The 110,832-nt window shown below is 68.4% G+C and carries 109 protein-coding genes and 1 pseudogene (2 of these 110 cut by a window edge); 35 read left to right on the forward strand and 75 right to left on the reverse strand.

What is annotated here, in order from left to right; all coding sequences use genetic code 11:
• Positions 1-131: the end of an SDR family NAD(P)-dependent oxidoreductase gene (locus ACIO3S_RS12055; protein WP_400463458.1), read on the forward strand. 643 nt of this gene lie to the left of the window's left edge; 131 of the gene's 774 nt are visible here — the last part of the coding sequence; its start codon lies beyond the left edge, outside the window; the stop codon is at positions 129-131.
• On the opposite strand, the gene ACIO3S_RS12060 is transcribed toward ACIO3S_RS12055, so the two are convergent.
• The 5 genes from ACIO3S_RS12060 to ACIO3S_RS12080 all read right to left on the reverse strand — a co-directional run bounded on the left by ACIO3S_RS12060 (position 119) and on the right by ACIO3S_RS12080 (position 5,527).
• Entirely contained in the window at positions 119-595 is a 477-nt protein-coding gene (locus ACIO3S_RS12060; RefSeq protein WP_400463461.1) for a DUF6326 family protein, read from the reverse strand. The genes ACIO3S_RS12055 and ACIO3S_RS12060 overlap by 13 nt on opposite strands.
• Positions 596-934: 339 nt before the next feature.
• Positions 935-1,909 (reverse strand): amidohydrolase family protein, encoded by a 975-nt coding sequence (locus ACIO3S_RS12065; protein WP_400463463.1) that lies wholly within the window; start codon positions 1,907-1,909, stop codon positions 935-937.
• The gene (locus ACIO3S_RS12070) at positions 1,906-3,633 is read right to left on the reverse strand and encodes a bifunctional 3-(3-hydroxy-phenyl)propionate/3-hydroxycinnamic acid hydroxylase (protein WP_400463466.1); all 1,728 of its coding nucleotides are present in this window, start codon (positions 3,631-3,633) and stop codon (positions 1,906-1,908) included. The genes ACIO3S_RS12065 and ACIO3S_RS12070 overlap by 4 nt, the downstream gene beginning before the upstream one ends.
• Positions 3,630-4,667, reverse strand: coding sequence for a VOC family protein (locus tag ACIO3S_RS12075; protein ID WP_400463469.1), 1,038 nt, complete (start codon positions 4,665-4,667; stop codon positions 3,630-3,632). Before ACIO3S_RS12075 ends, ACIO3S_RS12070 begins: the two co-directional genes overlap by 4 nt.
• Complete coding sequence (locus tag ACIO3S_RS12080; RefSeq protein ID WP_400463472.1) at positions 4,664-5,527, reverse strand: alpha/beta fold hydrolase; 864 nt, start codon at positions 5,525-5,527, stop codon at positions 4,664-4,666. Before ACIO3S_RS12080 ends, ACIO3S_RS12075 begins: the two co-directional genes overlap by 4 nt.
• A 97-nt stretch (positions 5,528-5,624) precedes the next feature.
• Here ACIO3S_RS12080 and ACIO3S_RS12085 point away from each other — a divergent pair, with 97 nt between their 5' ends.
• A complete protein-coding gene (locus ACIO3S_RS12085) occupies positions 5,625-6,272 on the forward strand; it encodes a TetR/AcrR family transcriptional regulator (protein ID WP_400463475.1) in 648 nt (215 codons plus the stop codon).
• A 37-nt stretch (positions 6,273-6,309) separates the two neighbouring features.
• Positions 6,310-6,642, forward strand: coding sequence for an alpha/beta fold hydrolase (locus tag ACIO3S_RS12090; RefSeq protein WP_400463478.1), 333 nt, complete (start codon positions 6,310-6,312; stop codon positions 6,640-6,642).
• A gap of 453 nt (positions 6,643-7,095) precedes the next feature.
• On the opposite strand, the pseudogene ACIO3S_RS12095 reads toward ACIO3S_RS12090, so the two are convergent.
• The 6 genes and pseudogenes from ACIO3S_RS12095 to ACIO3S_RS12120 form a co-directional block, all read right to left on the reverse strand.
• A pseudogene (locus ACIO3S_RS12095) lies at positions 7,096-7,359 on the reverse strand (GntR family transcriptional regulator); the annotation flags it as partial.
• Positions 7,316-8,311, reverse strand: a complete 996-nt coding sequence (locus ACIO3S_RS12100) for an alpha/beta hydrolase (RefSeq protein WP_400463481.1) — start codon at positions 8,309-8,311, stop codon at positions 7,316-7,318. The gene ACIO3S_RS12100 and the pseudogene ACIO3S_RS12095, both read right to left, overlap by 44 nt.
• A complete protein-coding gene (locus ACIO3S_RS12105) occupies positions 8,308-9,174 on the reverse strand; it encodes a short-chain dehydrogenase/reductase (protein WP_400463484.1) in 867 nt (288 codons plus the stop codon). Before ACIO3S_RS12105 ends, ACIO3S_RS12100 begins: the two co-directional genes overlap by 4 nt.
• Positions 9,171-10,652 (reverse strand): flavin-containing monooxygenase, encoded by a 1,482-nt coding sequence (locus ACIO3S_RS12110; RefSeq protein ID WP_400463486.1) that lies wholly within the window; start codon positions 10,650-10,652, stop codon positions 9,171-9,173. The genes ACIO3S_RS12105 and ACIO3S_RS12110 overlap by 4 nt, the downstream gene beginning before the upstream one ends.
• Before the next feature lie 16 nt (positions 10,653-10,668).
• The gene (locus ACIO3S_RS12115; protein WP_400463489.1) at positions 10,669-11,748 is read right to left on the reverse strand and encodes a PDR/VanB family oxidoreductase; all 1,080 of its coding nucleotides are present in this window, start codon (positions 11,746-11,748) and stop codon (positions 10,669-10,671) included.
• On the reverse strand, positions 11,748-12,626 hold the full coding sequence (locus ACIO3S_RS12120; protein ID WP_400463491.1) for a metal-dependent hydrolase: 879 nt from the start codon (positions 12,624-12,626) through the stop codon (positions 11,748-11,750). Before ACIO3S_RS12120 ends, ACIO3S_RS12115 begins: the two co-directional genes overlap by 1 nt.
• Before the next feature lie 94 nt (positions 12,627-12,720).
• On the opposite strand from ACIO3S_RS12120, the gene ACIO3S_RS12125 reads away from it, so the two are divergent.
• Entirely contained in the window at positions 12,721-13,377 is a 657-nt protein-coding gene (locus tag ACIO3S_RS12125; protein WP_400463494.1) for a TetR/AcrR family transcriptional regulator, read from the forward strand.
• Positions 13,378-13,394: 17 nt separating this feature from the next.
• Here ACIO3S_RS12125 and ACIO3S_RS12130 read toward each other — a convergent pair whose 3' ends face one another.
• From ACIO3S_RS12130 to ACIO3S_RS12150, 5 genes are all read right to left on the reverse strand, one after another.
• On the reverse strand, positions 13,395-14,861 hold the full coding sequence (locus tag ACIO3S_RS12130) for an aldehyde dehydrogenase family protein (RefSeq protein ID WP_400463497.1): 1,467 nt from the start codon (positions 14,859-14,861) through the stop codon (positions 13,395-13,397).
• Positions 14,858-16,426: a long-chain fatty acid--CoA ligase gene (locus tag ACIO3S_RS12135; RefSeq protein ID WP_400463499.1), complete on the reverse strand. Its 1,569-nt coding sequence runs from the start codon at positions 16,424-16,426 to the stop codon at positions 14,858-14,860. The genes ACIO3S_RS12130 and ACIO3S_RS12135 overlap by 4 nt, the downstream gene beginning before the upstream one ends.
• A 90-nt stretch (positions 16,427-16,516) precedes the next feature.
• On the reverse strand, positions 16,517-18,685 hold the full coding sequence (locus ACIO3S_RS12140; RefSeq protein ID WP_400463502.1) for a 3-hydroxyacyl-CoA dehydrogenase NAD-binding domain-containing protein: 2,169 nt from the start codon (positions 18,683-18,685) through the stop codon (positions 16,517-16,519).
• 29 nt (positions 18,686-18,714) lie between these two features.
• The gene (locus ACIO3S_RS12145) at positions 18,715-19,926 is read right to left on the reverse strand and encodes an acetyl-CoA C-acetyltransferase (protein ID WP_400463505.1); all 1,212 of its coding nucleotides are present in this window, start codon (positions 19,924-19,926) and stop codon (positions 18,715-18,717) included.
• 37 nt (positions 19,927-19,963) lie between these two features.
• Positions 19,964-21,115, reverse strand: a complete 1,152-nt coding sequence (locus tag ACIO3S_RS12150) for an acyl-CoA dehydrogenase family protein (RefSeq protein WP_400463508.1) — start codon at positions 21,113-21,115, stop codon at positions 19,964-19,966.
• Between the two features lie 72 nt (positions 21,116-21,187).
• Between ACIO3S_RS12150 and ACIO3S_RS12155 the strand changes: the two genes are divergently transcribed.
• Complete coding sequence (locus ACIO3S_RS12155) at positions 21,188-22,087, forward strand: enoyl-CoA hydratase-related protein (RefSeq protein ID WP_400463511.1); 900 nt, start codon at positions 21,188-21,190, stop codon at positions 22,085-22,087.
• Complete coding sequence (locus tag ACIO3S_RS12160) at positions 22,080-22,691, forward strand: TetR/AcrR family transcriptional regulator (RefSeq protein WP_400464616.1); 612 nt, start codon at positions 22,080-22,082, stop codon at positions 22,689-22,691. Before ACIO3S_RS12155 ends, ACIO3S_RS12160 begins: the two co-directional genes overlap by 8 nt.
• A 338-nt stretch (positions 22,692-23,029) precedes the next feature.
• Here ACIO3S_RS12160 and ACIO3S_RS12165 read toward each other — a convergent pair whose 3' ends face one another.
• Together ACIO3S_RS12165 and ACIO3S_RS12170 are read right to left on the reverse strand one after the other, a co-directional pair.
• Positions 23,030-24,238 (reverse strand): class I SAM-dependent RNA methyltransferase, encoded by a 1,209-nt coding sequence (locus ACIO3S_RS12165; RefSeq protein ID WP_400463514.1) that lies wholly within the window; start codon positions 24,236-24,238, stop codon positions 23,030-23,032.
• Positions 24,235-26,250, reverse strand: a complete 2,016-nt coding sequence (locus ACIO3S_RS12170) for an APC family permease (protein ID WP_400463517.1) — start codon at positions 26,248-26,250, stop codon at positions 24,235-24,237. Before ACIO3S_RS12170 ends, ACIO3S_RS12165 begins: the two co-directional genes overlap by 4 nt.
• A 121-nt stretch (positions 26,251-26,371) precedes the next feature.
• Between ACIO3S_RS12170 and ACIO3S_RS12175 the strand changes: the two genes are divergently transcribed.
• The 5 genes from ACIO3S_RS12175 to ACIO3S_RS12195 all read left to right on the forward strand — a co-directional run bounded on the left by ACIO3S_RS12175 (position 26,372) and on the right by ACIO3S_RS12195 (position 31,776).
• Positions 26,372-27,034 carry a TrkA family potassium uptake protein gene (locus ACIO3S_RS12175; RefSeq protein ID WP_160023110.1) on the forward strand — a complete coding sequence of 221 codons (663 nt, stop codon included), beginning with the start codon at positions 26,372-26,374 and terminating at the stop codon, positions 27,032-27,034.
• Positions 27,034-27,705 carry a TrkA family potassium uptake protein gene (locus tag ACIO3S_RS12180; protein ID WP_091041412.1) on the forward strand — a complete coding sequence of 224 codons (672 nt, stop codon included), beginning with the start codon at positions 27,034-27,036 and terminating at the stop codon, positions 27,703-27,705. The genes ACIO3S_RS12175 and ACIO3S_RS12180 overlap by 1 nt, the downstream gene beginning before the upstream one ends.
• A gap of 118 nt (positions 27,706-27,823) precedes the next feature.
• A complete protein-coding gene (locus ACIO3S_RS12185; RefSeq protein WP_400463522.1) occupies positions 27,824-29,524 on the forward strand; it encodes an ABC transporter ATP-binding protein in 1,701 nt (566 codons plus the stop codon).
• Positions 29,521-31,278, forward strand: a complete 1,758-nt coding sequence (locus tag ACIO3S_RS12190; RefSeq protein WP_400463524.1) for an ABC transporter ATP-binding protein — start codon at positions 29,521-29,523, stop codon at positions 31,276-31,278. The genes ACIO3S_RS12185 and ACIO3S_RS12190 overlap by 4 nt, the downstream gene beginning before the upstream one ends.
• Positions 31,279-31,497: 219 nt before the next feature.
• Positions 31,498-31,776, forward strand: a complete 279-nt coding sequence (locus tag ACIO3S_RS12195; RefSeq protein WP_160023086.1) for an HU family DNA-binding protein — start codon at positions 31,498-31,500, stop codon at positions 31,774-31,776.
• 94 nt (positions 31,777-31,870) lie between these two features.
• Here ACIO3S_RS12195 and ACIO3S_RS12200 read toward each other — a convergent pair whose 3' ends face one another.
• The 10 genes from ACIO3S_RS12200 to ACIO3S_RS12245 form a co-directional block, all read right to left on the reverse strand.
• Positions 31,871-33,262, reverse strand: a complete 1,392-nt coding sequence (locus ACIO3S_RS12200; protein WP_400463527.1) for an ABC transporter ATP-binding protein — start codon at positions 33,260-33,262, stop codon at positions 31,871-31,873.
• Entirely contained in the window at positions 33,259-34,086 is an 828-nt protein-coding gene (locus ACIO3S_RS12205; protein WP_400463530.1) for an ABC transporter permease, read from the reverse strand. The genes ACIO3S_RS12200 and ACIO3S_RS12205 overlap by 4 nt, the downstream gene beginning before the upstream one ends.
• Positions 34,083-35,042 carry an ABC transporter permease gene (locus ACIO3S_RS12210; RefSeq protein ID WP_400463533.1) on the reverse strand — a complete coding sequence of 320 codons (960 nt, stop codon included), beginning with the start codon at positions 35,040-35,042 and terminating at the stop codon, positions 34,083-34,085. The genes ACIO3S_RS12205 and ACIO3S_RS12210 overlap by 4 nt, the downstream gene beginning before the upstream one ends.
• Positions 35,039-36,580, reverse strand: coding sequence for an ABC transporter substrate-binding protein (locus ACIO3S_RS12215; RefSeq protein ID WP_400463536.1), 1,542 nt, complete (start codon positions 36,578-36,580; stop codon positions 35,039-35,041). The genes ACIO3S_RS12210 and ACIO3S_RS12215 overlap by 4 nt, the downstream gene beginning before the upstream one ends.
• Positions 36,581-36,726: 146 nt before the next feature.
• Positions 36,727-36,849, reverse strand: coding sequence for a type B 50S ribosomal protein L36 (gene ykgO, locus ACIO3S_RS12220; protein ID WP_160023080.1), 123 nt, complete (start codon positions 36,847-36,849; stop codon positions 36,727-36,729).
• 6 nt (positions 36,850-36,855) lie between these two features.
• Positions 36,856-37,092, reverse strand: a complete 237-nt coding sequence (gene rpsR / locus ACIO3S_RS12225; RefSeq protein ID WP_141804807.1) for a 30S ribosomal protein S18 — start codon at positions 37,090-37,092, stop codon at positions 36,856-36,858.
• 26 nt (positions 37,093-37,118) lie between these two features.
• On the reverse strand, positions 37,119-37,295 hold the full coding sequence (rpmF, locus tag ACIO3S_RS12230; RefSeq protein WP_400463541.1) for a 50S ribosomal protein L32: 177 nt from the start codon (positions 37,293-37,295) through the stop codon (positions 37,119-37,121).
• Between the two features lie 30 nt (positions 37,296-37,325).
• Positions 37,326-38,444, reverse strand: coding sequence for a CobW family GTP-binding protein (locus ACIO3S_RS12235; protein WP_400463544.1), 1,119 nt, complete (start codon positions 38,442-38,444; stop codon positions 37,326-37,328).
• Positions 38,445-38,523: 79 nt separating this feature from the next.
• Complete coding sequence (locus tag ACIO3S_RS12240) at positions 38,524-38,787, reverse strand: type B 50S ribosomal protein L31 (protein ID WP_400463547.1); 264 nt, start codon at positions 38,785-38,787, stop codon at positions 38,524-38,526.
• A 79-nt stretch (positions 38,788-38,866) separates the two neighbouring features.
• Positions 38,867-39,424, reverse strand: coding sequence for an XRE family transcriptional regulator (locus tag ACIO3S_RS12245; RefSeq protein ID WP_355224860.1), 558 nt, complete (start codon positions 39,422-39,424; stop codon positions 38,867-38,869).
• A 72-nt stretch (positions 39,425-39,496) separates the two neighbouring features.
• On the opposite strand from ACIO3S_RS12245, the gene ACIO3S_RS12250 reads away from it, so the two are divergent.
• The gene (locus tag ACIO3S_RS12250; RefSeq protein WP_400463552.1) at positions 39,497-41,050 is read left to right on the forward strand and encodes an FAD-dependent oxidoreductase; all 1,554 of its coding nucleotides are present in this window, start codon (positions 39,497-39,499) and stop codon (positions 41,048-41,050) included.
• 15 nt (positions 41,051-41,065) lie between these two features.
• Here the strand turns inward: ACIO3S_RS12250 and ACIO3S_RS12255 are convergent, their stop codons facing one another.
• From ACIO3S_RS12255 to rpmB, 5 genes are all read right to left on the reverse strand, one after another.
• Complete coding sequence (locus ACIO3S_RS12255) at positions 41,066-41,593, reverse strand: hypothetical protein (RefSeq protein ID WP_400463555.1); 528 nt, start codon at positions 41,591-41,593, stop codon at positions 41,066-41,068.
• A gap of 5 nt (positions 41,594-41,598) precedes the next feature.
• Positions 41,599-42,321 (reverse strand): TIGR03943 family putative permease subunit, encoded by a 723-nt coding sequence (locus ACIO3S_RS12260; RefSeq protein ID WP_400463558.1) that lies wholly within the window; start codon positions 42,319-42,321, stop codon positions 41,599-41,601.
• 79 nt (positions 42,322-42,400) lie between these two features.
• Positions 42,401-43,387 (reverse strand): permease, encoded by a 987-nt coding sequence (locus tag ACIO3S_RS12265; protein ID WP_400463561.1) that lies wholly within the window; start codon positions 43,385-43,387, stop codon positions 42,401-42,403.
• Between the two features lie 83 nt (positions 43,388-43,470).
• Positions 43,471-43,776 (reverse strand): 30S ribosomal protein S14, encoded by a 306-nt coding sequence (rpsN, locus tag ACIO3S_RS12270; protein WP_160023062.1) that lies wholly within the window; start codon positions 43,774-43,776, stop codon positions 43,471-43,473.
• The gene (gene rpmB, locus ACIO3S_RS12275; RefSeq protein ID WP_400463564.1) at positions 43,776-44,012 is read right to left on the reverse strand and encodes a 50S ribosomal protein L28; all 237 of its coding nucleotides are present in this window, start codon (positions 44,010-44,012) and stop codon (positions 43,776-43,778) included. The genes rpsN and rpmB overlap by 1 nt, the downstream gene beginning before the upstream one ends.
• Before the next feature lie 116 nt (positions 44,013-44,128).
• Here rpmB and ACIO3S_RS12280 point away from each other — a divergent pair, with 116 nt between their 5' ends.
• On the forward strand, positions 44,129-44,542 hold the full coding sequence (locus ACIO3S_RS12280) for a transcriptional repressor (protein WP_160023058.1): 414 nt from the start codon (positions 44,129-44,131) through the stop codon (positions 44,540-44,542).
• Position 44,543: 1 nt separating this feature from the next.
• On the opposite strand, the gene ACIO3S_RS12285 is transcribed toward ACIO3S_RS12280, so the two are convergent.
• The 7 genes from ACIO3S_RS12285 to dut form a co-directional block, all read right to left on the reverse strand.
• A complete protein-coding gene (locus ACIO3S_RS12285) occupies positions 44,544-45,980 on the reverse strand; it encodes a PepSY-associated TM helix domain-containing protein (RefSeq protein WP_400463567.1) in 1,437 nt (478 codons plus the stop codon).
• Between the two features lie 79 nt (positions 45,981-46,059).
• Complete coding sequence (locus ACIO3S_RS12290) at positions 46,060-46,584, reverse strand: cell division protein FtsQ (RefSeq protein ID WP_400463570.1); 525 nt, start codon at positions 46,582-46,584, stop codon at positions 46,060-46,062.
• A gap of 42 nt (positions 46,585-46,626) precedes the next feature.
• Positions 46,627-47,673: a hypothetical protein gene (locus ACIO3S_RS12295; protein WP_400463573.1), complete on the reverse strand. Its 1,047-nt coding sequence runs from the start codon at positions 47,671-47,673 to the stop codon at positions 46,627-46,629.
• On the reverse strand, positions 47,670-48,410 hold the full coding sequence (locus tag ACIO3S_RS12300) for a DUF3159 domain-containing protein (RefSeq protein WP_400463576.1): 741 nt from the start codon (positions 48,408-48,410) through the stop codon (positions 47,670-47,672). The genes ACIO3S_RS12295 and ACIO3S_RS12300 overlap by 4 nt, the downstream gene beginning before the upstream one ends.
• Positions 48,411-48,421: 11 nt before the next feature.
• A complete protein-coding gene (locus tag ACIO3S_RS12305; protein ID WP_160023048.1) occupies positions 48,422-48,793 on the reverse strand; it encodes an OB-fold nucleic acid binding domain-containing protein in 372 nt (123 codons plus the stop codon).
• Between the two features lie 7 nt (positions 48,794-48,800).
• Positions 48,801-49,463, reverse strand: coding sequence for a DUF3710 domain-containing protein (locus ACIO3S_RS12310; protein ID WP_160023046.1), 663 nt, complete (start codon positions 49,461-49,463; stop codon positions 48,801-48,803).
• A gap of 52 nt (positions 49,464-49,515) precedes the next feature.
• On the reverse strand, positions 49,516-49,968 hold the full coding sequence (gene dut / locus ACIO3S_RS12315) for a dUTP diphosphatase (RefSeq protein ID WP_350720342.1): 453 nt from the start codon (positions 49,966-49,968) through the stop codon (positions 49,516-49,518).
• A 73-nt stretch (positions 49,969-50,041) separates the two neighbouring features.
• Here dut and ACIO3S_RS12320 point away from each other — a divergent pair, with 73 nt between their 5' ends.
• Both ACIO3S_RS12320 and ACIO3S_RS12325 read left to right on the forward strand, forming a co-directional pair.
• Positions 50,042-50,500, forward strand: a complete 459-nt coding sequence (locus tag ACIO3S_RS12320) for a DUF3093 domain-containing protein (RefSeq protein ID WP_400463581.1) — start codon at positions 50,042-50,044, stop codon at positions 50,498-50,500.
• A 35-nt stretch (positions 50,501-50,535) separates the two neighbouring features.
• On the forward strand, positions 50,536-50,850 hold the full coding sequence (locus tag ACIO3S_RS12325) for a DUF4235 domain-containing protein (RefSeq protein WP_160023040.1): 315 nt from the start codon (positions 50,536-50,538) through the stop codon (positions 50,848-50,850).
• 140 nt (positions 50,851-50,990) lie between these two features.
• On the opposite strand, the gene ACIO3S_RS12330 is transcribed toward ACIO3S_RS12325, so the two are convergent.
• From ACIO3S_RS12330 to pafA, 11 genes are all read right to left on the reverse strand, one after another.
• Positions 50,991-51,281, reverse strand: a complete 291-nt coding sequence (locus tag ACIO3S_RS12330; RefSeq protein ID WP_040755057.1) for a DUF4193 domain-containing protein — start codon at positions 51,279-51,281, stop codon at positions 50,991-50,993.
• A gap of 265 nt (positions 51,282-51,546) precedes the next feature.
• The gene (locus ACIO3S_RS12335) at positions 51,547-52,422 is read right to left on the reverse strand and encodes an inositol monophosphatase family protein (RefSeq protein ID WP_400463586.1); all 876 of its coding nucleotides are present in this window, start codon (positions 52,420-52,422) and stop codon (positions 51,547-51,549) included.
• Between the two features lie 33 nt (positions 52,423-52,455).
• Positions 52,456-53,562 carry a ferrochelatase gene (locus ACIO3S_RS12340; protein WP_400463589.1) on the reverse strand — a complete coding sequence of 369 codons (1,107 nt, stop codon included), beginning with the start codon at positions 53,560-53,562 and terminating at the stop codon, positions 52,456-52,458.
• A gap of 88 nt (positions 53,563-53,650) precedes the next feature.
• Complete coding sequence (locus ACIO3S_RS12345; RefSeq protein ID WP_400463592.1) at positions 53,651-56,431, reverse strand: DEAD/DEAH box helicase; 2,781 nt, start codon at positions 56,429-56,431, stop codon at positions 53,651-53,653.
• Positions 56,432-56,461: 30 nt separating this feature from the next.
• The gene (locus tag ACIO3S_RS12350; RefSeq protein ID WP_400463594.1) at positions 56,462-57,361 is read right to left on the reverse strand and encodes a diacylglycerol/lipid kinase family protein; all 900 of its coding nucleotides are present in this window, start codon (positions 57,359-57,361) and stop codon (positions 56,462-56,464) included.
• A 17-nt stretch (positions 57,362-57,378) separates the two neighbouring features.
• Positions 57,379-58,224 (reverse strand): twin-arginine translocase subunit TatC, encoded by an 846-nt coding sequence (gene tatC, locus ACIO3S_RS12355; RefSeq protein WP_350839361.1) that lies wholly within the window; start codon positions 58,222-58,224, stop codon positions 57,379-57,381.
• Between the two features lie 8 nt (positions 58,225-58,232).
• On the reverse strand, positions 58,233-58,526 hold the full coding sequence (gene tatA, locus ACIO3S_RS12360; RefSeq protein ID WP_141804833.1) for a twin-arginine translocase TatA/TatE family subunit: 294 nt from the start codon (positions 58,524-58,526) through the stop codon (positions 58,233-58,235).
• Positions 58,527-58,565: 39 nt separating this feature from the next.
• Positions 58,566-59,573 (reverse strand): WYL domain-containing protein, encoded by a 1,008-nt coding sequence (locus ACIO3S_RS12365; protein WP_350720356.1) that lies wholly within the window; start codon positions 59,571-59,573, stop codon positions 58,566-58,568.
• The gene (locus tag ACIO3S_RS12370) at positions 59,570-60,553 is read right to left on the reverse strand and encodes a helix-turn-helix transcriptional regulator (RefSeq protein ID WP_400463599.1); all 984 of its coding nucleotides are present in this window, start codon (positions 60,551-60,553) and stop codon (positions 59,570-59,572) included. The genes ACIO3S_RS12365 and ACIO3S_RS12370 overlap by 4 nt, the downstream gene beginning before the upstream one ends.
• Positions 60,554-60,577: 24 nt before the next feature.
• Positions 60,578-61,558, reverse strand: coding sequence for an FKBP-type peptidyl-prolyl cis-trans isomerase (locus ACIO3S_RS12375; protein ID WP_350720360.1), 981 nt, complete (start codon positions 61,556-61,558; stop codon positions 60,578-60,580).
• A gap of 113 nt (positions 61,559-61,671) precedes the next feature.
• Positions 61,672-63,033 (reverse strand): Pup--protein ligase, encoded by a 1,362-nt coding sequence (gene pafA / locus ACIO3S_RS12380; RefSeq protein ID WP_141804837.1) that lies wholly within the window; start codon positions 63,031-63,033, stop codon positions 61,672-61,674.
• Between the two features lie 225 nt (positions 63,034-63,258).
• On the opposite strand from pafA, the gene ACIO3S_RS12385 reads away from it, so the two are divergent.
• The 3 genes from ACIO3S_RS12385 to ACIO3S_RS12395 all read left to right on the forward strand — a co-directional run bounded on the left by ACIO3S_RS12385 (position 63,259) and on the right by ACIO3S_RS12395 (position 66,344).
• A complete protein-coding gene (locus tag ACIO3S_RS12385) occupies positions 63,259-64,713 on the forward strand; it encodes a SulP family inorganic anion transporter (protein ID WP_400464619.1) in 1,455 nt (484 codons plus the stop codon).
• 112 nt (positions 64,714-64,825) lie between these two features.
• Positions 64,826-65,266, forward strand: a complete 441-nt coding sequence (locus ACIO3S_RS12390; RefSeq protein ID WP_400463604.1) for a VOC family protein — start codon at positions 64,826-64,828, stop codon at positions 65,264-65,266.
• A gap of 208 nt (positions 65,267-65,474) precedes the next feature.
• Entirely contained in the window at positions 65,475-66,344 is an 870-nt protein-coding gene (locus tag ACIO3S_RS12395) for a DMT family transporter (RefSeq protein WP_400463607.1), read from the forward strand.
• 70 nt (positions 66,345-66,414) lie between these two features.
• Here the strand turns inward: ACIO3S_RS12395 and prcA are convergent, their stop codons facing one another.
• From prcA to dop, 4 genes are all read right to left on the reverse strand, one after another.
• Positions 66,415-67,269, reverse strand: a complete 855-nt coding sequence (gene prcA, locus ACIO3S_RS12400; RefSeq protein WP_160023019.1) for a proteasome subunit alpha — start codon at positions 67,267-67,269, stop codon at positions 66,415-66,417.
• A complete protein-coding gene (gene prcB / locus ACIO3S_RS12405; RefSeq protein WP_400463611.1) occupies positions 67,266-68,102 on the reverse strand; it encodes a proteasome subunit beta in 837 nt (278 codons plus the stop codon). The genes prcA and prcB overlap by 4 nt, the downstream gene beginning before the upstream one ends.
• Positions 68,103-68,105: 3 nt before the next feature.
• The gene (locus ACIO3S_RS12410) at positions 68,106-68,303 is read right to left on the reverse strand and encodes a ubiquitin-like protein Pup (protein WP_008356645.1); all 198 of its coding nucleotides are present in this window, start codon (positions 68,301-68,303) and stop codon (positions 68,106-68,108) included.
• A 116-nt stretch (positions 68,304-68,419) separates the two neighbouring features.
• Positions 68,420-69,931 (reverse strand): depupylase/deamidase Dop, encoded by a 1,512-nt coding sequence (gene dop, locus ACIO3S_RS12415; RefSeq protein WP_400463614.1) that lies wholly within the window; start codon positions 69,929-69,931, stop codon positions 68,420-68,422.
• A gap of 143 nt (positions 69,932-70,074) precedes the next feature.
• Here dop and ACIO3S_RS12420 point away from each other — a divergent pair, with 143 nt between their 5' ends.
• Positions 70,075-70,701, forward strand: coding sequence for a GNAT family N-acetyltransferase (locus tag ACIO3S_RS12420; RefSeq protein WP_400463617.1), 627 nt, complete (start codon positions 70,075-70,077; stop codon positions 70,699-70,701).
• A gap of 6 nt (positions 70,702-70,707) precedes the next feature.
• Positions 70,708-71,331, forward strand: coding sequence for a class I SAM-dependent methyltransferase (locus tag ACIO3S_RS12425; protein ID WP_400463620.1), 624 nt, complete (start codon positions 70,708-70,710; stop codon positions 71,329-71,331).
• Between the two features lie 18 nt (positions 71,332-71,349).
• On the opposite strand, the gene ACIO3S_RS12430 is transcribed toward ACIO3S_RS12425, so the two are convergent.
• The 4 genes from ACIO3S_RS12430 to ACIO3S_RS12445 all read right to left on the reverse strand — a co-directional run bounded on the left by ACIO3S_RS12430 (position 71,350) and on the right by ACIO3S_RS12445 (position 73,469).
• Positions 71,350-71,691 (reverse strand): hypothetical protein, encoded by a 342-nt coding sequence (locus tag ACIO3S_RS12430; protein WP_160023009.1) that lies wholly within the window; start codon positions 71,689-71,691, stop codon positions 71,350-71,352.
• Positions 71,692-71,710: 19 nt separating this feature from the next.
• Positions 71,711-71,863, reverse strand: a complete 153-nt coding sequence (locus tag ACIO3S_RS12435; protein WP_400463623.1) for a hypothetical protein — start codon at positions 71,861-71,863, stop codon at positions 71,711-71,713.
• Between the two features lie 98 nt (positions 71,864-71,961).
• Positions 71,962-72,951: a zinc-binding alcohol dehydrogenase family protein gene (locus ACIO3S_RS12440; protein ID WP_400463626.1), complete on the reverse strand. Its 990-nt coding sequence runs from the start codon at positions 72,949-72,951 to the stop codon at positions 71,962-71,964.
• Complete coding sequence (locus ACIO3S_RS12445; RefSeq protein WP_400463629.1) at positions 72,948-73,469, reverse strand: PadR family transcriptional regulator; 522 nt, start codon at positions 73,467-73,469, stop codon at positions 72,948-72,950. The genes ACIO3S_RS12440 and ACIO3S_RS12445 overlap by 4 nt, the downstream gene beginning before the upstream one ends.
• 332 nt (positions 73,470-73,801) lie before the next feature.
• On the opposite strand from ACIO3S_RS12445, the gene ACIO3S_RS12450 reads away from it, so the two are divergent.
• Complete coding sequence (locus ACIO3S_RS12450; RefSeq protein ID WP_400463632.1) at positions 73,802-74,476, forward strand: TetR/AcrR family transcriptional regulator; 675 nt, start codon at positions 73,802-73,804, stop codon at positions 74,474-74,476.
• 29 nt (positions 74,477-74,505) lie between these two features.
• Here ACIO3S_RS12450 and ACIO3S_RS12455 read toward each other — a convergent pair whose 3' ends face one another.
• From ACIO3S_RS12455 to ACIO3S_RS12465, 3 genes are read right to left on the reverse strand one after another with little or no spacing between them, the layout of a single operon-like run.
• The gene (locus ACIO3S_RS12455; protein ID WP_400463635.1) at positions 74,506-75,603 is read right to left on the reverse strand and encodes a catalase family protein; all 1,098 of its coding nucleotides are present in this window, start codon (positions 75,601-75,603) and stop codon (positions 74,506-74,508) included.
• A gap of 13 nt (positions 75,604-75,616) precedes the next feature.
• Positions 75,617-76,960 (reverse strand): Dyp-type peroxidase, encoded by a 1,344-nt coding sequence (locus ACIO3S_RS12460; RefSeq protein ID WP_400463637.1) that lies wholly within the window; start codon positions 76,958-76,960, stop codon positions 75,617-75,619.
• Positions 76,961-76,972: 12 nt separating this feature from the next.
• The gene (locus ACIO3S_RS12465; protein WP_400463640.1) at positions 76,973-77,581 is read right to left on the reverse strand and encodes a hypothetical protein; all 609 of its coding nucleotides are present in this window, start codon (positions 77,579-77,581) and stop codon (positions 76,973-76,975) included.
• Positions 77,582-77,813: 232 nt separating this feature from the next.
• Between ACIO3S_RS12465 and ACIO3S_RS12470 the strand changes: the two genes are divergently transcribed.
• Genes ACIO3S_RS12470 through ACIO3S_RS12490 form a run of 5 tightly spaced genes read left to right on the forward strand, consistent with a single transcriptional unit; the run spans position 77,814 to position 83,689 of the window.
• Positions 77,814-78,947, forward strand: a complete 1,134-nt coding sequence (locus ACIO3S_RS12470) for a VOC family protein (RefSeq protein WP_400463642.1) — start codon at positions 77,814-77,816, stop codon at positions 78,945-78,947.
• On the forward strand, positions 78,944-79,879 hold the full coding sequence (locus tag ACIO3S_RS12475) for a fumarylacetoacetate hydrolase family protein (protein ID WP_400463645.1): 936 nt from the start codon (positions 78,944-78,946) through the stop codon (positions 79,877-79,879). Before ACIO3S_RS12470 ends, ACIO3S_RS12475 begins: the two co-directional genes overlap by 4 nt.
• Positions 79,876-81,795, forward strand: coding sequence for an acyl-CoA synthetase (locus ACIO3S_RS12480; protein ID WP_400463648.1), 1,920 nt, complete (start codon positions 79,876-79,878; stop codon positions 81,793-81,795). The genes ACIO3S_RS12475 and ACIO3S_RS12480 overlap by 4 nt, the downstream gene beginning before the upstream one ends.
• An 8-nt stretch (positions 81,796-81,803) precedes the next feature.
• Positions 81,804-82,154 (forward strand): DoxX family protein, encoded by a 351-nt coding sequence (locus ACIO3S_RS12485; protein ID WP_400463651.1) that lies wholly within the window; start codon positions 81,804-81,806, stop codon positions 82,152-82,154.
• Complete coding sequence (locus ACIO3S_RS12490; protein ID WP_400463654.1) at positions 82,154-83,689, forward strand: bifunctional 3-(3-hydroxy-phenyl)propionate/3-hydroxycinnamic acid hydroxylase; 1,536 nt, start codon at positions 82,154-82,156, stop codon at positions 83,687-83,689. Before ACIO3S_RS12485 ends, ACIO3S_RS12490 begins: the two co-directional genes overlap by 1 nt.
• A gap of 143 nt (positions 83,690-83,832) precedes the next feature.
• Here ACIO3S_RS12490 and ACIO3S_RS12495 read toward each other — a convergent pair whose 3' ends face one another.
• Genes ACIO3S_RS12495 through ACIO3S_RS12505 form a run of 3 tightly spaced genes read right to left on the reverse strand, consistent with a single transcriptional unit; the run spans position 83,833 to position 88,716 of the window.
• Positions 83,833-85,851: an FAD-dependent oxidoreductase gene (locus tag ACIO3S_RS12495; protein WP_400463657.1), complete on the reverse strand. Its 2,019-nt coding sequence runs from the start codon at positions 85,849-85,851 to the stop codon at positions 83,833-83,835.
• Positions 85,852-85,897: 46 nt separating this feature from the next.
• Positions 85,898-87,043, reverse strand: coding sequence for an acyl-CoA dehydrogenase family protein (locus tag ACIO3S_RS12500; RefSeq protein WP_400463660.1), 1,146 nt, complete (start codon positions 87,041-87,043; stop codon positions 85,898-85,900).
• 38 nt (positions 87,044-87,081) lie between these two features.
• A complete protein-coding gene (locus ACIO3S_RS12505) occupies positions 87,082-88,716 on the reverse strand; it encodes a long-chain fatty acid--CoA ligase (RefSeq protein WP_400463663.1) in 1,635 nt (544 codons plus the stop codon).
• 171 nt (positions 88,717-88,887) lie between these two features.
• Between ACIO3S_RS12505 and ACIO3S_RS12510 the strand changes: the two genes are divergently transcribed.
• The 4 genes from ACIO3S_RS12510 (at position 88,888) to ACIO3S_RS12525 (ending at position 96,356) form a co-directional block, all read left to right on the forward strand.
• Positions 88,888-91,476 (forward strand): alpha/beta hydrolase fold domain-containing protein, encoded by a 2,589-nt coding sequence (locus tag ACIO3S_RS12510; protein ID WP_400463666.1) that lies wholly within the window; start codon positions 88,888-88,890, stop codon positions 91,474-91,476.
• A gap of 21 nt (positions 91,477-91,497) precedes the next feature.
• Positions 91,498-92,244 (forward strand): SDR family oxidoreductase, encoded by a 747-nt coding sequence (locus ACIO3S_RS12515; protein ID WP_400463669.1) that lies wholly within the window; start codon positions 91,498-91,500, stop codon positions 92,242-92,244.
• 374 nt (positions 92,245-92,618) lie between these two features.
• Entirely contained in the window at positions 92,619-94,931 is a 2,313-nt protein-coding gene (locus ACIO3S_RS12520) for an ATP-binding protein (RefSeq protein WP_400463672.1), read from the forward strand.
• Positions 94,932-95,177: 246 nt separating this feature from the next.
• Positions 95,178-96,356 carry an acyl-CoA dehydrogenase family protein gene (locus tag ACIO3S_RS12525; RefSeq protein WP_400463675.1) on the forward strand — a complete coding sequence of 393 codons (1,179 nt, stop codon included), beginning with the start codon at positions 95,178-95,180 and terminating at the stop codon, positions 96,354-96,356.
• Between the two features lie 221 nt (positions 96,357-96,577).
• Here ACIO3S_RS12525 and ACIO3S_RS12530 read toward each other — a convergent pair whose 3' ends face one another.
• From ACIO3S_RS12530 to ACIO3S_RS12565, 8 genes are read right to left on the reverse strand one after another with little or no spacing between them, the layout of a single operon-like run.
• Positions 96,578-96,931: a hypothetical protein gene (locus tag ACIO3S_RS12530; RefSeq protein ID WP_400463678.1), complete on the reverse strand. Its 354-nt coding sequence runs from the start codon at positions 96,929-96,931 to the stop codon at positions 96,578-96,580.
• On the reverse strand, positions 96,928-98,490 hold the full coding sequence (locus ACIO3S_RS12535) for a long-chain fatty acid--CoA ligase (RefSeq protein ID WP_400463681.1): 1,563 nt from the start codon (positions 98,488-98,490) through the stop codon (positions 96,928-96,930). The genes ACIO3S_RS12530 and ACIO3S_RS12535 overlap by 4 nt, the downstream gene beginning before the upstream one ends.
• The gene (locus ACIO3S_RS12540; RefSeq protein WP_400463684.1) at positions 98,487-99,368 is read right to left on the reverse strand and encodes an SDR family NAD(P)-dependent oxidoreductase; all 882 of its coding nucleotides are present in this window, start codon (positions 99,366-99,368) and stop codon (positions 98,487-98,489) included. Before ACIO3S_RS12540 ends, ACIO3S_RS12535 begins: the two co-directional genes overlap by 4 nt.
• Positions 99,365-100,216 carry an alpha/beta fold hydrolase gene (locus ACIO3S_RS12545; RefSeq protein ID WP_400463687.1) on the reverse strand — a complete coding sequence of 284 codons (852 nt, stop codon included), beginning with the start codon at positions 100,214-100,216 and terminating at the stop codon, positions 99,365-99,367. Before ACIO3S_RS12545 ends, ACIO3S_RS12540 begins: the two co-directional genes overlap by 4 nt.
• Positions 100,217-100,250: 34 nt before the next feature.
• Positions 100,251-100,820 carry a 3-phenylpropionate/cinnamic acid dioxygenase subunit beta gene (locus ACIO3S_RS12550; RefSeq protein WP_400463690.1) on the reverse strand — a complete coding sequence of 190 codons (570 nt, stop codon included), beginning with the start codon at positions 100,818-100,820 and terminating at the stop codon, positions 100,251-100,253.
• Positions 100,817-102,061, reverse strand: a complete 1,245-nt coding sequence (locus ACIO3S_RS12555) for an NAD(P)/FAD-dependent oxidoreductase (protein ID WP_400463693.1) — start codon at positions 102,059-102,061, stop codon at positions 100,817-100,819. Before ACIO3S_RS12555 ends, ACIO3S_RS12550 begins: the two co-directional genes overlap by 4 nt.
• Positions 102,061-102,396 carry a non-heme iron oxygenase ferredoxin subunit gene (locus ACIO3S_RS12560; protein ID WP_400463695.1) on the reverse strand — a complete coding sequence of 112 codons (336 nt, stop codon included), beginning with the start codon at positions 102,394-102,396 and terminating at the stop codon, positions 102,061-102,063. The genes ACIO3S_RS12555 and ACIO3S_RS12560 overlap by 1 nt, the downstream gene beginning before the upstream one ends.
• Positions 102,393-103,790 (reverse strand): aromatic ring-hydroxylating dioxygenase subunit alpha, encoded by a 1,398-nt coding sequence (locus ACIO3S_RS12565; protein ID WP_400463697.1) that lies wholly within the window; start codon positions 103,788-103,790, stop codon positions 102,393-102,395. Before ACIO3S_RS12565 ends, ACIO3S_RS12560 begins: the two co-directional genes overlap by 4 nt.
• Positions 103,791-103,891: 101 nt before the next feature.
• On the opposite strand from ACIO3S_RS12565, the gene ACIO3S_RS12570 reads away from it, so the two are divergent.
• Positions 103,892-104,878, forward strand: coding sequence for a zinc-binding dehydrogenase (locus ACIO3S_RS12570; protein ID WP_400463699.1), 987 nt, complete (start codon positions 103,892-103,894; stop codon positions 104,876-104,878).
• The gene (locus tag ACIO3S_RS12575; RefSeq protein WP_400463702.1) at positions 104,875-105,813 is read left to right on the forward strand and encodes a 3-carboxyethylcatechol 2,3-dioxygenase; all 939 of its coding nucleotides are present in this window, start codon (positions 104,875-104,877) and stop codon (positions 105,811-105,813) included. The genes ACIO3S_RS12570 and ACIO3S_RS12575 overlap by 4 nt, the downstream gene beginning before the upstream one ends.
• 1 nt (position 105,814) lies before the next feature.
• On the opposite strand, the gene ACIO3S_RS12580 is transcribed toward ACIO3S_RS12575, so the two are convergent.
• Positions 105,815-106,387: a helix-turn-helix domain-containing protein gene (locus tag ACIO3S_RS12580; RefSeq protein ID WP_400463705.1), complete on the reverse strand. Its 573-nt coding sequence runs from the start codon at positions 106,385-106,387 to the stop codon at positions 105,815-105,817.
• 104 nt (positions 106,388-106,491) lie between these two features.
• Between ACIO3S_RS12580 and ACIO3S_RS12585 the strand changes: the two genes are divergently transcribed.
• Positions 106,492-107,307, forward strand: a complete 816-nt coding sequence (locus ACIO3S_RS12585; RefSeq protein ID WP_400463708.1) for an IclR family transcriptional regulator — start codon at positions 106,492-106,494, stop codon at positions 107,305-107,307.
• Positions 107,308-107,492: 185 nt separating this feature from the next.
• Here ACIO3S_RS12585 and ACIO3S_RS12590 read toward each other — a convergent pair whose 3' ends face one another.
• Entirely contained in the window at positions 107,493-108,086 is a 594-nt protein-coding gene (locus tag ACIO3S_RS12590; protein ID WP_400463711.1) for a cysteine hydrolase family protein, read from the reverse strand.
• A 244-nt stretch (positions 108,087-108,330) separates the two neighbouring features.
• Between ACIO3S_RS12590 and ACIO3S_RS12595 the strand changes: the two genes are divergently transcribed.
• A complete protein-coding gene (locus ACIO3S_RS12595) occupies positions 108,331-110,223 on the forward strand; it encodes an FAD-dependent monooxygenase (RefSeq protein ID WP_400463714.1) in 1,893 nt (630 codons plus the stop codon).
• A gap of 39 nt (positions 110,224-110,262) precedes the next feature.
• Positions 110,263-110,832 carry the 5' portion of an alpha/beta fold hydrolase gene (locus ACIO3S_RS12600; RefSeq protein WP_400463717.1) on the forward strand. 360 nt of this gene lie beyond the right edge of the window, so the window shows 570 of its 930 coding nt (coding positions 1-570); it begins with the start codon at positions 110,263-110,265; its stop codon lies off the right edge, out of view.

The raw sequence follows: 110,832 nt of genomic DNA on the forward strand, positions 1-110,832 counted from the left end.
CGGAGCGTACGGCGCTCGGCAGGATCGGCGAGCCCGACGACGTCGGCGCGATGATCGCGGCGCTCGCCTCCGAGGAGGGTCGGTGGGTGACTGCTCAGGAGATCGAGGTCTCCGGCGGCTACAACTTCTGACCGGTCGCCATGCTCGCCACGGTCGTCGCCGACGGTGCGGTGGTGGGCCAGGTCCAGGCGTACCGCACGATGAGGGCGAGAAGGATCAGCTCCAGCGCGATGCCGAGGCCGTAGAAGTACAGCCAGGACGCACCCACGATGTTGAACACCGTGACGGGGACGTAGAGCGAGGCGACGACGAGGTTCGTGATGCGGTTCGCCCGGGCGGTCAGAGTCATCGACAGCACGATCATGAGGATCGGGATGGACACGAGGGTCAGCGCCGCGGTCGAGAAGGTCTGGGAGAGGTCGAACTCGAAGACCCTGCCGTCGAGGATGTCTTCGACGACGCCGGGCGTGAAGAAGTTGAGGATGTCCACGTAGGCGTAGAGGAACACGAAGCTAGTCCATGTTCCGGCGAGCTTGGCTCTCACCGGCATCGGCTGGTCATCGAGCGTCGAGATGGTGGGTCGATGTGTTCTCATCAGGGCTCCTGGTCGTGGTGAGGATCGGTAGGTCCACGATCGCCGAGCCCGGCGGCGGGCGCCTCGGCCCGGAGGCCGGAGTTCACCTGGCCGATGGGATGATCTCGCTCTCGTTCTTTCGGCGGGTACGCCGAGGCCCGCTGATCCCTGGGCTGGAGCCGTGGCCACGTCCCGGCGCTCCAGCTGGCACGAGCCGCGGCCTGCTGACGCGCCACCGATCGGCCGGCTCGACTGGCTGCAGGTGGGTGTGTCGCAGCCGCCGCCTCCGAACAAGCTGCCGCGAGAAACGCGGCGTGGTCATGTATCGCTCCTCGATGAAGTAGTCAGGCGGTTCCGTAGTCATGTCGCGATCCACGGAAAGAGGACATGAGCGTTGGTGCGGTCGATCGCGGCGCGCTGGTGGTCGCTGAGTCGTACGTCCTCGTACTCCTGTCGCATGAAACGCACGGCCGGGGCCGGCGCGAACGGGAAGTCACTGCCGTAGAGCACGTGATCTTCGTCGGCGAACGCCAGCAGGCTCGGTAGGGCGGTCGGGGACGAGGAGAGCGCGACGTCGAAGTAGAGCCGGCGCAGCACGCCGAGGCGCCGCTCGACCTCGGCCTTACGGGCCAGCATCACCTTGGCCTGGCGCCACCTGGGCTCGGTGCGCAGCTGGGTCAGCAGGACCCGGTGGCTGATGTAAGGCAGGAACCCTCCGGCGTGCGCGAGGATCCAGCGGATTCTGTCGTACTTCTCCAAGGCGCCGCTCAGCAGCAGGCCCGTGGTCGCGCGCACCGTGTCGAGCAGGAAGTCGGCGGTGAACGACGGGATGCCCGGTGCCGCTTGGCCTGGTAGCTCGCCGGGATGGAGGAAGACCACTGCCTCGCGGTCATGCAGGTGGGACAGGAGGGGCTCGAACGCGGCGTCGTAGAGGTAGCGGCCATCACTATTGCTGAGCAGCGCGATGCCCGCTGCCCCGAGCTGGTCCAGGGCATGGTCGGCCTCGGCGATCGCGCCCTCGACGTCGGGGAGGGTCAAGGTGGCGAAGAACCCGAACCGGCGAGGCCGTGCAGCGACGACTCCAGCGGCGTACTCGTTGACCTCACGCGCCAGCCGCCGGGCCTCATCAGCCTCCCCCAGCCAAGCGCCCGGCGTGGAGATCGAGAGGATCGCGGTGGCGATGTCATTGCGATCCATCACCCTCAACGACCTCTCCAGGCTCCACTCAGGGAGGTCGACACCGCCCGGCCGCAGACCCCGCGTGCGGAGGGCACGGGCGTACGCAGGCGGGACCAGGTGATGGTGGACGTCGATCCGGCTGGCGCGGCTGGTCATCCGACCCACTCCCTGTCCGCGGAGACGGCGGGTCGGATCGACCTCGCCACACCTAGCTGGGACGCCAAGGCCCTGCCCAGCGTCGGATCGCCTACAGGGGCGACCCCGAAGACGTACTTGTCGGGGCGGAGAGCGACCACCGAGCCGGGGCGGATGCCGTGGTGGCGCAGCCATCGGGTGAGCTCACCAGTGGTGTCCTCGATGTCGATCAGTCCGGTGCGACGTCGGCCGTCGCCGATGGTGCCCTGTGGACGGGTTCCGGGGCCGTAGAGGGTCGCATAGCTCGCCGCTACCTGATCCCAGATCGCCAGGTCGTCTCCGTCGCGTGGGTCGACACCAACGCCGAGGAGAGCCCAGCCGATGCCGAGTGCGTCGTCGAGGCGGATCGGGCGGCCGTCGTAGCGGCGGACCACCGGCTGCGGTGGCAGGGTTCCCTCGATGCCCCGCGGACCGCGAGGCAGGCCGAGGTACGTTTCCTTCTTGAACCGAGGCTTGGGCTTCATGCCCGCTCGCCTCACCCAGCTGCCGAGGCCGGGTGCATGGATGGCTGTCGTCAGCGCGAGGTCGCGTGCGCGTGCCTTGACCGGGTTCTTCACCGAGACCAGCGACTTGTTGAACACCGACAGCGCGATCATCGCCGTCGCGTGTGACTTCCGCTCAGTCTCGTAGGTGTCGAGGATCGCGGGATCGGCACCGTGCCTGAGGATGGCTTCCAGCTTCCAGGACAGGTTGTCGGCATCGCGTACGCCGGCGTTCATGCCCTGCCCGACGAACTGCGGTGTCATGTGGGCGGCGTCGCCGGCGAGCAGGACGCGCCCGCTTCGCCAACGGTCGGCAGTGCAGGCGTTGAAGGTGTACACGAGCTTGCGTCGAACCTCGACCTCATCGACGTCCACGTACTGTCCGATCAGGCGGTGCACCGTCTGATCGGACTCGAACTCCTCCTTGACGTCGCCGTCCTTGAGCTCGAACTCGAACCGGTGGTGACCACCTGGCTGTGGACAGCTGACGGTGGGCATATCCGGGTTGCAGATGAAGTCGAAGTACGGCAGGTGGCGAAACGCGTCGCTGTGCCCGCCATCCGGGGCTTCTTTGGCAGCAAGGTCCACGACCAGCCACCGCTCCGAATAGGTCTTGCCGGTCATGTCGATGCCGAGCTTCGTGCGGACCACGCTGCGGCCACCGTCGGCACCGATGAGGTACGCCGCACGTACCGTCTGCGATGCCGAGATGTCTACGGCGTTCTCCCGCTTGCCGTACCCACTGCCGGTCGAGGGCGCGTGGGTGATGCTCACGCCATCGGACCCTTGGGCGAAGTCGAGGACCTCGTGGCCGCGGCGTACCTCGACGTGCGGGTAGCGCTCCAGCAGGGCTTCCAGCTTGGTCTCCATGTAGGGCTGGTAGAGAAAGTTCGTCACCGGCCACCACAGGGGACGGTCGGGAGTACGGAACTGCACCAGGACACTGCCGTCCTCACGGACCCACTGGACGGTGGAGTCGACGTTCATGTCCTCGTGGATGTCGTCGGCGACACCTGCGGTCTGGAAGACACGCAGCGCCTCGTCGTCGGTGTAGACCGCGCGGGCATTGCCGTAGAACTCCGGCTCACGCTCCAGAACCAGGGTACGCAGCCCGCGCCTGCCGAGCAGGTGGGCCAAGGTGAGACCGGTCGGACCCAGACCGACCACGACGACGTCGTACTCGTTGCTGCTGCCCCTGCTCATGACGCAGCTCCGGAAAGCTCGGGGACGGAGATCTCCGGGTGCCGCGCGTTGAGTGCGGCGTCGCGGATCTGACCGAGCTTCTCCAGGATTCCGGGGTCGACGGTCTGGTGCCCCCAGATGCTGATGCCTTGGTGGGTGGTGACCCGCCAGGCCCGCTCGAGCTCGGGCGTGAACACGATCGGGTTCCAGCCGACCTCGAGCTCGAAGCCCGACGGTGTCACGCAGTAGAAGGAGAGCTCCTTGTCGTTGGTGTGCTGGCCCACCGACCACGCCATCTTGAAGCCGAGCTCACGCACGCGCTGGTAGGCACCGAGCATGTCCTCGAGCGTCGCGACCTGAATGTTGACGTGCTGCGCTCGCGTACGGATCGGGTCCATCTTCAAGCCCTGGACATTGGCGACGGCAATCGAGTGGTGGCGCTCGTTGACGCGCATGAACCGGATCTTCAGTGTCAGCCCATTCACGTTCTCGTCGATGTAGTCGGACAGACGCGAGTCGAACAGCGTGTCGTAGTAACGGTGGATGCCCAGCGGGTCGCGCGAGGTGATCGCCACATGGCCCATTCCACCCTCGCCGGTCACATACGCCGCGCTGATCATGCGCAGCGGAGCCGACGTCGTCACCGGAGTCGTGAAGATCTCCTGGACGATGCCCTTGGGCCCGGGAAAGCGCCACAGCCGCTCGACGCCACGCAGTTCACCTTCCTCCACGGTGCCTTCGCGGACCGTCACCCCACGCTCGGCGAGCCGGGCGAGGATCCGGTCGAAGGTCGCATGGTCGTCTACCTGCCATCCGATCGCCATCAGGTCCTCGGCCGGACCACGCCGGATCAGGAACCGGCACTGGTGCTCGTCGAGCCGGAACCGGAGGGTGTCCCCATCGAGCTCATCGACGTGCAGCCCGATCGCGTCGGCACCGAAGCTGTGCCAGGTGGTCAGCCGCTGGGACTCGACCACGAGGTAGCCGAGGTGGACGGCACCATAGACGCTGTCGGCCAGCGAACCGGTAAACGGCCTGTCGAAGATGCCGGTCACCGCACGCCCTCCAAGAAGGCGACCGCGACCCGATTGAACAGCTCCGCGCGCTCCCACTGGGCCCAGTGCCCGGTCCGCGCCAAAAGGAGGAGGTCGCAGTCAGCCATTGTGCGCGCGAGCAGGGGGCCACCAGATGGTCGGTTGACCTTGTCGTCCTGGCCCCAGACGACCAGCGTGGGTACGTCGCACGCGGCGAGCCGCTTGTCGCGGGTGAGGTCCATGCGCCACAGCGTCCGGGGAGCCTGGGGCCCGGACGGTCGACGCAACGGCGGCGAGGTCACCACCTCTGGCTGGATGCTGGCCTCGTAGCGCAGGTCGATCAGCTCCTCGGAGATCCCGCTGGCGTCGTACACCAGGTAGTCGCGGATGAAGCCGGCCACCTTCTCACGCGACGGGCCATCGCCGCCGTAGTAGTTCAACAAGTGGTTGAGCCCCTTGGTGGGCAGGGCGCGCGTCGTGCCGATGCCTCCAGGGCCCATCAGGACGAGCCTGTTCACCCGGTCAGGGCGGTCGAGGGCGAGGCGGAGCGCGGCGGCTCCGCCATAGGAGTTGCCGACCACGTGGGCCTTCTCGATGTCGAGGGCATCGAGAAGCCCCCGGACAGCGAGAGCGAGATCGCCGAACGGGTCGGAGACGTCCAGGTCCTTCGACGACTGCCCATATCCCGGCATGTCCGGGACGATCACTCGGAAGCGCTCGGCCAGCGTGTCGATGTTGCGCGCATAGTTCGATGCCCCCGTCGCCCCCGGGCCTCCGCCGTGCAGCAGGACGACCGGATTGCCTTCGCCGGCCTCCGTCACGAACAGGTTCCGACGCCCGACCGCGACCATGCGCTCCGTCCTCGCCACCACTGCGTTCATCACAACGACCTCCATCGGGTAGTAGTGATGAAATCATCAGTTGCGCTGGTGTCATCTGTCAAGAGGTTCTGATGATCTCATCAGGTATGATTCCGCCATGAGCGCAGATCACGCCGCAGAACACCCACCGACGCGGCTGGACCGCCGCAAGGAACGCACCCGGGCTGCCCTGATCGCCGCAGCCGGCGAGTTTCTCGCAGAGGGACGCACCGCGGTCAGCATCCAGCAGATCACCGACGCCGCAGGCGTCGGCTTCGGGAGCTTCTACAACCACTTCGACAGCAAGGAAGCCCTCTTCGAGGCGGCCGTCGAGTCGGTGTTGGACATCTACGTCGCGTTTCGTGACGAGATCGTCTCCGGCTATGACGACCCTGCCGAGGTGTTCGCCGTGAGCTTTCGGATGACCGGTCGTCTGCAGCGGCAGATCCCGGAGATGGTGCGGGTGTTGCTCAACGAAGGCACCCGCGTCCTGACCCGCGGCACCGGCCTGGCACCGAGAGCCCTGACCGACATCGAAGCCTCCATCAAGGCCGGCCGGTTCGACATCGAGTCGGCCCAGCTGGGGCTGATGGCGGCCGGAGGCGCCCTGTTGGGGCTGCTCCAACTACTCGACGCCGAGCCCGACCTCGACGCTGGCGAGGTGTCCGACCTGATGACCGCGCGCGTCCTGCGTGGCTTCGGCATGACCAAGGAGGACGCAGCGGACCTATGCTCGCGACCACTCCCGGAGCCACCCGCTCTCTGAGACATCGACGCGGCCAGACCGACACGACCACCGAGGCGTGCACCACCTGCCCGGCCTCTCGCTCGATCCAGCTCTCCAGGCGGAGCTGCACGAGCACCTGCGGGCGAGCATGCCCGCGCCTCTGAAGTACTACCGCGCGATGCTGCGGCCCGGCATGATCGGGGCGACGCGGCGCCTGTCTAGCCCGATCACTGTGCCCCTGCTGCAGCTTTATGGTGCCGACGACGGCTGCTTCCTCCCCCCGAAGGTCGACGACCAGCACCGGTTCGCCGCCCCACACGCGGTAGAGGTCATCCCCGACGTCGGTCACTTCCTGCAGATCGAGGCCCCCGAAGCGATCGCGGAACGGATCGCGGCATGGGCGCAGTAGGGGCCAGTCACCCCTCGCGGCGAGGGGCACGGGTTCGGTCGACTCGTTCGGCCTCTGACCGTGCGTCACGCGCAAGAGAAAGATCGCTGGCGATCTGGTAGCGGACGCGGTATGCGGCATTCGTCGCCACTGAGATGAGCCAGTCCCACGTGGCGGCGGGCGCTGGAGGCGGGACCCCGAGGCGCCGGATCCAGCCCGGGGACGTGGCAACTGCGGCAGCAGGTGAACCCCCAGATCGGACTCCAGCCGCTCGGCGAAGTCGGCCTTCTCGTCGGGCAACCGCTCGAGCTCCTCGCGCAGCCTCGCCACCGCCGCCGGGCGCCGCGGCGAGGCGATGATCGTCTTCACGGCCAGGCCCTCCAGGGCGGTGCGTACTTGATAGAGGCCCCGCACCTCGTCGGCGGTCATGCTGTAGACCTGCAGCCGACCGCGGACGCCGGGCTCGACGAGACCCTCCTGCTGGAGGTGGCGCAGCGCCTCGCGGACGGTCCCGCGGCTGATCGCGAGGCGGGTGGCGAGCTCGACCTCGCCCAGGTGGTCCCCTGGGCGGTACTGCCCCGAGGTGATCGCCCCGCGCAGGGTCTGCAGCGCGCGTTCACGCAGGGTGCTGCGGTGACCGCATGTGCGGTCCGCAGGAAGTCGTCGTCGGCGGGGTCGAGGGGGTACCAGCGGGTCATGTGGCCAACCTCTGTGAGCTCGAGGAGGGGACGACGACATGTTCCTCGATACAGGATCGTAGGAACGTCGCGGCGCGGCGAACCGCTCGGCGGGCTTCGGGCACCAAGCGGTACATCGTGACGTACGAGTGGACCTGGCCTCGCGAGACGATCAGCTTGTTGGGGACGCCGGCCCGGGTGAGCCGCTCATGCAGCCGCTCCGAGTCTCCCGCGAAGCACTCCGTGCCCCCGACATGGGTCTGGATCGGCGGGAAGGTACGCAGCAGCCCGATGCTCACGGTCAGTGGCGACAGGCACGGGTCGTGGAAGTCGCCGCCAGGATGGAAGGCCTCCGCACACCGCGCCGCGAACGTCGGTGTCAGGACCGGGTCGTGGCACCGGGCATCGCGGCGTACCGCCTCGGTCAGCGCCGGGTCGAGCAGCGGCGAGAAGAGCGTCACGCCTGCCGGCAGATCGCGTCCGCTCTGGGCGAGCGTGGTGAGCAGGCCCAGCGCGAGGTGGCCGCCGGCCGAGTCGCCCGCCACCACGATCCGCTCCGGCGGGTGGCTCTGCGCCAGCAGCCATTCGTACGCCGCCACCGCATCGTCGAGCGCAGCCGGGTAGACGTGCTCGGGGGCGCGCCGGTACCCGACCGCCAAGACCGGTAGAGCGCTCAGCGCCGAGAGCGGCCCGGTCACACATCGGTACGACCGCGGGGAGGACGCAACATAGCCCCCACCGTGGAAGTAGATGATCACGCCATCGTCGCCGGCCTGGGCGTTGCGGGCACGCACCCACTCACCCTCGAAGCACGGGGTGCGGACCTGCTCGACCCGGGCCGCGCTCGGCCAGCCGGCCAGGACCCCAGCGGCCGCGATCGCCCCGCGCAGGTAGCGCAGCTGCAGTCCCTCGAGGAGCAGGCGGTCGATCTGTGGACGCACCGCGAGCCGGGCACCGAGCACCAGCACACGACTCGTGGCACTCGGACCGAGCAGCTTCAGGTAGCGGATCACCCCCATGTCTCCGCACGGGCCTCGAGGTCGCGCACCATCTCGTGCACCCGGCGGTCGCGGGCGAGCACCCGGTCGGCGCCGGCGTTGAGCAAGCCGCGGAGCAGGGAGTACGGAACCCACCGGGCGGGGGCGACGGTGGCGGCTGCCCGTTCGGAGATCCCGTCGGCGATCGACTCGGCCGCGGCTTCCGCGGAGATGCGGTGGTTCAGCGGCCAGCCGAGCAGCTCGTCGAGGCGGCGTCCGATCGGATCGTCATCGAGGGTCGCGGTGGCCAAGGGTGTGTCGACGAAGCCGAAGTAGGCGACTCCTGCGCTTGCCCCGTGGGGCGCCAGCTCGAGCCTGAGGGCACGGCCGATCTGCTCTGCGGCGGCCTTGCTCGACATGTAGCCGACGCCGCCGACGCCGGGTGAGAAAGCGGCGCAGGAGGCCACCACGACAACGTGCCCCTTCGCCGCGATCACCGCGTCCAGGGCAGGCTGCACGGTGTTGAGCACACCGGTCTGGTTGATCGCGACCACCCGGTCGTAGTCGGCCAGGTCCATCGTGCGGATCGTGGCCGGCGGCGGGGTCACCCCGGCGTTCGCCACCACGACATCGAGCTGCCCGTGGCGCTCGACGGTCCGAGCCACGACGTCGGCCATAGCGGCGCGGTCGGTGACATTGGCGGTGACGGTGAGGACCCGCTCGGCGCCGAGGCTGGACACGGCCTCCTCGAGCCTCGCATCGTTCAGGTCGACCAGCACCAGCCGGGCCCCCTGGTCGTGCAACCGCCGGGCAAGGGCCAGGCCGATGCCCTGCCCGGCTCCGGTGATCAGCACGACTCGGTCGCGTACGTCGTACTTCTTGCCGAACCAGCCACTCATGCCCGGACCCCCTCCTTCACGGTGCGTCGCACGGCGTAGTGGGCGAGATCGACCTTGCTGGTGCGGGCGCGGAAGCCCGCCGAGAAGCCCGGGTAGTGGGTGAAGTTCCGGCCGGTCGAGCTCAGGTAGTAGCTGCGGCAGCCGCCGGTGAGGAAGACCGACCTGCTCAGCCCCTTGTCGACCCACTCGAGGAACTCGTCCTGCGCCTCGGCGGTCACCTCGAGAGAGGCCAGACCGGCCTTCTCCATCTCGCGGAGCGCCTCGATGATGTAGTGCACCTGGTCCTCGATGGTGATCACCGCCGAGGTGTAGACGCCAGAGTTGGGGCCGAGGATCAGGAAGAGGTTCGGAAAGTCGTGCACCGCCGTGCCGAGGTAGGCCGCCATCTCGCCCTCGCGCCATACGTCACCGATGCTGGCGCCGCCACGGCCGTGGATCAGGTCGAAGCCCGGGTGGTCGGTCATCCGGAAACCCGTGCCGAGGATGATCGTGTCGAGCGCGTACTCCGTGCCGTCGGCGGTCACGACCCCGCGCTCGGTGATCTCGACGATGCCGTCGGTGACCACGGTGGCGTTGTCGGCGGCGAGCGCCGGGTAGTAGGCGTTGGAGAAGGTTGGCCGCTTGCAGCCCACGGCGTACGTCGGCGTCAGCCTCCTGCGAAGCTCCGGGTCCTTGACCTGCCGCCTGAGCAACGCACGCCCCATCAGCTCGAGCGGCTTCTGCAGCCTCGGCTCGTGGATGAACCCCGGCACCAGCGCCTCGAAGGTGAGCTCCCAGGCCTTGCGTGCCGCATGCTGTGCGCCCGGCACCCGGCGGTAGAGGGCCCGGGTGATCGCGCCGACCGGCCGATCGGGGTGCGGGAGGATCCACGTGGGCGTGCGCTGGAAGACGGTCAGGTGTCCGACCTGCGGCTGCACCTGTGGGATGAACTGCACCGCGGAGGCACCGGTGCCGATCACGCCGATCCGCTCACCGCGCAGGTCGTGGTCGTGGTTCCACCCCTGGGAGTGGAACACGGTGCCGGCGAAGGTGTCGAGGCCGGGGATGTCGGGCACCGCGGGTGAGCTGAACGGGCCGATCGCACCGACCAGGACCTGAGCAGTCAGGTCACCGGTGCTGGTGGCGATGTGCCAAAGCTGCGCGTCGTCGTCCCACGAGGCGTCGGTCACCTCGGTGCAGAAGCGCACGTGCGGCAGCACGTCATGCTCGACCGCACACCTGTGCATGTAGTCCTTCAGCTCGGACTGCAGCGGGTAGAGCCGGCTCCAGTCGGGATTGGGCGCGAAGGAGTAGGAGTAGATCAGCGACGGCACGTCGCACTGGGCGCCCGGGTAGTCATTGATCTGCCAGGTGCCGCCGACCGCGTCGGCGCGTTCGAGCACGACGAAGTCGTCGATACCCTCCTGCTTCAGGCGAATGGCGGTGCCCAGGCCACCGAAGCCCGCGCCGATGACGGCGACCCTCACGTGTTGGCTCATCTCAGATCCTCCGGGGTCACAGGTCGATGGTGAGGCTGTCGCCGGCGGCGCGCGAGACGCAGATCAGCATGGAGTCGTCGCGCTCCGAGGGCCGCAGCTTGGTGTCCCGGTGCTCGATGTCTCCCTCGAGGACGGCGTGCTTGCACGAGCCGCAGAAGCCCTGCCGGCACGAGTAGCGGACGCCCGGCACCTCGCGGCGGATCGCAGCCAGCGCGGACTCGTCGGCGCCCACGGTCACGGTCACGCCGGTGCGGGCGAGATGCACCTCGAAGGCGCGGCCACCCACGACGGGCGGCGCGGAGAACCGCTCGCTGTGCAGAGAGCCGGTCGGGTTCAGCCTCGGTTGCAGGGAACGGGCGGCATCGATCAGCGCCGGAGGACCGCACACGTAGATCGCGGCTCCCTCCTCGGCCCGACCCAGCAGGTCGGCCGCATCGGAGATGCCGAACTCGTCGTCGGGCCGGAGCTCGAGCCGGCCACCCTCGAGCCCCTGCAGCTCGGCCACGAAGGGCATCGTGGCGAGTGAGCGACCGACGTACACCATCGTCCAGCGGGCGCCACGACGCGAGGCCTCGCGCACCATCGGCAGGAGCGGGGTGATGCCGATGCCGCCCGCGATGAACAGGTAGGACTCGACGTCGATGAACGGGAACGCGTTCCGCGGCCCGCGCACCGTCAGCAGGTCGTCCTGCGCGATCTCGCGGTGCATGGCCAGCGAGCCGCCACCACCGTCGTCGATGCGGCGTACGGCGATGCGGTAGCTGGTGAGGTCGGACGGGTCGCCACAGAGGGAGTACTGGCGCTGGATTCCCGACGGCAGGAAGACATCGAGATGGGCACCCGGCACCCAGACCGGCAGTGGATCGCCGTCTGGTCGGCGCAACGTGAAGCTGACCACGTCATCGACCTCACGCGCGGTCGACTCGACCACGAGGTCGAGGTCGAAGCCGGTGCGGCGTACGGGCCGCGACCTCGAGAGGTACGGCGCCGCGGGGCCGGCCGCGAACAGGGCGGAGTAGGCCTGCGCCCCTCTAGCCAGGGCCCGGAGTCCAGGAGAGAGCTCGCCGGATCGCTGCGGCGCCAACGTCGTCTCCATCACAGACCACTCGCCGCCGGCGACTGCGCGAGGTAGCGCACGGCCTTGTCGATCGGGCCCATCTGGGAGGGATGGAAGCTCGGGCGCAGGTACTGCGGGATCTCCCTGAAGATGAACTTCAGGCCGGGGATCAGGCCCTTGCGGGTGTCCTTGACGAACTCGATCGGCCACATCCAGCGGTGGCGGGTGACCGTCGGGTCGTTGGCGTACATCCAGGACGACGTGTAGAGCCACAGCGTGAGCAGGCCGGCCGACGCGAGCAGCGCGGTGCGCACCCGGCGTGCATAGCTGCCGTCGACGTACTGGAACACGTCGAAGGCGACGTTGCGGTGCTCCATCTCCTCGGCTCCGTGCCAACGCAGCAGATCGAGCATCGTCGGGTCGACGCCGATCTCGTCGAAGCGCTCGTTGTCGAGCAACCACTCCCCGACCGTGGCCGTGAAGTGCTCGGCTGCGGCATAGATGCCCAGGCGCTCGTGGAACCAGGCCTCGCCGGCGCGGCCCTTCAGCCCGTGGTCGCCGAAGACCTGGTCCATCAGAAACTCCATCAACCGCATGATCTTGGGGATGTCGAAGCCGTTCTCCTCCAGATAGATCCGGAACGACTCGTGCGAGCTGGCATGGGTCTCCTCCTGGCCGATGAAGCCGACGAGCTCCTCGGCCAGGCGCGGGTCCTCGATCTGCGGCAGCGCGCGACCGAGCACGTCGGCCATGGCGCGCTCACCCTCAGGCAGCACGAGGTGCATGACGTTCCAGAAGTGCGTGGCGTAGGGGCGGCCGGGGATGTACTCGGTGGGCACGTCCGTCCAGTCGAAAGAGACGTCGCGGGCATTGATCGCCAGCGCCTCTTCTGAGTACTCGTGCTGCGTGGTTGCCATCGTCTTTCCTTCCTGGTCAACAGGTCGACTGACTGTAACAAAGCAACATTCATTGTTGCAATGGTGCATGGGTCGTCACGTTATGCTCGTCGCCATGAAGGACGCTCTGAGCCGTGCTGTGAACGCGGTCGTCGACTCCCCCGACCCTGACCAAGCCGCACGACGGTCACCGGAGACCGAGCGCATCCTCGACGCCGCGCTCAAGCAGTTCGCGGAGTTCGGCATCAAGCGCACGACCATCGGCGACATCGCGCGCACTGCCGGCATCGACCGGGTCACCATCTACCGCCGGGTCGGCAACAAGGACGCCGTGATCCAGGCCGTGGTCACTCGCGAAGCCACCCGCCTCTTCGAGCTGGTCACCGCCACCGCCCGCCGCGGCACCACCATCGAGGAGCGCATCGAGCTCGGGTTCACCTCCATGATGGAGGAGGTCCGCGGCAACGCCATGCTCGCGCGAATGCTGCAGGTCGAGCCCGAGACGGTGCTGCTCCAGCTCACGACCGAGGGGGGTCTGCTGGTCACCGGTGCGACGACGGCCACGCTGGGTTTCTTCGGCGAAGCCGTCGAGGACGGCCTCCTCGAGACGACCGACGGCATGGACGCCAGTGCCGAGCTGCTGGTGCGGATCGTGCACTCCTACATGCTCACGCCCCGGGCTCTGGTCGACCTCGACAGCCACCAGAAGCTGCGCGACTTCGCGCGTGCGCATATCGTGCCGATGGTGCTGCGCGCCGTGCCCCGACACTGACCGGCCCGGCCCGGCCGTCAGCGCCCGTGACGGACGCTGAGCACCTTCTTCATCAGTGGCATGACGTGGCCTGCCCTGCGCAGCGTGATCAGCTCGAAGCCCGGCAGCGCGAACCTCTGGCGTACGACGCCGCGCGGCCGCGCGAACTCCCGCAGCCCGTCAGCGCCGTGAACCCGCCCGAAGCCGCTGGCACCCACACCGCCCATCGGTACGGCGCCCATGCCGGCGAAGGCGATCACGGAGTTGACGGTGATCTGGCCCGCGCGCAGCCGATCGGCGATCTCCTCGCCCTGGGCACGGGAGAACACCGAGGCGCTCAACGCGTAGTCGTGGTCGTTGGCCAAGGTGATCGCCTCGTCGACATCGACGCACCGCCGCAGCGTGACGGTCGGCCCGAACGTCTCCTCGCGCACCGCCGCCGCGTCCTCCGGGAGGTCGGTGATCACGATCGGCTCGATCAATCGGTCGCCGATCGACTCAGGTCCTCCCTTGAGGAACCTCGCCCCACGTGCGACGGCGTCGACCACATGACGGCGTACGACGTCGACCTGAGCCGGCATCGTCATCGGACCGTAGGTGGCGCCCGCGTCCGACCCAGGCCGGACCTCCTTGAGCTCGCGAAGCAACGCGGACTCGAACTCATCGGCCACCTCGTCGACGACATAGACGCGCTCGACACCGACGCAGGTCTGCCCCGAGTTGGTGAAGGCACCCCACGCCACGGCCCGCGCCGCCGCGACGACATCGGCGTCGGCAGCGACGATCACCGGGTCCTTGCCGCCACACTCGAGGACGACTGGGGTGAGCGTCTCGGCACACTGGGCCATCACCCGCTTGCCGGTGTGGGTCGACCCGGTGAAGCCGATCTTGTCGACGCCGGCGTTGCACAGGGCAGCGCCGGTCTCGCCGAAGCCGGTGACCAGCGACAGCACGCCCTCGGGCGCGTCCGGGTTGGCCTCGGCGAACGCGTCGACGTACCACCGGCTCACGGCGGGCGTGAACTCGCTCGGCTTCAGGACCACCGTGTTGCCGGCCGCGAGAGCGAATGCCACGGCGCTGTTCGGGGCGTAGAGCGGGTAGTTCCACGGCCCGATCACGCCGACGACGCCGAGCGGGTCATAGTCGACGCGGGCACCGTAGTTGGAGAACAGCGGACCCGGGTTGACCTTGTGCGAGCGCAACACCCGGCCGGCGTTCCGTGCCGCCCAGTGCAGGTGCTCGACGGTGAGCACGACCTCGAGCACGGCGTCGTCGAGAGGCTTGCCGTTCTCGCGGTGGAGCAGTTCGGCGATTTCGTCGACCCTGCGCCACATGTGCTTGCGCCAGGCGGCCAGACGCACGGCACGACCGTCGAAGCCCAGGTCACGCCACCATGTCGAAGCGGCGTGAGCCGTCGCGACCACGGCACGCACCTCGTCCTCGGCCATCACGGGGAAGCTGGCGACCAACGCCCCGTCCGCCGGCGAGCGGGAGTCGAGGCTCACGCGCCGGCCAAGTCGTTGGCCAAGTCCTTGGCCGGATCGGTGGATCGGGCGTGGGCGTCGCGCAGCTCGCGCTTGAGGACCTTGCCCGCGCCACTGATCGGCAGCTCATCGACGAACTCGAAGCTGCGCGGCGTCTTGTAGCCGGCGATGTGTTCGCGGGAGTGCGCCTGCAGGTCTTCGGCGGTCACCGTCTTGTCCGCAGCGAGGACGACGCAGGCATGCACGCGCTCGCCGAACTTCTCGTCGGGCAGGCCGATGACGGCTACCGCGGCGACGGAGGGGTGCTTGCTCAGGGCGCTCTCGACCTCGGCGGAGTAGACGTTCTCCCCGCCCGTCACGATCATGTCCTTGATCCGGTCGACGACGTAGACGAAGCCCTCCTCGTCGATGAAGCCACCGTCACCGGTGCGATACCAGCCGTCGCGCAGCACAGCGGCGGTCTCCTCGGGCTTGTTCCAGTAGCCCTTCATGACGTGCCCGCCGCGTACGCAGATCTCGCCGACCTCGCCGGTCGCGAGGTCCTTGCCGTCGGCGTCGACGACCTTGATCTCGGAGTGCGGGGCGGCACGCCCGCCGGACCGGAGGTACTGGTCGTGGTGGTCCTGCGGCAGCAGCAGCGTCGCCACCGGTGCGACCTCCGTCATGCCGTACGCCTGGGTCATCCTGATACCCGGGAATGCGTCCATGGTGCGCTTGAGGACACCTTCGGAGATCACCGAGCCGCCGTACAGCATGCGATTCAACGACGACAGGTCGTAGTCGGGAAGCCCGGGGTGGTCGACCAGCATCTGGATCATCGTCGGCACGAGCAGGACGTCGGTCACCTTGTGCGTCTGTACGGCCCCGAGCACAGCCGCGGGCTCGAAGAACGGCACCATCACGTGGGTCCCACCGAGGGCGACCTGTCCGGCCCACGCAGCGAGGTCGGCGAGGTGGAACATCGGCGCCGCGTGCAGGAAGATCGCGTCCCGACCGAGGAGCTCACCGCTGGCCACGGTTCCCAGCGCCGACGTGGTCAGGTTGGCCTGGGTGAGCATGACGCCCTTGGGAAAGCCGGTCGTGCCACCGGTGTAGAAGATCCCCGCCAGGTCCTCGCCCGAGCGGCGGGCGTCCTCGACAGGCTCGTTCTCGGCCACCAGGGCCTCGTAGGAGACCATGCCCTCCGGCGTCGGACCGTCGCCGCAGTGCACGAGCGTGGTGAGCTCGGGGCACTGCGCGGTCAGCACCGGCGCCATCGGCGCGAAGGCGTCGTCGATCAGCAGGACCGTGGTGCCGGAGTCCTTGAGCGAGTAGGCGATCTCGGCCGGGCTCCACCGGATGTTGATCGGGTTGACCACACCTCCGGCCCACGGGACGGCGAGCAGGTACTCGGCGTACCGGTCGCTGTTGAGCGACAGCATGGCGACTCGGTCGTCGGCGACCACACCGAGCGACCGCAGGCCGGCGGCGAAGCGAGCGATTCGGTCGCCGTGCTCGGCGAAGGTCCGGGTGCGCTCGCCGTAGATCGTCGCCGTCTTGTTCGGCGTGGCCTGGATCGCGCGGTGCAGTCCCTGGGTGAGGTACATGGTGGTCTCCTGCTGAAGTGGTGGGTCTCGAGTTGTCCGCCCTGGGATGCGGGCGGTGGTGCGGCCCGGCCGAGATCCGGAGCTTCGTGATCAGTACGTCTCGCCGGCCACGGCCTTGGCGACCAGCGACGCCGGCGGCGTGAACTGGGGCCCGTACTTGTCGGCGAGGTCGCGGGCGCGGTCCACGAAACCGGGCAGGCCGCCCGGGTAGCCGTTCATGTATTGCACGACGCCGCCGGTCCAGGCCGGGAAGCCGATGCCGAGGATCGATCCGATGTTGGCGTCCTCGACCGAGCGCAGCACGCCCTCGTCGAAGCACTTGACGGTCTCGATGGACTCCGCGAACAGCATGCGCTCGACCATGTCCTCGAACGGGATCTCGGTGGTGCCCGCCCCGAAGTGCTCGGTCAGGCCCGGCCACAGTCCGGTGGCCTTGCCGTCGACGTAGTCGTAGAAGCCGCCGCCCTGGGCGCGGCCGGTGCGGCCGTGCTTCTCGATCATCGCGTCGATGACGTCGTACGCCGGGTGGTGGTAGTAGAGGTGACCCTTGCCGTCGGCTTCGAGACCGCTCTGCGTGGCCTTCTGGATCTTGCTCATCGTCGAGAAGTTCAGCTCGTCGGAGAGCTTCAGTGGCGCGGCCGGGTAGCCCGCCTGCAGACCGGCTTGCTCGATCGACGCGGCGGAGATGCCCTCGGCGACCATCGCGTGGGCCTCGTTGAGGAAGGTGCCGATCACGCGGCTGGTGAAGAACCCTCGGCTGTCGTTGACGGCGATCGGGGTCTTCTTGATCTGCTGGGCGATGTCGAATGCCTTGGCGAGCGTCTCGTCGCTGGTCTTGTCACCCGCGATGATCTCGAGCAACGGCATCTTGTCGACCGGGCTGAAGAAGTGCAGACCGATGAAGTCCTCGGGCCTCTTCACGCCGTCGGCCAGTCCGGTGATCGGCAGCGAGGAGGTGTTGGAGCCGAGCACCGCGCCGGGCGCGACGATGTCCTCGATCTCCTGGAACACCTTGTGCTTGAGCTCGACGCTCTCGAAGACCGCCTCGATCACGAGGTCGCAGCCGGCCAGGTCACTCGGATCGGCCGCCGGGCGGATCTTGGAGAGCAGCGCGTCGGCCTTCTCCTGGCTCATCCTGCCCCGCGAGACCGCCTTGTCGAGCAGATCTTTGGAGTAGCCCTTGCCGCGCTCGGCGTTCTCCAGGGAGACGTCCTTGAGCACGACCTCCATGCCGCCCTTGGCGCACACGAACGCGATCGCCGCGCCCATCATCCCGGCGCCGAGGACGCCGACCTTCGTGGCGACGTACTTCTCATGGCCCTCGGGGCGGCTGCCACCGGCGGCGATGTGCTGCATGTCGAAGAAGAATGCCTTGATCATGTTCTTCGCTACCTGTCCGGTCACCAGCTCGACCAGGTAGCGCGACTCGATGACCAGCGCGTTATCGAAGTCGACCTGAATGCCCTCGACTGCCGCGGCCATGACGGCGCGCGGAGCCGGGTAGTTGGCGCCCTTGAGCTGCTTGCGCAGGTTGCTGGGAAGGGCCGGCAGATTGGCCGCGAAGGCCGGGTTCGTCGGCGTTCCGCCAGGGATCTTGTAACCCTTGACGTCCCACGGTTGCACGGCGTCAGGGTTGGCCTTGATCCATGCCTTCGCGGCGGGAACCAGTCCGTCGACCGGGACGATCTCGTCGATGAGGCCGATCTCGAGGGCCTTCGCCGGGGTGTGCCGCTGACCTTGGCCGAGCACCTTCACGAACGCGTCCACCACGCCGAGCATGCGCACGGTGCGGACCACACCACCGCCGCCGGGGAGCAGGCCGAGGCCCACCTCGGGCAGGCCGATCTGGCTGCCCTTCACGTCGGCCGCGATTCGGTGATGGGTGCTCAGCGCGATCTCGAGACCACCGCCGAGCGCGGCGCCGTTGATCGCCGCGACGACCGGGCGACCGAAGGTCTCCAGGGTGCGCAGGGCGGCCTTGATCTCGGTGATCATGTCGAAGACGCGCTGGGCGTCCTCCTTCTTCGCGGCCATCAGGTCGTTGAGGTCGCCGCCGGCGAAGAAGGTCTTCTTCGCCGAGGTGAGCACGACACCGGTCACCGACTCCTTCTCTGCGACCAGGCGCTCGACCGCGGCGTTCATCGAGGCGATGTACGCCGCGTTCATGGTGTTCGCGGACTGGCTCGGGTCGTCCATCGTCAGCGTGACGATGCCGTCGGCGTCCTGCTCCCAGGTGATCGTGTTGTTCTGTTCGGTCATGGTGAAGTCCTTCGGGTCGAGGAGGGAGGTCAGATGCGCTCGATGACGGTGGCGACGCCCATGCCGGCCCCGATGCAGAGGGTGAGCACGGCGCGCCGGCCACCGGTCCGCTCCAGCTCGTCGACCATGGTGCCGAGGATCATCGCGCCGGTGGCTCCGAGCGGGTGGCCCATGGCGATGGCGCCGCCGTTGACGTTGAGCTTCTCGTCGGGGACGTCGAAGTCCCTCTGCCATTTCAGGGCGACGGCGGCGAAGGCCTCGTTGATCTCCCAGAGGTCGATGTCGTCGGGGGCCAGGCCGGCGGCGGCAAGCACCTTGTGGGTGGCGGGTGTCGGACCAGTGAGCATGATCGTCGAGTCGGCACCCGAGGTGGCGGTGGCGACGATTCGGGCACGCGGGGTCAGACTGAAGTCCTCGCCGACCTGTTCGTTGCCGATCAGCACCAGGGAAGCCCCGTCGACGATGCCGGAGGAGTTGGCGGGAGTGTGCACGTGGTTGATGCGCTCGACGCTGTGGAACTTCTGCAGTGCCACGGCGTCGAAGCCGCCCATGTCGCCCATCGCAGCGAACGACGGCTTCAGCGCACCCAGCGACTCGACGGTCGACTCGGGACGCATGTGCTGGTCACGGTCGAGGATGACGAGACCGTTCTGGTCGAGCACCGGGATGACCGAGCTCTTGAACCGGCCCTCCTCCCACGCAGTGGCGGCACGCTGCTGCGAGCGGACGGCGTAGGCGTCGACGTCCTCGCGGCTGAAGCCCTCGATCGTGGCGATCAGGTCGGCGCCCACACCCTGGGGGATGAAGTAGGAGTCGTAGTTGGTGGCCGGGTCCATCGCCCACGCGCCGCCGTCGGAGCTGATCGGCACCCGCGACATGGACTCGACGCCGCCGGCCAGGAGCAGCTTGTCCCACCCCGAGGCGACCTTCTGGGCAGCCGTGTTGCAAGCCTCGAGTCCCGACCCGCAGAAGCGGTTGATCTGCAGGCCACCGACGGTGTCGGGCAGGCCGGCGGCCATCGCCGCGGCTTTCGGGATCACCGATCCCTGGTCACCGACGGGCGAGACCACACCGGCGATGAAGTCGTCGATCGCGTTGGTGTCGAGGTCGGGGTTGCGCTCGCGCAGCTCGTCGATGAGCCCGACCAGCAGGCTGACCGGCTTCACGCTGTGCAGTGAGCCGTTCTTCCCGCGGCCTCGCGGCGTACGGATGTGGTCGTAGATGAATGCTTGGTTGCTCATGGTGAGCGGTCCTTCCGTCAGGAGATCAGAACGGCTGTCACAGCGAACGGGCGATGAGCTCCTTCATCACTTCGTTCGCGCCGGCGAGGATGCGCAGCACACGCACGTCGGTGTAGATGTGGGCGATGGGGTATTCGTTCATGTAGCCGTATCCGCCGAAGAGCTGCAGGCAGCGGTCAGCGACCTCGGTGGCCCGGTCGGAGATCCAGTACTTCGCCATCGAGGCCCCGGTGGCGTCGAGCTCGCCCTCGAGGTGCTTCTCGATGCACTGGTCGAGGAAGGCGCGGCTGATCCGGGAGATGGTCTCGCACTCGGCCAGCTCGAAACGGGTGTTCTGCAGCGCCAGCAGCGGCTTGCCGAAGGCGTGGCGCTCCTTGGTGTACGCCACCGCGAGCTCGACGGCCCTCTCGATCTGCGCCTGGGCGAGGATCGCGGTGATCAACCGTTCCTGCGGGAGCTGCTCCATCATCTGGTAGAAGCCCTGGCCCTCTTCGGGGCCGAGCAGATTGGCCCGCGGCACCCGCAGGTCCTCGAAGGCCAGCTCCGCGGTGTCCTGGTCCTTCTGACCCATCTTGTCGAGCACCCGGCCGCGGGTGAAGCCGGGAGTCTCGTCGTCGACCTCGGCCACGATCAGCGAGATGCCGGCAGCACCCTGGTCGTCGCCGGTCTTGGCGGCGATCACGACCAGGTCGCAGACATGACCGTTGGAGATGAATGTCTTGGCGCCGTTGACGACGTAGTCGTCGCCGTCCTTGACCGCGCGGGTCTTGATCGCCTGCAGGTCCGAGCCGGTGCCGGGCTCGGTCATCGCGATCGAGAGGACCCATTCGCCGCTGCACACCTTGGGCAGCCAGCGTTGCTTCTGCTCCTCGGTGGCGTACGCCGCGATGTAGTGGGCCACGATCCCGACCGAGACGGCGAATCCCATAGAGGTGTCACCGGCTCGGACCTGCTCCTCGAGCAGCACGACCTCGGCTGCGAATGATGCTCCTCCCCCGCCGTACGCCTCGTCGAGAGACATGCCGACCAGGCCGAGCTCGCCCGCCTTGAGGTAGGCCTCGCGGCTGGCGTGGCCCTGAGCGACATGCTCGTCGGCCCGGGTCAGCACCTCCTTGGTGAAGTAGGTCGCGGCGAGGTCGCGGACGGCTTCGAGGTCCGCGGTCATCCAGGACGACGTCGTTGTTGGCATGCCGCCAATAGTTACGTATTGTTGGCACTCGGTCAACAAGGACGTCGAAATCCGGATGAAAGCAGGCCAGCCGTGGACACCAGCACGCCAACGGCGGAGCACACGTACTCCGCCATCACCTACGCCGTGGACGAGCGGATCGCGACGATCACGCTCAACCGCCCGCATGCACGTAACGGCTACACACTGGCCATGGCCGACGAGCTGGACCTGGCCCTCGAGCGTGCGGACCGCGACGAGGACGTCCGAGCCGTTGTGCTCACCGGAGCCGGCGACCACTTCTGTGTCGGCGCCGACCTATCCGGTGGCGGTTTTGACGTCAACGAGGAGGGCAGCGACGCCGACACGTGGCAGGAACCGGCGGGACGGTGCTCGAAGCGCATCTTCGCGATGAACAAGCCGGTCATCGCTGCCATGCGCGGGGCGGCGGTCGGCGCCGGCCTGACCATCACGCTCGCCTGCGACTTCCGACTGGGGTCCAACGACTCGAGGTTCGGCCTCGTCTTCGTCCGCCGCGGCATCTTCCCCGAAGGCGGCTCAGCCTGGTACCTGCCTCGCCTGGTCGGCACGACCAAGGCCCTGGACTGGATGATCACCGGACGCGTGTTCGGTGCCGACGAAGCGCTCTCCTCCGGCCTGCTCACCTCCGTCCACCCTTCGGACGAGGTGCTGGAGGCGGCGTACGAGCTGGCCCGCGACCTGCGTGACAACACCGCACCGGTCTCCGTGGCGGTCATCCGCCAGATGCTCAACCAGCTGAGCGGAGAGCCCTCGCCGTTCGTCGCACACGATGTCGACTCGCGCTTGATCGCCGGCCTGCCGACCAACGCCGACGCTGTCGAGGGCGTGATGTCGTTCCTCGAGAAGCGTCCTCCGGCATTCGCCAACACGGTCGAGAAGGACGTTCCGGCCTGGCTCCCCTGGCTCGCGGATAACGCGGCAGGGCAGACTGCTCCGGGTGAGCATGTCTGAACCCCGCTGGCGACGCCTCGACGCCGACCAGCGCCGCGAGGAGATCTTCGCCTGCGCCCAGCGACTCTTCACCCAACGGCCGTACGCCGAGGTGTCGACCACCGACATCGCTCGAGAGGCCGGTGTCGCCCGAGGGCTGCTCAACCACTACTTCGGCACCAAACGCGATCTCTATCTCGCAGTCGTCCGAGAAGCCGCCACGGTCCCCGAGATCGCGGTCGCCCAGCTCCCGGACGGGACGCTCGAGGAGCGGATCGACGCCGCGGTCACCTGGTTCCTCGACTCCCTCGACCAGCAGGGCGCGAGCTGGATCAATGCCACGGGCAGCCACGGCATGGGCCGGGACCCGGAGCTCGAGCAGATCCTGGTTCAGGCCGAGAACGACTCCGTCGACCGATTGATCGAGGCGATGGGGATGTCAGAGACGGAGACCCGCCGCAACGAGCTCCGGCCCTTCATCCGCACCTACGGCCAGCTCGCCCGCGCGGCAGGCCGGGAGTGGCTCGTGAAGAAGGCACTCACCCGCGAACAGGTTCACCAGCTGTTGAGGGTGTGCCTGCTGGCGATCGTGGACGACGTTCTGCCGACCTCGCTTGACCGCTGATACCCGGAGTAGCGCCGCCAGAGCACCATTCCGGCCGTTCAGCCGTCCAGGCGCAGGTCCCCTCGGCGCGGGGCGGCAGGCTGGAGAGGGCGGCCTGGACGAGCGCGACGGTGAGCGCCGGGAAGATCTGGGTGCCGATGCTGTCCAGCAGGTGGTGCCGGACTACCGGGCGGCCCCCGAGCGACTTGCCTCTGGCTCTGCGGCGGACCGAGGGCCTGCGCCCACCTTGTAGGTGTGTCTATGGCCACGCAGGTGTACCAGCGCTGAATCGGGCATGGTGTGCGCAAAGTGCGCCCAAAGTGCGCCATAAGGAAAGTCGGCGGAACTCAACGACTTCGTCACGAATCGCTCGACCGCAGGTCAGAGCTGGTTTTCTCCAGCAGAGCAACACATTCGACGTGGTGCGTCATCGGGAACAGGTCGAAGGCGCGCAGCGTACGCAGCCGGTAGCCGTGCTCGGCGAAGATCGCGACGTCTCTGGCGAGCGCGGCGGGGTCGCAGGCGACGTACGCAACCTTCCGAGGCGAACGCGCGACGACGGCCTCGACGACCTTCCGGCGGGCGCCCTCGCGGGGCGGGTCGAGGACGACGAGGTCGAAGGGGCCGTCCTCGATACGGCCCAGCACGGTGGCGACGTCGCCGGCGCTGACCTCGGCGGTGGGGACGTTGCCGACCGAGAGCGCGGAGGCGGTCGGGTCGCCCTCGACGGCGACGACACGGCCGGTGGGACCGACCCGGTCGGCGAGGAAGGCGGAGAAGAGGCCGACGCCGGCGTAGAGGTCCAGGACGGTGTCGCCCGGGGCAGGTGAGAGGGCGGACAGCACCGCGGATACCAGGGCCGCGGGCGCTCCCGGATGGACCTGCCAGAATCCGTCGGCGGCTACCTCGAAGGAGTGCTCCGCTCCCCCGACCTCCACCGTCTCGACGACCGTCCCGGCGCCCGGCTCGCGGGCGTCGGCGGTGGCGATCAGGCAGTCGTCGACGGGGATGACGTCGTGGGAGCGGTACTTCCGCATGCCTCGGCCGCCGCCCGGGGCGGTGGTGTAGCGCTGACGAGTCCGCCAGCGCAGCCCGTCCTCGTCGCCGGGGACGGCTTCGACGACCAGGTCGGCGACCAGCGAGTCCTCGGCCGACAGGCCACCCAAGCGGACCAGCTGCTCGCGCACCACCGTCGCCTTCAGCTCGCGCTGAGCGGACAACGCGACATGCTGGAAGTCGCAGCCGCCGCAGAGGCCGGGACCGGCGTACGGACACGGCGGAACGACCCGTTCCGGTGCGGCCGAGACAACCGAGACCGCGTCCCCGCGCCAGAACCGGTCTCCGGCCGTGCCCTCGGTGATCTCGATGACCACCTGCTCACCGGGCAGGGCGTGGCGTACGAAGACCACCCGAGATGCGTCGTCGAGCGGGACGCGGGCGACGAAGTGGCCGCCGTGGGCGACCGGGCCGACCTCGACCTCGAAGCGCCGCCCGACGTACGACTCGCCCTTGGACGCCTTCGGGCGGGGCCGCCGCCCACGGGGCGCGGGACGCTGCGGACGGCTCATCGGCGTCCGCTTCCGCGGCGCAGGCCGGGCGCGAGCCAGTATTCCTCGCGCAGCTCCTCGGCGCGCTCCTTGCCGGAGGCGAGCTGGTAGGGCACGGAGATGACCATGACGCCCGGGGTGAACAGCAGCCGGCCCTTGAGCCGCAGCGCCGTCTGGTTGTGGAGCAGCTGCTCCCACCAGCGGCCGACGACGTACTCGGGGATGTAGACGGCCACGACGCCACGCGGGTTGGCGTCACGGATCGCCGAGGCGTACTCGACGACGGGGCGGATCAGCTCGCGGTAGGGCGAGTGGAGCACCTTCAACGGCATCGGCAGGTTGCGCTCGTCCCACTGCTTCAGCAGCTCGGCGGTGTCGGAGTCGGAGGTCGAGACCGTGACGGCCTCGAGGGCGTTGGGCCGGGTCGCCTGGGCGAACGCCAGCGCTCGCAGCGTCGGCTTGTGGAGCTTGGAGACCAGCACGATCGCGTGGACCCGGGTCGGCATGACCTTGTCCTGCTCGTCGGCGGCCAGCTCGCGAGCGACGTTGTCGTAGTGGCGCCTGATCCCCAGCATGACCACGTAGAAGAAGCCCATCGCCAGGATCGTGATCCACGCACCGGCGAGGAACTTGGTGATCAGCACGATCACCAGCACGACCGAGGTCATCCCGAGACCGAAGGTGTTGATCGCCCGCGAACGCTGCATCCGGCGCCGCTCGCTCGGGTCTCGCTCGGTGGCCAGATGGCGGGTCCAGTGGCGGATCATGCCCAGCTGGCTGAGGTTGAAGGAGACGAAGACGCCGACGATGTAGAGCTGGATCAGCTTGGTGGTCTGCGCATCGAAGATGACGATCAGGGCGATCGCCAGCACCGCCAGGAACACGATGCCGTTGCTGTAGGCGAGCCGGTCGCCGCGCGCGCCCAATGACCGGGGCGCGAAGCCGTCCTTGGCCAGGATCGAGCCGAGCACCGGGAAGCCGTTGAAGGCGGTGTTGGCGGCCAGGACCAGGATGATGCCCGTGACGGTGATGACGAAGTAGAAGCCCGGCGGGAAGTCGGTGAACACCCCGGCCGCGATCTGGGAGATCACCGGGTGCTGCTCGTAGCCGGCCGGCACGGCGTCGCCGGCGGCGGTGCGGAGGTTGTCGAGAGCGTGCGGGTCGACGTAGCGGATGCTCATCTGGTTGGCGAGCACGATGATGCTCATCATCATCGTGATCGCGATCAGGCCGAGCAGCAGCAGCGTGGTGGCGGCGTTCTTGCTCTTCGGCCGCTGGAAGGCGGGTACGCCGTTGGAGATCGCCTCGACACCGGTCAGCGCCGCACACCCGGACGAGAACGCACGGGCGAGCAGGAAGATCAGCGCCACCTGGTTGAGCGTGCCCTCCCAGCCCTCCTCGGGACGGATCTGGAGCGAGGCGCTCTCCGCCTCGGGCAGGTTGCCGTTCACCAGCAGCAACAGGCCGTAGAGGCCCATCCCGAGGATGGCGAACATGAACAGGTAGGTCGGGACCGCGAAGAACGTCCCGGACTCGCGTACGCCACGCAGGTTCATCGCGGTGAGCAGCACGACCGCGACCGAGGCGACCAGGACCTCGTGGCCGATCAGGCCGGGGAGCGCGCTGGCGGCGTACTGCGCGGCATTGGAGATCGACACCGCCACCGTCAGCACGTAGTCGACCAGCAGAGCGCTGGCCACGGTGACGCCCGCCTTGCGCCCCAGGTTGACCGTCGCGACCTCGTAGTCGCCACCGCCGCTCGGGTAGGCGTGCACGGTCTGCCGGTAGGAGGTGACCACGGTCAGCATCACCAGGGCGACGACCAGGCCGATCTTCCAGGACCAGGCGTACGCCGAGGCTCCCGCGACCGCCAGCATGATGAAGATCTCGTCGGGCGCGTAGGCCACCGAGGAGAGGGCGTCGCTGGCGAAAACGGGTAGCGCGATGCGCTTCGGCAGCAGCGTCTCGCCGAGCTGAGAGCTACGGAGCTTGCGACCGATCAGGATCCGCTTGGAGACATCACCAACACCCACAACCGCAGACGCTACGGCACATCGCCGCTTCCTCGCGCTTCCGGATCGCTACGCGCATCCGAACACGCCAACTTCGAGGGCGTAGGCGACGCGCGGCCCGGGCGAGTGCAATCATGACACGGTGCACGTAGTGATCATGGGCTGTGGCCGCGTCGGCTCGACCCTGGCCAGGAGCCTCGAGGACCGCAACCACACGGTCTCGGTCATCGACCAGAACTCCGATGCGTTCCGTCGGCTGGGACCGGGCTTCAACGGCGACAAGGTCGCCGGGATGGGCTTCGACCGCGAAGTACTGCTGAAGGCCGGCATCAAGCGCGCCGAGGCGTTCGCAGCGGTCTCCAGCGGTGACAACTCCAACATCATCTCCGCCCGGGTGGCGCGCGAGGAGTTCGGCATCCAGCAGGTCGTGGCCCGCATCTACGACCCCGGCCGCGCCGAGGTCTACCAGCGCCTCGGGATCAGCACGGTCGCGACGGTGAAGTGGACCGCCGACCAGGTGCTCCGCCGGCTGCTGCCGGCCGGCGCCGAGCCCGACTTCCGCGACATGTCGGGCAACATCCGCATCGACCAGGTCATCATGCCCGAGCCCTGGGTCGGCGAGCGGACCATCAAGTTCCAGCGCCAGTCCGGCAGCCGCATCGCCTGGATCGACCGGCTCGGTGAGGGGATCATCCCCGTCCGCGAGAGCGTCATCCAGGAGGGCGACGTGCTCCATATCGTCATGCGCGAGGAGAACACCGCGCAGGCGTACAAGACCATCAAGAACGGCCCCGAGGAAGACTGATGCGCGTCGCAATCGCCGGGGCCGGGGCCGTCGGCCGGTCCATCGCCCGTGAGCTGATCACCAACGGCCACGAGGTGCTCCTCATCGACAAGAACCCGGGCTCGATCAAACCCGAGCGGGTCGCCGACGCGGAGTGGCTGCTCGCCGACGCGTGCGAGCTCTCCTCGCTCGAGGAGGCCAGGCTCGACAACTGCGACGTGGTGATCGCCGCGACCGGTGACGACAAGGCCAACCTGGTCTGCTCGCTGCTGGCCAAGACCGAGTTCGGCGTGCCGCGCACCGTGGGCCGGGTCAACCACCCCAACAACGAGTGGCTCTTCACCGAGGCCTGGGGCGTCGACGTCAACGTCTCCACCCCGCGGATCATGTCCGCGCTGGTCGAGGAGGCCGTCACCGTGGGCGACCTGGTGCGGCTGTTCACCTTCCGGCAGGGCCAGGCCAACCTGGTCGAGATCACCCTGCCCGCCGACTCCCCCTACGTCGGCAAGCCCACTGGCCTGGTGCCGTTCCCGGAGAACTGCGCGCTCGTCACGCTCCTGCGTGACGGTCAGGTCTACGTTCCCACTCCGGAGCAGCCTCTCGAGCAGGGCGACGAGCTCCTCTTCGTCGTGCCCACCGAGAAGGAGGACGAGCTCGAGCGTCTTCTCGCCCCTACCGGCCACGGCGGCTGACGCCGAGGACCTCGTACGCAGCAACCCCACGATCTCGGCAGGACAACAGTTGGCTCGCTCGCCCCTCCTCCAGACGCTTCGTCCTGTCCGGGGAAGGCTGATCGCCAGCCTGTTGCTGATGGTCGCCTCGACCGTCGCCGGGCTGGTGCCGCTGGTCGGGATCGTCGAGCTCGCCCGGATCCTGCTGCCCGCGGCGTCCGGCGCCGATGTCGATGCCGACCGCGCGTGGGTCGTGGTCTGGGTGAGCGTGGCGGCGCTGCTGGTGCGCCTGGCGACGGTGCTCGGCTCGTCGTGGCTCTCCCACGTCGCCGACCTCGACCTCTCCATCCACCTGCGCCGGCTGCTGGTCGCCCGGCTCGGCCGGGTGCCGCTGGCGTGGTTCACCGAACGCAACTCCGGCACGGTGAAGAAGGCGGTGCAGGACGACGTCGCCGCGCTGCACCACCTGGTCGCCCACTCGGTCATGGAGCTCACCGCGGCGATCACGCTGCCTGCCGTCGTCGCCTGCTACCTCTTCATCGTCTCCCCGCCGCTCGCCCTGGTCACCCTGGTCCCGCTCGCGCTCGGGCTGGTCGGGTTCCGGATCTCGATGCGGGGCGCCGCCACGCTCTACCGTGACTACGACGCCGGACTGGCCGAGCTCGCCGCGGCCACGGTCGAGAACACCGGCGGGATCGCGGAGATCAAGACCTTTGGCGCCACCGGGCAGGCTCACCGGCGCCTGGCAGAGGTCGCCACCCGGTTCGGCGGGTTCAACCGCGCCTGGATGCGACACTCCGCCCTGGGGATGCTGCTGATGGAGCTCGCGCTGACACCGGCGCTGACCCTCGTGCTCGTCCTCGGCGCCGGGGTCTGGATGCTCCGCGCGGACTGGATCACCGGGCCCGACCTGGTTCCCTTCCTCGTCCTCGGCCTGGCCATGACCGCGCCGGTCACCGTCGCCGGCTACGCCGCCCGCGAGCTGCGCGAGGCCACCGAGGCGGCCCGGCGCATCCAGCTCCTGCTGGCCGAGCCCGAGCTTCCGGAGCCGGCCGCGCCGTGCGCAGCCCCGGACTCCTCGCGGGTCGAGGTGCACGGTGTCTCCTTCGCCTACTCGGCCGGCGCGCAGCCGGTGCTCCACGACATCGACCTGGTCCTCGAACCGGGCACCGTGACCGCGCTCGTGGGCCACTCCGGCTCGGGCAAGTCGACGCTGGCCAAGCTGCTGCCCCGCTTCGCCGACCCCACCTCCGGCCGGATCACGATCGCCGGGGTGGACCTGCGCGAGATGACGAGCGCGCAGCTCTACGAGCAGGTCTCCTTCGTCTTCCAGGACACCGGGCTGCTGCGTACCTCGATCCGGGACAACATCCGGCTCGCTCACCCCGAGGCACCGGACGAGGACGTACGACGCGCGGCCGAGGCCGCACAGATCGCGGGCCGCATCGACGAGCTCCCGCGAGGCTACGACTCGGTGGTCGGTGAGGACGGCCAGCTCTCCGGCGGCGAGCGGCAGCGGGTCGCGATCGCCCGCGCCCTCCTCTCCGACACCCCGATCCTGGTGCTCGACGAGGCCACCGCCGCAGCCGATCCCGAGTCGGAGGCGCTCGTCCAGCGGGCGCTGTCTCGCCTCGTCGCCGGACGTACGCTGCTGGTGATCGCACATCGGCTCTCGACGGTCACCGCGGCCGACCAGATCGTGGTCCTCGACGAGGGCCGGGTCGCCGAGCGCGGCACCCACGAGGAGCTCCTCGCCCGGGGCGGGCGCTACGCCCGGCTCTGGGCCGCCGACCAGCGCGCCCACCCGGTCGGCGGCTGGGTCCAGGAGGAGCCGGCATGATCGCCATCGTCCGCCTGCTCGCCGACCTCCTCGATCACACCCATCGGCGCCAGCTCGCCCGCGTCGTGGCGATGTTCGTCACCACCGGCGTACTCCAGGGTCTGGCCTTCGCCTGTGTCGTGCCGGTCCTGGACGCCGCCCTGCGCCAGGACTGGGACGCCACGTCCACGTGGCTGGGCGTACTCGCCGGCCTCTTCGTGGCCCACCACGTGGCGCTGACCGTGGGAAACCTGGACGGCTACGACCTCGCCTGCGACCTGCTCGACATCACCCTGGCGCGGCTCGGCGACCACACCGTACGGCTGCCGCTGGGCTGGTACGACCAGGACCGCACGGGGCAGCTCTCCCGGATGGCGTCCAAGGGCGCCACCGACATCGCCTCGGTGCCAGGACATCTGCTGCGGCCGCTGATCGCCGCGGTGGTCAGCCCGGTCACGGTGGTCGTCGCGATGGCGTTCCTGGAGTGGCGCCTGGCGCTCGCGCTCCTCGTCGGGGTCGTCGCCGTGCTGGCCACCACCCGGCTCCTGGCGACGATCGTCGGCCGCGGCGAGGGCGCCTACGACGCCGCGATGACGGAGGGCTCGGCGCGCGTGGTCGAGTTCGCGCTCAACCAGCCCGCCCTGCGGGTCTTCGGCCGCACCGTGCACGGCAACGAGCTGGTCGAGAACGCGCTGCGGGAGCAGAAGCGGGCGTCGCGACGGCTGCTGGTGACCGGGTTCGGCGGCCTGGGGATCCAGCTGCTCTCCATCCAGGCGCTGCTCACCCTGGTGATCGCGCTGGCCGTCCATCTCAGTCTCGGCGGGTCGCTCGCTCCGGCCACGGCGATCGGGCTCCTCGTCCTCACCGTGCGGTTCGTGGAGTCGCTCATCGACTACGGCGAGCTCTCCAGCGCGCTGCGGATCGCCGAGGGCTCGTTGAGACGTGTCCTCGACGTGCTCGACCTCGAGCCGCTCCCCGAGCCGTCCACGCCGGCCGAGCCGGCCGACAGCGGCATCGAGCTGCGCGACGTGGCCTTCTCCTATAGCGCCGGCTCCTATGAACACAGCACCCGGGTCCTCGACCAGGTCTCCCTCATCGCTCCTCCGCGCTCGCTGACCGCCGTGGTCGGGCCATCGGGCTCCGGGAAAAGCACCCTGCTGCGCCTGGTCGCCCGGTTCCACGACGTGACGTCGGGCTCGGTGATGCTCGGTGGGGTCGACGTACGCGATCTCGGCACCGAGGCACTGATGCGGCGCGTCTCGATCGTCTTCCAGGACGTCTACCTCTTCGAGGGCACCCTGCGGGACAACGTGATGATGTCGCGCCCCGACGCCACCGACGAGGAGCTGAGGGAGGCCGCGCGGCTGGCCCGGGTCGACGACATCGTCGACCGTCTCCCCCACGGCTGGCAGACCCGGATCGGGGAGGCCGGCTCCACGCTCTCGGGCGGTGAGAAGCAGCGGGTCTCGATCGCCCGGGCGCTGCTGAAGGACGCCCCCGTCGTCCTCCTCGACGAGGCGACCGCCGCCCTCGACGCCGAGAACGAGGCCGCGGTCCAGGAGGCGCTCACCGCGCTCTCCGCCGACCGTACGGTCATCGTCATCGCCCACCGTCTGCAGACCGTCGTCGCCGCCGACCAGATCGTCGTCCTCGACGGCGGCCGGATCGTGGAGCGCGGCTCCCACGCCGAGCTCCTGGCTCACGGCGGGCGGTACCTGGACTTCTGGCGCGAACGTACGCAGGCCGAGGGCTGGCGGCTTCTCACGAGCGAGTAGACCTGGACAGCTGACCGCCGGGCCGTCTCTGAGAACGACCCGAGTGGTCGAGATGAGCTCTCGCGAGGCCCCGGAAGGCGCTCCGAACCCCCGCAGAGCCCGTAACCACGCGGAACACGCGGCGCGTGAAGGTTGAAGATCCGTAGGACTGGCCTACGCTGGCGACGAGCCGCATCTCGTCAACCTTTGCGGCTCTGATCAACGATTAAAGGAGATCGCATGAACCGCACCGACCTGGTGAGCGAAATCGCCAAGCAGGCCGAGATCACCCAGACGCAGGCTTCCGCCGCCCTGGGTGCCGCCATCGAGGCGATCAGCGCGGCCGTTGCCAACGGCGACAAGGTCACGCTGCCCGGCTTCGGTACGTTCGAGTCGCGCGAGCGCTCGGCTCGCACCGGCCGCAACCCGCAGACCGGCGCCGAGATCAAGATCCCGGCCTCGAAGGGCCCGGCGTTCAAGGCCGGCTCCGCTTTCAAGGAGCGGGTCGCCAAGGGCTGAGTCCCTGGACACCTAAGAAAGGCCGGGTCTTCATGACCCGGCCTTTTCCTTATTTGATGACTGCTCTCGGAGGATCGTCCTCAGCGGGGAGCTCTCAGAGCGCGACCTCCCGGTCCGCGACGGCAGCCGACAGGTCGGTGTCGTGGGTGACCAGCAGCAGCGCGGCCCCGCTCTCGTCGATCTCGCTCATCAGCGCGTCGACGGTCTGCTCCTGGGTGACCAGGTCGAGCCGCGAGGTGGCCTCGTCGGCGAAGACGAGCGCAGGACGCGTCAGCATCGCCCGCACCACCGCGATCCGCTGCAACTCACCGCCGGAGACCTGCCCCGGCCGGCGGCGCAGGATCTCGTACGGCAGACCGAGCCGCTCCAGCGACGCACGCACCTCCGCCTCGCCGACACCATGGCGCCGCATCACGTCGCCGAGCGCCTTCTCCAGGCTCACCTGCTGCGGGAAGGAGAGCGCCGGGTCCTGATAGAGCTTCTGCAGCCTTCCCCGGCCCACCCCTTCTCCGTACGTCACCGACCCCGCGTCGAGCCGGGTCAGCCCGAGCAGCGCGTTGCCGAGCGTCGTCTTGCCCGCACCGCTGGGCCCGGTGATCGCGAGCCGCTCACCGGCCCTGATCTCGAGGTCGAGGCCCTCGAAGACCGGCCCGTGGGCGTACGCCTTCGCGAGGCCCGAGGCGCCGACCAGGAGCTCGCTCCCGCCAGGCGCCCGCGAACGCATCCAGGGGTGGTCCCAGTGCGAGGGCTCGGCGGCCAGCAGGCGCCGGGTGTAGTCGCCGGTCGGCGTGGCCAGCACCTCCTCGGCCGGCCCGGACTCGACCACGGCCGCCTCGCGCATCACCATCACCTCTCCCCCGAGCCGGCGGGCCAGGCGCAGGTCGTGGGTGATGGTGAGCAGCAGGCCGCCCTCCTCGAGATGGCCGAGCAGCAGATCGGCGAGCTGGTCGACCGACGCCCGGTCGAGGCCCTTGGACGGCTCGTCGAGGATCAGCAGCCTGGCCCCGCCCATGGTCGCCGCGGCGTACGCCACCCGCTGGGCCATGCCGCCCGAGAGGGTGTGCGGGTAGGCACCGCCCGAGCCGGCCAGCCCGACCTGGCCCAGCCGGTGATCGGCGGCCCGCGCTGCGGAGACGCTGCGGGGCGACCAGCCCGGCGCGCCCTCGGCGACCTGGGCGCGTACCCGCATGGTCGGGTCGAGCGCGAGCGCGGGCTCCTGCGGAAGCAGGGCGACCTCGCGGCCCCACAGCTTCCGCCGGCCACCGCGGTCGGCGAGGTCGAAGGACTCGTCCCCGATCGTCAGCGACCCGACGGCAGCCAGCTCGCGCGGCAGCGTACCCATGAGGGCGTGGGCGAGCACCGACTTGCCCGACCCGCTCTCGCCGACGATCGAGAGCGCACGCCCGGCCTCGATCCGCACCTCGGGTACGTCGGCGAGGACCAGCGATCCGGTGCGTACGACCACTCCGGTGGCTTTCATGTTCATCGCCCCTCCTCCGGGGATCGCAGGCCGAGCAGGCAGACGGTGAGCAGGAACAGGACCCCGACCGGGGCCAGCGGCATCCACGGCGCCGCGTCGTAGAACGGGAACGACTCGGTGATCATCAGGCCCAGCTCCGCGCGTGGCGGCTGGAGGCCGACCTTGACGAAGCCGAGCGTCGACATCGCCAGGATCGAGGTGACCATGCCGAGCGAGGCCAGCGTCACGAGCAGCGGGCGCAGCGCCGGCCACAGGTGGCGACGGACGACGTGGGTCCAGCCGAGCTGCAGCAACCCCGCCGCCTCCACCGCGGGTGAGCCGAGCACCAGGGCGCTGCGTGCCCGCACCACCCGGAAGAACTCCACCCACTGCACCAGCGCGAGCCCCACGTAGAGCGCCACCATGCTCCCGGGCGCGGCGAGCGCCGAGACCAACAGCACCACGAGGAGCGCCGGTACCGCCACGAAGGCCTCCGAGACCGAGCGCAGCAGCGAGTCGACCCAGCCACCGAACCAGGCCGAGGCGACCCCGGCGACGCAGCCGAGCACCAGTGCGGTCGCCACGCACACCAGCGCGAGCAGCAGCGAGACCCTGGTGGCGTGCGCGACCCGGGAGGCGACGCTACGCCCGTAGTCGTCGGTCCCGAGCGGGTCCGACAGCGACGGCGGCTGCAGGTAGCGAGCCAGGTCCTGGCTCGAGGGGTCGGGCAGCACCAGCGGCCCGACCAGCGCGAACACGGCGATCAGGACCAGCCCGCCGACCGCGGCGATCCGGCTCCACGACCGCTGCCGCCGATACCCGAGCGTCTGTTCCAGCATCAGCATGCTCATGCCATCACCGCCCGTCCCCGCGGCCGCGGGTCGAGCCAGGCGACGGCCAGGTCGACGAGCGTGTTGACCAGCACGATCAGCAGCGCCAGCACCAGCGCGGACGCCTGCAGCACCGGGATGTCACGCCAGAAGACGGCGTGGACCAGCGAGTGGCCCAGCCCGTCCCAGGCGAAGAGGCTCTCCACGACGACGACTCCTTCGATCAGCACGACGAACTGCACCCCGAGGTACGGCACCAGCACGACCGCCGCGTTGCGCACCACGTGTCTGACCAGCACCCACCTCTCGGCCAGTCCCTTGGTCTGGGCGAACTCCACGTACGCCGAGCCACGGACCTCCACCACGGCGTCCCTGGTCACCCGCGCGATGAGCCCGGAGAGTCCGAGCCCCAGCGTCAGCGCGGGCAGCACGATGCTCCCGCCGCCGTGCCCGACCGCCGGGAACAGTCCCAGCTGCGCGGAGAGCACGATCATCAGCAGCAGCCCCAGCAGGAACGGTGGTACGGCACGTACGCCGGCGACCCACAGCGACGCGAACCGGTCGGCGATCCCGCCCGGCCGGCGGGCGGCCACGACCCCGATCCCGGCACCCAGGACGACCGCGATGACGATCGCGAGCCCGGCGAGCTGCAGCGTGCCCGCCAGGTAGAACCCGACCTCCTCGAGCACTGGCTGGGAGGTGACCAGCGACCGGCCCAGGTCGAGCTGGAGGAGGTCGACCACCCACGCGCCGAGCTGCTGCCACAGCGGCTGGTCGAGCCCCAGCTCGTCGCGCACCTGGGCTGCCGCGGACGCGTCGACCATGTCGTAGCCGTAGCGCCCCGCCGCGATCCGGTAGGCGATGTCCCCCGGCAACCGCTGGGTGATCACGAAGCAGAGCGCCGATACGCCGACCGCCACCGTGACAGCCTGCGCCGCCCGCCGGACGAGGACGCCCCCGGCGACCCGCGCCCTCACGACGCCAGCTCGACGTCGGTGATCCGCCAGGTGGTCTCGAGGGAGTCCAGGACGAACCCGTCGACCCGGTCGCTGACCGCGGCGTTCATCCGGTACCACGCGACCGGGACCAGCGGCAGCTGCTCCTGAGCCGCCCGCACGATCGTCTCGCGGTGGGCGGCGCCCTCGGCACCCTCGGCTCCCGTCGTCAGCGCGGCCACGGCCTCCGCGACGGCGGGGTCGCCCCAGCCCATCGCGCCCCAGTCGGACCCACCCTCGCCGAAGGTGTCGGCGACGGTCGGCAGCGGGTCGGTGACCAACGCGAAGAACTGGGCGACGAGCGCCATCTGAAGCGTGCCGTCGGCGTGCTTGGCCGGGATCTCGCTGGAGTTGGAGACCTCGACGTCCACCTGCACGCCGACCTTGGCGAGCTCGGCCTGGATGGCGGTGGCCAGCGCCGGCAGCTCGGGCCGGTCGGGGTAGGTCAGCAGCTCGAGCCGCAGCGGATCGCCGTTCTTCGTGAGCGTGCCGTCAGCGTCGGCCTTCCAGCCCGCCTCGGCCAGCAGCGCCTTGGCACCCTCGGTGTCGTAGGTCAGCGGCTCGAGGTCGGCGTCCCAGTCCTTCAGGGTCGGCGGCATCAGCTGGGTCGCGGCGAGCTCCTTCTCCCTCAGCACCGCCTCGGCGATCGCCTCCCGGTCCAGCGCCATGCTGATCGCCTGCCGGACACGTACGTCCTTCAGCGCCGGGTCACCGGCGTTCATCTTCATGTGGATCGTGCGGGGCTGCAGGGTCGAGGCCATGTCCACGCCGTCGGTCTTCTCGACCCGCTCGCGACCGGCCGGCTCGAGCCCGAAGACCACGTCGGCCTGATCGCTGGTGGCCATCACCGCGCGGCTCTCGGCCCGGCCGACGGCCTGGAAGGAGACCTTCTCGACGTCGGGCTCCTCGCCGCGCCAGTCGGCGACACGTACGGTCTCGATGCGGGAGGGCATCTGGATCGTCTCGATCCGGTAGGGCCCGGTGCCGATGACGTCCTCGACCTTCCCCTCCTCGTCGTAGGCCGAGGGGGCCAGGATCGCGGTGCTGTAGTGGCTGAGCACCGCGGGCAGGGAGACGTAGGAGTCGGCGAGCTCGATCACCACCGAGCCGCCCTCCGCGTGGATCGTCTCGACGCCGACGTCGGCCAGCGGACTGGCAGCCTCGGCCTCGACCTTCTCGAGAACGGCGACGACGTTCTCGGCGGTCATCGGCTCGCCGTCGTGGAACTCGGCGCCCTCGACCAGGTCGAAGGTCCAGGTCCTGTTGTCGTCCTCGGCTGCCCACGTCGTGGCCAGGCCGGGTGCGAGAGCACCGTCGATGTCGGCCGTCACCAGGGTCTCGGTGACCTGGAGCCGGGTGAAGAAGTAGCCGTCCGCGGACGACTCGAGGCTGTGCAGCTCGAACGGTCCGGCGATGCGCAGCGTGTCGGCCGGGCTCTCGGATCGCGAGCCGCAGGCGGTCGCGGTGAGGACGACGGCCGCGAGGACCGCGACGCCTCGCAGGTGGGGGCGGATGTGCATGTTTGCTGCCTTCCAGTCAGGTGACGTCGAACCCTAAATGAGAATGATTCCCATCTGCAACTTGGCTGGCGGAGACCCCACAGACAGACGTCGGCCGGCCCCGCAGCTCACGGAGCTGCGGGGCCGAGGTTCAGGGCGAGCCGGACTCAGCCCTGGCGCGCCTTGAGGCGCGGGTTGCGCTTGTTGATCACGTAGACCCGGCCGCGGCGGCGTACGACCTGGGAGCCGGGCTGGTTCTTCAGCGACCGGATGGAGTTGACGACCTTCATGGGGATCTATCCCTTCGTGCTCGTATAGGGCAGCAGCGCGACCTCGCGGGCGTTCTTGATCGCCTTGGTCACCGCGCGCTGCTGCTGCGGGGTGAGTCCGGTGACACGGCGCGAGCGGATCTTGCCGCGGTCGGAGATGAACGTACGCAGCAGCTGCACGTCCTTGTAGTCGACATACGTCACGTCCGGAGCCAGCAACGGCTTGCGCCGCTTGCGGACGGGAGACGGCGGTCGTTTGGGCATCGGCCCCTTCCTTTCAGTAGAGCCTCTCAGCGGAGCTTGGCGGGGTCGAGGTAGCCGCGCTGGACCGCGCGGACCAGGCGGCGGGGTACGTCGTAGCTCTGACCGTCGACGGTCACCGGCACGAGCGCGACCGGGGTCGCCTTCCAGCTCGACCGGCGGTGGCGGGTGTTGCTGCGCGACATCTTGCGCTTGGGTACGGCCATGGCGGCCTCCTTCGGGGTGGTGGATGCAATTCAGGCGGCGCGGCCGATGGGGCCGAGCCAGTCCTCGAGCCCGTCCCAGGACTCCTCCCAGATCTGGCCGCGCTGGGCGATCTCCCGGTCGGTGAGCAGGGCACGCTCGAAGGCCCGCGGGATCTCGTCGGCGTCGTCGTCGATGCCGATCACGACGATCCGGGTGAGCCGCTCGGTGCGACCCCACTTCTGGGTCGAGCCCACGCTCGCCTGGCCACCGGCCCCGTCCCAGACGCAGATGTCGTCGGGGCGCGTCGGCACCCAGAAGCAGCCGCGCGAACGGCGCGGGCCACCGCCGAGGAGCTCGAGCTCCTCCTGGAACCGGACCGGGTGGATCGGACGCTCCGAGCGCAGGTCGAGCCGCCAGGCGCCGCCTTCGGGCAGCGGCGGGAGCGGGTTGCGCCGCACCTCCGCGACCCAGGCCTCGACCGCGTGGTGGCGGTGTACGCCGGCGACCAGGCCGGCGGCGTCCAGGAGCGATGGGTCGGTCACCACCGGCGTACCCGGCCGGGCGAGCGTCGCGACCAGCGACTCCTCCTCGGGATCGGGGATCTCGGTGATGCTGACGACGTCGGCGTACTCGACGATCGCGCTGGCGACCTCGGCGACACCGCGCCGGTCGTCCTCGGAGGTGGCCAGCCCACGCTCGTCGAGGAGGTCGGGGCCGAGCAGGTCCTCGGCGACGGTCGCACCCTCGAGCGCCGCGACGACGGCCGCGATCGAGATGTGCGGAGCCATCCGCGGAGCCCACGCGAGCACCCGGCAGACCTGGATCGCCTCGGCGGCGACCGGCAGGCAGGCCACGATGCTCCCCCAACGGCCCTGGGCCGCCAGGCGCTCGAGCGTCGGCACGATGTCCTCGCGGATCGCGCAGGCCACACAGGCGTGGGCGAGGTTGATCTCCTCGTGCTCGATCACGCCGGTCAGGTCGCTGACAACGCGGGTGAGGAGCTGGCGCTCGGGGTCGATGACGTGGCGCACCATGACGGCGTCGGGGAGGCCGAACTGCAGCGAGATGGTCGCCGAGAGCATCGCACTCTCCGCGACCCCACTCACCAGGATCACCGGCACCTTGGGGCGGGAGAGGTTGCGGGGCGACCGCGGACGCGGCGCGCTCATCGCGCCACCTCCGTAGCGCAAGCGCCAGGATACGGACGCGGCGCACTGAGATTCTCGATGGTCGCTCGCTGACGCTCGCTCATCGGCCACGCCCGTAGCGACGCTTGAACCGCTCGACCCGTCCCTCGGTGTCGACGACGCGGCCGCGTCCGGTCCAGAACGGGTGGCTGGCGCTGGAGACGTCGACGTCGACGACCGGGTAGCTCTCACCGTTCTCCCAGGTGACCCGCTCATGGTCGTCAGCGAGACGCTCGAGGATCGTCGACTGCATCAGGAAGAGCTTGTCCGCCGAGCGGTCGCGGAAGACGACCGGCCCGGAGACGGGGTGGATGCCTTGCTTCATGGGGACCTCCCGCTGTGGTTAATGATAACGGTTCTCATTCTACACACAGCGTCACGCCTCACTCACATCGAGGCGAGACTCACCCCTCGGCGGTGTGGGTGTGCATGCGTACGCCGTCGCTGTTGAAGATGCTCAGCACCTGCGCCGGGCGGGACCCGGTAGCGAAGATCGCGTGCGGCACCCGGGTGTCGAACTCGGCCGCCTCACCGCGGGTCAGGACGAGGTCGCGGTCGCCCAGCAGCAGCCGCAGCTTGCCGGAGATGACGTAGAGCCACTCGTAGCCGTCGTGGACCCGCGGCTCCGGCACCTCGGTCACCGGCTCGTAGGTGATCTTGAACGTGTTGACCGGCGAGCCCTCCGGCGTCAGTGGCGCGATCTCCATGCCGTCACGGCGGATCACCGGCCGGCGCACCCTCGGATCCGGGACCGACGGCGTCACCAGGCTGTCGAGACCCACGCCGAGGTGGCGGGTCAGCGGGATCAGCAGCTCCAGGCTCGCCTGCCGCTTGCCCGACTCGAGCCGGGACAGCGTGCTCGGCGACATCTCCGCCATCGCGGCCAGCTGGTCCAGGGTCCATCCCTTGCTGTGCCGGATCGCCCGGATCCGCGGGCCGACCTGCTTGAGCTCGTCGATCATGTGCTCCATCTCCCATTTGCCATTTCCGCAAGAACCCTTGCCGTTACTTCATTCTGCCACTGAACTGGAGGCATGACCCAACACACCGAAGACTTCGACGCGATCGTCATCGGCGGCGGTGCCGCCGGCCTCTCCGCGGCTCTCATGCTCGGCCGCTCCCGCCGCCGGACCCTCGTGGTCGACTCCGGCCTCCCCCGCAACCGCTTCGCGGCCCACATGCACGGCGTACTCGGCCACGAGGGCATCGACCCCACGGACCTGCTCCGCAAGGGACGTGAGGAGCTGGCTGCGTACTACGTGGGGATCCGTCCCCGGCGCGTTGCCCGCCTCGACGAGACCGAGCACGGCGTGAGCGTCCTCCTGGAGGACGGCGACCGGCTCAGCGGCCGGGTGGCGATCGTCGCCACCGGCGTCACCGACGAGCTTCCCGACATCCCGGGCCTGGCCGAGCGCTGGGGCGCCACCGTCCTGCACTGCCCCTACTGCCACGGCTGGGAGGTGCGCGATCGGCGGATCGGCGTCCTGACCACCTCACCGCTCGGGATGCACCAGGCGCAGCTCATCCGGCAGTGGAGCGACGACGTCGTCGTCTTCACCGCCGGACTCGGCCCGCTCGAGGAGGCCGACGAGCAGCGGCTGCTGTCGCGCGGGATCACCCTCGTGACCTCTCCGGTCACCGCGGTTCTCGGCGAGGGCGACCAGGTCACCGCGGTCCGCACGGCCGACGGGAAGATCACCGAGGTCGGCGCCATCTTCACCGCCGGCACCCTGCGCCCGCACGACGGCTTCCTGACCCACCTCGGCCTCGACCGCTCCGACTCACCGGTGGGCAGCTTCCTCGCCGTCGACGCGACCGGCAAGACCAGCAGCGACCGGATCTGGGCGGTCGGCAACGTCTCCAACCCGATGGCCAACGTCCCGATCAGCATGAGCGCCGGCACCATGGCCGGCAGCGTCGTGAACATGACCCTGGTCACCGACGACTTCGACCGTGCCCAGGCAGGCCCCGCTGCGGTGGACTTCTGGCAGGAGAGGTACGCCGGCAGCGACCGGATCTGGTCCGGCAAGGTCAACACGGTGCTCGGTGACATCGCCTCGGGCCTCGAGCCCGGGACGGCCCTCGACCTGGGCTCCGGGGAGGGCGCCGACGTGATCTGGCTGGCGCAGCAGGGCTGGCGAGCAACCGGGATCGACATCTCCGAGAACGCCATCACGCGCGGACGCGAGGCGGCGCGTGCTGCCGGGCTGAGCGAGGATCAGGCGAGGTTCGTGGTCTCCGACCTCTCCTCACCGGCCGACCTCGACGGGAGCTACGACCTGGTCACCGCCAGCTTCTTCCACTCCCCTGTCGAGCTGCCGCGCACCGACATCCTGCGGCGCGCGGCCGAGCTGGTGGCCCCGGGCGGATACCTTCTGGTCACCTCCCACGCGGCCGCACCGCCGTGGGCCGACGCCGCCGCGCACGAGCACCGCTTCCTCGACGCCAAGGAGGAGCTGGCCGAGCTCCGCCTGCCCGAGGAGAGCTGGGAGACCGTCGTCCTCGAGCACCGGCACCGTCCCGTGACCACCCCGTCCGGCGAGGAGTCCAGCCTCGAGGACGCCGTGGTCCTGCTCCGTCGCCGGTGACCACCAGGTGTGGTCTCAGGCGGCGCCGCAGCTCTCGGTGAGGAACTCGCCGAGGCGCTCGTAGGCGAGGTTCTGGGCCTCGCCGCGCTCCAGCGGGTCCTCACCGCGGCCGGTTCGCAGAGCGTCCTCGACCATCATCCGCACGCCCTCGACAGCTGCCGCCGGCGTACCTTCGGGAACGCCCATCGACTGCAGGCTCGTCGCCGCCAGACCGAGCGCGGTCTCGTTCTCGTCGTTCGGGGTGGACATCTGGGTCGCGTGGGCGTTCGCCATGGTCTGTACGGCGCCGCAGAACTCCTCCAGAGACGCGACCGGCCCCGACGCGACCGGAGCGGCCGACGAGGTCGCAGCCGAGGGGGCGGAGGCCGCCGGAGCGTCCCCACCGCCGAGGTCGCGGGTGAGCACCACGACGCCGATCGCGACCGCGATGAGCACGCCGATGATCAGAGCACGCGGCGGATGCGGGAGCCGGTCGTGCCACGTCGGCTCACGCTGCGCCTCAGCGCGGCGGGCGGGGTTGCCGGAGCGTCGTGGGTCGCCCATCGTGCTCACTGGTAGGTGTTGGCCGGCGCCTCGCGCGGCTCAACGGAGGCGGCCTCGATGGCCGTCTCCGACTTGCCGCCCGGCGCGGTGCCCTCGACCCAGCGACCGGTGACCGCGACCCACGAGTCGCGCTCCGGGGCGTCGTCGTAGTCCTCCACCCGCACCCGTGAGGCGCTCGCGTCGGCGGCACAGCAGGCGATGGCGATGCGGGTGACGTACCAGTTGCCGTTCTCGTCGGTGCTGACGAAGCCGGTGAGGCGTACGTCGCGGTCCTTGATCGTCGCGCCATCCTCGACCCCGGCACGCCACATGAACTCGGCGACCTCGACGTCGACCGGCCCGTCGGAGGCGGGCAGCGGCAGGATCTCGGCATCCGGGGCCGCCGCGACCGGGTCGTCGGCACGTCGCTCGGCGAGGTAGGCGCCCAGGGACGGCGGGCTGGCGACGAAGACGATCACGCCGGGCACGAGCGCCAGCCAGGTCATCGCCGGGACCTTGTGGTCGTGGGTGGCGTGGGCGTCGCCGTCCTCCCCGTCCTCGCCGCCATGGTCGTCCGGCGCGGGGCGCAGCAGCATCCACACGGTCAGCCCGAGCAGCACCACGCCGGTGGCGACCAGCGGCCACTTCATCCAGCCGGTGACGTACCTCAGATAGCCGTCGCCGAGCGAGAGCCGCAGCAGGACGGCGCCGAGGAAGCCGACGACCAGGGCCTGAGTTGTACGAGTCACGCGGTCACCTCCGTAGCGCAAGCGCCATCGTACGGACGCGACCGCGCGTTGATTGTCTGGTTCACTCGCTGACGCTCGCTCACAGGAGCCACCATCCGATGCCGACAGCGGAGGCGACCGCCGTGATGATCACCAAGGGTACGAAGCGAAGCGCGAAGCCCATGCCGAACTGGCCGGCCTCCATCGAGGCGAGCTTGATGTCCATCGCCGGGCCGACGACGAGGAAGACCAGCTTCGCGGTGTCGGAGAACGCGGTGAACGAGGCCGCGACGAAGGCGTCGGACTCCGAGCAGAGCGCCACGATGAACGCGAACAGCGCCAGCGTGGCGATCCCCAGCACCGCCTGACCGGCGACGGTGTTGACCACCGAGCGAGGTACGAAGGTGTTGACCGCCGCGGCCAGCATCGCGCCGAGCACCAGGAAGCCGGAGGCGTGCAGGAAGTCGTGGCTGACGTTGCCGAGGAACGAACGCCCGTGGGCGTGCTCGTCGCGGCCCAGGTTGGTCAGCCGCTCGAGCAGCAGCTTGCCGCGGGCGAGCATGATCCAGCCGACCGCCACCGCGGTGATCAGCGACGCCAGGAAGCGTGCCAGCACAATCACCGGCTGGCCGGGGAAGGCGACCGCGGTCGAGACGAGCACCGCCGGGTTGACCGCGGGCGCGGCCAGCAGGAACGTCAGCGCGACCGCCGGCGCCACCCCGCGGCGGATCAGCGAGTTGGTCACCGGCACCGCCGCGCACTCGCAGCCCGGCAGCCCGATCCCGGCCAGGCCGGCGACCGGGACGCCGAGCGCCGGGCTCTTGGGCACGATCTTGCTCAGCGCCTTCTCCGAGAGAAAAGTCGAGATGACGGCGCTGAGCAGCACGCCACCGAGCAGGAACGGAGCCGACTGCACCACGATGGCGACGAAGATGGTGCCCCAGGTGTTGAACAGGTCATGGTCCAACAGCGGCAGCAGCCAGCGCTGGGAGAGCAGGATGACGAGCAGGACGATCGCCACGACCTCGGTCTGCCCCAGCCTGAACCCAGACTTCTCGGCTGCCCGCACTGGGGTCTTCGTACTCATGGAGCGTGTGTTTAGCACAGCCCGATGACGCCCAGGTAGCGCCTCGCCGACTCGGAATGGTTTCGGTTAGGCTTTTGCCGAAGTCACCAGCTGGACTTGGTGATTCCCGGCAGATGGCCCTTGTGCGCGAGCTCGCGGAACCGGATCCGGGACACCCCGGCCTTGCGCAGATAGCCCCGCGGCCGGCCGTCGACCTGGTCGCGGTTGCGCAGGCGTACGGGCGAGGAGTCGCGCGGCAGGCGGGACAGGGCGCGGACGGCCTCGGCCTGCTCGGCCGAGCCCGGCTCGGCGGTGCGGATGCGCTCCTTGATCTCGGCCCGGCGTGCTGCATACCGCTCCACGATCTCGCGGCGCTTGGCCTCGGCCGCGATCTTGGACTTCTTGGCCATCAGACCTTCTCCCCTCGGACGAGCATCTCGGCGACGACGGCGTCGATGCCGCGTACGTCGATCCGCTTGATCGCGTTGGTGCTGAGCCGCAGCGTGACCTTCCGACCCAGACTGGGGACGTAGTAGGTCTTCTTCTGCAGGTTCACCTCCCAGCGTCGCCGGGTCGCCTTCTTGGACCAGGGGCGGTTGTTGCCGAAGCCGGGGCGGGCTCCGGTGACCTGACACGTGCGGGACATGGCAGCCTTTCGTCTTATTGGGAATCGTTCCCATTATGACACAGGTGCCGGATGCGGTGTCATCGACCGCCCTGCTGGACACGGGATCCATACCGATACCGACTAACATGGCGCCCATGGCACCAACCCAGCAGGTCAAGCGGCGCGCAACCAACCAGGGCGCCGCGGTGAAGGAGGCTCTCGCCGCCGAGGACACCTTCCGCAGCGCTCAGGACGTCTACGCCACGCTGCGAGCCAACGGCGAGAAGATCGGCCTCTCCACGGTCTACCGCCACCTGCAGATCTTCGTCGACGACGGACTCGCCGACGTGATCCACAAGCCCGACGGTGAGTCCACCTACCGGCTGTGCGGCGACGCCTCCACGACCCATCACCACCACCTAGTGTGCCGCAGCTGCGGCAAGGCCGTGGAGATCGAGGGCCCGGCCGTGGAGACCTGGGCCGACAAGGTGGCGGCGCAGAACGGCTTCACCGACGTCAACCACACCGTGGAGATCTTCGGCCTCTGCGCCGCCTGCGCCGCCTCCTGACTCAGCTGCGCCGCCGCACCGCGCCCAGCGCGGCGTCGATCACACAGAACGCGACCAGGCTGATCCCCAGCAGCGGGACGAACCAGCCGACGAGCGCGGTCACCGCCAGGCCGCCCACGAGCACGGGCACCGGCAGCCGGCGCCAGGCGCCGCGCGGCACCGGCCGGCCGAACCGCAGCCGGCTCGCGCCGCGCGGACGCCGCAGCCACCACATCCGGTAGCCGAGCACGGTCATCACGATCAGGCCGATCGCCAGTGCCGCCAGCACGATCTGGTTGACGATGCCGAACAGGATGCCCATGTGGGCGCCGATGACCCAGTCGGTCAGCTTGGCCATGACCGGCCAGTCGGCGAAGTCGACCCGGTCCAGCATCGTGCCCGTGGTGGGGTCCACGCTGATCGCGTCGTAGCGGGTCGGCCAGTCACGCTTGTTCTCCGCCGCCGTCCACGCGCTGGCGCCGTCGGCCGGCGGGACCAGGTAGAGCGGATCGCCCAGCCCGGCCTCCCGCGCGGTGGCGAGGACCCCGTCGACGCCCGCCCCGTCGGAGAAGACCGCATCCGGGTCACCGGAGCCTGCCGTAGCCCCCGAGGCGGCGTGGTGCGCGCGCTCGTCCGCGGCGCCGCCGGTGTGCAGCGAGGTGGCTGGCGTGGGCTCGGTCCACGACAGCGCGGTACGCACCTCGCCGATGTTCGCCCCGGCGAAGCGTGACCAGGTCAGCCCCGAGACCGACAGCGCCAGTACGCCCAGCAGGACCCACACGCCGATGACGGCGTGCCACGACATCACCCGGGAGCGTCCGGTGGCCGCCGGGTCGGGAGTGACCAGCCGGCGCGCCCGCCGGTCTCGGCGTCCCTTGCCGATCCACAGCATCAGCCCGCCGAGGGCGACCACCCACAGCCAGCTCGCGGCGAGCTCGCTGTAGTGACGCCCGAAGGCGCCCAGGTGGAGGTTGCGGTGCAGCTCGTCGAGCCACGCCCGGAACCCGAGCCATTGCCCGTAGCTGCGTACCTGACCCTCCACGCCGGCGGTGTAGGGGTTGACGAAGACCGACATGGCGTAGTCGTCGGGCACGGTCTCGTCGGTGAAGACGACCCGGGTGCTGCGGTCGGCGGCGGGCGGCACGTCCACGCGGAGGATGTCGCCATCGGGGTGGCTCGCCCGGGCGGCAGCGACCTGCTCGGCGAGCGTCGCCCGATCGCCTGACGGGGTGACGTGGGTCAGGTCGTGGTAGGCGATCTGCTCGACCTGCGGGGCGATCGTGTAGAGCAGCCCGGTCACCGAGGCGACCAGGATGAACGGGGCGACCAGCACCCCGGCGTAGAAGTGGAGCCGCAGCACGAGCGGGCGGATCATCGGCCACCAGCCGAGCCTGGCGCCGGGCGCCTGCGTCTGTGGCTCGGCCGGCGGGACGGTCTGGAACTGGGTCGGAACGGACATTCGAGGTTTCTCTTCTCGCGAATCTTCGGGTACGCAAGACAGCCACCGGGACTCACCCGGTGGTGCTCGCAGAGGGATCTCAGAGGCCGGCCGGCCTCGGCGGTCCCCTTCGCGGAGAGACGTGGGCCCACAGGGCCGGTTGCGGGATGATCTGCCGCACCTCGGCGAGCAGGCGGCCGGCAACCGGGACCCACGGCGTCGGGAGGCTGCGTACGGCCACGGCGAGGGCCCGGCGGTGCAGCGCCCAGACGACGACCGAGAGCACCGCGGCGCAGGCGTGGGCCAGGAGCATCGCGACGCCGTCTGCGGAACCGAGCGAGGTGCCGACAGCGTGATGGTGCTCGGCGCCGGGCACCGCGGCGAACGCCACGAAGACCTCGTGGAGACCTAGTTGGGACAGCCCGGCCAGGACAGCACCGGTGAGGAGCCCGACCCGGCGCTGCAGCACCACGACGCCGGTGCCGAAGACGGCCACGGCCGCCGCGGCCAGCCAGCCGGCGCTCGGCAGCGCACCGCCCGCGGCCAAGTGGGCCAGGGCCGCACCGGTCATGATCTCGAGCGTGGCGAGCAGGGAGAGCCACACGCTTCCGCGTGTCGGTCTCACCACTCGCAGCTCCACGCGCAGCACCGTATCCCGACCGCGCGCTCAGAGCTCGTTGGCCGCGCCCTCGACAAGGAAGGTCGGATACTGACCCTGGTCCTCGTCGTCGGTCGGAATCACCGGGCTCACCGGCTTGCACGTGAGGGTCCGCACCTCGCAGGTGACGACCTGCTGGGCGCGCAGCACGTTGAGGGCGTTCGGGTCGATGCGCTGCGCGACGCCGAAGAACGTGTCCTCGTCACTCCACCCGGCCAGCGTGAAATGTCCCCAGGGCGCGTCGATCGGGCGTTGGTCCCCGGTGGCTGTGTCGTACGCGACGGCCTGGGTGGGCCACTCGCTGGTGTCGAAGATCGTGCTGCGGTCCGGCGAGAGCAGCCCCACCCCGGACAGCCACGTGTCGGCTACCTCCCGGCGCCGACCCTCGCCTTCGAGATAGACGTGGAAGCCATCCGGGAAGAGGGTCTCGGCAAAACCTTCGTAGACCTCCCCGTCTGGGCCGTCGGTCGCCTGCGTAGTGGAGCCGTCCTCGAGATCGATGGTGGTTCGGTCGAAGAAGAGGCGCTCGTCGCTCACCCCGATCAGCAGGGGCATGATCTCGCCGTAGAGATCTGCCAGATCGGCGCCGCCGTCGGGCTCCTGGTCGGGAGTTCGGTAGAGCTGCTCACCGGTGCGGGTGTCGAACACCGCCACCTGGAGCACATGGGTGCCGAACTCGTCGGTCGGGCCGCGCGACTGGTCCACGGTCGCGAAGACCGAGCGATCCGCCGACACCGCCAGGTTGCCCCAACCGACCTTCTCGACCTCCTCGGTCTCGCCCTCAGCGCTGGTGAACCACAGCGTCTGGCCACGCATCCAATAGGCGCCGGTCGCGCCCAGCACGAACTGGTCCACGCGATCACCGAGCTCGACGCTCCGCTCCCCCACGTGCAGCGTGCCGTCGGCGTACCAGGCCGGAGCGGTGGCATCCCACTCGGTCGGCCCAACGGGCAGCGAGAAGGGCTCCTTGCCGCCGCCGCTCACGGTCGGGCTCCCGCATCCTGCCAGCGAGAGCGAGACGAGAGCGCCGGCGATGACGGCCCCGCGCAGGTTCATCGAGCCTGCTGGACCGGCGTGTGGTTGCGGGCGAGAAGCCAGATCATGGTGCCGTAGCAGGCGATCCGCAGCGCCCAGCCGAGGCCGGTGCGGAGGATGCCGAGGGCGAGGATCGCCCAGTCGCGGTCGATCGTCCCGCTCCAGGCCAGGAACCAGATCGGGCCCTGGATCGCCGCGCCGATCGCTCCGGGGGCCAGGAACAGCCAGGTCAGCCGCGTGCACAGCTTCACGATCTGCTTGTCCTGGTGCCACTCGAGCGGATCGCCGCTGGCGACGCCGATGAAGAAGCCGAAGATCGGCCAGCCGATCAGGCACAGGCCGCCGACCACGACGGTGTAGCCCAGGCTGATCAGGATGCCGGGCAGGAAGTAGGCCAGCGCCTGCTCCTCCGCCGAGCCGCCCATGGACTGGGCAAGCCGCACCACCGCGAAGCCGATGAGGATGCCGAAGATGGCGTTGCCGACGTACTGCAGGCTCGAGCGCTGCACGAGCCGGACCAGCAGGAAGACCGCCGCGGTCGCGGCCGAGGCGATCAGCGCGACCTTGAGGTCCTTGAACACCAGCCAGGCGATGGTGAAGACCAGCCCGGGCACACCCGCCTCGAGCATCCCGCGCACACCGCCCAGGCCGGCGGACATCTGACGGCGTACGACCGCCTCGACGGTGTCGACCGTCGGATGGTTGTGGTCGTGCTCGTCGCCCTGGCCGTCGGCAGGGGTCTCAGAGGTGGGGCTCACGTGTGGTTGGCTCACTCGTTGGGGTCCGGTATCAGCTCGTAGCGGGGGTTGAACATGATGCGCTGGCCATCGGTACGGCCGATGCGGCCCTGCACCTGCAGGGACCGGCCCGGGCTGATCCCGGCGATGCGCCGGCGTCCCAGCCAGATGATCGTCAGGGTGCCGGAGCCGTCGAACAGCTCGGCCTCCAGGGCGGGGACACCGCCGCGGGGCCGCAGTGTGATCGTACGCAACGTCCCCCGCAGACGCACCGGCTCACGGTCGGGCGCGTCGGCGATCGAGGCGACATCCTTGGCGACGTAGGCCGCCCGGATCTCGCTCGCGTCGATCGAGGCGGTGTTCGCCCACTCGCTGAGCTTCGCGCGCAGCCGACCCTTGGACACTACCGGCTCACTTCTCCACGCGACGCGCGTTGGGCGGCAGCTTCACCTCGAGCGCCTCACCCTTGGGCTTGGCCCCCTCACCGCGGCGCACGACGACCCGCTCGAGGAGCTTCTCCCACTCCTTGCCGGCGGTCGGCTCCATCGCGGGGCGGCCCATCATGGTCGCGCGGAGCATCCAGCGCGGGCCGTTGACGCCGATGATGCGGGTCTGCTGGACCGCCGGCTGGCCGTCGGGCAGCTTGACCTTCATCTGGGTGATCAGCTCGGTGCCCCACGGGCCCTCCAGGTCGGCGGTCGCACCGCCGCGCTGCTGGACGTCCTCGCGCAGCATCGGCAGCGACTCGGTCCACAGGTCGCCGTTGCGGGGCGCGGCGAAGGCACGCAGCTCCATGGCGCCGTCCTCGGCGGTCAGCATCACGGCCGCGATCTGCCCGGACTTCTCGTCCACCTGCAGGCGCAGCTCTTTGCCCGGCGCGGGGGCGAGCATCATCGAGCCGAGGTCCACCCAGTCGCCGGTGATCAGCCCGTCAGGGACGGAGTCGATGTCGAACGGCCCGATCTCGGGAGCCGCCGGCACCGGCCGCTCGGGGGCCATCGGCCCGTCCTCGACCGGTGCAGATGGCTCTCCCCGGTGGGAGGGCGTGGACTTGCGACGGAACTTCACGACCATCTGCTTTCAGGTTGCGGTGATTCTCTGAGGAGACTTATCTAACACTGATCCCTCAGCGGTTGGAGAAGCCCCCGGTAGAACCGTATCCCCCATCTCCACGAACGGACTCGGGCAATTCGGAGACCTCGACGAACCGAGCCTGCTCGACACGCTGGATCACCAGCTGGGCGATCCGGTCGCCGCGACGCAGCTCGATCGCCTCGACAGGGTCCAGATTGACCAGCGCCACCTTCACCTCGCCGCGGTAGCCGGCGTCGACGGTGCCGGGGGCGTTGACGATGGACAGCCCGTGCTTGGCGGCCAGCCCGGAGCGCGGGTGCACCAGGCCGACGTACCCCTCCGGCAGCGCCATCGCGATCCCGGTCGGCACCAGAGCGCGCTCCCCCGGCTTCAGGCTCACGTCGACGGTCGTCCGCAGGTCCGCTCCGGCATCGCCCGGGTGGGAGTACGCAGGCGGCGGCAGCTCCGCGTCGAGACGGACCAGGGCTACTTCGAGATCAGACACAACCCGCACCTTAGATGCTCTACGGCTCACCCGATTCGTGACTCCCTTGACCGACGTGAAAAACTCACGATTCGTGAGCACCCCGGCGTACGACGAGCGACTGACCGTGCCGCTGCGGTGGTGGGTCCAGGGCGTCATGTTCCTGGCGACCCTGTGGATCGCGGTCATCCTGTGGGTTCCGGCCGCGCTCGCGTGGGGCATCACCGCGGCGATCGTCGGCCTGTTCGCGCTGGCCATGATCGTCTACGGCAACGCCAGGATCACGATCTCCGACGGCGTCCTGCGTGCCGGGCCCGCCCGGATCGAGGCGCGCTTCCTCGGCGAGGCGGTCGCTCTCGACGAGACCGAGGCGCATCACCTGGCGGGGCGTGACGCCGACGCCAGGGCGTACCTGCTCCTTCGTCCCTACCTCAAGCGCGCGGTTCGGGTGCCCATCGACGACCCGGCCGACCCGGCGCCCTACTGGCTGCTCTTCACCCGGCACCCGGTGGCGCTCGCGAAGACCGTCAACGCGCTCCGAGCGAGTCTCTGAGCGGCAACCTCCCGGCCATGGCCTAGGCTCGAGGTATGTCCAAGTCCACCAAGGCTGACAAAGCCGACAAGGCTGACAAGGTCTGGGCGATCATGGCCCTCGTCAGCGGAATCGGGGCCGCCAAGGTCACCAACAAGGTCCTCTCCACCGGCTGGAAGGCGTCCACCGGACGCAAGCCACCGGCGAACCCCGCCGACCCCGACGTACGCCTCGTGGAGGCCGTGCTCTGGTCGGCTGCGACCGGCGCCACCGTTGCGCTCGCGCGGATGTTCGCCCAGCGGCGCGCGGCCAACTACTACGTGAAGTCGGTCGGTCGGCTGCCGAAGCAGCTGGAGAAGGACGAGAAGTAGACGAGAAGGCCGCACGGAATCCGTGCGGCCTTCGCTTCACAGCCCGGCTTGCGCTGGGCTTTCGCCGAGTCGGCGCATCTGCACAAAGCGCTTGCTAGCGCAAGCTATGCAGATCCGCCGACTCGGCGCTTTCGACGGCGCTACGCGCAGTCGAAGCAGATCATCTTCTTCTCGTCAGCCAGCTGGCTGCGGTGGTGGACCAGGAAGCAGCTCATACAGGTGAACTCGTCCTCCTGCTTCGGCTTGACCTCGACCGCGAGCTCCTCGTGGCTGAGGTCGGCTCCCGGGAGCTCGAACGACTCGGCCGCCTCGGCCTCGTCCTCGTCAACCTTGCCCGAGTTCTTGTCGTGACGACGAGCCTTGAGCTCTTCGATGCTCTCCTCGGACTGGTCCTCTTCATTTTTACGCGGTGCGTCGTAGTCCGTCGCCATTTGCGCCACTCCCCTTCTCACTCATCTTCAGTCCCCCCGCGCGCCCCCGAGGGCAGCGGCACGGCCCGTGATTGTGCACCATCAACGCGGATTTCGCACACTCAACCGGATCCGCGTCGCCGAAACGTTCTGTCATCTGGCGGTATTCCCTATCACGGGTATAGATGAGCATCGAGTTTCGGGTGGGTGAACGCGGCTGTACCGAGGGGGCTCCGGGACCTTCCCGGCCCCCGGCCGGTCATAGATCTACATCAACCAGCGGCTTTCAGTCGGGTACGACACCCGGGAGCGAGTCAACTGGCAGAAAACCGGCCTGAACAGCCGCTTTCCGTAGTTCATCGTAGCCGTGGGCTGGTGCCACGATGACGAACCGGCGACCGCCGATGCCGGTGGTCGCCTCCCAGCGAGCACCGGCGGCTTCCGCGACCAGGCCGGCCGCGGCATGATCCCACAGGTGCAGCCCCTCCTCGAGGTAGCCGTCGAGCGTTCCCTCGGCCACCCCGCAGATGTCCAGTGCCGCTGATCCGATGCGACGAACGTCACGTACGACCGGCAGCAGCCGCACCAGTGCTTCGGCCTGGACCCGGCGGAGCTCGGCGTCGTAGGAGAACCCGGTGGCGATCAGCCGCTGCCCGAGCTCGGCGGGCTGACGTACGCGGATGGGCTCGCCGTCCTTGACCGCGGCGACCGATCCGTCGGGCTGCCGGAAGGCGGCGTAGAGGGTGCCGCGGGGCACGTCCACGACCGCGCCGGCGACGACCTCGCCGGCGTACTCGGCCGCGATCGAGACCGCGTAGCTCGGCAGACCGTAGAGGAAGTTGACGGTGCCGTCGATCGGGTCGACGATCCAGCGTACGCCGCTGGTGCCCATCGTCTCCTCGCCCTCCTCACCGAAGAAGGCGTCCTCCGGACGCTCCTGGGAGATCAGCCGCCGGATCAGCGCCTCGGTGTCCCGGTCGGCCTCGGTGACCACATCGGTCGCGGTCGACTTCGTGGCCGCCACCTCGACCACGCCGGCGGCCCGCTGGCGAACCAGATCGGCGGCCGCGCGGGCGGTCGCCACCGCGAGCGCGAGCAGGTCTCCGGCCTTGGGAATTGGGCGCTGCGGTGCGGGCTGAGCCGGCGCTGGATGCTCTGTCATGGGGCCGACCCTATGCCGCGGCTGATCGGCTGATCACTCGGAGTACTGGGGTGAGTCCTCTCCGGACAGGGTCGGCAGCTGCGAGCGCTGGTTGAAGCAGCAGCCTGCGGGGCAGCGGTCGGGCCCGGGGCCCAGGTCGCCCACGGTAGGCCGCTCAGGGGCCTCCCCGCGCTCCGCAGCGGCACGCTCGAGCAGCAGCTCGCGTACGGCGGCCACGAAGCGCGGGTCCTCCCCCGCGGTCGGGCTGCGGCGGGCGTGGATCCCGAGCTTGTCGGCGGTGGCCATGGCCTCGGTGTCGAGGTCGTAGACGACCTCCATGTGGTCGGAGACGAAGCCGACCGGGCACATCACGACGGCTCGTACGCCCTCGCCCGCGAGGTCCTGGAGGTGGTCGTTCACGTCCGGCTCGAGCCACGGGATGTGCGGAGCGCCGGAGCGGCTGCAGTAGACGAGGTCCCACTCGTGGGTGACCCCGCGACGCTGCGCGACCTGCTCGGCGATCACCTCGGCGACGTCGAGGTGCTGGGCGACGTACGCGTTGCCGTCGGGACCGGCGTTGTCGTTCATCGAGGTCGGGATCGAATGGGTCACGAAGAGGATCCGCGCGCCGTCACGCTCGTCCTCGGGCAGGTCCTCGAGGGAGGCGAGCACACCGTCGACGACCGGTGCCACGAAGCCAGGATGGTTGTAGTAGCGCCGCAGCTTGTCGAGCACCGGCGCGCTCTCGACGTCTCCGCTCTTGTCGCACGCCTCGAAGAGGTTCTCGCGGTACTGCCGACACGAGGAGTAGGACGAGTAGGCGCTGGTCGCGAAGACCGCTGCCCGCTTGATCCCGTCTGCTCGCATCTGCGCGACCGTGTCGCTCAGGTAGGGATCCCAGTTGCGGTTGCCCCAGTAGACCGGCAGGTCGATCCCGTTCTCTGCCAGGTCGCTGCGCAGCGCCGCCAGGAAGGCCCGGTTCTGGTCGTTGATCGGCGACTTACCTCCGCGATCGAAGTAGTGCTGCCCCACCTCGACCAGCCGCTCCCGCGGGATCCCCCGCCCCCGGGTCACGTTCTCCAGGAACGGCACCACGTCCTCGGTCTTCTCCGGCCCCCCGAAAGAGACGAACAGCAAAGCATCGTAAGGAGAGACATCCACCCGGCCATCATATTGATCGTCCCCGCTGGTCGAGCCGCGAGGCCGCCTGCGGCCGAGCGTGGCGGCTCCGTCGGCTCGACCGGCGGGGTTACTCCACGACGGAGGAGTACGCCACCACACCGCGCTTGAGCAGATCCATGGTCTGCCGAGCCGTGCGACGAAGCGGGACGTCGCCGGCGGCGTCGGCGACCTGGCCGCAGAGGTCGATGAGCTGCTTGACCCAGCGGACGAAGTCGCCGGCGGCGAGCTCGACCTCGCTGAGGACGTCGTCGAGCTCGTCACCCTCGGTCCAGCGGTAGGCGGCCCAGGCGAAGCCGAGGTCGGGCTGGCGTAGGAAGTCGAGCTTGTGGTCGCGCTCGAGGGCGTCGAGCTGACCCCACAGCCGCACGGTCTCGGCGATGACGTCCTTGACCCGGCCGCCGGGGAGGCGGGGCGGGGTGGCGTCGTCGGCGCGGCGGGCCTCGTAGACCAGCACCGAGAGTGCGGCGGCGAGCTCGGAGGGGGTCAGGTCGTCCCACAGCCCCTCGCGCAGCGCCTCGGCGGCGACCAGGTCCATCTCGGAGTAGAGCCGCATCAGGTGGGTGCCGCGCTCGGTGACCGTCTCGCCCTCGAGGTAGTCGAGGGCGACCAGCACCTCGCAGACCCGGTCGAAGGTGCGCGCGACGGTGTTCGTACGCGCCTCCACCCGGCGGCGCAGCGTGTCGGTGTCACGCGAGAGCTTGAACCAGCGCTCGGCCCAGCGGGCGTGGTCCTCGCGGTCGGGGCAGTCGTGGCAGGGATGCATCTTCAGCTCACGCCGCAGCTCGGAGATCTGGGTCTCCACCGAGCTCTTGCGCTCCTTACGAGCGGTCGGCGAACCCTCGTAGGGGACCGGGCGCAGGTCGCGGGTCTTCTCCCGCAGCCGGGAGGCCATGTCGCGGCGCATCTGCGGGTTGCGGCCGTTGAACGACTTCGGCACCCGCAGCCGGGTCTGGGCGACGATCGGCACGTTGAAGTCCATCATCGCCAGGCGCCGGGCCTGCCGGTCCTGGGTGATCACGTAGGGACGCGGGCCGTCGGGGTCGAAGCCCGGGTCGACGATGACCGCATACCCGGCGAACTTGCCGGTCGGCACGTCGATCACGTCGCCGATCTTCAGCTTCGAGAGCGACTCGATGATCTCGTCGCGGCGGTCGGCACGCCGCTCGCGGGAGGAAGACTTCTCGACGTCGGAGATCTTGCGGCGGATCGCGGCGTACTCCATGAAGTCGCCGCGGTCGCAGGTCGCAGCCTCCTGGTAGCCCTCGAGCGCGTCCTCCGCCTTGCGCACCTGCCGGGCCAGCCCGACGACCGCCTTGTCGGCCTGGAACTGGGCGAACGACTGCTCCAGCAGCTCGCGCGAGCGCGCCCGGCCGAACTGGTGCACGAGGTTGACCGCCATGTTGTACGACGGCCTGAAGCTCGACCGCAGCGGATAGGTCCGCGTCGAGGCGAGGCCGGCGAGCTCACGCGGGTTGAGCCCCTGCTGCCAGAGCACAACGCCGTGGCCCTCGACGTCGAGGCCGCGACGGCCGGCGCGGCCGACGAGCTGGGTGTACTCCCCCGGCGAGAGGTTGACATGGGCCTCGCCGTTCCACTTCGAGAGCTTCTCGATGACCACCGTGCGGGCGGGCATGTTGATGCCCAGCGCGAGCGTCTCGGTGGCGAAGACGGCCTTCACCAGGCCGCGCAGGAACAACTCCTCGACGACCTGCTTGAACGCCGGCAGCAGCCCCGCGTGGTGGGCAGCGACGCCGCGGGTCAGGCCGTCGATCCAGTCGTGGTAGCCGAGGACGTGCCGGTCCTCGTCGGGCAGGTCGGCGCAGGCCTCCTCGACGTAGGCGAAGATCTCGTCGCGCTCGTCGGGCGTGGTCAGCCGCAGGTTGGCCTGGATGCACTGGCCGACCGCGGCGTCGCAGCCGACCCGGGAGAAGACGAAGTTGATCGCGGGGAGCAGGTTGTCGCGCTGCAGGGCGGTGATGACCTCCACGCGCGACGGGATCCAGACCCGCCGCCCGTTGCCCACGCGCCGGTTTCCGTTCCCCTTGCGCTTGTCCTTGGGCGTACGCCGGTCCGTCATCCGTCCGGCCGCCCAGTCGTCGCGTGCCAGCCTCATGAGCTCGCCGTTGACCGGGGCGCCCTCCTTGACGAACCCGGCCGCCGCGTCGACGTCGGAGGAGGCGAACAGGTCCATGATCCGCCGGCCCGCCATCACATGCTGGTAGAGCGGCACCGGCCGCTTCTCCTCGATGATCGTGGTGGTCTCACCACGCACCGCGGTGAGCCACTCGCCGAACTCCTCGGCGTTGGAGACGGTCGCGCTCAGCGAGACGACGGAGACCGACTCGGGTAGGTGGATGATGACCTCCTCCCAGACCGCGCCGCGGGAGCGGTCGGCGAGGTAGTGGACCTCGTCCATGACCACGAACCCGAGGCCCATCAGGGTCTGCGAGCCCGCGTAGAGCATGTTGCGCAGCACCTCGGTGGTCATCACCACGACCGGCGCCTCGCCGTTGACGACATTGTCGCCGGTCAGCAGGCCGACCTGGTCGGGACCGTAGCGCTTGACCAGGTCGTTGTACTTCTGGTTGGAGAGCGCCTTGATCGGCGTCGTGTAGAACGCCTTGCGACCGGTCGCGAGCGCCAGGTGGATGGCGAACTCACCGACGATCGTCTTGCCCGACCCCGTCGGCGCGGCGACCAGGACGCCCTTGCCCTCCTCGATCTCCTTGCACGCCTCGACCTGGAAGTCGTCGAGCCCGAAGTCGTAGAGCGAGGCAAAGTCCCGGAAGACGGGGTAGTCCTTGTCACGCTTGAAAGCGGCGTACTTCTCCGCTGGCGAGGCGTCCATGGTGCCGAGCCTATCGACCGACACCGACAGTCAGTCGCGCGGCGGCACCAGTACGCCGAGAGCGGAAGGGACGCACTCGACGTCGAGCGGCAGCGGCCCGAGCCGCTCCCCGTCGCTGTAGGCGATCACGCCGGGGGCGGAGGCCTTGATCCGGCGGGCACGGATGCGCTCGAAAGCCGGATGGGTGAGGTGCTTGGCCTGGCGTACGCCCGGGAAGACGCGCAGGAACTCCAGGCGCGAGACCGGCTTGATGAGGATGGCGTCCAGCAGGCCGTCGGCGGGGTCGCAGTCCGCCGCGATCCGCAGACCTCCCCCGTAGGACTCGGTGTTGGCGATCGCCAGCAGCATCGCCTCTTGCTCGCGGACCGTGGTCGCGCCGGTCGCGTCCTCGATCTCGAGCCGGTAGGGCACCGGCTTCCAGCTGCGGATCACCGACAGAGCGGCGAGCGTGTAACGGAGGTCGCCGTGGGGCCACCTCATCGCGTTGGCCCGCTCGTTGACCGCTGCGTCGAACCCGGCGGCCAGAACGGTGGCGAACCAAGTCTCTCCACTTCGGCCCAGGTCGACGCGGCGGGAGTGGTTGCGTACGACCACGTCGGCGGCCGCCAGCGGGTCTCCGGCCGGGATCCCGAGCGCACGTGCGAAGTCGTTGCCGGTCCCGAGCGGGACGACGCCGAGGCTGACCTCGGTCTCGGCCAGTGCCTGGACGGCGATGTGCACCATGCCGTCGCCGCCGAGGGTCACCACCGTGTCGACCCCATCGGCGGCCGCCTTCCGGGCCAGCTCGAGAGCGTGCTCGGCGTCGTCGCCGATCAGGTGCTCGACGACTGCCCCCGAGGCGGCCAGCCTCGCGGTGACCGCATCGAGGATCTGGTCGGCGTGGCCACGGCCGGCGGTGGGGTTGGCGAGCAGGGCGATCTGACGCGTCACCCGGTGAAGACTAGTGGTCAGATCACCGACGGGACGTCAGGATCCCCGATCATGTCCTTGCGCTTGCTGGCCTTGCGCTTGTCGTGCGCCCGGGCGATGACCTCGGAGATCCCGAAGAGGACGACCATCGGGCCGGCCATGATCGTCATCGTGAACGGGTCACCCGACGGGGTCGCGACGGCGGCGAAGACGAAGGAGCCGACGATGATCCAGGCGCGGTACTTGCCCAGGGCGGCACCGGGCAGGACGCCGATCCGGTTGAGCAGGATCACGAAGACCGGGATCTCGAAGGCGATGCCGAAGACCAGCAGCGTACGGCTCAGGAAGCTGAGGTACTCGCTGAACTCCACGATGTTCGTCAGGCCGTCGGGGACGAAGGCGAACAGGATCTCCAGGCCCTTGGGCAGGGTGAGGTAGCCGAGCAGGACACCGAGGAGGAAGAGCGGGCCGGCGACGGCCACGAAGATCCTCGACATCTTCTTCTCATGGGGGTGCAGGCCGGGCATCAGGAACGCCCAGATCTGGTAGAGCCAGATCGGCGCGGTGCCGATGAACGCCGCCAGGCCGCACAGCTTCAGGTAGAGCATGAAGCCGCCCGCGGCGCCGTTGACGGAGCTCAGCGAGGCGGCACCGCCCTCCTGGTCCATCATCTTGACGGCCTGGAGGTAGGGGTCCATGACGAGGTTGAAGAGCTGCTCGAAGAAGAACAGCGCGACGACGAACCCGACGACCAGGGCCAGGGATGCCTTGATCACCCGCGCGCGGAGCTCACGCAGGTGGTCGGAGAGCGCCATCCGGCCGTCGTCGCCGATGGGGTGCTTGGGGGTGCCGCGGAAGATCGCGACAACACCGGCGATGGACAAGGTCGGCCTCAGTTGCCGGAGAGGCGCTCGCGCTCGGCCTTGATCTCGGCCTCACGACGCTCGAGCTCGGCGATCCGCTCCTGCTCGGAGGCAGTGAGCTCTGCCGGCTTCTCGGCCTTGTCGCCCTTCTCCTTCTCGTCCTCGTCGCGCAGGCCCTTGGTCTCGGTCTTGAAGATGCGCAGCGCCTGACCGGTGCCGCGGGCGAGCTCAGGAAGCTTGGCAGCGCCGAAGACGAGGATCACGATCGCCAAGATGATGAGCCACTCGGCTCCCTGCGGCATACCGATCAATGGAGTGAACATGAACTACCTCATCTACGTCTTAGGGGGAACGTCAAAAGTCTACGCGTCCGAACGGTACAGGCCGAGAGCCAGCCGTGCAGTCGCCGCAAACGATTCGGTGAACGTTTGCTCGTCGAGAACCTCGGCGAAGGGCGCCAGCCGGAGCAGGAAGCGGGTCAGCCAGCGTTGGTCGTAGACCCGCAGCCCCACCTCGAGCCCGCCGTCGGGCAGCTCGACCGGGTCGATCACCGAATAGTATTCACCGACCCAGCGGGCCTCGGGAGCCAGTCGCACCCGGACGACCGTTCCGTAGTCCGTACGCTCCAGCAGCCCGGCCGCGTCCTCGGCGCTCGCGCCGTCCTCGGGGTCGGTGGCCACCGGGGTGTCGAGCACCTCGGCGCCCCTGATCCGGTCGAGGCGGAAGCTGCGCGGCGCCTCGGCGGTGTGGCACCAGGCGTCGAGATACTCGATGTCGCGGATCGAGACCAGCGCGCGCGGATCGATGACCCGCGAGGACTCCTCGTCACGCGCCGGCACCCAGTAGTCGATGCGTACCTGACGGCCCTGGTCGATCGCGGTCGCGATCGCGGCATGGATCTGGACGAGCGAGGTGTCGACCAGCTCCTCGCCGGGGTCGACGCTCGCGGCGGCGCCCTCGGCGGCCGCCTGCTCGAGCTTGGCCAGCGTACGGTCGACGACTTCCTTGGTCTCAGCAGCCACCGCGCCGCCCCGCAGCGCACGCAGCGCGACGATCACGGCCGTGGCCTCGATCGGAGTCAGCCGCAGCTGGCGATCGAGGTAGTCGGCGTTGGAGATCCGGATGACCCGGTCGCCGTCGGGTTCGGTCAGCGCGTCGATGTCGACGTCGATCAGGTCGTCGGGGTAGCCACCGGGCAGGCCGCACATGAAGAGCACCTGCAGGTCCTTGACCAGCTGCTTCTCCTCGACACCGAGGTCGGCGGCCGCCTTGTCGAGGCGTACGTCGTCCGCTTGGGAGTAGAGGTAGGGCACCAGCGTCAGCAGCCGTCCGACCTGCCCCTTGGCACCCGTCGCACCCGTCGCGCTCATCGTCCGGCTCCGTCCAGGCGCGCCACCAGCTGCTCCAGCCGCGTCCCGACCTCGCGGCGCAGGTCCTCGGGCTCCTCGACGTAGGCGTCGGGGCCGTGGCCCAGCACCGCTCCGACCAGGTCGGCGGGCACCCGGGTCAGCACCACACGGTCCCAGTCGTCGCTGCCGTCGGGCCCGGTCACCCCGGACTCGGTGGAGTCGGCCGCCCTGCGGAGGGTGTAGCCGCTCCCCTGCCTCAGCAGCAGGACCGCCTTCCCGGTGGGCGGTGCCGGCGCCAGGGTCCGTGCGATATCGCGTACGTCAACCTCGGCCGGCACCTCGAAGGCGTCGAGCTCGCCGACCGCCCGAGCCTCCCCCAGAACGCGGGAGAGCCGGAAGATGCGGGTGTCGTCGCGGTCGACGTCATGGCCGACGGCGTACCAACGGCCGGAGTAGCGCACCACGCCCCACGGCTGCAGCCGCCGGTGGGACGGCTCGGCCGCCCGTGACCCGCGGTAGTCGAACTCGACCACCTGCCGGTCCTGGGTGGCGGCCACGAAGACGTCGAAGGAGCCCTCCTCCGCAGCCAGCCGCGGCTGCACGATCTCCAGCGCCGAGACGTCGGTCTCGAGCCCGGCGGCGTTGAGCTTGCGTACGGCCTCCGTGGTCGCCTCCGCCATCGAGGCGTTCTCCCAGACCTTGGTGGCCAGGGCGACCACGGCGAGCTCGTCGGCCTCGAGGGTGATCGGCGGCAGCGCGAACTGCTCGGGGCTGACCCGGTAGCCGATCTCGTCCTCGAAGAAGGAGTCGATCACCCCGGTCTCGATCGGCACACCGAGGCTGCGCAGCTCCTCCTTGTCGCGCTCGAACATCTTCTCGAACGCCTCACCGTGGGACGACGGGTAGAGGACCTCACGGATCCGCTCCTTCGACACGTTGTCACGCTGCACGAGCAGCATGATGAGCAGGTTCATCAACCGCTCGGTCTTACCCGCCGCCACGGTGTTCTCCCCCTAGAGACTCTGCTACTGCGGCGCCGGGGTGTCTTCGGCCTTGACGACGTCGATGACGAAGTAGAGCGTGCTGTTGGCCGGGATTCCCGGCGTGCCGCCCTGGCCCGGCTTCTCCTCTGCACCGTAGCCCAGCTCCGGCGGGATCTGCAGCAGAACACGGCTGCCGACCTTGACGCCCTCCAGGCCGTTGGTCCAGCCCGCGACCACCTGGTTGAGGGCGAACGGCACGGCCTCCTTGCTGAAGCTCTCGTCGAAGGGCTTCTTGGCGCCGTAGGTCATCCCGAGGTAGTTGGCGGTGACCGTCTGGTCGGTGGTGATCTCCTCGCCGTCGCCCTCGGTGACGATGGCCCGCTTGAGACCGTCGTCGGCCTTCGGCTTGGCGATGCCGGTGAAGTCGAACCCGGTCGGCTTGCCGTTCTTCTCGACGACCTTCGGGAGCTCGGAGGCGTCGACGTCCTTCGGCGTCTTGTCGGCGGCGGGCTTCACCACGTCGACGACGACCAGCAGCGTGTCGTGGTTGCCGATGCCCATCTGCGGGTTGCCGCCTTCGCCGAGCAGGTCGGCCGAGCCGACGATGGCCTCGATCCGGTCGCCGACCTTGGCGCCCTTCAGGATGGTGCTCCACGGCTTCTCGGCCGGGAGCTCCTCACCCTCGGGCGCCTGGCTCTCGTAGGCCCACTCCTTGTCCAGGGTGGTGGCGTTGCCGATGTAGATCTTGGCGAAGACGCCGCGGCCCTCCGGGATCTCCTCACCCTTGCCCTCGGTCAGTGTCTTGACCTTGGGGTCCTTGGGATAGGCGATCGCAGACTCCCACTTCAGCGTGGGCGCCTTGTCGACCGCGGCCGAGACCGTGACGCCGTCGAAGCCGGAGACGGTCTCGTCGCCGTACCCCGTCTTCTCCTCGCCGCCGCAGGCGACCAGAGCCGGGATGAGCAGGGTGACGGCCAGCGCGCTCAGCGCGTGGCGCAGACGAGGCCGAGGAGCAGTGGGCACAGTGCAAACCTTCGTGACGTGAAATGGAGATAGACGACAGCGGAGGACACCATATCCGCCCGGTGGTTACCCCGCAGCGAAGCCACCCCACAGTGTTTCCAGGCGGTTGGTCGTCACATCCCGTCGATGAGCCGCTGGACGCGCTCGTCGTACGCCTTGAGCGGGTCCTTGCACAGCACGGTGCGCTGGGCCTGGTCGTTGAGCTTGAGGTGGACCCAGTCGACGGTGAAGTCGCGGCGGCGCTCCTGCGCCTTCTTGATGAACTCACCACGGAGCCGGGCGCGGGTGGTCTGCGGCGGAACCGACTTGGCCTCGAAGATCTTCAGGTCGGTGGTCGCGCGCTTGACCGCGCCCTTCTTCTCCAGCAGGTAGTAGAGGCCGCGGTTGCGGTGGATGTCGTGGTAGGCGAGGTCGAGCTGAGCGACCCGCGCGTGGCCCAGCGGAAGGCCGTGCTTGGCGCGGTAGCGGTCGATCAGCTTCCACTTGATCACCCAGTCGATCTCGCGGTCGACCAGGGAGAGGTCGTCGGACTCGATCGCCTTCAGGCCGCGCTCCCACAGGTCGAGGGCGGCGATCATGGTCGGGTCGGTGATCTCGCGGCGGTCGACGAACTCCCGCGCCTTGGAGAGGTATTCGTTCTGGATGTCCAGGGCGCTGGCCTCGCGGCCGTTGGCCAGCCGCACCTTGCGCCGGCCGGTGAGGTCGTGGGCGATCTCGCGGATGGCGCGGATCGGGTTCTCCATCGTCATGTCTCGCATGACGACGCCCTCCTCGATCATCCGCAGCACCAGGTGACAGCTCGCAATCTTGAGCATCGTGGTGGTCTCGGACATGTTCGAGTCACCGACGATGACGTGGAGTCGCCGGTACTTCTCGGCGTCCGCGTGCGGCTCGTCGCGGGTGTTGATGATCGGGCGGGACCGTGTCGTCGCCGACGACACGCCCTCCCAGATGTGCTCGGCGCGCTGCGAGACCGCGAACCCGGCGCCCCGAGGGGTGTGGGTGACCTTGCCGGCGCCGACGATCAGCTGGCGGGTGACCAGGAACGGGATGAGCACGTCGGCGAGCTTGGAGAACTCCCCGGCGCGGCTGACCATATAGTTCTCGTGGCAGCCGTAGGAGTTGCCGGCCGAGTCGGTGTTGTTCTTGAACAGGTAGATGTCGCCGGCGATGCCCTCGTCGTGCAGCCGCTGCTCGGCGTCGAGGAGCAGCCCCTCCAGGATCCGCTCCCCCGCCTTGTCGTGGGTGACGACCGAGATCACGTCGTCGCACTCGGGCGTGGCGTACTCGGGGTGGGAGCCGACGTCGAGGTAGAGCCTCGCGCCGTTCCTGAGAAACACGTTCGAGCTGCGGCCCCAGCTCACGACCTTGCGGAAGAGATAGCGGGCCACCTCGTCCGGGCTCAGCCGCCGCTGGCCGCGGAACGTGCAGGTCACGCCGTACTCGTTCTCGATGCCGAAGATGCGCCTGTCCATACCTGAAACCCTAGACGGTCGACGGTCACTGCGGAGGCGTTCAGAGGTACGACACGGCGGGGCGCGCCGTCCACCGGCACGGCGACCGCGAGCCGGCGCCGGACGGGTCGAACCTCACACCGCTCACAAAGCCGGCGAGGAGTGCGGCCAGCCCTAGGATTGCGGCTCGTGCCCTCACCGCTGCCTTCGTCCTCCGCCAGCAACGAACCGGGCGTCCTCGCGGCGCTGCGTTCGCCGCGGCTGCTGCGTACGGAGGTGCTGGCGGGTCTCGTCGTCGCGCTCGCGCTGATCCCCGAGGCGATCTCGTTCTCGATCATCGCCGGGGTCGACCCGCGCGTCGGACTGTTCGCCTCCTTCACCATGGCCGTCGCGATCTCGTTCCTCGGCGGACGGCCGGCGATGATCTCGGCCGCCACCGGCGCGGTCGCGCTGGTGATCGCCCCGGTGATGCGGGACCACGGCTACGACTACCTGATCGCGACCGTGCTCCTGGGCGGTCTGATCCAGATCGCGCTGGCGCTGGCCGGAGTGGCCCGGCTGATGCGCTTCCTCCCCCGCTCGGTGATGGTCGGCTTCGTCAACGCGCTGGCGATCCTCGTCCTCGAGGCGCAGATCGTCCACATGGTCGACGTGCCCTGGGCCGTCTACCCGATGATCGCCGTCGGCATCGCCGTCATCGTTGGGTTCCCGCGGATCAACAAGGTGATCCCGGCGCCGCTGGTCGCGATCGTCGCGCTCACCGCCTTCACCGTCATCGGCGCGGTCGACGTGCCGAACGTCGGCGACCAGGGCAAGCTGCCCGACAGCCTGCCGACCTGGTTCCTCCCCGACGTACCTCTCACCCTCGACACGCTGAAGATCATCGCCCCCTACGCCCTCGGCATGGCGCTGGTCGGGCTGCTCGAGTCGCTGCTGACCGCCAAGCTCGTCGACGACATCACCGACACCCACTCCGACAAGACCCGCGAGGCCGGCGCTCAGGGTCTCGCGAACCTGATCACCGGCTTCCTCGGCGGCATGGGCGGCTGCGCGGTGGTCGGTCAGACGATGATCAACGTGAAGGTCTCCGGCGCCCGTACGCGCCTGTCCACCTTCCTCGCCGGCGTCTTCCTGCTCGTCCTGGTCGTCGGCTTCGGCGACACCGTGGCGCTGATCCCGATGGCCGCCCTGGTCGCGGTGATGATCATGGTCTCGGTCAGCGCCTTCGACTGGCACTCCGTGCGGCCCGCCACCCTGCGGCGGATGCCGCTCTCGGAGACGGTGGTCATGCTCACGACCGTCGCGGTCACCGTCGCGACCCGCAACCTCGCGATCGGCGTCATCGTCGGGGTCCTGGTCGCGATGACCCTCTTCGCACGCCGAGTCGCCCACCTGACCCACACACACCGGGAGCTCGTCGAGGACGCCGACGGACGCATGAAGGCCGTCTACCGGGTCACCGGCGAGCTCTTCTTCGCCTCCAGCAACGACCTCTACACCCAGTTCGAGTACGCCGACGATCCCGACGAGATCGTCATCGACGTCTCCGACTCCCACATCTGGGACGCCTCCACGGTCGCGGCGCTCGACGCGATCACCCACAAGTACGAGACCAAGAACAAGTCCGTACGCATCGTCGGCCTGAACCCTTCCAGCGCCGACAGGCACGAGCGGCTGACCGGTCGGCTCAGCGGTCACTGACGCTCGGCGCTAAGAACTCATGTCGCCGACCATGTAGAGATCGGCGCGCCGGCCTCGTTCCCTCGTCGAAAGCACCCGCCACAACGACGAGCACAGTACGAGGATGGCAGTCATGACACACCTGTTGAAGTTCGACCACGTCGGCATCACCGTCGCTGACATCGACCTGGTCACGGAGTTCTTCGTCGGCCTGGGCCTGGAGATCGAAGGACGTACGTTCGTCGAGGGCGAGTTCATCGACACCGTCTGCGGGATCCCCGGGGCACGTTGCGAGGTCGTGATGCTGCGCCCGCCGGGTGGCGACACCACCCTCGAGCTCGCCCGGTTCGTACGTCCCGACCACGTGCCCGGTACGCCTGACGCGATGGCCAACACGCTGGGCCTGCGCAACGTCTGCTTCCAGGTCGACGATCTCGACGCGGTCCTCGCAGCCCTGGTGGAGGACGGCTACGGGCTGGTCGGCGGAGTCGGCGTCTACGAGGACGTCGTGCGGATGGCGTACGTCCGCGGGCCCGAGGGCATCGTCGTCTCGCTCTCGGACCAGATCGGCTGACACGGGGCATCACACGAGACAGCGGGTCCGGGCCTCGGGCCTGTGGCAGACTTCGGGCCATGACTTCGAAGCATCTCGGCCTGCTTCCGCCGCCGGTCGCCTGACCGGAGCGGCCTCGCCGATCTGCCGCTGAGAGCGCGGATCGGCTCTCTTGTGGCGTGCTCCAGACGCTGCCCATCCGTCTTGTCGAACCTGGAGCACCTCTTCGATGTCCTCTCTCTCCGCCCGTCTCGGGCTCGTTCAGATCTGCCTCGCCGGCGTCCTGTGGGGCACCGGCGGCCTCGTCCTCCAGATCGTCCGCGCGACCACGCCGATGTCGGTGCTCACGGTGAGCGCATACCGCATGCTGATCGCCGCAGTCGTACTGCTCGCCGTCCTTGCCCTCGTCGGCCGCCTGCGCGACCTTCGCCTTGACCTCCGCACGGTGGTCGTCGGTGTCGGGACCGGTCTCTACCAAGCGCTCTACTTCGCCTCTGTGGTCGCCGTCGGAGTGACCGTGTCCACCGTCGTCAGCCTCGGGATCGCTCCGGCGATTCTGCTCGCCGGCGAGGCCATCGCGTCACGTCAGCGGCCGAGCGGCCGGCAGCTCGTGGTGCTGGCGACGGCGCTGACCGGGCTGGTCCTGGCCTCGGCATACGCCGGCAGCGGGGCCGGCGGCGAGCGGCCGGTGACCGGGGTGCTGCTCGCGACCGCGTCCGGATCTGCGTACGCGCTCACCACTGCCGTCGGGCGCCCGCTCGCTCAGCAGCGCAGCCCACTGCTGGTGACGGCCGGCGCCACCGGCGTCGGGGCCCTTGCCCTCACTCCGTCGGCGCTGCTTGGCGGCGGGTCGCTCGTCTCGTCCTCGGCGACAGTGTGGGCCTGGCTGGTGTACCTGGGCGTGGCGACGATGGCGCTGGCGTACGGCCTGCTCTATGCCGGGCTGCGCACCACGCGCAGCAGCGCGGCCACCGTGGCCAGCTTGATGGAGCCGGTCGCCGCGTCCGTCGCTGCCGCAGCGGTCCTCGGCGAACGCCTCGCCGCGCCAGCGGTCGCCGGGGTTGTGCTGATCCTGGTCGCCGTCGCCGGTCTCGCGTAGATCGGACACGGAGCGAAGCCGGGGAGTCTCAGGCGCACCGGGTGCGCCTGAGACTCCCCGGCTTCTGGTGTCAGTCGAGGGGCGGGGCGATCGGCGGCTCGCCGTCGTCGTCGGGGGGCGGGGCCAGCGGCGCGTCGCTGACCGGCTTCTCAGCCGGCTTCTCCGCCGGCTTGTCGGCAGGCGGCTCGACGGCGGCCGGCTTGGCCGGCTCGACCTCTGGGGTCGCGACGGCCGAGCCGAGGATCTCGAGCAGCGTCGCCGGCCGGATCCTGCGGAACTTGCGCGGCTGGGTGCGATTGCGGTCGAGGACCGCGACCTCGAGGTCCTTGGCGGCGATCTCGCGGTCGTCGGTGTCGGTGTGGCCGAGCGCGGCCACCGCCAGCTTGATGGCGTCCTCGAGCGAGGCGCCCTCGGTGTAGCGCTCCTTGAGGTAGCCACCCACAGCCTCGGCGGCACCACCGATGGCGGCGAAGCCGTGCTCGTCGACGACCTGGCCGTCGTAGGTCAGCCGGTAGAGCTGGTCGTCCTCGGCGGAGTCACCGATCTCACCGACGAACAGCTCGACCTCATAGGGCTTCTCCCCGCCCGAGGAGAAGATCGTGCCGAGGGTCTGCGCATAGGCGTTGGCCAGGCCACGCCCGGTGACGTCGCGCCGGTCGTAGGCGTAGCCGCGCATGTCGGCCAGCCGCACCCCGGCGATGCGGAGGTTCTCGAACTCGTTGTAGCGCCCGACCGCCGCGAAGGCGATCCGGTCGTAGATCTCGCTCACCTTGTGCAGGGCCGCCGAGGGGTTCTCGGAGGCGAACACGATGCCGTCGGCGTATTGCAGCGAGACCAACGCCCGACCCCGGGAGATGCCCTTGCGCGCGAAGTCCGCGCGGTCGCGCATCAGCTGCTCGGGTGAGACATAAAAAGGAGTGCTCATCGGCCACCCTCCAGCTCGGCGATGGGACCGTCGGGCCGCTGCAGCCTCCCGGTGATGACGGCCTCGGCAACGGCCGCGACCTCGGCGTCGGGCAGCGTGTGACCCCCGTCGGCGGTGATCACGTGGACCAGCGGGAACAGCTTGCGCGACAGATCAGGGCCGCCGGTGGCCGAGTCGTCGTCGGCGGCGTCGTAGAGAGCCTGGATCAGGACCGCGACCAGCGTGGCCTCGTCGAGGTCGGGCCGGTAGAGCTTCTTGAGGGCACCCTTGGCGAACAGCGAGCCCGAGCCGACGCCTGCGTATCCGGTCTGCTCGTAGCGGCCGCCGGTCGGGTCGTACCCGTAGATCTTTCCTTCGCCGGCCTCGGGGTCGAACCCGACGAAGAGCGGCACCACGACCAGGCCTTGCATCGCCATCGGGAGGTTGCCCCGGACGAGGGCGGAGAGCCGGCTGGCCTTGCCCTCGATCGAGAGCGTGGTGCCCTCGATCTTCTCGTAGTGCTCGAGCTCGGTCTGGAAGAGCTTGACCAGCTCGACCGCGAGCCCCGCGGAGCCGGCGATGCCGACCGCGGAGTATTCGTCGGACGGGAAGACCTTGCGCATGTCGCGCTCGGCGATCAGGTTGCCCTGGGTGGCCCGCCGGTCACCGGCGATGATCACGCCACCGGGGAAGGTGGCCGCGACGATCGTGGTGCCGTGCGGGGCAATGTCGCTCAGACTGCCCGCAGCCGCGTCGCGTCGCGGGAGCAGCTCCGGGGACTGGGCCGTCAGAAAATCGGCAAAGGACGAGGTGCCCGGCGTCATGTAGGCAGCCGGGATACGGGATTCGGACATCTACTACTGCCCGCCCTTCTGGATGAAGGACTTCACGAAGTCCTCGGCGTTGGTCTCCAGGACGTCGTCGATCTCGTCCAGGATGTCGTCGACGTCGGAGTCAAGCGCTTCCTTGCGCTCATTCACATCGGTCTCGGGCGCGGTCTCGACGGACTCCTCCGTCTCGGAGGACTTCTTCGGCTGCTTCTGCTCCTGTGCCATGTCTTCAACCTATCCACTAGCACCGACAAACCTGAGGAAACAATGCCCGATTTCGCTACGGGAGGAAGCAGAAGTCGAACGTTGGGCCGAGATGTGGCACGAGTCGCGATCGACGCTCACGAACCGGTCAGCCGGTTGAACAGGTCGACAGCGGTCTCGGAGGAGTCGAGCAGGCCCCCGACGTGCTTCTTCGTGCCGCGCAGCGGGTCGATGGTCGGAACCCGCTGCAACGACTCGCGCCCGGGCAGGTCGAAGATGACCGAGTCCCAGCTGGCCGCCGCGACGTTCTCGGAGTACTTCTCCAGGCAGCGGCCGCGGAAGTAGGCCCGGGTGTCGCTCGGCGGCTCGTGCATCGCCTTCTCCACCAGGTCGTCGGTCATCAGGCGCTGGATCCGCCCGGCGCGGACGAGACGGTGGTAGAGGCCCTTCTCGGGGCGGATGTCGGCGTACTGCAGGTCGATCAGGTGGAGCTTGGGGTCGTCCCACTCCAAGCCGTCACGGTCGCGGTAGCCGAGGAGGAGCTTGTACTTGGCCACCCAGTCGAGCTCGGTGGCGCACTCCATCGGGTCGCGCTCGAGGCGGTCGAGCACCGACTCCCAGCGTTCCAGGACATCCTTGGTCTGGTAGTCGGCGTCGGAGCCGTAGCGCTCCTCGACGAACTTCTTGGCCAGGTCCAGATACTCCATCTGCAGCTGGACACCGGTCAGCTTGCGACCGTCCTTGAGCGTGATCAACGTCTTCAGCGACGGGTCGTGAGAGACCGCGCGCAGCGCCGAGACCGGGCCGTCGACACTGAGGTCACGGGTGATGTAGCCGTCCTCGATCATGGCGAGCACCAGCGACGTACTCCCGACCTTGAGGTAGGTCGAGATCTCGGCGAGGTTGGCGTCGCCCAGGATCACGTGGAGGCGGCGGTACTTCTCCGGGTCGGCATGGGGCTCGTCACGGGTGTTGATGATCGGCCGCTTGAGCGTGGTCTCCAGCCCGACCTCGACCTCGAAGAAGTCGGCCCGCTGGGAGATCTGGAAGCCGTGTTTGGGGCGCTCTTGGCCGATCCCGACCCGCCCGGCGCCGGCGAAGACCTGCCGCGAGACGAAGAACGGGGTCAGATGCTTGACGATGTCGGCGAACGCGGTCGAGCGGCGCATGAGGAAGTTCTCGTGCGCACCGTAGGAGACGCCCTTGTTGTCGGTGTTGTTCTTGTAGAGGTGGATCTGCGGGTTGCCCGGCAGCCGCGCGGCCGCACGGGAGGCGTCGAGCATCACCTGCTCGCCGGCCTTGTCCCAGCGCACCGCGTCCAGCGGGTTGGTCACCTCGGGGCAGGAGAACTCCGGGTGGGCGTGGTCGACGTAGAGCCGGGCGCCGTTGGTGAGGATGACGTTGGCGAGCCCGAGATCCTCGTCGGTGAGCTGGCTGGGATCGGCCACCTGCCGCGACATGTCGAAGCCTCGCGCATCGCGCAGCGGCGACTCCTCCTCGAAGTCCCAGCGCGCTCTCCTCGCCTTGAGAGTCGAGGATGCGTACGCATTGACGACCTGCGAGGACGCCACCATCGGGTTGGCCTGGGGCTGTCCGGCCACGGAAATTCCGTATTCGACCTCCGTGCCCATCACCCGTCGTACGCTCATGCCTGCAAGGCTACCGGCCACGTGCACGAAGGCACGTGAGCATCCACACGCCACGCTGAGGTTGCCCGACGTTGTTCGGCTGGGCGGCACCAGGAGGAGACCTAGTGAAGGGAGCGTGGCAGCGGTCATGGTGAGGTTGGGCCATGGGAACTCCTGAGATCCGGCGGGCCACTGCCGACGACCTCGACGACATCTTCTCGATCTGCCTGCTCACCGGGGCATCGGGCGAGGACGCCACCGAGTTCTACGACGACCCGCGGCTGCCTGGGAACATCTACGCCGCTCCCTACATCGTGCTGCGTCTCGGGCTCGGGTTCGTGGCGGTCGACTCCGAGGGCGTGGTGGGCTACGTCGTCGGCACCCCGTTCACCCGCGCCTTCGAGAAGGAGTGCGAGGAGGACTGGTGGCCCGCGCTCCGCGTCGTCAACCCCGATCCGGGGCCTGATCACGACCGGAACGACTGGAACGCCCGGCTCCGCTCCCAGATCCACCGCCCGCCGCGGATGCTGGGCGAGATCCTCAGCGAGTTCCCGGCGCACCTGCACATCAACCTGCTCCCCCGCGCCCAGGGCCAGGGCGTCGGCAAGGAGCTGATCGGGATGATGCTCGGCGCCTTCCACGTCGCCGGCGTACGCGGTGCGCACCTCGGCGTCGCCGCCGGCAACACCCGCGCGATCGGGTTCTACCGGCGCGTCGGCTTCACCACGCTCGTCGAGGGCGAGGACTCGATGCTGCTCGGTGTCCAATGGACCGGCGAGATGGAAGAGTGAGCTCCCATGGGACTCTGGGAGTCGCGGGTGGTGCCACACATCGTGGACCGCACCTGCGGGATCGAGCAGCTCGAGCCGCTGCGCCGGCAGGCCTGTGAGGGTCTCCGCGGCCAGGTCGTCGAGATCGGCTTCGGCAGTGGGAGCAACATCGGCCTCTATCCCTCCGAGGTCACCGAGATCGTCGCCGTCGAGCCCTCCGACGTCGCCTGGCAGCTCTCGGCCTCGCGCCGTACGGGCTCATCGGTCCCGGTGAGCCGCGTCGGCCTCGACGGCGCCCGCCTCCCGCTCGCCGACGCCTCGGTCGACACCGGGCTGGTCACCTTCTCGCTGTGCACCATCCCCGACGTCGCCGGTGCCCTGGCCGAACTGCGCCGTGTCCTGCGTCCCGGCGGCACCATCGGCTTCGTCGAGCACGGCCTCTCCCCCGACCCCGGCGTCGCTCGCTGGCAGCACCGCCTGGACGGCCTCCAGCAGCGCCTCTTCGGCGGCTGCCACCTCGCCCGCGACATCCCGCGGCTCGTCGAGGCCGCCGGCTTCACCCTCGACCGGCTGGAGCAGTCCTACCTCCCCGGGCCGTCGTTCTCGCGGCCGTGGGGGTATCTCTCGGTCGGGCGGGCGGGTCCTTCGTAAAGGCCGCAGCCCAGCCCCTCAGCGCTTGCGCGTACGCAGCGCGTGAGCGACGTTGACGCCGACGAGGCCGACCCAGGAGATCACCAGGGCGCCGAGGTTGTCGGTGACGCCGAGGGTGATGCTGATCGGGATGCCTGCCACGGCCGAACCTGCGCCCAGGACGAACTGGAAGACGGACGTACGCGACTCGTTGCGCTCGGCGAGAGTGCGGGCGGCGGCGGTGGCGCCGACCCGCTCCTGGACGGTCTTCTCGATGCGGTCGGCGAAGCCGGCTACCAGTTCGGCGTCGAACGCGTCCCCCAGCTCATGGCGGGTCTCCAGACCTGCTTCGATGTCCTTGCGCGCCATCTCGTCTGCCACGTCGTTCAACCTTAGAGGATCAGATGCCGGGGTCTATGTCCCCGACGTTGTGCTGAATGTTGGTTCGCTCGGCCCGACCGGACAGCACCACGACGAGGCCTACGACAGCGACCATGACGACGACCGCGACGAGCGCGACCGCTCCGGCCAGGATCAGCAACTCCGCTGCCATCTGGCTCCCCCATTCTCACCGGACCGCGAACGCTCAAACACTAGCCCCGCGCGACGCCGTCCGCAGCCGAATACACCCCGCCACGGGTTCGACGCCCGTCAGACGACCACGACGAGCTTTCCACGAGCCGCGCCGTCCTCCATCCGCTGGTGAGCCTCGCGGATCCTGTCGAGGTCGTACGTCGTGTCGATCGGCACCACCGCATGACCGGCGGCCACATCGTCGAGGAATCCCTGAAGAACGTCGGCCGGGAGATTCTCGGCCTCACCGGAGTAGGCGGTGAGGCGAACACCTGTGGGGAGGTAGTCGATGGGGTAGAACTCCTCGACGGTCCACACGTTCGAGAGCATCCCGGTGAAACACACCGTGCCGTGGAGGCGGGTGGACCGTAGCGTGTCGGGCAGCGTCGGCGTCCCGATCAGCTCGATCGCGCCGTCGACCCCTTCAGGGAGCAGCCGCCGTACCTGGGCCGCGACATCGCCGTCGTCGACCAGCACGTCATCGACCCCGATCGCCTCGAGCGCCTCGGCCTTGGCCGCACTCCGGGTCGTGGCGAGAACGCGGACACCGCTCCGCTTGGCAAGCACCGCTGCCGCCATTCCGACCGACGAGGTGCCGCCTCGGATGAGAAGACTCTGACCAGGCTCGATGTCGACGCCGACGGTCAAGGAGCCGTACGCCGTCTGCAGCATCTCTGGCACCGCCCCCAGCGTCCCCCAGTCGAGGTCGGACCGGAACGGGATGACCTGTCTCGCGGGAACGCAGGTGTACTCGGCGTAGCCGCCGTCGAACGTACGTCCCATCCCACCCATCATCGTCATCACCTGCTGCCCGGGCTCGAACTCGCCGCTCGGCGCAAGATCCACGACGCCGGTGGCTTCGATGCCCAGCACACGCGGGTAAGTCACCGAGTCCCCGGCAAAGCCAAGCCGGGTGTGCAGCTCGGAGCGGTTGAGCCCGAACGCCTTGACCCGGATCCGCACCCAGCCCGGTTCGGGCTCCGGGAGGGGCAGGTCCCGGACCTGCAGGGCGTCCACCGGTCCGGGCGCCTCCAGCACAACAGCTCGCATGGTCTGGCTCGAGTTCACGAGTCGATCTCCTCTCTGATCCAGGCCCTCTCGGCGGCACTGGTGGCTCGGGCGGTCAGCAGCAGCCCGCGACGGTAGGGGTCGACGACCTCTTCGGCCCGGATCGGGCGGTCACCGTCGTAGAAGAAGCTCGCCGGCGTCTCCAGGAACTCCAGTCGCCGGCGCAGGACCGCATGCTGGTCGGAACGGTCCGGCAGCAGCGACAGGAAGGTGAGCACGACCAAGAACCGGCTCGCGTCGGTGATGTCGTGGCCGTCGGCGGCGCGAATCGCTTCGAGCAGATGAGCCCGCCCTGCATCGGTGAGAGTGAGCGTGTGTCGGCCGGCCCGACCACGCCCCGGCTCGGACCTCTTGACCACATGGCCGTTGCGTTCGAGTCGGTCGGTCGCCGGATAGAGCGTGCCGTCGCTGATGCGGCGGGTGTGGCCGTACAGCTGCTCGATCTTCCGGCGCAGCTCGTAGCCGTGCTGGGGTCCTTCGGCCAGGAAGCCGAGGACCATGACGTCGATGATGCTCACGTCACCGAACAATACCTCGATTCGAGGTATTGTTCAGTAGCCCTCCGCCGGAGGCGACCTGGCGGCCCCCGCATGGCAGCAGACAACAATCGGCCCGCCACCCTTTGCGCAGGTGGCGGGCCGATGATGCGGTCGGCACAGGTTACAGATCCTGCCCGGTGTTGGAGACCTGCTCGATCGAACTGATCTCTCGCCCGCGGGGGACGCCGCCTGCCCTGCCGAGATGCAGATCAGGCTGCCAGCGCCACAGTCCCAATGAATGACGAAACTCTCAGAATTGCTGATCATTGCTACAATGAACTTTCGATTCATTGTAGCGAGGAGTGCCGAGCATGCCGGACACGATCAGACCATCTACGGATGGAGCCACTGCGTCGCGCACCGAGCGGCGCAAGGCTCGCACCCGTGCGAGCCTGGTTCGTGCCGGTCAGCAGCTGATCGCGCAGGGGCGCACGAGCGTCGCAATCCTCGAGATCACTCAGCTTGCCGATGTCGGCATGGGCTCGTTCTACAACCATTTCGAGAGCAAGGAGGAGCTCTTCGATGCTGCGGTGGACGATGCGCTGGAGCGCCACGGCGCTCTCATGGATGAACTGACGGCAGACCTCGAAGATGCTGCCGAAGCCTTCGCCCAGAGTTTTCGCCTGACGGGCCGGCTCCATCGCGCCTACCCCGAGCTCAGCAAGGTGCTGATCTCCACCGGGGCTCGCCTGGTCACCTCGAAGCGGGGCCTGACTCCGCGTGCACTGAGAGATATCGCCCGCGGGGTGGAGACGAGGCGGTTCACCATGATCGACCCCGAGATCGCGCTCGTACTGGCAGGAGGGTCCGCGCTCGCACTGGGTCAACTGCTGCACGATCATCCCGAGCGCGACGACGCGACGACCACCGACGAGACGACAGAAGCGCTGCTTCGGACGTTCGGTCTGACTGCCGAGGAGGCTGCCGAGATCTGTAGCCGCCCGTTGCCTGAGGTCACGGTGTCCTTGGACGGCTCAGCCGCCTAGCGATGTGGCTAGGCGGCTGAGCCCCGCGGTCAGGCGGGGATCTCGTCGATGCTGACCGGCTCCTGCTTGGTCACGCCGTTGTAGTCGTGACGGAAGGTGCTCGAGTGCGGATAGGCGCTGCGGCGGGACCGCATGACCGACCCCAGCGGTCGGTGCGCAGCCAGCGCGTGCCACGGGTTGAACGACAGCACGTCGTCGGCATAGCGCCGCCTCGCGTCGCTGTAGGGGTCCTGGGCCGGCAGGTGCACGGTGGCCACGATCTGGTGGGGCGAAAGCTCTTCCGACCACGGCACCGAGGCGTCCTCGACCGGCATCCGCTCGACGTCTACGCACAGCTGGGCCCGCAGGTCGTACTCGGCGCCCTGCTCGGTGAAGAAGTCTCCGACGAGCTCGCGCAGCGCGGATTCGCCGAGCTCGGAGTCCACGGCTTGCCCGGCCAGGTTCTTGACGTTGGTCGAGCGCGGCGCGACCGACAACTTTGCCACGTGGTCGCCGTAGCGCATGGCCGCCATCGAGTGGAAGGTCTCTCCGAGGATGTGGTTGTTCCGAGCGGCGAGGGTCTCCACGGCCGGCGGGATCGGCCGGTGCAGGCGTGTCAGGACGGCATCGGCGACCCGCGCACCCGCACCGAGGACCTTGAGCTGCTGATCGCTCTGTCGAGGCTGGCTCTCGAGGAGGTTCTGCAGCTTGGCGTACTCCCCGATCGTGCCGAACGGGAGGGTGGGGTGGTTGACCAGGAGGAAGTCCTGGGTGCTGAAGCCATCCTCGACGGCCCGGTCCCCGGCCACGCCGAGGACCTTCATGGCGAACCCGCGCTGGACCGGGACCTGATCCGAACGGAGGTCGCCGGGGGCGGTCGAGAGGCGCACCACGATCGGGAACGTTGCCGGCGCCTCGAACAGGCCCTGTGCGAGGTGCTCGGGTAGGCCTGCGTGGACGCGCAGCTCGCCCACGAGCACTCCGTGGCTCTTGGCATGCGCATCGCGCAGGCCGTGCCGGTGCTTCGCGGCCACCTGCTGGTTGGCCTTGAGCATGGCTGCTACGACCTGTCGGGTCAGTTCCTCCTCGTCGGGGAAGGGTTGTTCGAGGTCGTCGCTGTATCGGACGTAGCCGATGGGTTCGGTCATGATGATCTCCGGTTCAGGCCGTTGGTTCCTGGCTCAGCCAGGTGATGGCGGACAGGCTGGGCATGAAGAGGTACTCCCCACCCAGCAGCGTGTTGAAGCTCTGAATGCCCTGGACACGGCGCGGAGGCGTGCCCGGAACCGTGAAGTACGCCCCCTTGTCCTGGTTGGAGATGAGCGGGTCCTTCTCCTTGTCGAGGCCGGCGAAGTTGCCCGAGTTGACCCACTCGCTCTGCAGGAACTCGACGGTGTCGATCGCCCGTGCGCTGAGCGCGATGAAGTCAAGGCCGCGACTGCTCCCGTCGTCGCGCACCTCACCGTCAGGGACAGGGTCGCCGTAGGACGTGCTGCGACGGATGAGCCGGCGAATCCTGAGGTCACTGAGGATCTCCAGCTTGGAGTCGCGCGGGTTCATGCGCCGAATGTGCGATCCCAGCGGAGTACGCAGCCCGCGAGGGTCGTCGGCGTACTTGAAGTGGTTCTGCTGTCTCGGATCCTCACCGAGCGCAGGGTCGTCGCGGTCCGGCGAGAGGGCGAGCGGGGCGCCGCTGCGCCATCGCCCCACCAGTTTCGCCGCGAGCAGCTCTCGCTCCTGGGCGGTGTCGGCGTTGTCGTGCAAGAACCGATTGAACGCAGCGACATGGGAGTGATACTTCCGAAAGACCACGTAGGTGCCGTTGTGCCCCAGGACGCTCGGGCTCGGCATCGGCAGCGGTCGGCCCGTCTCGCTGGGATAGCCGAGGACGAACTCGCCCGGCGCGATCGGCCGCCCGTCGCCGGGCATCGTCTCCGCACCGCTTCCTTCGACCGCCGGCTGCGTGAAGCCGTCGCGGTAGCCGAACACGTTGAACCCGGTTGCCCCGAAGTCCTGGTGCGACAAGAGGTCGACCCCCGCCACCCCGGCCAGCTCGCGCTCGTAGCCGGCGACGGCCTCCTGCCATGCCTCCTTGCTCTCGGCGTAGACGCTGACAGCAAGATGAGCGCGGCCGGTGCCGAAGGGGAACTCCCAGTGTTGCGGAGCGTTGGGCCCGGTGTCGCGAAGCCTCTCGGCGCGGGCTGCCATCCCGGCGCGGAAGTTGGCGGGGAACGAGGCCAGACTCTCCTCGGAGACCCCCAGTGCCTTCAGCCCCGTGTAGCTGATCGCCACGATGGTCCACGCCGGGACGGGCTTGTCCCAGCTGGCCGCGGAGGTGATCCGCGGCGCCAGTCGCCGCAGGAGCTCCCTGCCGGCCGCGGCATCGGTGATCTCCAGGATCGCGTGGGTGCCGAAGTACGGCTCGGGCCGCGCTCGCAGGACTGCCGCCTGGATGTCGTCCAGTTCGAGCGTCGGCTGTTTGGTCAGGCGGCGGAACAGGTCCATGGCCGCGCGGGGTCAGTTGAGCTCGGTGAGGAAGTTCTGCACCGTGCGGTCGAGTCGCTTCAGACGGTTGGCGCCGGCGACCGTGAGATTGGGATGGGCTACGAACCACGCTTCGGCCGGGAGCTGGTACTGGACGATGAAGTCCTTCACCTCCGGCGAGTGGATCCCGGGCCATCCCTCGACGTTGCTGAACAGGTAGTCCATCATCTCGGGGATCTTGGTCGCGAAGTCGTCGATGTAGGGGTCCCATTCGCCGTCGTAGGCGGTGGCGAAGAGCAGCTTGGTGTCGTTGTCGAGGAACACGAACCGCATGTTGTGCAGCGTCCCGACCTGGCCTGCGCCGGCCAGGTTTCCCTCGATGAGGTTGAAGAACTTGCGCAGCTTCTCAGCGCCGCCCGGCTTCAGCGGCATGATCGCCGTCAGCTCTGACACCTCGCCGCTCTTGGCGCCGACGCGGCCGGCTGAGATGACCGCGTGCTCGGCCATCTCCTCCTTGTCGGCCAGCAGTTCGGCCACCCGCAGCTTCAGTGCGATCTTGGCGTCGTCGATGACGGCGTCGATCTTCTCGCGGATGGTGGTCGGCAGACCCTGGAATCGGTTCTCGAGATCGCGGTCACTCATGGTTTCCCCTTGGTTGATGGATGGCGGCCCTGAAACGAGGGCGTTGCCGCCACATTACCCGTAGCTGACGAATTTGTCAGTCATGCCGGTATTGGCAAACGACAGATTCCACGGCCATCTTGAAGCAATCAGTCCGATCTTCGCTCACGAATGACGAAATCGTCAGCGAAATCTTGACTGAGGATATGCTCGTGAGTGACGATTGTCTCAGTTGAGATGAAGGGAGTGGATGATGACGGGCCATCACGGCACGCACAACGACCTCCACAGCGAGCAAGGCGCCTTGCCCGGCGAGCACCCGGGCCGGTCGACCGATCCGGTGATCAAGGTGCGTGACCTCGCCTGGCTGGAGTTCCAGAAGCCCGACCTGGCGGCATCGGAGCGGTTCGCCCACGCGTTCGGGTTCAGCACGCTGACCCGCACGGCGGACGAGCTCCTGCTCCGCGGCACCGAGGCCGGCGGCCCCTGCGTCATCGTGCGCAAAGGACCCTCCAAGTACCTCGGCGCCGCCTTCCAGGCAGCAGATGCCTCCGATGTCCTGAGGCTCGCGGGGGCAGTGGGCTCGAGCGCCGCACAGCTCCCCGAGAACCTCGGGGGCCTCGGCGTCGATCTGGTCGACCCGAGCGGCGCCCGGGTGCGAGTGGTGGCCGACCTGTACGAGAATCCGGCCCTGCCCGCTCAGCCGGTGCAGACACTCAACGTCGGCGGACAGTCCCTGCGGGTGAACCGGACCCAGCGGCCCGCACGCGAGCCGGCGCGGGTCGAGCGGTTGGGCCACGTCGTGCTCCAGACCACCAAGTACCTCGAGACGCTCGACTGGTATCTGAAGCACCTCGGGCTGATCGTCAGCGACTTCAAGTACTTCGAGGGCCAGCGGGACCGTGGCCCCACGATGAGCTTCATCCGATGCGACCGCGGTTCGGAGCCGGCCGACCACCACACGCTGGCGATGACGCTGGGGCCTCGCAACCGCTACGTGCACTCGGCCTACCAGGTCGCCGATCTGGATGCGCTCGCGGCGGGCGGAGAGCACCTCCTCGCGCTGGGCTACTTCCGGTCGTGGGGCATCGGTCGTCACATCGAGGGCAGCCAGATCTTCGACTACTGGCGCGACCCCGACGGGTTTCTCGTCGAGCACTTCACCGACGGTGACCTCTTCGACAACACCCTCGAGCCCGGCTGGTCCCCGATGACCGCCTCCGGTCTCGCCCAGTGGGGCCCGTCGGCTTCTGCCGACTTCATGGGCGTCTCACCCCGACGCGCCGACACCTTCCGCGAGCTCGGTTCGATGCTCACCTCGCTGCGCGGTGACAACGAGTTCGACCTCTCCCGCCTCCGCGGCCTCCTGAAAGTTGCCTCATCATGACCATCTCCGTACTCCGTACCGCCGACGCCTGGTGGGTGCAGAAGGCCGACGGCGCAACCCGCGTCGAGACCGCAGCCCTCACCACCGCCGACCTGCTGGCCGACCGGGCCTCCGTGGTGGCGGCGTTGTCACAGCCGGCCACGACCTCGGTGCAGGACCTCGACCTGGTCTCGCCGGTGACGGTGCCGTGCCGCGTCGTGGCGCAGATGACCAACTACGCCTCCCACGTCAAGGACGCAGGCATGAATCCGGCGAGCATCCCGCTCACCTTCTTCCGCAAGACCTCAGGATCGATCAGTGGTCCCTACGACGAGGTCGTACGTCCGCCCCATGTCCGTCTGCTCGACTACGAGGCCGAGATCGGCATCGTGATCGGTCGCTCGATGCCGGTCGGCACCACGATCACCGAAGACACCCTCGGAGACTTCGTCGCCGGCCTCGTGATCACCAACGACGTCTCCGCACGCGACGTACAGCTGCCCAAGACCCAGTTCTTCGAGGCCAAGTCCTACCCCACGTTCACCCCGACCGGCCCGGCCCTGCTGCTGCTGGAAGCCGACGACCTGAAGCGGTTCACCGACCTCCGTCTGCGACTGTGGGTCAACGGCGAGCCACGCCAGGACATGACCGTCGCAGACATGATCTACAGCCCTCTCGAAGCGCTCCAGGCATTGTCCCTCTTCCAGCGCCTCGATCCCGGTGACCTCCTGCTCACCGGCACCCCTGTCGGCACAGCGCTCAGCGCACCCCCGAAGGCAGTCGAGATCATCGGCTCCTTGTTGCCGACCGCGACCAAGTGGCGGATGTTCTTCAAGGCACAGGGCAAGAACCCGAAGTACCTCGAGGAAGGCGACGTCATCGAGATCGCCATCGCGACCGACGACGGCGCCCTCGACCTGGGCCGGCAGCGCACCGAGGTGAGGCACGGATGAACAACATGCTCTGGCCGACGTACGACGCGCCCAGCGACCTGACCGCCATCGAGGCGGTCGCTCTCAGCAGCCGCGGGCTGCCCGAATCCACCTACTCCCTCCTGAGCCGGGCAGCCTCTCTCTGGCCCGACCGGGTGGCCGTGTCCGTCCTCCCCGACGCCGCACGATGGGAGCAGCCCTCCGAGCGGACATTCCGAGAACTTCTCGCGGATGTGCATCAGGTCGCCAACCTGTTGCACGGCCTCGGCGTCGACCGAGGCGATGCCGTTTCGCTCTTGTCTCCGAACTGCGGCGAGCTCATCACCGCGACACTCGCTGCGCAGCTTGCCGGCGTCGCGGCCCCGATCAACCCCGGACTCTCCCCCGACCACATCACGCAGCTCCTGAACAAGTCCGGCGCCCGGGTACTCATCGCCGCCGGTCCCGAACTCGACCCAGGTGTGTGGCAGACGGCCCGCGAGATCGCGTCCCAGGGTGAAGTGGACGCCCTGCTGGTGCTGCGACCCACCGCCGGCGATGGACCAGCCGAGCCGCTTCCGGCGATCGGGGACGTACGTCTGGAGTACCTGTCCACACTGGCTCAGGATGAACCTGACTTCAGCTTCGCGGGGGTTGAGCCCACCAGCGGCGACCTGGCTGCCGTCTTCCATACGGGCGGGACCACCGGCACCCCGAAACTGGCCGCCCACACGCACGCCAACGAGGTCTCGGACGCCTGGATGATCGCGGCCAACGGCCTGCTCGACGACGACAGCACCGTGTTCGCCGCGCTCCCGTTGTTCCACGTCAACGCCTTGGTCGTGACCGTACTGGCACCACTCTTCAAGGGGCAGCGCGTCGTTTGGGCCGGACCGCAGGGCTACCGCGACGCGAATCTCTACGGGTGCTTCTGGCGGCTGGTCGAGCGCTACCAGATCGCTGCCATGAGCTCGGTGCCCACCGTCTATGCCCTCCTGGCCGGGTGCCCGGTGGACGCCGACATCACCTCCCTGCGCTTTGCGTTGGTAGGTGCCTCTCCCCTGCCGCCGGCCGTACGCGAGAGCTTCGAGACCCACACGGGAGTCGCTCTGGTGGAGGGGTACGGACTCACCGAGGCCACCTGCGCCAGTGCCCGCAGCTTCCCGTACGCCCCTCGTCCGGGGGCGGTCGGGCAACGACTGCCCTACCAGCAGGTCAAGACCGTGGAGATCTCCCCGCGTGGCGAGTGGGTCGACCTGCCGGACGGCACTGTCGGCATCCTGGCGATCAAGGGGCCGACAGTCTTCCCGGGCTATGTCACCGGCCGCAGCGGTGAGGGACGCCTCTTGCTCGACGGCCGCGGCAAGCTCCGCGACGGGTGGCTGGACACCGGCGACCTGGCCCGGATCGACGCCGAAGGCTTCGTCCACCTGGCCGGCCGCGCCAAGGACCTGATCATCCGTGGGGGCCACAACATCGACCCCGCCATCATCGAGGACGCCCTGCTGTCCCATCCTGAGGTCACGGCTGCGCAAGCGGTCGGCAGACCGGATGTGCACGCTGGCGAGGTGCCCGTCGCATTCGTCACGTTGATGCCCGGTGCCACCGCGACCACCGCCGAGCTACGAGACTGGGCGCGCGACAACGTGGCCGAGCAGGCCGCCGCGCCCAAGTCCGTCACCGTCCTCGAGGCCATGCCGGTCACCGACGTCGGCAAGCCCTACAAACCCGCCCTGCGCGCTGACGCGACCCGCGACGCGGTCGTGGCCGCCCTCGCTGGCGTCGACGGCGTCGCCGAGGTCCGCGGGCTGGTCGAGGACGGCGGTGTGGTCGCCGAGATCGAGACCACGACCGGACTCGACGAGGCGCACGTCAAGGACGCCCTCGGGCGATATCCCATCGCCTGGCGCCTCGTCGCCGCGACCCTCCCCCTCTCCCAGACGCACGACCGACCGTAGGAACCTCGATGATTGCTCTGACCATCCTCACGGTCGCCCTGGCCGCTGTCTTCGCAGCGCTGGGCGCGGCCAAGCTGCTCGCTCTGCCCGCCATGGCTCAGCGAGCCGCCCACGTCGGATTCGGCGTCGCCGCCTACCGCGGCATCGGAGCCCTCGAGATCGCCGGCGCGGCCGGGCTGCTCCTGGGAGCGGTCTCGACGTTGATTCCCGTCGCGGCCACGATCGGGCTGCTCCTCCTTCTCGGCGGAGCGACCATCGTCCACTTCCGCGCCGGTGACGGCATCAAGGAAGCAGTGCCGGCGCTCGTGCTCGGCGGCCTGGTCGTCGTCGTCCTCGCACTCAGGCTGGGGGGCCTCTGATGAACCGACCAGCTCCCTGCGAGACCTACCCGGTAGTCATCGCCGGAGCAGGCCCGACCGGCGTCACCGCCGCAACACTGATGGGGCACTACGGCATCCGATGCCTCGTGCTGGACCGCTGGGACGGGGTCTACCCTCAGCCTCGCGCCGTTCACCTGGACGACGAGATCTACCGGATCCTCGCCGAGCTCGGGTTGGCAGACGAGTTCGCGGCGATCTCGCGAGCTTCGCAGGGTCTGCGACTCGTCGACCGGAATCTTCAGGTTCTGGCCGAGTTCGACCGGGGAGGCGCGCAAGGACGGCACGGGCATCCGCGCGCGAACATGTTCGACCAGCCGGACCTCGAGCACCTGCTCCGCACGAACCTGAAGGACCAGCCGAGCGTCACCGTGCGTGGCAACGCCGAGGTGACCGACGTGACCCAGGACGGTCATGGCCGTGTCCGCGTCGACTTCACCGATCGGGTCACCGGCGCCCACGAGTCGGTCCTGGCGACGTACGTCCTCGGCTGCGACGGAGCGAACAGCGTGGTGAGGTCCTCCATCGGAGCCCGGATGGAGGACCTGCACTTCGAGCAGCGCTGGCTCGTCGTGGACGTCGCGACCTCGACTGACCTCGACCAGTGGGAAGGCGTCCACCAGGTCTGCGACGCCGCCCGTGCCGCGACGTACATGCGCATCGGCGAGACCCGGTACAGGTGGGAGTTTCAGCTGCTGCCGGGAGAGACCGCGGACGACTTCGCCTCGCTCCAGGCTCTGCTTCCGATGATCCAGCCCTGGGTGAAAGGCACCGCCATCTCCTATCTGGAACTCGTCCGAGTCGCGGAGTACACCTTCCGCGCCCAGGTCGCGGACCGGTGGCGCGATGGCCATGTGTTCGTGTTGGGCGACGCCGCGCACCTGACGCCGCCGTTCATCGGCCAAGGAATGGGCGCAGGCCTCCGAGACGCGATGAACCTCAGCTGGAAGATCGCCGGCGTGCTGGTCGGAGATCTCCCCGAGAGCGTGCTGGAGACCTACGAGGCCGAGCGCAAACCGCATGCTCGTGCGCTGATCCGCATCGCCAAGCTCATGGGCGTCTTGATGACCCAGGGCGGCCGCGCAGGCGACACCGCTCGCGGCGTCCTTGCCCCGCGCCTGCGCTACATCCCGGGCATGCGTTCCAAGATCCTGGACAGCGAGACCCCCGCACTGGCGCGTACCGCACTCGTCAGGAGGTCGAGGCTCCGCCGCTCACCGGCAGGGCGCCTGGCACCGAATGCGGTCATCTCCGACGGCCGCCGGTTCGACCAGACCGTCGGGCACCGGTTCGCGGTCATCTCCGCGCAGCCCCTCACCGCCTCTCAACGCTCGCTCCTGACCAGTCGGGGCGCGGTCGCGGTCGAGGCCCCCGTCGGCTCCCCACTCCACGCCTGGCTCACGCACAACCGCATGACCGCGGCGTTGGTGCGGCCAGATCGAACGGTCATGCTTGCCAGTCGCGACGTGGCCGCCGTCTGCGCCGCGACCCCGAACTTCTGCCCCAAGCCCTCGTAGGACGATCTCCACCGTTGTCCACCGGCGCCATCATTCTTGCCGGTGCATCTCATCGGAGGCCCGAGAGGGTTGCAGATCCTCAGCAAGACCGGGGCCGGCCAACGACGCGACGTCGACCATGTAGCCAAGCTCCCTGGCGCAAGTCACAGAGCAGCCGCGAGTCGGGTGCCCTGGTCGATCGCGCGCTTTGCATCCAGCTCCGCCGCGACGTCCGCTCCTCCGATGAGATGCACCGGCAAACCGGCCGACTGCAGCGCGTCGTAGAGGTCCCGGTTCGGCTCCTGACCAGTGCACAGGATCACGTTGTCGACCCCGAGCACCCGCTTCTCTTCACCGACGAGGTAGTGCAGGCCTTCGTCGTCGATGCGGTCGTAGGTCAGCCCCGCGACCATCTCAACCCCTCGGTGCTTGAGTTCGGTGCGATGGATCCAGCCCGTCGTCTTGCCCAGCCCGGCACCGACCTTCGTCGGCTTTCGCTGCATGAGCGTGACGTCCCGAGGGGATGGCGACCGGAGCGGAGCCTTGAGTCCACCAGCGTCCCGGTGGTCAGGGTCGACTCCCCACTGGGCGAGGAACTCTGACACATTGGTGCCGAGGTCCAGTCCGCTGTCGGTGAGGTACTCGGCCACGTCGAAGCCGATTCCACCGGCACCGAGGATCGCGACCTTCCGGCCCACGGGCCGCTTGTCGCGCAGCACGTCGAGATAGCCCAAAACCATGGGGTGATCGACGCCCGCGATCTCCGGTGTCCTGGGACGAACTCCCGTCGCGAGGACGACCTCGTCATAGCCGAACAGATCCGAAGCGGCGACCGTAGTCCGTAGCCGTAGCGAAACACCGGTGGCGTCGATCCGGTGCCGGAAATAGCGGAGAGTCTCATCGAACTCCTGCTTGCCAGGCACCTGGCGAGCCACGTTCAACTGACCGCCGATGGCATCTGCGCTGTCGTACAGGTCCACGCGGTGGCCCCGCTCGGCTGCAGCGGTTGCGGCGGCTAGACCCGCTGGCCCAGCCCCGACCACGGCGACGCGCTTCGTCCTCCGCGTCGGACCGAGCACGAGCTCAGTCTCGTGGCACGCACGAGGATTGACGAGGCACGAGGTGATCTTTCCGGCGAAACCGTGATCGAGGCAGGCCTGATTGCAGCCGATGCAGGTGTTGATGGAGTGCGATGCGCTGTTGGCTGCCTTGCTGACGAAGTTGGGGTCTGCCAGGAAGGGACGGGCGAGGGAGACCATGTCGGCGTATCCGCCGGCGAGTAGCTCCTCAGCCTTCTCGGGGGTGTTGATCCGGTTGCTCGTCACCAAGGGCACGCCCACGACACCCATGAGCCGCTTGGTCACCCAGGCGAACGCTCCGCGTGGTACTGACGTGGCGATCGTCGGGATACGGGCCTCGTGCCAACCGATCCCCGTGTTGATGATCGTCGCACCTGCCGACTCGACGGCCTTGGCCAGAGTGACAACTTCATCGAACGTCGACCCGTCCGGGACCAGGTCGAGCATCGACAGCCGATAGATCACGATGAAGTCCGACCCGACCGCCTCGCGCACCGCTCGCACGACCTCGACGGGGAAGCGCATACGGTTCTCAAAGCTGCCGCCCCACTCGTCGGTGCGCTGGTTTGTGCGCCGTGCGATGAACTGGTTGATCAGGTAACCCTCTGACCCCATGATCTCGACACCGTCGTAACCAGCCTGCTTCGCCAGCGCGGCACATCTCGCAAAGTCGGCGATCGTCTCTTCAACCTCAGCAGAACTGAGCTCCCGGGGAACGTACTCGCTGATGGGTGCCTGGATTGCACTGGGGGCGACGACGCCGCGGTGGTGGCCGTACCTGCCGACGTGCAGGATCTGCATCGCGATCCGGCCCTTCTCCGCGTGTACGGCCTCAGTGATGACGCGGTGCTGATCCGCCTCGTCCGCCGTGGTGAGCTTGGCACCTCCCCCGTTCGGCAAACCGAGTCCGGCGTCACTGGGTGCGATGCCCCCAGTCACGATGAGACCCACGCCGCCGCGCGCTCGCTCGGCATAAAACGCCGCCATCCGCTCGAACCCGTTCTCGACCTCTTCCAGACCAACGTGCATGGAGCCCATGAGCACTCGGTTGGGCAGGCGCGTGAATCCGAGGTCGAGCGGCTCGAAAAGGTGAGGGTAGGACATGTGAAACTCCATTCGAAAAGCGAGTGACTAACTGCCGGCGGACGTGTCAGAGGCCGAGGTCGCGGCCGATCAGCTCCTTCATGATTTCGTTGGAGCCCGCCCAGATCTTGGTCACCCGGGCATCCCGCCACGCCCGGGCAACGCGGTACTCATTCATGAATCCGTAGCCGCCGTGTAGTTGCACGCAGTGGTCAAGGATCTCGTTCTGCACCTGGGCGCTCCACCACTTGGCCTTGGCGGCATCGACATCGGAAAGCACGCCCTGCGCATGAGCGGACACGCACCGATCTACGTACATCTGGGTGACATCGATGCGGGTGAACATCTCGGCGAGGATGAACTTGTTGTGCTGGAAGGATCCGATCGGAGATCCGAACGCCTTACGCTGCTTGACGTACTCGAGCGTCTCCTCGAGGATCTGTCTGGCTTGGGCGACGTTGCCGACGGCGCCGATGATGCGCTCCTGAGGAAGCATCTGCATCATCTGGATGAATCCGTTGTCGACCTCACCGACGATGTCGTCGTCGGTGAGACGGACGTCCTCGAAGAACAGTTCCGCGGTGTCCGATTCGCGTTGCCCGACCTTGTCGAGCTTTCGCCCGCGATGGAAGCCAGGCGTCGTTGCGGGGACTGCGAACAGCGTGATCCCACGAGCCTTCTTCTCAGGGCTCGTGCGAACGGCTGTGACCACCAGATCGGCGGAATAACCGTTCGAGATGAAGGTCTTGGATCCGTTCACGACCCACGATGCTCCATCCCTGACGGCGGTCGTCTTCAGGGCCGCCAAGTCGGACCCACCGGAGGGCTCCGTCATGCCGATCGCCAGCACGACCTCCCCGGAGGCGATGCCGGGAAGCCAGCGTTGACGAAGCTTGTCGTTTCCGAATTCGGCAACGTAGGGCGCGGTCGTGTCGGCGTGAATTCCTACAGCGGTCGATAGGGCCAGGTTCACCTTGGCAAGTTCCTCTGCGACCACCGCGTTGAATCGGAAGTCGTCGACACCCGCACCTCCGTAGGACGACGGAACCTCGAGACCCAGGATGCCCAGCTCACCAGCCTCGAGCCAGAACTCCCGAGGAAGGATCCCGTTCTCTGCATACTTGTCGAGGTTGGGAATCACAGAGCGGTCGAGGAAGGTGCGTACCGTCCCTCTGAAGGCTTCGTGGTCGTCGGCGTACAGCGTGCGATTCATCGGACTCCGGCTGTTGTTTGCGAAGGGTCGGTGGTCGTTCAGGCGAGTGTTTCGACCGCGAGTGAACCCTCGGCGTGCATGACGCGAAGTCGCTTCTTGTCGAACTTGCCGACGCTCGTCTTGGGAACCTCGCTGACGAACACCCAGTTCTCAGGCAGTTGCCACTTGGCGAACTGGCCCGCGAGGAACTCACGGAGTTCCTCCGGGGTCACGTCTGCGTCGGGAGTGGTCACCACGGCAACCAGAGGCCGCTCGTCCCACTTGGGGTCGGGTACGCCGATCACAGCAGCCTCGATCACCGCTGGGTGCCCCATCACGGCGTTCTCGATGTCCACCGAGGAGATCCACTCGCCACCGGACTTGATGACGTCCTTCGTCCGGTCGACGAGAGTGAGATAGCCGTCAGACGAGATCCGTCCGACGTCGCCGGTGCGCAGCCAGCCATCGCGGAACTTGTCAGGGTCGACCACGTTCTCAGCCGGCGAGTAATAGGAGCCGGTGATCCACGGCCCGCGGACCTCCAGCTCACCCATGGCGATCCCGTCGTGCGGGAGGATCGCACCGTCGTCGCCCACCAGCCGCGCCTGCACCCCTGCGGGAAACCGACCTTGGGTGTAGCGGTATCGCCAAGCCTCATCACCGAAAACGCCGGCAGGCGGATGGGCGACAGACCCGAGGGGCGAGGTCTCTGTCATGCCCCACGCGTGGAGGAGCCGGACGCCGTACTTCTCCTCGAAGACATGCATCATCGCTGGCGGGAGTGCAGCGCCGCCGACGGTCACGGTCTTCAGGTGCGAGATGTCTTGGTCGATGCCCTCGAGATGTGCGAGGACCCCGCTCCAGATCGTCGGGACGGCAGCCCCATAGGTGGGCTTCTCCGAGTCCATGAGCCGTAGGAGGTGCTCTGGTTGCAGGAATCGGTCCGGCATCAGAAGATTCGCGCCGTTCATCATCGCGGCGTACGGAATGCCCCAAGCGTTGGCATGGAAGAGCGGGACGATCGCCAGAACGGTGTCTTCACCGGTGAACCCCATCCCGTCGCGGTTGATCAGCTGCATCGCGTGGAGCCAGTTGGAACGGTGGGTGTAGACCACGCCCTTCGGGTCACCAGTCGTGCCCGACGTGTAGCACATCGCCGCGGCGGACCTCTCGTCCACGATGGGGTAGTCGTACTCCTCGTTCTCCGCGGCCAGGAGATCCTGCCAGCTGTGGACCTGGACACCGTCAGGCACCACCAGCGATCCCGCGTCACCGTTGACGATCACATGCCGCACCGTCTTCAGCTGAGGTAGGTGCTGGCTGAAGACCGGCGCGAGAGAATCGTCGACCACCACGACCTGGTCCTCGGCATGGTTGGCCACGTACTGGAGCTGCTCGGGGAACAAGCGGATGTTCAACGGGTGCAGGACAGCGCCCATTGCCGGAACGGCCAGATAGGCGACCAGGTGCTCGTTGTTGTTCCACATGTACGTTCCAACTCGGTCGCCGACGCCGATGCCGAGCTTCGCGAGCGCGTTGGCCAGTCTGCCGGCGTTGTGACCCAGCTCGCGGAAGGTCATGGTCCGAACGCCCTCCCCGGTCCAGGTCGAGACCGTGCGATCTCCGTGGACGCTGGAGCCGTAGCGCAACAGGGTGGCGAGCGAGAGCTGCTCGTCCTGCATCGTTCCTAGCATGGCGAGTTCCTTCAGTTCGTGTTCTCAGACCTTCGTCGGCCCGTGGTGGGAGGCTAGGCCTGAGAAACCCTGACGGCTCGGCGCTCGGGCTGGAACAGGTATGCAAACAGGTATGGCGAGGGGCACACGTACCCGTGCGGGCGACCGCCAGGTCGGGGATCGTCATGTGGCATGACTCACAAACACGTAGACGCCGTCATCGTCGGCGCAGGATTCTCCGGCCTTTACGCCGCCCACCGCCTGCGGGATCAGCAGGGCCTGTCGGTGCAGGGCTTCGAGGCCCTGTCGGGCCCGGGAGGTGTCTGGCACCGCAACCGCTATCCGGGCGCCCGGTGCGACTTCGAGAGCGTTTACTACTCGTTCTCCTTCGACGAGGACCTCCAGAAGGAGTGGCGGTGGACCGAGCGTTTCGCCGCCCAGCCTGAGATCCTCGCCTACCTCGAGCATGTGGCAGATCGGTTCGACCTGCGGCGAAGCTTCCAGTTCGACACGCGGGTCACATCGGCAGTCTGGCAAGAGGACGCCGACCGGTGGGAGATCCACACCGACGACGGAACGGTGACCACGGCCCGGTACTTCATCAACGCTGCGGGCGCGTTCTCCGTGTCGAAGCCGAACGACTTCCCCGGCCAGGACGACTTCGCAGGCACCGTTGCTCACACCAGCCATTGGCCGGCCGGAGGAGTGGACCTGCGTGGCAAGCGCGTGGCCGTCGTCGGGACCGGATCGACCGGGATCCAGGTGATCCAGACGATCGCCAGCGAGGTCGGCGAGCTCACGGTCTTCCAGAGGACCCCGAACTTCGCGTGCCCGCTCGGCAATCGGCCGATGTCCGACGATGAGTTCGCCGAGGTCGTCGCCGACTACCCCCGCCTGCGTGCGGAGTCTCGGGCCCGCCTGGCCGGCGCGCCGTACCCGCAGGCCGAACGACCGGCCCTGATGGACACCGCGGACCAGCGTCAGAAGACGTACGACCAGTACTACGACGGCGGCGGCTTCAGGATGCTGACGTCCACGTACTACGACCTCATCACCAACCCCGCGGCAAATGAGACCGCGGCCGAGTACATCCGAGGGCGGATCCGCCAGCGCGTCAACGACCCGAAGGTCGCCGAGCTCCTGTGCCCGACCAACCACCCCTACGGCGTGAAGCGGGCCACGTTCGAGTCTGGCTACTTCGAGGCGTTCAACCTCCCGAATGTGCACTTGGTGGACGCCCGTTCCACCCCGATCGAGCGGATCACGGGCAAGGGCATCGCGACGACGGACCGCGAGTACGAGTTCGACGTGATCATCCTGGCGACGGGGTTCGACGTCGGCGCGGCGGGGCTTCTCCAGATGGGCGTCGTGGGTCGGGACAGCCGCAAGCTCGCCGATCACTGGAGCGACGGTCAGCGGGCCTACCTCGGGATGGCTACGCACGGGTTCCCCAACCTGTTCCACATCAATGGCCCGCAGAGCGCTGCCGCGCTGTTCAACAACCCCATCGCGATCGAGGACAGTGTTGACTTCGTCGGCGGAATCATCGCGCGTGCCGACGGTGCTGGGTGCGCACGCGTGGAGGCGAGCGAGTCGGCGGAGACGCGGTACAACGAGTTGGTCCGGGAGGTTGCGGGGGCGACGCTGTTCCCAACCGCGACCACGTGGTACATGGGCGACAACATCAACGGCAAGCCGCGCACTCCCCTGTCGCTGTTCACCGGAGCGCCCATGTACAGGGCGATCTGCGCCGAGGTCGAAGCAACCGGATACGCCGGGTTCTCCTTCGACCAGGACGAGCAACCGCTGTCGAGCCTGGTCCAGGTCGACGGTTCAGCGGTATTCCTCCTCGCCGGCATGATGAACATCGGGGCCAAGCCGCTCGAGGAGTGCAACCTCGAAGAGACGCGAGCAGCCATCGAGATGTTCCAGGCCTTCCAGGCACCGCTTCCGTCCGACGTCGCCATCACTGAGGTCGACTTCCCGGAGACCAGCGACGGCCGAAAGCTCCGCTTGTACCGCCCCACCTCGGCACAGGGACCTTTGCCCGTGGTCCTCTTCGTTCACGGCGGCGGATGGATCGGCGGAAGCCTGGACTCCTTCAACGAACCGTGCGCCACCCTCGCGCACAACAGCGGGGCCTTGGTGGTCTCACCTGACTATCGCCTGGCACCCGAGCACCCCTTCCCGGCTGCGGTGGAGGACACGCTCGCGGCACTGCGGTGGGTCGCGGACAACATCGCCGCGCACGGCGGGGACCCGGACCGAATCGCTGTCGGTGGCGAGAGTGCGGGCGCCAACCTCGCCGCGGTCGCCGCGCAGCAGTCTCGCGGTGAGAACGGGCCCCGGCTGACCGCGCAGGTGCTTGTCGCCCCTGTGACGGATCCTGTGGTGGAGACCGTCTCGCGCAAGCTGTTCGCGAACGGCCCCGTGCTGTCGATGGAGGTCTGCGCGCGCATGGGTGGCATGTACGTCACGGATCCCGCCGACCTGGCCTCGCCGCTCATCGCTCCGGCACGTGCCACCGACCTGTCGGGACTGCCGCCCACGTTGGTCCTCACCATGGGCGTGGATCCGCTGCGCGACGAGGGTGAGGACTACGCCCGTGCGCTGGCGGATGCGGGCGTATCCGCGGAGGCACGTCGCTTCGAGGGACTGATCCACACCACGCTCTCGATGTCGGGCGCTATCCCCCGGGCCGCCGAGATCCAGCAGGCCATGGCGACCTTCCTGGTTCCCCTGTTCTCCCCCAACGCGGCCACCACCACGGCCGACGTCTGATCCGAAGAAGGAGTAGAAAGAATGATGGTTCAGGACAAGCGCGTACTGGTGACCGGCGGCGGCCGTGGAATCGGCCGGGGCATCGTCGACGCCTTCGTAGAAGGAGGCGCACGCGTCGCGATCGCCGACATCGCGGGCGCCGAGCAGGCAGCGAAGGAGATCGGCGCCGACGCGGTCGGCGTCACCTGCGACGTGAGCTCGAGCGAGAGCGTGGCCAACGCCCTCAGCGTTGTTGGCGAGGCCCTCGGGGGCCTCGACATCGTTGTGAACAACGCGGGCGTCGAAGCCTTCGGACCGCTTCACGAGCTGAGCGAGGACGCCTTTGACAAGGTCGTTTCGGTCAACCTGCGAGGCACATGGCTGGTCTACAAGCACGCCGTACCCCTCATGCAGGGAGGTGGAGCCATCGTCAACATCGCCTCCCTGGCCGGGATCGTCGGCTTCCCGTTGCTCGGGGCCTACGCGGCCGCGAAGGCCGGCGTGGTGCGCATGACCGAGGTCATGGCCATCGAGCTGCGCGACCTCGGGGTGCGGGCGAACGCGATCTGCCCGGGGTTCATCGACACACCGATGATCCGTCGTGCCTTCGACGACTTCGAGGCTGCGACCGGCCAGCCGCTCGCAGAGATCATCACAGCACGTCAGGGACGTCTTGGGACGCCCCAGGAGGTGGCCGCACTGGCGCTGTTCCTCGGCTCCGATGCGGCGGCGTTCGTCAATGGCACCGCTATCACGGTTGACGGCGGCATGAACGTCAACCGGATCTAAGGAGGATGCGGTCGAATCCGGCTTCCCGACTACGTGCCCGTAGTCGTCTCGGGAGTTTTCGGTTGGCTGGACTACGCCGTCAGCAACGGTCCATCTCTTAGGTCGGCTCATCTGGCCCGACGGGCGGCAACCCGTCGGGCCAGCGCTTGGCTGCCTCGTCGGCCGCGCTGAGCTGGACCCATCAAGGCGCCGGGCTGCCCGACGTCCTCGCCGCATCCGCCGGCCGATTCGATCGCCGACCTCAGCGCGGCTTCGTCGGATCCGAAGCCGATCAGGTGGCGCAGCGGTTCGTTGGGAGCCGATGGCCGCGCCCTTACCTATCCCGGATCGTCGATCCGGGAAATCGACCCTCATCAGGACCTACGATTCCCGTTATGACTCGAGCTCAGGCGCCCCGCCGGATCGGCAACCCCGTCGGCCCGGCGCTCACCACGCTCGTTGCCCGCAGACACGAGCTCGAGGACGCAAAGCGGGCACTCGAGCAATCAAGGATGGTGACGTTGACCGGCCTGGGAGGTGTCGGGAAGACAAGGCTGGCGCTGGAGCTTGGCTTTCGCATGCGGCCTGGATTCTCGGAGGGCGTATGGCTCACCTCGTTGGGCGACCTCCGCATCGACGCCGGCGTGGAGGACATCGAAGCCGCCATGGTCCAGTCGTTGGGAATGACCGATCAGTCCGCTCGTGCGCCGCGCACCAAACTGTTGGACTTCTTGCAAGACCAGCAGGTGCTGATCGTCCTCGACAACTGCGAACACGTCCTCGCGCCCGTTCGAGCGCTCCTGCCCGAGCTACTCAACACAGCGCCCGACCTCCGGATCATCGCAACGAGTCGCGAACCGATCGGTGTTCCGGGTGAAGTTCTGCTCCCAGTTCAGCCGTTGAGCGTACCCTCGGCCAAGACTCCGGTGGACGAGCTGGTGATGGATGGATCGGTGACCCTCCTGATCGAGCGCGCACAGGCCGTGGCTCCGGACTTCCAGGTCACGGAGGAGAATGCCGCGGCCGTCATCGAGCTGTGCGGGCTCCTCGAGGGGCTCCCGCTCGCGATCGAGCTAGCCGCCGTCAAGCTGAGGACGCTGACGGTTGAGCAGGTGGTTCAGCGGTTCGGACATCGACTCACACGCTTGGCCGACCCCACCACGGGAGCCACGCCGCGACACCAGTCCCTCAGAGCGCTCGTTCAGTGGAGCTACGAGCTCTGCTCCAAGCACGAACAGATTCTGTGGCGCCGCCTGTCGGTGTTCCCGTCCGACTTCGACCTCGAGCTCGCCGAAGGCGTGTGCGCGTTCGACAGCCTCACCGCTGACCAGGTCATGGACGCCCTGGAGCGCCTGGTTGGCCAGTCGATCCTGCTGACTCACCGCGATGCCGGCGTGATGCGATATCGGCTTCTCACCCCCCTTCGGGAGATCGCTGCCGCGCTCGCTGATCAGGCCAACGAGACGACAGAGCTCGATCGGCGCCATCGAGATGCAATGATGAATCGCGCCGAGGCTACCTTGGCTCGCTGGTGCGGACCGGATCAGCCGGACGTTCTGGCACAGATGCGCCGAGACCATGCCAGCTATGTCGCCGCTCTTCAGTGGTGTGCCGACTCCGAGGGCGAAGGGCTTGCGGGGCTCCAACTGCTGAACCTCCTGCGTTATCACTGGCTCTCCGGCGGCTTGCTCGCTGAAGGACGCATGCGTATCGAGGCAATGCTCACCAAGCAGGTCGAACCGTCCGCCGCCCGAACCGAGTGCCTATGGCTCGTTCTCTGGATCGCACTCCTCCAGGGCGACCGCACAAGCGCGGGCAGCCTGCTGGCGCAACTTGAGATTGCCGCAGAACTGCCAGGCAACAGCCGCGCGGTCCATGTCCAACATTGGCGGGGTCTCTACGCCCTGTTCAGCGGCAACCCCGCAGAGGCCGTCGAATACTTCAAATCGGCCGCGCAGGGGCACCATCAGCTTCCCGATGATCTATATCTCGAACTCACCGCACGCTACATGCTTGCATCGGCCCTCGTCTTTTCCGATCGCCCACAGGAAGCCTTGGTGGTCAGCAGAGAGACCGTGGAGATGTGCAAGAGCTGCGGCGATAGGTCTGCGCGGGTCTACGCGATGTGGGCAATGGCGGTGGCCCAGTGGCGACAGGGCAACCTGGACGAAGCCGAGAGCACCGCTCATGAGGTGCTCCGACTGCTGGTCGTCCTGCGCGATCCGATCTGCGTCGCCCTCACGACCAGCCTTCTCTCCTGGGTGGCCTTCGACCAGCGTCGCACTCGGGCAGCCGGGGCCCTCCTGGTGGCGGCCGGAAGGGTCTGGCGATCTCTCGGCACGTCACTCGACGCATTCGGGCCCCAGCTGCTCGGGTGGGCGGACCGACACGTGCCACGCTCCACGTCGTCAGCCATCGAGGTAGCCAACGTGCGGCCGCTGCGCAACCTCGATGACGTCATCGAACTCGGCTTGGATCTGGGAGCAGTCCAGGTGACACGGCGCGACATTCACGGTCCGCTGACTGCGCGCGAGCTGGAGGTGGCCGCGCTGATCGAAGCCGGCTTGTCCAATCGGGAGATCGCCGAGCGCTTGGTCGTCTCGAAGCGCACCGCCGACGGCCACGTCGAGCGCATCCTGGCAAAACTGGGCTTCACATCGCGCCGTCAGGTCGCCGCGTGGATATCGCGCGAGAACGCGAAGTCATGATGCCGACATCGCGACGGCGCCACGCATGAGGCGGGACGCTTTGCACCAGAACTAGAGTTCGCCGTCGTCACTTATAATGCACAGCCGTCACTCTTGACGAACGTCACGCTTAGCATCCAATATGTCACCTATAGCAGACGATCGGGCGAGTCATGCTCACCGAGCCACTCGACTATGCAGCGCCCCCTGGAGTCCCGTGCTCCATGGAGCCGCCCGCATCGTCGCCGTAAGGAGCCAGGAACCCTGATGGACTTCAACCTCACCGAAACCGCACTCGCCGTGCGCGACGGTGTTCGTGCCGTCGCCGCGAAGTACGACCACGCCTACTGGTCCGAGTGCGAGGAGGCTCACCGCTTCCCTTCCGAGGTTTTCGCCGACCTCGGCAAGGGCGGATGGTTCGGCCTCAATATCCCCGAGGAGTACGGTGGCGGCGGGCAGGGCCTCCTCGAGGTGGCGATCGCCAACGAGGCCCTCTGCGCCTCCGGAGGCAGCGCCGGCACCTTCTTCTACGTCACCACGCCAGGGTTCGGCGCGACCACGCTGGTCCGCCACGGAACCGAGGACCAGAAGAAGGCGATCCTGCCCGGCATCGCGGCTGGCGACATCCAGTTCTGCTTCGCTCTTACCGAGCCTGACGCTGGCAGCAACGCCATCGAGATCACGACCTCGGCGCGTCGCGACGGCGACGACTTCCTCATCAAGGGTCAGAAGGTGTGGATCTCCAACGTCGAGAACGCTGATTGGATGGTCGCCGTCACGCGGACCATCCCGGCAGGCGAGGCCAACCCCCGGCACGCCGGGTTCACGCTGTTCCTCGTCGATGTCAAGGAGGCCCTGGCCGCTGGCACGCTGTCCTACACGCCGATCCCCAAGATGGGCAACAACATCCTTCACTCGAGCCAGGTCTTCTTCGATGACGTCCGGGTGCCCGCACGAAACGTTCTCGGCGAGGTCGACAACGGTTTCATGGTCTTGTGGGATGTCCTCAACCCAGAGCGGATCCTGGCCGGCGCAGGCGGCATCGGCGGCGCCGACGCAGCACTCGCGTACGCAGCCAAGTACGCCACCGAGCGCGAGGTGTTCGGCCGTCCGATCGGATCCAACCAGGGTATTCAATTTCCTCTTGCCCAGATCAAGGCGAAGGTCGAGCTCGGCCGGCTGATGACCTATAAAGCGGCCTGGTTGTTCGATCAGGGGCTGCCATGCGGCAACGAGGCCAACGTGGCCAAGCTGACCGGCTCCCAGGTGGCATGGGAGGCCGCCGATCAAGCGTTCCAGACGCTCGGCGGAATGGCCTACTCCAAGGAGTACCCCGTGGAGCGCTGGCTGCGCGACGCGCGAATTGCCAAGAACGCCCCGGTCGCCGAGCAACTCATCCTGGCACATATCGGCACATCGATGCTGGGGCTCCCGAAGAGCTACTGACCGCCGGATCAACGACACCACTGCAGTCACTGGCGGCACACCCCCGACGAGTGTCCGCAGATCCGCGGCCGGACCGACGCCGATCGGTCTGGCCGCGGCACCACCGAGATCATGAAGAGATCGTCGGCCGCGCTCCGTGCAGATGATGCGATTCGATCGCCGATCGTCGCCGGCCGACCCCTCGCGTTCCCCCGGGTGCACTCTGCGTCAGCGCCCGGCGTTCAACTACCCGGCACCCGATCCAGGTCCATATCGACTTCTGTGACGTAGGCAGGCTCTCGTACGAGCAGCACGAGCTCCTCGACCCCGCCGAGTGGAGTGAGGACATCAACCTCGACCACGTTCCGGAAGCCGGCGGACTCGGCAGCATCGATGGCCTCCCGCACGCCGGCCGGCGCCGCGTACACCACCTTGCGGCAGCGTGGATCGTCGGCCAGCACTCGCTTCGCTTCCTCGCTCAACACTCGACCCAGGTCCGCGAACTCGACCCCGCTGACCTGGATCTCGACATCGTGTTCTGCGACCGGGTATGCGTTGCGGAGGCGTCCCTCCACACAGCGCGTACGGACGATCATTGCCCTGACACCGCCTCTCTCAGCAGGACCTTGTCCAGCTTCCCCGAGGCGTTGCGCGGGACACTTTCGACGATCACCAGACGCCGCGGGAGCTTGTAGCGCGCGATCCGCTCGGCAGCGTGAGCACGAATGTCCTCGATGGTGATGTCGGCGTCGTCTGCCAGCGAGACGACGGCGACGACGGTCTCGCCCCACTCCGAGTCCGGCGCGCCGACCACGGCGACGTCGGTGACCGCTGGCAAGTCCGATACTGCCCGCTCGACCTCGGCCGGGTAGACGTTCTCGCCTCCCGTGACGATCATGTCCTTGAGCCGGTCAACGATGTAGACGTATCCGTCCTCGTCGGCGTAGCCGATGTCTCCGGTGTGGAACCAGCCCTCCTCGTCGAACACGGCGGCGGTCGCCTTGGGATTCTCCCAATAGCCCGGGCTCACGTTCGGACCGCGTACGACCAACTCCCCCGGCTCGCCAGGACCGACGACCACGCCACTGTCGGGGTCGACGACCCGAACCTCGGTGTGCGGCATGGGGATACCACATGAGCCGAGCTTGGTCCGTGTCATCTCTGCGGGCAGGTGGGTGGCGAACGGCGCCGTCTCGGTCAACCCCCATGCCTGTTGCAGCAGGATGCCGTGGTTGGCGAACTGCTCGATCTGCGATGGTGGCACCGGCGCCCCGGCAACGACGACGCTGCGCAGGCTGGAGTAGTCATGATCGAACGCACCCGGTGTACGCGCCAGAGCATTGAGCATCGCCGGAACCGCGAACGTGCTGTTCACCTCGAGGTCGACGACGTCGGCGATGAAGCCCGCGGGATCGAACGCGCGCCGCACGACGACCGTGCCGCCGCGGACCAGCGTACGGATCACGAAGCTGTTGAGGGCACCGATGTGGAACAGAGGAGCCGCCGCATGCGTGACGTCGCCCCGGCGCGTATCGATGCGGGAGTCGACGTTGACACTGTTCCACCACACGTTCCCATAGGTGAGGACGACGCCCTTCGGGAGTCCGGTGGTGCCGCTGGTGAACATCAGGATCGCAGGATCGTCGAAGGACCCGGAGACGACCGTGGTGCGCGGCTCGGCGGCGGCCAGCAGAGCACTCCACCCCTCCCATCCGGCGGCCACGGCAGCAGGCACTTCCGGGTCGTCGTCGACGAGGATGTACCGCTCGACCTTCAGCTGGTCGCGGACCGCCTCGACAGCGTCCCGATGGCCTTCCTCGGCGATCACCGTGACCGCACCAGAGCGTTGCAGCACCTGAGCCAGCTCGGGTCCGGCCAGGCGGAAATTGACCGGAACGTAGATGGCGCCGATGCGGAAGGCAGCCAGCATCGTGACCAGAAACGAGGACGAGTTCATGCCGAGATAGGCGACGCGGTCGCCGGCACGGACTCCATCATCGTCGAGAACAGACGCAAGCCTGGCAACACGCATGTCCAGCTCGGCGTAGGTGAGGTCACCGCCTGCGTAGATCACGGCAACGTTGTCGCCGAAGTGGCGGGCGTTGCGGGCCACGACCGTGGCGGGGTTGATGTCTACTGCCACCTCGTGCGTCATCTGGATTCTCCTTGATCCTGCCCGGTCACGAGCCCGAGAAGGTGATCGCCGCCGGAGGGCGACCCGAAGCCGCGTACGCCGATTCCCCCGTCGGCGCGGATGACCTCTCCGGTCATCGGCCCGCTCTGATCGCGGGCGGCGAGCAGGACGTACGGGGCGGTGAAATCGACCGGGTCCGTCGAGCTGTCGTGCAGCGGCACCGGCATCGCGTCGCCCGGCGCCCGCTTGGCGAACGAGGCGCCGATCGAGCGCTCCTCGAGGCCGATGGCCGCCGGGCCGCGCAGGTCGGTGTTCATGCCACCGGGAGCGACACCGTTGACCCGTACGTGAGGAGAGAGCTCGTAGGCGAGCTCGCGGACCAGGCCGAGGCAGGCGTGCTTGGCCGCGGTGTAGACCGGGCCGCCCCCGTTGACGTAGAAGGCGGCGTTGGACAGCGTCATCACGATGCTGCCTCTGGTCTTCACGAGCTCTCGCCAGCCGGCTTCCGCGGCGAGCAGGTAGCCCTTGACGTTGACCGCGAAGAGCTCATCGAAGGTATCCGACAGCTCCTTGCCCGAGAGACGGGTCAGTGTTCGGTGGAAGTCCCAGACGCCGGCGTTCGGGACAAGGGTGTCGAGCTTGCCGAACCGGTCCACGGTTGCGGCGACCGCTGCATGCATGGCGTCGGTGTCTCGTACGTCGGCGGTGATCGCGAGCCAACGGCTCGGATCCGCCTGCGAGGCGATGGCCGCGTCCAGCTGGGCACGGTCGTGGCCGACGATGGCGACCGAGGCGCCCTCGGTCACGTATCGTTCGGCGACCGCGCGACCGATCCCAGAGCCACCTCCGGTGATCAGGGCGACGTTGCCCTCGAGCCAGCCAGGTTTCGACGAGCTCATGACAAGAAGTCCGTGACCAGGCGCTCGAACTCGGCCTGCCGTTCGAGCTGGACCCAGTGGCCACAGTTGCCGAAGACGTGGAGCTGCACGTCGCGGATGTACTTGAGCATGATATGCGCGCCCTCGAGGGTGATGGTGCGGTCGTCGCGTCCCCACAGGAGCAGGGTCGGGGCCTTGATCTTGTGGAGGTCTCGCCACAGCGGATCCATCCCGCGCCGCTTGGCGAAGGAGTCGTTGAGCCGGTGGTAGAACTCGATGTGGCTCTCATCGAGGGATGCCTCGTAGCGGGCCTGCGCGGTCTCGGCCCACTTCTTCGGCTGGGCGGTCATCACGCCGATGAAGGTCTTCATCTTCTTCAGCGTCGGACCTTCGCCGTTGAAGTAGCGGAACATCTCCTTCTGGCCCTCGGTGGGGGTCGGCCCGAACGGGAGCCAGCCGCCCCCGGGTGCCATCAGCACCAGCCGGTCGACTCGGTCGGGGTGCTGTTGGGCCAGCGCGATCGCCGCCGCCCCACCCAGGCTGTTCCCGACGACGTGGACCTTGTCGATCCCGAGATCATCGAGCGCATCGACCAGCGCGTCGACGGTGATCTGGGTGATCGAGTCCTTCTCCAGCTCGGCCTCGCTGGGGCGGTAGGACCTGCCGAACCCGGGCTGGTCGGGCAACAGGACCCGGAACCGTTCAGCGAGGGCTGGAATGTTCTGGTGGTAGTTGGAGACACCGCTTGCGCCGGGGCCGCCGCCGTGCAGCATCACCAGAGCCGGGCCGCTGCCCGCCTCGGAGATATGGAGGTCGCCGTACGCTGTCGCGACGGTGTGCTCGACGAAATCGAGCTCGGTGATGGTCATCGTGTTCTCACTCCGATGTGATCTGTCGGTCAGGTCAGAAGAAGGTGGAGATGTTCTTGGCGAGCAGCACGTTCTGGTCAAGGAGGATCTCCCGGCGCGCGATGAGCAGGCGGCCGTCCTCGGCCCGCCGGAGCACGTCGGTGCGGCCTCCGGCGTAGACGCCCTGCTCTCGCTCCAGCCGGTTGCGGTAGAGCAGGAAGTTGCTGGTCGCGACCAGGTCGTCGATGCCGAAGCCAGGATGCTGCTCGGGCTCGACGTGCCGCACTCGTACGTTGGTGACGAGGTGGCGCGTGCGCGTGGGCGGGTCCTCGGCCCAGGCCATCCCGGAATCGAAGCGACGGATACGCCAGGCCAGCGACTCCTTGGTCTCGTCGTAGAAGGCGGCCTCGCCGCGCGCGGCGATCGAGAGCGCCTGCTGGCGCCGTAGCCGGTTCGTTCGTGTCGGCATCCAGTAGTCGAGGTCGTCGGCGAGCATCTCCAGCCAGTCGACGTAGCGACCCTGGTCCAGGAGATCGGCCTCGTCGTAGTAGAGCTGCTCGACCTCGAAGTGGATATCGCGGTCGGCCCGGGCACCCGCCCGGGCGGTTGCGTCAGCGATGGTCACGGAGTCCCCCTCAAGAGCTTGCGAAGGTCGGTAGCCGGGTCGGCGAGGCGGTCAGGATCGACCTCGATGCCTCGCTCGATCAGGCGCCGGGCGGCACGGATCGCCTGTGGGTCGTCGACGGCAACGGCACCGAGGACCCGTGCACCGTCGACGGCGAAGGTGGTGAACGGTGGCTGTCCGACCTGGCCACGGACGACCTGGCGTGCGTCGGGAACCATCTCACCAATTCCTTCGACATGGAGGCCGTGGCGGTCACTCCACCACCACGGAGCCACCGCCGTTGGCGCCGGTGCCTCGAGGATCGTGGCGGCGGCCCGCTCACCATCGCGCTTGGCGGCGTCCCAGTGCTCGCTGCGGTGCCCGTCCGGGCCGCGGGTCCGGGCAACGTCGCCGATGGCGAGAACTCGTGGGTGGCTCGTGCGATGGAACTCGTCGACGAGCACACCGCGGTCGACCTCGAGGTCGGCAGCCTCAGCGAGCTGTGTACGCGGAGCGATGCCGACGCCGACGAGAACGGCGTCGAAAACACGCGGAGCTTCCTCGTCGCCCAGCTGCGCCTGGATACCCGCCTCGGTCGGACACAATGACTCGACCGTCGTCCCGACGGTTTCGGCACCATGCACCCGGTGCAGGCCATGCAGCCACCGCGCGACGTCCAGGCCTGCGGCGGCCAGCGGCGGATCAGCCGGGTCGGCGAGCACGACACTGCAGCCGAGCCCCACCGCGGTCGAGGCCACTTCCGCGCCGATCAGTCCGGCCCCGATGACCAGAAGCCGGGCCCCCGGCGTCAAGGCCGTACGCAGCCGCTCAGCGTCCCGATGCTCACGGAGCGTGTGCACCCGGCCGGTCTCCGTGGTTTCAGCGAGGCCCGGGATCGGAGGAAGGACAGCCTGTCCGCCCGTAGCGAGCACCACGTGGGAAGCCTCCAGCGGGTCACCTTCAGCGAGGTCGACCCGCACCGAGTCGTCGCCCGGCGTGATCGCAGCCACCCGAGCGGGAGCGAGCAGAGAGATGTCCTGCTCGGCGTACCATTCAGCGGACTGCAGTGCGATCTCCTTGAGGGTACGCTCGCCCGCCAGGAATGCCTTGGACAGAGGCGGCCGGTCGTAGGGGAACTCGGCCTCGTCGATCAGGACGATGCCGCCCAGGTGTCCCCGGGCACGGAGGGCCCCGGCGAGTGACACACCGCCGATCCCGCCGCCGACGATGACGACAGGGTTCTGCGTGTCGGAGCCGGCCATCAGGGTGCTTCGTTCGGGAAGAGGTAGACCTCGCCGTCGCGTACCTCGACGCGATGGGCGACGGTGTCCTGGGTTGCCGGGAGGCCGTCGACGGCGCCGTTCTTGAGGCAGAACTTGGAGGAGTGCAGGGGGCATTCGACATGTCCGTCCTCGACCCAGCCGTCGGCGAGCGAGGCGGTCTCATGCGTACAGGTGTCGTTGAGCGCCCAGACGCTGCCGTCGTCGTCGCGCAGGATCGCGATGTCGTCCTCGGTTCCGCTCACCTCACGTGAGATCGCGATCCCCTCACCCTCGGGGATGTCGTCGACGGACGCGACCCGGATTCCGGTGCTCATGAGGTCTCCTCGTTCAGATCGTCAACAGCGTTCTCGTGCCATGCGGGCGTGTTCATCAGCTGCTGCCAGTGCTGGTAGAAGGCTCGGCCGGCGGCATCGGAGTACAGCTCGGACGTGCGGCCCGGGTGGCTCCCGTCCTCCCGCTCGGAGCCGAGCCCCATCTGGTAGTTGAGCGGCACTCCGTTGGTGATGAAGCCGTGCGAGATGCCCTGCACCTCGCTCCAGTTCTCGCCGTCGTCCTGCTCGAAGATGCCGCTCGGCCCGAACGTCCGCAGGTTGTACAGGCGCTGGGCCTCCTTGACCTCCTCGGGCCAGGACCGGTCGACGATCGTCCAGGCCCAGACCTCCATCTTGTCCGGCCCCTTGGGGTGCCAGATCCGGATCGAGCCATTGACGGGCAGATAGGAGAAGTTCGGGAAGACCGTCGCATGGCCGTTGGTGAGCGGGCCCTCGACACGAGCGTCGCCGAGCCGGGCACGGAGCGCGTCGTAGTCGACGTGGTCGTGGACCGTATTCGCGTCGAAGCGGTTCTTCGGGTGCACGGGAAACCCGGCGCCGTGACCGTTCGGGGCGACGTACTGGCGGCCGGAGCGGTGCACGATCTCGTCCTTGGGCCGTTTGCCCTCCGGCGTCATCACCATCAGGGCAGAGGCGTGGGACATGTTGACGTGGTACCAGTCGGTGGCGAACTGCTCGGCCGACAGCTTCCAGTTGCCCTCGAGCACCCACTTGTGGACACCGCCGACCACCTCGGTGCCCTCATCGTCGTGGTCGAGCATCGCGTCCATGTACCACGCCATGTCGCCCAGAGCCTCGACCAGCGGAAGCGGCTCCGGGTTCCAGGTGCCGAAGATCAGGCCCTTGTACGTCGCGATGTGCGGCACCTCGACCAGACCCCACTCGCCGACCGAGAACGACTCCGGGTAGCCGGCCTGGTTCGGGACGCTGACCAGCGAACCCTCCAGGTCGTAGGACCATCCGTGATAGGTGCAGGTGAAGTTGCGGGTCTGCCCGAAGTCGGCCCGGCAGACCCTGGCACCGCGGTGCCGGCACGAGTTGAGGTAGGCCCGGAGGTTGCGCTTCTTGTCCATCGTCACGATCACGGGGTCCTCCCCCATGTAGGTCGTGAAGAAGTCGCCCGGCTTGTGGAACTGATCGGTGTGGGCGAGGAAGAGCCAGCTGGGCGCGAAGACTCGACGCAGCTCCTGCTGATAAAGCTGCTGGTCGGTGAAGATCGCCCGGTCGATGTAGCCGCCCTCGGCATCCACCAGACCTGAGACGTCCACGGTCGGCGCCAGGTCTGCGGGCCGCTGGAGCCGGCCGCTGGGAGCACCTGTCGCCGGGCTTCTCGGCGTGCAGTTCTCCCCCGTAGGGAGTTGGCTGGTCGTGGTCATGGAGTCGAGACTCGGCTCTCGCAGCTGTGGCCACAACGCCGCGTTCCGTCTCCCGGTACGCCGTCTGGTCCGACGGTCCGGGGCCGGGAATCGTCATCGGCATGCTCGTAGCCCGCGCCGTCTCACAGAGCGCCACCGACCCACTCTCCGGCCTCCAGGTCACCGACGCGCCTGTTCCCGATCCCCCGCCCGGCTGGGCGCTGGTGCGGGTGGTGTCCTCCTCACTCAACATGCACGATCTGTGGACGCTTCGCGGGGTCGGGCACCCGGCCGACCAGTTGCCCCGTACCCTCGGCTGCGACGCCGCGGGCTACGGCCCGGACGGAAGCCGTGTCGTCGTATACCCGGTGATCGCCTCCCCTGACCGAGGCTTCGGGGACGAGACCCTCGACCCCCAGCGGGCGCTTCTCTCCGAACGCCACGACGGCGCATTCGCCGAGTACCTGGTCGTCCCTGAGCGGAACCTGGTACCCCTGCCGAACGAGCTCAGCTTCGACGAAGCGGCGTGTCTCCCCGTGGCCTGGGGCACGGCGTACCGGATGCTCTTCACCCAGGCCAACGTGAGAGCCGGCGACCGCGTGCTCGTCCAGGGGGCTGGCGGGGGCGTCGCTTCCGCCGCGATCAAGCTCGCCCTGGCCGCCGGGGCAACCGTCTACGCCACCTCGCGTTCACCCGAGAAGCTGGCCGTCGCCGAGACCTGGGGGGCGCGTGGCATCGCCTCTGGCGGCCGGCTCCCCGAGAAGGTCGACGTCGTCGTCGAGACCGTCGGCGAGGCGACCTGGTCGCACTCGCTCAAGTGTCTGCGTCCGGGTGGGACCGTTGTGATCGCCGGCGCCACCTCGGGCGTGAACCCACCCGCCGACCTCGGCCGCGTCTTCTATCAGCAACAGCGCATCCTCGGCTCCACTGGCTGCACCCTGATCGAGATGCAGCGGATGCTGCGAATGGTCATCGCCACTGGCGTGCGCCCCGTCATCGACCACACCCTGCCGCTCTCAGAGATCCACAAGGGCTTCCAGCTCATGATCGACGGCGACATCACCGGGAAGGTCGTCATCCACCCGAATCCCGAAGGAGAAACCGCATGAGCGCCACTACGATCGGCCTCTCGCACTCGCCCCTGATCGGCAAGAACGACCCCGCCCCGGAGGTCGTGGCCCGAGTCGACGCGGCGGTGGACGAGGCACGGAGGTTCGCGGAGAAGTTCGATCCTGAGCTCGTCGTCCTCTACGCACCCGACCACTACAACGGCTTCTTCTACAAGGAGATGCCCCCGTTCTGCCTGGCCACCGAGGCACACGCCGTCGGCGACTTCGGCTCCCAGGCCGGCCCACTGTCGGTCGACACCGATGCTGCCAAGGCGATCGCCCAGGGTGTCCTCGACCGAGGCGTCGACCTCACCGTCTCGGCCCGGATGACAGTCGACCACGGGTTCGTCCAACCCCTGGAAGTGCTCTTCGGCGGCATCGACCAGGTGCCGGTCGTCCCCGTCTTCGTCAATGGCGTCGCCACTCCCCTCGGCCCGATCTCGCGGATCCGCGCGCTCGGCTCCGCGATCGGCGAGGCAGCCGCCGCCCTCGACAAACGCGTCCTCTTCCTCGGCTCCGGCGGCCTTTCCCACGACCCGCCGGTCCCGGTACTCGAAGGCGCCCCTCCCCGGGTGGCCGACGCCCTCATCGAGGGGAATCCGCCCACTCCCGAGCAGCGCGCCCGCGGCGAGGAGCGAGTCATCCAGGCCGGCCGTGACTACGCCGCCGGATCGGCCTCGATGATCCCCATCAACCCGACCTGGGACAACCGACTTCTCGACATCCTCGAGGGTGGAACGCTCACCGACCTCGACTCCTGGACGGTCGAGGAGATGGGCCGCGAGGGCGGCGGCTCGGCCCACGAGGTACGCACGTGGATCGCCGCGTTCTCCTCCCTGGCCGCGACCGGCGCGTACCGGATGGACTCCCGCTTCTACGAGGCCGTTCCCGAGTGGATCGCCGGCTTCGCCGTCGCCACCGCCACTCCCCTCTGAGTCAACGGCGCGACTCGAACTGACGCGTCTGCGGGAGGGTCGTGACCACATGGGCCACGACCCTCTCGGACAGGCAGGTGTGCCGGTGCTGCACGTCGCCCGGGAACCGGACGAAATCCCCAGCAGACAGTTCCACCTGGTCGCTCAACGGCCCAGTACGCAACTTCCCCGTCATCACATAGACGTGGTGAAGCGTTCCCGGCTGATGGGGCTCGATGGTCGGTGCCTTGCCGTTCCTCTCCATCCGGAGAAGCAGCGTGCGCACGTAACCGCTCCCGTAGATCTCATCGAGCACCCGTTCCGACCACGACTCCTCCTCGTTCCATGCCGCGTCGGCATTGCGTTGGACGAACACCGGAGTGCCCCACTGCGTCAACAGTCGGCGGGTGGACTGACCAAGCGCTGCCGCAAGTGCGCCCAAGGTGTCCACGGTCGGGTTGCCCACGCCTTGTTCGATCTTGGACAGCGTCTGTTTGGAGAGCCCCGAGCGACGCGCCAGGTCACCTAGAGACATCCCCCTCTCCATCCGAAGACGCCGGACATTGCTGGCTACCAGTGCATTGTCGTCATCCACACCGTCATTGTCACTTAAAATTGACACAACGTCAATGTTGAATGACGACACCAAAAGAGCCATACTTCTAGGAAAGGTGACGATCGTCCTTTGAAGGTGACACGGTGACTACAGCAACAATCGAGAAGAAGTCCGCTGACGAGGCACGCGATCTACGTGCCACTGTAGACAAGGCCGTGTGCCTGCTGACCGTTTTCGGCGGGCAGGCAAGCTCCGGGGTCGGCGTCAGCGAGCTCGCTCGCCGTTCCGGACTCAGCAAGAGCACCGCGTTTCGCGTGTTGGGCATGCTCGAACGCAACGGCGTCGTCGAACGCGTCGGCCGGCAGTACCGCTTGGGTCAACGCCTCCACGATCTCGGTAGGCATGTCTACTCCCCCGAGCACGACCAGATCCGAGACCTCCTGATCCCGTTCGTGACCGAACTCTACGAACGGACCCACCGGACCGTGCACCTTGCGGGAATACACGGTGCCGACGTGGTCTACCTCGCCAAGCTCTACGGCCTTCGCCAGGTAGCGGCACCCTCTCGAATCGGCGGAAAGGCACCGGCGCACGGCACCGCGGTCGGCAAGGCGTTGCTGGCCCACGATCCCGCAGCGCTTCAAGCGACCCTGGACGGAGGCCTGCCAGCCCTCACCTCCTCAACGATCACCGACCCGATCGCCCTGCACGAACAGCTCGCCCAGGTGCGACGGCAAGGCGTGGCGTACGACATCGAGGAGATCAGGACCGGACTGTTCTGCGTTGCCATGCCCATCCTGACCCGGACCGGGCGGCCGCTGGCCGCGCTTTCGGTGTCAGTTCCGACGGCAGGCGACCTTCGCTCAGCAGAGGCTGCACTGCGCGACATCACCGGCCAAGCCACCCGCTTCGTCGCCACACATCGGACCTTCGTACCTTCCTATCGTCGTGTCGACTGATTCTGGCGGGTTCACTCGGGCGCACGACCGCGTCGCCACCAAAGCGAACAACGCACCACGACTCAAGCCCTTGCGACCCCAGCCACCAAGGAGTGGCCTCGTCCGGGCGATCACCCGGACGAGGCACATCGCGCGCACGTCATGGGCGTCGCGGGCATGGCTGGTGCGCTGCCACTAGGACCGGGTCAGAGAGCGGCGAGGATCTCGTCAGCCGAAGCGACCTCTCCGAGGAGGCCAAAGGAAGCGATGGTGGCGTCGTGGACCTCGGGGGCTGCCGCCGAGCAGGCGTCCTCCACAACGATCACTCGGTAGCCGAGGTCTCCTGCCGATCGACCGGTGCTCTCGACCGAGATGTTGGTGGCCACACCAAACAGGACGACCGTGTCGATGCCAGAGCCGCGCAGCCGTTGATCCAGGTCGCCGGAAGCAAAAGCGCTCACCTTCGGGTTGGTGACGACCCAGTCGTCGGCCTCCGGTTTGAGCTCGTCCACGATCTCCGCGGCGGGCGTACGGTCGAGCAGGCTGCCCTGCTGCGCCACAACGCCAAGCAGCGGAATGTTGGTAACCAGGTCACTGTGCCCCTCCTGGAACGCGACCCGCGTATAGACGACTCGGACCCCGGCTGACCGGGCACCATCAACGAGACGCTTGGCGACATCGAGGACCCCGCGGCGCTCGATCTCGGCGCGAAAGAAGGGCGCGAACGCACCTTCGGCCCCTACGACGTCGTTCTCGAAATGGCAGGCAAGAAACGCCGTAGTGGACTTGTTCAGCTCCATGGATGGACTCCTTTGACTAGGCAGAGTGAGGTCAACTGACCTGCTAGTTAGCCGATGACGATAGTCGGAGAGTGATGGTGGCCACAAGACCCCGGCCTGCGATCTTCTAGAGTTGCGCCGTTCGGCCGCCGAGACGATGGGGCGAACTGATGCTCACCAGCGATTGACGCTGACACAACTAGCATGCTAGTTGTAGTGACGTCAGTCACCCGCCCTCAACCGCCCACGCGCAGCGAGGTCCTCCATGAACGATTTGCTCCCAACTCCGATGTTCGAGCCGTTCCACCGCGACCCGAACGGGTTCGACACCGACGTGATCGTGGTGGGCCTCGGGCCGGCCGGCGGCGTCGCTGCCACCGCGCTTGCGAGCTACGGGATCCGGGTGCACGCGATCACGGTGTTCCCGTGGGTCGCCAATGGCCCGCGTGCGCACATCACGAACCAACGTGCGGTTGAGGTCTTGCGTGACCTCGGTCTCGAGGACGAGGCCCGATCCCAGGCCACCCCGTGGGACCAGATGGGCGACACGCTGTTCACCACGAGCCTGGCCGGCGAGGAGATCGTCCGCCTGCAGACCTGGGGCACCGGCGACCAACGCTTCGGGGACTATCTCAAGGGCAGTCCCTGCACCATGCTCGACCTCCCGCAGCCGCGAATGGAGCCCATCCTCATCAACGCCGCTGCCTCGCGCGGTGCCGTGATCAGCTTCAACACCGAGTACCTCGACCACGTCCAGGACGAGGACGGCGTCACTGTCCGGCTTCGCGACGGCCGCACCGGTGAGGTCTTCAGCCAGAGGGCCCGCTATCTCCTCGGTTTCGACGGCGCTCGGTCTCGCATCGTCGAGCAGCTGGGGCTCCCGCTGGAGGGTGAGCTCGCCCGCGCCGGCACTGCCTACATTCGCTTCCGCGCCGACCTGACCCGCTTCGTCCAGCACCGGCCGAGCATCCTGTACTGGATCTTCAACTCCAAGGCCGGCTTCGGCGAGATCGGCATGGGCTTGCTGCGCGCGATCCGCCCGTGGGAGGAATGGATCGCAGGCTGGGGATTCGACATGGCCGCAGGCGAGCCGGACTTGTCTGACGACAAGGTCATCACTCAGATCCGCACGCTGGTTGGGGATCCGAGCATCGAGCCGGAGATCATCAGCAAGTCCCTGTGGTACGTCAATCAGCAGTACGCCACCCGGTATTCACAAGGCCGCGTGCTCTGCGGGGGCGACGCTGTCCACCGCCACCCACCCAGCAGCGGCCTGGGCTCGAACACGTCAATGCAGGACGCCTTCAACCTCGCATGGAAGGTTGCGTTCGCGGTCAAAGGGTATGCGGGCCCGAGCCTGCTGGAGTCCTACTCCGACGAGCGGGTCCCGGTCGGGAAACAGGTTGTCGCGCGCGCCAACCAGTCCCGCAAGGACTACGCCGGCATGCGCGAGTGGTTCGACCGCGACTCCGAAGACCCGGTGACAGCCGGCCTGGCCAACCTCAAAGCCCCCACGCCCGAAGGCGTTGCACTGCGCGAGCGGCTCTATGAGGCACTGGAACTGAAGAACACCGAGTTCAACGCCCATGGCGTCGAGCTCAACCAGCGCTACGCCTCGTCTGCCGTGCTACCCGATGAGAGCGCGGGAGAAGAAGAGTGGCCGCGGAACCGCGAGCTCTATCTTCAGGCCTCCACCCGCCCGGGCGCGAAGCTTCCCCACGCCTGGCTCGTCGACCCCGACGGACAGCGGGTCTCCACTCTTGACGTCACCGGCAAGGGCCAGATGACCCTGCTGACCGGGATCGGCGGTGCTGCATGGAAGCACGCGGCCGACAAGCTCGACCTGCCTTTCCTCCGTACGGTCGTTATCGGCGAGCCCGGAACGATCGACCCGTACGGCTACTGGGAACGCATCCGCGAGATCCCCGAGGCTGGTGCGCTGCTGGTCCGCCCCGACGGCTACATCGCCTGGCGGCATAACGCCGAGGTGTGGGACACCGACGAAGCTCTGCGATTCCTCGAGACCGCGCTGTGCCGAGTACTCGACCGACCCAATCGCCTCGCCGAGTCCGACTCGGCAGCAGGCCGGCACGAGTACAGCACCCGCTCGGTCGACATCACCGTCCCCATGCACACCCCCGACACCGCCAACGCCTGACACGTTGCGCGACAAGACCACCCTCACCAGGAGCGTTCCGTGACCCTCCCCACGACCCTCGCCGCGACCACCGCCACGACCGAGGCCGACCGTCCGTACACCAGTGTGTGGAGTGACCTGGCCCAGGTCGAGTTCGCCCAGGGCTACCTGCAGGCCGGGCCCTACCGCACTCGCTACCTGCACGCCGGTGACGACTCGAAGCCGTTGCTCCTGCTGCTGCACGGCATCACCGGGCACGCCGAGGCCTACGTCCGCAACCTCGCCGCCCACGCCGAGCACTTCAACGTGTACGCCATCGACTTCATCGGCCACGGGTACTCCACCAAGCCCGACCACCCGCTCGAGATCCCGCACTACATCGACCAGATCAACCACGTCCTCGACACGCTCGGCGTCGACAAGGCCTACTTCAGTGGAGAGTCTCTCGGCGGCTGGGTCACCGCCCGGTTCGCCCAACTCCACCCCGAGCGAGTCGAGAAGATCGTGCTCAACACCATGGGCGGCACCATGGCCAACCCCAAGGTGATGGAGCGGCTCTACACCCTATCGATGGAGGCCGCCAAGGACCCGTCCTGGGAACGGGTCAAGGCCCGCCTGGAATGGCTGATG

It is taken from the genome of Nocardioides sp. NPDC087217 (assembly GCF_044744805.1).
GTDB lineage: Bacteria > Actinomycetota > Actinomycetes > Propionibacteriales > Nocardioidaceae > Nocardioides.

What these genes read in the sequence shown, in the direction of transcription:
- ACIO3S_RS12060 (WP_400463461.1), bottom strand. Translation starts at nt 595, where the DNA reads ATGAGAACACATCGACCCACCATCTCGACGCTCGATGACCAGCCGATG.
- ACIO3S_RS12065 (WP_400463463.1), bottom strand. Translation starts at nt 1,909, where the DNA reads ATGACCAGCCGCGCCAGCCGGATCGACGTCCACCATCACCTGGTCCCG.
- ACIO3S_RS12070 (WP_400463466.1), bottom strand. Translation starts at nt 3,633, where the DNA reads ATGAGCAGGGGCAGCAGCAACGAGTACGACGTCGTCGTGGTCGGTCTG.
- ACIO3S_RS12080 (WP_400463472.1), bottom strand. Translation starts at nt 5,527, where the DNA reads ATGAACGCAGTGGTGGCGAGGACGGAGCGCATGGTCGCGGTCGGGCGT.
- ACIO3S_RS12085 (WP_400463475.1), top strand. Translation starts at nt 5,625, where the DNA reads ATGAGCGCAGATCACGCCGCAGAACACCCACCGACGCGGCTGGACCGC.
- ACIO3S_RS12105 (WP_400463484.1), bottom strand. Translation starts at nt 9,174, where the DNA reads ATGAGTGGCTGGTTCGGCAAGAAGTACGACGTACGCGACCGAGTCGTG.
- ACIO3S_RS12110 (WP_400463486.1), bottom strand. Translation starts at nt 10,652, where the DNA reads ATGAGCCAACACGTGAGGGTCGCCGTCATCGGCGCGGGCTTCGGTGGC.
- ACIO3S_RS12115 (WP_400463489.1), bottom strand. Translation starts at nt 11,748, where the DNA reads ATGGAGACGACGTTGGCGCCGCAGCGATCCGGCGAGCTCTCTCCTGGA.
- ACIO3S_RS12120 (WP_400463491.1), bottom strand. Translation starts at nt 12,626, where the DNA reads ATGGCAACCACGCAGCACGAGTACTCAGAAGAGGCGCTGGCGATCAAT.
- ACIO3S_RS12125 (WP_400463494.1), top strand. Translation starts at nt 12,721, where the DNA reads ATGAAGGACGCTCTGAGCCGTGCTGTGAACGCGGTCGTCGACTCCCCC.
- ACIO3S_RS12135 (WP_400463499.1), bottom strand. Translation starts at nt 16,426, where the DNA reads ATGTACCTCACCCAGGGACTGCACCGCGCGATCCAGGCCACGCCGAAC.
- ACIO3S_RS12140 (WP_400463502.1), bottom strand. Translation starts at nt 18,685, where the DNA reads ATGACCGAACAGAACAACACGATCACCTGGGAGCAGGACGCCGACGGC.
- ACIO3S_RS12145 (WP_400463505.1), bottom strand. Translation starts at nt 19,926, where the DNA reads ATGAGCAACCAAGCATTCATCTACGACCACATCCGTACGCCGCGAGGC.
- ACIO3S_RS12150 (WP_400463508.1), bottom strand. Translation starts at nt 21,115, where the DNA reads ATGCCAACAACGACGTCGTCCTGGATGACCGCGGACCTCGAAGCCGTC.
- ACIO3S_RS12160 (WP_400464616.1), top strand. Translation starts at nt 22,080, where the DNA reads ATGTCTGAACCCCGCTGGCGACGCCTCGACGCCGACCAGCGCCGCGAG.
- ACIO3S_RS12165 (WP_400463514.1), bottom strand. Translation starts at nt 24,238, where the DNA reads ATGAGCCGTCCGCAGCGTCCCGCGCCCCGTGGGCGGCGGCCCCGCCCG.
- ACIO3S_RS12180 (WP_091041412.1), top strand. Translation starts at nt 27,034, where the DNA reads ATGCGCGTCGCAATCGCCGGGGCCGGGGCCGTCGGCCGGTCCATCGCC.
- ACIO3S_RS12185 (WP_400463522.1), top strand. Translation starts at nt 27,824, where the DNA reads ATGGTCGCCTCGACCGTCGCCGGGCTGGTGCCGCTGGTCGGGATCGTC.
- ACIO3S_RS12190 (WP_400463524.1), top strand. Translation starts at nt 29,521, where the DNA reads ATGATCGCCATCGTCCGCCTGCTCGCCGACCTCCTCGATCACACCCAT.
- ACIO3S_RS12195 (WP_160023086.1), top strand. Translation starts at nt 31,498, where the DNA reads ATGAACCGCACCGACCTGGTGAGCGAAATCGCCAAGCAGGCCGAGATC.
- ACIO3S_RS12200 (WP_400463527.1), bottom strand. Translation starts at nt 33,262, where the DNA reads ATGAACATGAAAGCCACCGGAGTGGTCGTACGCACCGGATCGCTGGTC.
- ACIO3S_RS12205 (WP_400463530.1), bottom strand. Translation starts at nt 34,086, where the DNA reads ATGAGCATGCTGATGCTGGAACAGACGCTCGGGTATCGGCGGCAGCGG.
- ACIO3S_RS12215 (WP_400463536.1), bottom strand. Translation starts at nt 36,580, where the DNA reads ATGCACATCCGCCCCCACCTGCGAGGCGTCGCGGTCCTCGCGGCCGTC.
- ykgO (WP_160023080.1), bottom strand. Translation starts at nt 36,849, where the DNA reads ATGAAGGTCGTCAACTCCATCCGGTCGCTGAAGAACCAGCCCGGCTCC.
- rpsR (WP_141804807.1), bottom strand. Translation starts at nt 37,092, where the DNA reads ATGCCCAAACGACCGCCGTCTCCCGTCCGCAAGCGGCGCAAGCCGTTG.
- rpmF (WP_400463541.1), bottom strand. Translation starts at nt 37,295, where the DNA reads ATGGCCGTACCCAAGCGCAAGATGTCGCGCAGCAACACCCGCCACCGC.
- ACIO3S_RS12235 (WP_400463544.1), bottom strand. Translation starts at nt 38,444, where the DNA reads ATGAGCGCGCCGCGTCCGCGGTCGCCCCGCAACCTCTCCCGCCCCAAG.
- ACIO3S_RS12240 (WP_400463547.1), bottom strand. Translation starts at nt 38,787, where the DNA reads ATGAAGCAAGGCATCCACCCCGTCTCCGGGCCGGTCGTCTTCCGCGAC.
- ACIO3S_RS12245 (WP_355224860.1), bottom strand. Translation starts at nt 39,424, where the DNA reads ATGATCGACGAGCTCAAGCAGGTCGGCCCGCGGATCCGGGCGATCCGG.
- ACIO3S_RS12250 (WP_400463552.1), top strand. Translation starts at nt 39,497, where the DNA reads ATGACCCAACACACCGAAGACTTCGACGCGATCGTCATCGGCGGCGGT.
- ACIO3S_RS12255 (WP_400463555.1), bottom strand. Translation starts at nt 41,593, where the DNA reads ATGGGCGACCCACGACGCTCCGGCAACCCCGCCCGCCGCGCTGAGGCG.
- ACIO3S_RS12265 (WP_400463561.1), bottom strand. Translation starts at nt 43,387, where the DNA reads ATGAGTACGAAGACCCCAGTGCGGGCAGCCGAGAAGTCTGGGTTCAGG.
- rpsN (WP_160023062.1), bottom strand. Translation starts at nt 43,776, where the DNA reads ATGGCCAAGAAGTCCAAGATCGCGGCCGAGGCCAAGCGCCGCGAGATC.
- rpmB (WP_400463564.1), bottom strand. Translation starts at nt 44,012, where the DNA reads ATGTCCCGCACGTGTCAGGTCACCGGAGCCCGCCCCGGCTTCGGCAAC.
- ACIO3S_RS12280 (WP_160023058.1), top strand. Translation starts at nt 44,129, where the DNA reads ATGGCACCAACCCAGCAGGTCAAGCGGCGCGCAACCAACCAGGGCGCC.
- ACIO3S_RS12285 (WP_400463567.1), bottom strand. Translation starts at nt 45,980, where the DNA reads ATGTCCGTTCCGACCCAGTTCCAGACCGTCCCGCCGGCCGAGCCACAG.
- ACIO3S_RS12295 (WP_400463573.1), bottom strand. Translation starts at nt 47,673, where the DNA reads ATGAACCTGCGCGGGGCCGTCATCGCCGGCGCTCTCGTCTCGCTCTCG.
- ACIO3S_RS12310 (WP_160023046.1), bottom strand. Translation starts at nt 49,463, where the DNA reads ATGGTCGTGAAGTTCCGTCGCAAGTCCACGCCCTCCCACCGGGGAGAG.
- ACIO3S_RS12325 (WP_160023040.1), top strand. Translation starts at nt 50,536, where the DNA reads ATGTCCAAGTCCACCAAGGCTGACAAAGCCGACAAGGCTGACAAGGTC.
- ACIO3S_RS12330 (WP_040755057.1), bottom strand. Translation starts at nt 51,281, where the DNA reads ATGGCGACGGACTACGACGCACCGCGTAAAAATGAAGAGGACCAGTCC.
- ACIO3S_RS12335 (WP_400463586.1), bottom strand. Translation starts at nt 52,422, where the DNA reads ATGACAGAGCATCCAGCGCCGGCTCAGCCCGCACCGCAGCGCCCAATT.
- ACIO3S_RS12345 (WP_400463592.1), bottom strand. Translation starts at nt 56,431, where the DNA reads ATGGACGCCTCGCCAGCGGAGAAGTACGCCGCTTTCAAGCGTGACAAG.
- tatA (WP_141804833.1), bottom strand. Translation starts at nt 58,526, where the DNA reads ATGTTCACTCCATTGATCGGTATGCCGCAGGGAGCCGAGTGGCTCATC.
- ACIO3S_RS12365 (WP_350720356.1), bottom strand. Translation starts at nt 59,573, where the DNA reads ATGAGCGCGACGGGTGCGACGGGTGCCAAGGGGCAGGTCGGACGGCTG.
- pafA (WP_141804837.1), bottom strand. Translation starts at nt 63,033, where the DNA reads ATGGACAGGCGCATCTTCGGCATCGAGAACGAGTACGGCGTGACCTGC.
- ACIO3S_RS12390 (WP_400463604.1), top strand. Translation starts at nt 64,826, where the DNA reads ATGACACACCTGTTGAAGTTCGACCACGTCGGCATCACCGTCGCTGAC.
- ACIO3S_RS12395 (WP_400463607.1), top strand. Translation starts at nt 65,475, where the DNA reads ATGTCCTCTCTCTCCGCCCGTCTCGGGCTCGTTCAGATCTGCCTCGCC.
- prcA (WP_160023019.1), bottom strand. Translation starts at nt 67,269, where the DNA reads ATGAGCACTCCTTTTTATGTCTCACCCGAGCAGCTGATGCGCGACCGC.
- prcB (WP_400463611.1), bottom strand. Translation starts at nt 68,102, where the DNA reads ATGTCCGAATCCCGTATCCCGGCTGCCTACATGACGCCGGGCACCTCG.
- ACIO3S_RS12410 (WP_008356645.1), bottom strand. Translation starts at nt 68,303, where the DNA reads ATGGCACAGGAGCAGAAGCAGCCGAAGAAGTCCTCCGAGACGGAGGAG.
- dop (WP_400463614.1), bottom strand. Translation starts at nt 69,931, where the DNA reads ATGAGCGTACGACGGGTGATGGGCACGGAGGTCGAATACGGAATTTCC.
- ACIO3S_RS12420 (WP_400463617.1), top strand. Translation starts at nt 70,075, where the DNA reads ATGGGAACTCCTGAGATCCGGCGGGCCACTGCCGACGACCTCGACGAC.
- ACIO3S_RS12425 (WP_400463620.1), top strand. Translation starts at nt 70,708, where the DNA reads ATGGGACTCTGGGAGTCGCGGGTGGTGCCACACATCGTGGACCGCACC.
- ACIO3S_RS12435 (WP_400463623.1), bottom strand. Translation starts at nt 71,863, where the DNA reads ATGGCAGCGGAGTTGCTGATCCTGGCCGGAGCGGTCGCGCTCGTCGCG.
- ACIO3S_RS12450 (WP_400463632.1), top strand. Translation starts at nt 73,802, where the DNA reads ATGCCGGACACGATCAGACCATCTACGGATGGAGCCACTGCGTCGCGC.
- ACIO3S_RS12455 (WP_400463635.1), bottom strand. Translation starts at nt 75,603, where the DNA reads ATGACCGAACCCATCGGCTACGTCCGATACAGCGACGACCTCGAACAA.
- ACIO3S_RS12460 (WP_400463637.1), bottom strand. Translation starts at nt 76,960, where the DNA reads ATGGACCTGTTCCGCCGCCTGACCAAACAGCCGACGCTCGAACTGGAC.
- ACIO3S_RS12465 (WP_400463640.1), bottom strand. Translation starts at nt 77,581, where the DNA reads ATGAGTGACCGCGATCTCGAGAACCGATTCCAGGGTCTGCCGACCACC.
- ACIO3S_RS12470 (WP_400463642.1), top strand. Translation starts at nt 77,814, where the DNA reads ATGACGGGCCATCACGGCACGCACAACGACCTCCACAGCGAGCAAGGC.
- ACIO3S_RS12475 (WP_400463645.1), top strand. Translation starts at nt 78,944, where the DNA reads ATGACCATCTCCGTACTCCGTACCGCCGACGCCTGGTGGGTGCAGAAG.
- ACIO3S_RS12480 (WP_400463648.1), top strand. Translation starts at nt 79,876, where the DNA reads ATGAACAACATGCTCTGGCCGACGTACGACGCGCCCAGCGACCTGACC.
- ACIO3S_RS12485 (WP_400463651.1), top strand. Translation starts at nt 81,804, where the DNA reads ATGATTGCTCTGACCATCCTCACGGTCGCCCTGGCCGCTGTCTTCGCA.
- ACIO3S_RS12490 (WP_400463654.1), top strand. Translation starts at nt 82,154, where the DNA reads ATGAACCGACCAGCTCCCTGCGAGACCTACCCGGTAGTCATCGCCGGA.
- ACIO3S_RS12495 (WP_400463657.1), bottom strand. Translation starts at nt 85,851, where the DNA reads ATGTCCTACCCTCACCTTTTCGAGCCGCTCGACCTCGGATTCACGCGC.
- ACIO3S_RS12500 (WP_400463660.1), bottom strand. Translation starts at nt 87,043, where the DNA reads ATGAATCGCACGCTGTACGCCGACGACCACGAAGCCTTCAGAGGGACG.
- ACIO3S_RS12505 (WP_400463663.1), bottom strand. Translation starts at nt 88,716, where the DNA reads ATGCTAGGAACGATGCAGGACGAGCAGCTCTCGCTCGCCACCCTGTTG.
- ACIO3S_RS12510 (WP_400463666.1), top strand. Translation starts at nt 88,888, where the DNA reads ATGACTCACAAACACGTAGACGCCGTCATCGTCGGCGCAGGATTCTCC.
- ACIO3S_RS12515 (WP_400463669.1), top strand. Translation starts at nt 91,498, where the DNA reads ATGATGGTTCAGGACAAGCGCGTACTGGTGACCGGCGGCGGCCGTGGA.
- ACIO3S_RS12520 (WP_400463672.1), top strand. Translation starts at nt 92,619, where the DNA reads ATGACTCGAGCTCAGGCGCCCCGCCGGATCGGCAACCCCGTCGGCCCG.
- ACIO3S_RS12525 (WP_400463675.1), top strand. Translation starts at nt 95,178, where the DNA reads ATGGACTTCAACCTCACCGAAACCGCACTCGCCGTGCGCGACGGTGTT.
- ACIO3S_RS12530 (WP_400463678.1), bottom strand. Translation starts at nt 96,931, where the DNA reads ATGATCGTCCGTACGCGCTGTGTGGAGGGACGCCTCCGCAACGCATAC.
- ACIO3S_RS12535 (WP_400463681.1), bottom strand. Translation starts at nt 98,490, where the DNA reads ATGACGCACGAGGTGGCAGTAGACATCAACCCCGCCACGGTCGTGGCC.
- ACIO3S_RS12540 (WP_400463684.1), bottom strand. Translation starts at nt 99,368, where the DNA reads ATGAGCTCGTCGAAACCTGGCTGGCTCGAGGGCAACGTCGCCCTGATC.
- ACIO3S_RS12545 (WP_400463687.1), bottom strand. Translation starts at nt 100,216, where the DNA reads ATGACCATCACCGAGCTCGATTTCGTCGAGCACACCGTCGCGACAGCG.
- ACIO3S_RS12555 (WP_400463693.1), bottom strand. Translation starts at nt 102,061, where the DNA reads ATGGCCGGCTCCGACACGCAGAACCCTGTCGTCATCGTCGGCGGCGGG.
- ACIO3S_RS12560 (WP_400463695.1), bottom strand. Translation starts at nt 102,396, where the DNA reads ATGAGCACCGGAATCCGGGTCGCGTCCGTCGACGACATCCCCGAGGGT.
- ACIO3S_RS12565 (WP_400463697.1), bottom strand. Translation starts at nt 103,790, where the DNA reads ATGACCACGACCAGCCAACTCCCTACGGGGGAGAACTGCACGCCGAGA.
- ACIO3S_RS12570 (WP_400463699.1), top strand. Translation starts at nt 103,892, where the DNA reads ATGCTCGTAGCCCGCGCCGTCTCACAGAGCGCCACCGACCCACTCTCC.
- ACIO3S_RS12575 (WP_400463702.1), top strand. Translation starts at nt 104,875, where the DNA reads ATGAGCGCCACTACGATCGGCCTCTCGCACTCGCCCCTGATCGGCAAG.
- ACIO3S_RS12590 (WP_400463711.1), bottom strand. Translation starts at nt 108,086, where the DNA reads ATGGAGCTGAACAAGTCCACTACGGCGTTTCTTGCCTGCCATTTCGAG.
- ACIO3S_RS12595 (WP_400463714.1), top strand. Translation starts at nt 108,331, where the DNA reads ATGAACGATTTGCTCCCAACTCCGATGTTCGAGCCGTTCCACCGCGAC.